This window comes from Caloramator australicus RC3, from assembly GCF_000297115.1.
GTDB classification, from domain to species: domain Bacteria; phylum Bacillota; class Clostridia; order Clostridiales; family Caloramatoraceae; genus Caloramator; species Caloramator australicus.
Window position 1 is genome coordinate 1 of sequence record NZ_CAKP01000082.1, and the last position, 115,343, is coordinate 115,343.

Here is a 115,343-nt window from a genome sequence, read left to right on the forward strand (position 1 = left end):
CAAATTATCTTCTAAAATTATACACGAAAACCAAGTGATAGTTTTAGAAGATTTACAGGTAAAGAATATGCAACAAAATCATAAATTAGCCAAAGCAATAACAGAAGTATCATGGGCAGAATTTAGAAGGATGTTAGAATATAAAGCAAGATGGTATGGCAGAGAAATAATAATAGCACCACAAAATTATGCATCAAGTCAAACATGTAGTGAATGTGGATATAAAAATCCTGATGTAAAGAATTTAGCATTGAGAGAATGGAAATGTCCAAAGTGTGGTGCAGTTCATGATAGAGATATAAATGCAAGCAAGAATTTGCTAAAATTAGCCATGTGATTGGTATATATGGGGAAGGAACATCCCTTTGAGCGTGGGTAATCTGGTAACAGAAGTTACCTTGACCACGAAGCCACCACTTCTATAAGTGGGGGTAGTTCACTTGGAGATAATGCTTTTGGAAAAGAAAATATTTGAATATTAATTTATAAAATGATTAACATAACAGCCCTCAATTGCATATTATAAATCAGAATTCTATTTTTGGGGGATAATATGGTAAAATCAAGACACTATCTTGCAAGTGCAAACACTTCCGCAGGTTTTGTTAATTATTTTGACTATGTTTTAAGGGATGCCCAAAGGGTTTACATTATAAAAGGAGGCCCTGGAACAGGCAAATCAACCTTTATGAGACTTATCGGAGAAGAACTTTTAAAGGAAGGAATGAACGTTGACTTTGTTCACTGCTCAGCTGATAAGGATTCACTTGATGCAATTGTAATTAACGATATCAATGTTGTAATTGTCGATGGAACTGCACCCCATGTTATTGATCCTAAATATCCTGGGGCAGTTGAGAGATTGCTTGATTTTGGCGAGTATTGGGATATCGATTACTTAAGAAGTAGAAGGGATATTATAAAATTTTATATTGATGAGATAGAAAATCAATACAAAGCATTTTTTAAACATCTAAGAGTTGCTAAATCAATTCACGATAAATGGGAAAAGGAATATTTAAAGGGAATGGATTTTAATAAGGCAAATGAAATCACTGATAGGTTAATTGATGAAGTTATTAAAGGTTGCACCCATAAAAAACCTAAAGAATGGCACAGGTTTGCAGGGGCTATGACACCACAAGGACAAGTATGCTATTATGACAATTTAACGCAGGATATTAAAAATAGATATATAGTAAAGGGAAGACCGGGGACAGGAAAATCAACAATGACAAAAAAGATTGCTCAGGCTGCACTTAATAAAGGTTACGATGTTGAATTTTATCATTGCGCCTTTGATCCATCAAGTATTGATATGATAATAATTAGAGAACTAGATTTTGCTCTACTTGATGGAACTGCACCCCATGTTTTTGAACCTGAACTTGATGATAAGGTTGTTGACATGTTTACTTGTATTGATACGAATATCGTCCATGAGAATGAAGACCCAATAAAGGCAATCGAAAGGGAATATGCTGAGGAGATAAATAAAGCTAAAAAGATTTATACTAACATTAAACAGCTCCACGATGAACTAGAAAAATATTATATCAATGCAATGGATTTTAATAACGTTAATGCATTAAGGATAAGAATAACTAAGACATTGATAGAAATGTATAATACAATGAGCTCTAAAGGGGTTTAATCCTTTAGAGCTCATTTTCGTGAACTACCCCCACCTATAGAGGTGGCGGCTTCGTGGTCAATACTCCCATTGGAGTAAGCTATCCCACGCTCAAAGGGCTGTTCCATCCCCAGTTTTACCATTTATATGGCTAATTTTAGTAGCTTGGTTTTCGCTATATAATCATTTTATTCTTTTATATTTTATGTGTCAAGTGGCATTCATCACCCGCTTATAGAAGTGGGTGATGAATGCCGCTAATTAGGTTAAAATCTAGCAGCTTTTTTAATCATTTCTTGATGATCTTTGTCTACTGCACCATCCTTATGTCTTCTACTATTTAAAAAGTGTATATCAATGTGGCCGTCCATTCCGTTTCCTTTTATTTTATCTAAATTCATTCCACGGCCGTAACCACCTGAACGACCATTTACTATTTTTCCTTCTGGTGCTGAGTCAACGCCTGCATGGGGCATAGATGTCATAGATGCTGCAATTCTTCTTCCATTAACTTCAACGATAACAGGGCGCCTTTCCCAAGAAAATCCATTCCATATGTCCTTTATTATTTCGGTATCTTCCTTTGAAGCTGCCTCAACGTCCGCATGTAAATGTCCATATGTTCTTATAACATAAAAGGATTTTCCTGTTAAAAGGTCTATAACCCTGGCTTTAGAACCTATAGAAAATACTTCCTTTGCTACTGACCAATCTAAAAGTTCACCGTATCCAGCTGCACTTCTTGAAGCTACGATTCTTCTGGTTGTCGACTTAGTTGATAATCTTTTTTTAGCAGTGGACTTAGTTGTAACTTTTTTTGGAGCCTTCTTTTTATTAGAAGTGGCTATTTTTGTTTTGCTAGTTTTTGATGTTTTACTTCTTATAGTAGTATTCTTTTTCTTTGAAGCTGTTTTTGAAGAAGATTTATTAACTTTTTTCGTTGTTGTGTCTGCTGAAGATTTCTTTACGGCCCTTGAAGTCTTTTTAGAAGGTGCAGCCTGGACGCTTGTCCATGTCTCTCCGTTAAAAATTAGCAAAATAATTAGTAAGATTGATATGAGCTTTTTCATTTGTATCACCTCTCTATGCCTACGAGGTTAGTTGACGGGTTCGGGAAGAGAGTGTCCCTACCAAATAATTGGATTCACCCCAAAGGATAATCCCCCGTTGTCCAAAAGGACATTCGGCAAAATTTCTCTTATATTATCCCTTATTTATAGAGGCTTGTCAATAGAAATTAATGGAACATATTTACATTATTTTCTTCAAGTGGAACTTTAACTTAAAGTGAATATGTTAAAGTAAAAAATTGTACAAAAACTTACATTTGTAAATTTTTGTATAAAAATGATGGCTTGATCGACAAGAAATTATTGTTACTTGCTAATAATTATATTTAGTGTAAAATTATATTTGACTATAAAAAGATAAAGGAATATAATCAAATTGCGAACATTTGTTCTTGAGGTGAAAATATGGGTGAATTTAAAATAGTTTCAAAATTTAAACCAACAGGCGACCAGCCTGAGGCTATAGAAAAGCTGGTTGATGGAATATTAAGGGGAGATAGATGTCAGACTCTTTTAGGGGTAACAGGTTCTGGTAAGACTTTTACTATGGCAAATATAATAGAAAGGGTTCAAAAGCCTACTTTAGTTATTGCCCATAATAAAACCCTTGCTGCACAGCTTTGTAACGAGTTTAGAGAGTTTTTCCCTAATAATGCTGTTGAATATTTTGTTAGTTACTACGATTATTATCAACCTGAAGCTTATGTTCCCCAAAGCGATACCTACATTGAAAAGGATGCATCTATTAACGATGAGATAGATAAATTAAGACACTCGGCAACATCGGCTTTGTTTGAAAGGCGGGATGTCATTATAGTTGCATCAGTTTCATGTATTTATGGCCTTGGAGATCCCTTTGAGTATAAAAACTTAGTTTTATCATTAAGGGTTGGAATGGAAAAGGATAGGGACGATGTTCTTAGAAAACTTATAGATATTCAATATCAAAGAAATGATATAGATTTTCATAGAGGAACCTTTAGAGTTAGGGGAGATGTTGTTGAGATTTTTCCAGCATCCTCCAATGAGAAGGCAATAAGGGTTGAGTTTTTTGGAGATGAGATAGATAGAATTTGTGAGATAGATTTCTTAACTGGAGAAATATTAGCAGAGAGAAATCACGTTTCCATCTATCCGGCATCCCACTATGCCACATCAAAGGAAAAAATTGAAAGGGCAATTGAATCGATAGAAAGGGAGCTTGAGGAAAGATATAAAGAACTTATGGACAATGGGAAACTTCTTGAAGCCCAAAGATTAATGCAAAGGACAAAATATGATATTGAGATGCTAAGGGAAGTTGGATACTGCACAGGCATAGAAAATTATTCAAGGCACTTTGATGGAAGACAACCTGGACAGCCGCCATATACTCTATTAGACTATTTTCCAGATGATTATCTTTTGTTTATAGATGAAAGCCATGTTACTATCCCACAGCTTAGAGCAATGTATGGTGGAGACAAATCAAGAAAAGATAACCTTGTTGAATATGGTTTTAGACTTCCTTCTGCCTATGATAACAGGCCTTTAAAGTTTAACGAATTTGAGAGAAAGATAAATCAAGTAATCTTTGTAAGTGCAACACCGGCTGAATATGAAATAAAAAATTCAACTCAAGTTGTAGAACAAATAATAAGGCCAACAGGTCTTGTGGATCCTGAAATAATAGTAAGACCAGTAAAAGGGCAAATAGATGACCTTATTGGTGAGATATCTAAAACTATTGAAAGAGGATTTAGAGTCCTTGTTACTACTCTTACTAAAAGAATGGCGGAGGATTTAACTTCTTATCTTAAAGAGGCAGGAATTAAGGTTAAATATTTGCATTCTGATATAGATACTATTGAAAGGATGAAAATAATTAGGGATTTAAGGCTTGGAGAATTTGATGTATTAGTTGGGATAAATCTTTTGAGGGAAGGATTAGATATTCCTGAGGTTGCCCTTGTTGCAATTTTAGATGCTGATAAGGAGGGCTTTTTAAGGTCACAAACGTCGCTAATACAGACAATTGGAAGAGCTGCAAGAAATGCTGAAAGCAAAGTTATCATGTATGCAGATACTATTACTGATTCAATGAAACGGGCAATAGATGAAACAAATAGAAGGCGCAAAATACAGATGGAATATAACAAAAAACATGGTATAACTCCAAAAACTATAATAAAGCCTGTATTTGAAGTTATTGAGGCGACAAAGCCGGTTGAAATTAAGGATATAGATTTAAATGAGGAAAACAAGGAACTTCTTATAAAAAATATCGAAGAACAAATGCACAAGGCAGCAAAAGAACTTGACTTTGAAAGGGCTGCTAAGTTAAGAGACCTTTTATTCAAGCTTAAAAAGGAAAAGGAGAGATAGGATGTCTCAAGATAATATAATAATTAAAGGTGCAAGAGAACATAACTTAAAGAATATAGATGTAGAAATTCCAAGAAATAAATTAGTTGTATTAACAGGACTTTCGGGGTCAGGAAAATCTTCCCTTGCCTTTGATACTATCTATGCAGAAGGTCAAAGAAGATATGTAGAATCCCTTTCGGCCTATGCAAGACAGTTTTTAGGTCAGATGGATAAACCGGATGTTGATTATATAGAAGGTTTATCTCCTGCAATTTCAATCGACCAAAAAACCACCAGCAGAAATCCAAGATCAACTGTTGGAACGGTTACAGAAATATACGATTACCTTAGATTATTATATGCAAGAATTGGTGTTCCCCATTGTCCTAATTGCGGTAAAGAAATTAAACAGCAGACTGTTGACCAAATGGTGGATAAAATATTAGAATTCCCTGAAAGAACAAAGCTTCAAATTTTAGCACCTATAGTTAGAGGAAGAAAGGGAGAACATGTTAAGGTATTGGAGAATATAAAAAAGAATGGTTTTGTCAGAGTAAGGATAGACGGTGAAACCTATGAACTTAACGAAGATATTAAATTAGAAAAAAACATAAAGCACAATATAGAAGTTGTTGTAGATAGAATAGTAATAAAAGAAGGAATAAGGTCAAGGCTTACCGACTCAATTGAAACTGCCCTAAAACTTGCTGAGGGTTTAGTTATAGTGCAAATAATAGACGGCGAAGAATTTTTGTTCAGTGAAAAATTTGCCTGCCCAGACTGTGGCATAAGTATTGGGGATCTTGAGCCCAGGATGTTTTCCTTTAACAGCCCCTTTGGTAAGTGCCCTGAGTGTGATGGATTAGGCATCATGATGGAAATTTCCCCTGAGCTCGTAATGGACAGAAGCTTATCGATAAAGGAAGGGGCCATCAAACCCTGGGGGACATTAGATGAATCAGGATGGACCTATGCAGTTGTTAGGGGATTATCGAAACATTATGGGTTTAGCTTAAATGAGCCTCTTGAAAACATAGATGAAAGGGCAGTAGATGTGCTTTTATACGGCAGCGATGGAGAAAAGTTTAAAGTAGAATTTACAAGGGATAATGCGAAGGGAGAAATGCTTTATTCCTTTGAAGGTATTATTCCTAATCTTCAAAGAAGGTATAGGGAAACAAATTCTCAGTATATTAGAGAAGAAATTGAAGGATATATGTCGGTTAAAAAATGTCCACTTTGTAAAGGCGCAAGGCTTAAAAAGGAAAGTCTTGCCGTAACCGTTGGCGGGCTTTCCATAGCCCAGTTAAGTGACCTTACTATCAGGGAGCATCTTGAATTTCTTGAGAAATTGAACTTAACGGAAAAGGAAACAATGATAGCAAATCAAATACTAAAGGAGATAAAAGCAAGGCTTAAATTTTTAGTGGATGTAGGGCTAGATTATTTAACTTTATCAAGGGCAGCATCTACATTGTCAGGTGGTGAATCCCAAAGAATAAGGCTTGCTACCCAGATAGGCTCTGGACTTGTTGGAGTTTTATATATACTTGATGAACCAAGTATAGGGCTTCATCAAAGGGACAACGATAAACTTCTTGCAACTTTAAAGCACTTAAGAGACTTAGGGAACACATTGATAGTCGTTGAACACGATGAGGATACTATAAGGGCCGCAGATTATGTTATAGATATAGGACCTGGTGCAGGGCAGCATGGAGGATATGTTGTGGCAGCAGGAACTCCTGATGAGATTGCCCAATGTGAAAACTCAATAACAGGTCAATATTTAAGCGGAAAAAGGAAAATTGAAGTTCCAAAGGAAAGAAAAAAGCCAAACGGAAAATGGATTGAAGTTAAAGGTGCAAGGGAAAACAATTTAAAGAATATAAATGTAAAATTTCCCCTTGGAGTCTTTACATGTGTTACAGGTGTTTCAGGATCCGGTAAAAGCACCCTTGTAAATGAAATACTTTTCAAGGGTATTGCAAAAAAACTTTATGGTTCAAAATATGAAGTTGGCGCCCATAACGATATACTTGGAATAGAATACATCGACAAAGTTATAGATATAGACCAATCGCCCATAGGAAGAACTCCAAGGTCAAATCCTGCGACATACACAGGAGTGTTTGATCTTATAAGGGAAGTATTTGCTCAAACACCGGAGGCAAAAATGAGGGGATATAGGCCTGGACGGTTCAGCTTTAATGTAAAGGGCGGAAGGTGTGAAGCCTGTGGTGGAGATGGAATAATTAAAATAGAAATGCAGTTTTTATCGGATGTTTATGTCCCATGTGAAGTATGTAAGGGTAAGAGATATAACAGAGAAACGTTGGAGGTGAAATATAAGGGCAAGAATATTGCTGATGTATTGGATATGACAGTAGAAGAAGCCCTTGAATTTTTCGAAAACATTCCAAGGATTAAATCAAAGCTTCAAACCCTTTATGATGTAGGTTTATCCTATATTAAACTTGGCCAACCTTCTACCCAATTATCCGGAGGAGAGGCTCAAAGGATAAAGCTTGCCTATGAGCTTTCAAAAAGAAGCACAGGAAAAACCCTTTATATTTTGGATGAGCCTACAACAGGACTTCATATGGAGGATGTTAGAAAGTTGATTGAGATTATTTATAGATTAGTAGAAACAGGCAACACAGTAGTTGTTATTGAGCATAACCTTGATGTAATAAAGTGTGCTGATTATATTATAGACTTAGGTCCTGAAGGTGGCGACAGAGGTGGACAGGTTATTGCAGAAGGAACTCCAGAAGATATAATAAAAAATGAAAAGTCTTATACAGGGCAGTATTTAAGAAAATATTTGGGATAAAGAGCAGCTGAGGCTGCTCTTTATTTTTTAGAAAGATATGGTAAAATATATATAGGAGTTTAGTTTTGGAGGTATTGCAGTGAAAACTTTATTAAAAATTATATTGATTCCAATATTTCTTATTTTATTTTTTTATGCCCTTACTTTAACCTATTATAAAATAAATCCACCAATAAAACTTACGGATAGGGGGTGGCTGGACAAAAGCGTCCTTCTTGAAAATCCTAATAATGACTGGTATTTTTACTATGGAATATACAATCCAAGTATGTTTGATTTAAAGATAATGGATATGAAAGTTAATTCGAAAAATGTTAAAATTGAAAAATTGGGTCTTCGAGATGTAACCAATAACCCAGAAGAAACATTTAAGGAAATAGATGAAACAAAACCTTTTATTTTAAAAAGGAAGTCCAGAGCACAGATATTATTGGTATTTAGAATATATGGATTAAACTCAGAACTTGAAAATATTGTATTTGATTATACCTTATTAGGTATTCCTTTTAGACAGAGGATAAAAATTGAATTGTTTAATAGTGAAATGCAGAACACTAATGGCAATTTTCAGCCTGTTATCGATGAAATTAAGAAAAATGAAGAAGTTACTTTGATTGCTAAAGACGTTTCAGAGGAAAAGCTGTTGAGTCAAAATGATAGGAAAAGACTTATAGAAGCTTTAGAAAAATCTAATATAATAAATGACGATGACTTTTTTACAGGTCAAGCCATATCACCTGCATTTCCACTTTATATGCTTAGATTTGGAAATAAAGAAATTTTGTTTATAGATAAAACAAAAATTTTAGTTAGGGATCCGAAGTATTTTAGTTTTTATCTTGTTCCAAAGGATATCTGGAATGAGATGGAAAGAATACTTCCTGTAAATAAGCTTAATGATGTTAATGATTTAGTATTTTTATTTAAAGCTGAAAAATTAAAGATAGAGGATATTGAGAATGAAGTTATCAATGGAGATTACACATATATAAAAGAAAAGATAATAAGAACCTTAAGAACTGCAGAGGCGGTTGGTGAATTACAGAACAAAGAAGGTGAAAAATTGATTTTAAAATTCCAAATAAATGGTAAGGAATATGCTATTTACGTCTATAATGATGGTTTTATATATAACAATAATTTTTATGAGAAGAAGGGAATTAAAGAGGATATAGAACTTGCATTACAAGCAGTATAATATCTTATTACAAGACTTGCACTTGCAGGTCTTGTTTTTTTGTGGATATAATATACTTAAATAATCAGGGGGGATTAATTTGAAAAAATTTTTATTTTATGGTTTTATGCCATTTGTTTTGCTGATTTTTTTCTTGGCAGGACAAATTATTTACTTTGGCTATAACAGTAAACCCAAAAAGGCAGATTGCATTATAGTTTTAGGGTGTAAAGTTCGGGGAAATGAACCTAGCCACTTTTTAAAGGCGAGGTTAAATTTAGCCATAGAATTATTTGAAAATGGATATGCAAAATATATAATAGTTTCTGGAGGTCAAGGTAAGAACGAAAATATTTCTGAAGCCGAAGCTATGCAAATATATCTTAAAAGGAAGGGTGTAAAAGAAAAATATATAATAAAAGAGGATAAATCATATTCGACCTATGAAAATTTACTTAATTCAATGGAAATAATGAAATATATGGCTTTTAAAGATGCAATAATAGTATCCAATAAATATCATTTAAAAAGGGCATCTTTAATAGCAAACAAACTTGGAATTAGGGCAAGCTATGCAGGATGCTTTGTTACAGACTGGCTCTACTTTGAAATAACTGGATTTATTAGGGAGATACTTGCTCTTTTAAAGTTTTATATTTTTAACATGTAGGTGATTTTATGAAGGAAATTGCTATGATTTTAAAATTTATTGTTATCGGACTTATATATTTAGTTATTTTTAGAATTATTAAGATAATGTATTTGGATTTAAAGGGTATAAACAGGATAAAAGCTCATAAAAAAGAATTTGCATTGGAAATTAATGATGCTCCTGAGGATATTGGTATAACTAAAGGCTCACTATATATTATTCATAAAGTTATGAGCATAGGAAGAAACTTTGATAACGATTTAGTTATTAAGGATCCATATGTTTCAGGTAACCATGCAAAGATATTCGTAAAAGATGATAGACTATTTATTGAAGATTTAGGCAGCACTAATGGAACATATGTAAATGGGAGGAGAATAGATAAGATTGAAGAGATCGAAGAAGGCGATATAATCGATATAGGAAGGATATCCTTAAAAGTTCTTGAATAGGAGATGGCTCTATGGTTAATTTAGAAAAGTCCATACTAAAAAATATATATTTAATTATAATTTTATTATTTCTTATCCTTTCTCTACATCGAGGAACTTTTGAAATAGCTCCATTCATTTATGGTGCTTTTTCTATTATTTTAATTTTCTATGGCCATTTTATAATCAAAAGATTTTATCCCAATGTCGATAAATATCTTTTTATAATTTCGGCTTTTATTGTTCAGTTTGGACTTGTTATGCTTTATAGGTTGGATCTTCAAAGAGCGGTAAGGCAAATGGCTTGGTTTGCAGTTGGTGTTACAGTATTTATATTTGTTCTTTTATTGTTTCCCAACATCAAACGATTAGAAAAATATTCCTTGACATTTGCCCTTTTAACTATAATTATACTAACTTTACCATTATTTTTGGGAAGGGAAATTAAAGGTTCTAAAAACTGGATTCAGATTGGTTCTTTTAGCTTTCAGCCGTCGGAACTTGGGAAATTGTTTATAATATTTTATTTATCCGGCGTAATCAAAAAAATAAACGACTATAAAGATGTTTTGAGATACTCTATTCCAGTAGTTTTATCTATAATCATTTTTGTCCTTGAAAAGGATTTAGGATCAGCCCTTATGTTTTTTGGTATTTTCATGACTATGCTTTATATTGGCACATCAAGAATTAGCTATATATTATCCGGTTTAGGATTGTTCGGCATTGGTGGATTTTTAAGCTATTTTATGTTTGATCATGTTAAAAGAAGGGTAAATATATGGCTAGATCCATGGAAGGATAAATATGGTGCAGGGTATCAGATATGCCAGTCTTTAATTGCAATTGCAAGCGGTGGTTTGTTTGGAACGGGACTTGCAGGAGGACATCCAGAGGTAATTCCTGAAGTTCATACGGATTTTATTTTCTCTGCCATATCAGAGGAGTTTGGACTTTTAGGGGCTATTGCCTTACTTATATTATATCTTCTTTTAATTTATAGGATGTTAAGGACGGCACTTTATGCTAAAGATGATTTTTCAAGACTTGTTGCTGTTGGTATAGCAAGCATGTTTGCGTTTCAGGTATTTGTTATAGTTGGCGGAGTTACTAAAATGATTCCTCTTACAGGTATTACTTTGCCATTTGTTAGTTATGGAGGAAGTTCTATGACTATTAGTTTTCTTTCTATAGGGATACTTCAAAAGATTTCAGAAGTGGGGAATAGCGATGAATGAAGAAAAACTTCTTAGAAATATAAAGGCTCTTATAGTATTTTTTTCTTTAATTTTTTTGGTTATAATAGGTTATTTAACTTATTTTAATCTATATTTATCAGAAAATATTGTTAGGGACAGTTCAAATCCAAGGATAAAATTATCCGAAGAGGACGTTTTGAGGGGAGCGATATTTGACAGGAATGGGAAGCAGATAGTATATAGTAAGAGAACCAGAGATGGCCAAAAAAGATACTACAAAGATGGCGAAATATTTGCTCACGTTGTAGGTTATAATAGCTATATTTATGGCAAAACAGGAATAGAGCTTTTATATAATGATGCTCTTTCAGGCAAAACATTTTATTACGATTTATTAGGGAGCATTTTTAGAAAGTTTGCCCAAACATTTGAAGGTGAAAAGCGGGGAAGCAACGTTGCACTGACGATAGACTATGCTCTTCAATATAGGGCCTATAAATTGCTCGGTAGTGATAAAGGGGCAATTGTTGTATTAAATCCAAAGACGGGTGAGATTTTAACTTTAGTATCTAAGCCATCCTTTGACCCTGAAAGTATAGATAAAAATTTTAAAAAATATAAAAACGATGTTGAGGGGAATCCATTTTTAAATAGAGCAACTCAAGGGTTTTATCCACCAGGCTCAACCTATAAAATAATTACAGCAGCTGCCGCGCTGGAGAATATCGAAAACATAGGAAATGAAAAATGGCTATGCACCGGGAAGTTAAAAATAGGGGACTATGTTCTAAAGGATTTTAACTCAGAAGCCCATGGAAAAATAGATTTGAAGAAAGCCTTTACTAAGTCATGCAATTTTACCTTTGGAAGTTTAGGAATGGAGCTGGGATTTAATAATCTTAATCGTGAAGCTGAAAAATTTTTATTTAATAAGGATATAGTCCTTGAGGATTTAGTTATAAGAAAGTCTACATATAATTTAGAAGATAAAAACAGTAGAGCACTTTTAGCCCAATCTGCAATAGGACAGCATGGAGTTGCAACAAATCCACTGCAAATGGCACTTGTTGCAGCAACAATTGCTAATGAAGGAATAATGATGAAACCATATTTAGTAAAAGAAATTAAAGATGAGTATGGTGTAGTATTAGAAAGAAAGAAACCTCAAGTCTTAACAAGGGCCATCGAAAAGGAAACAGCTGAGAAGATAAAGGAATATATGATTGATGTAGTTAACAAAGGAACTGGCGTTAGAGCAAAATTGTCTAATATAGTTATAGCAGGTAAAACTGGAACGGCAGAGATTCCAAATAGCAGCGAAACTCATTCATGGTTTGTTGGATTTGCACCGGCTAATAATCCACAGATTGCCTTTGCAATAATCGTTGAAAAAGGAGGAACAGGCGGTAAAAGAGCGGCTGAAATAGCAAGGGAGCTTGTAAGTGAATATTTTAAATAAGGGGGAGAGGTTGTCTCTTCCCTTTTTCTTTTGATAAGACAATTTAGCTACAAACACTTGTTCGATAGATAGTTTTGGTATATACTATAGGTAAAGTTTACATAAAGGGGAGTTAACATGACGGGAAAAACCCATGTTGGGATTGGAGTAATATCTGCAGTAGCATTATCGCAGTATAAGATGGTAGAATTATCATTAGGAGGACTTTTAGTTTGTGCTATAGCCTCCCTTTTGCCTGATATAGATCATCCTAAAGCTCTCTTGAATAAATATATACTTCCTATTAAAAATAAAGCAGTAAAGACGACGATATATTTTACATTAGGGGTATTTTTCTTGCTTTTAAACTTTTTTTATTTAAACTTAAAATACGTAGAAACTATAGGGATATTTTTTGTTTTAACAGGTTTTTCTTCCCATAGAAATGGAATAACCCATAGTTTAACCGGTCTTTTATGTTTTGGTGGCACCTTTGGTTATGCTGCAAGGATATATGGTTTTAAGGAATATATAGTGCCTTTTTTTATAGGATATGGGCTACATTTAATAGCTGATATGTTTACTAATAGAGGTGTTTCTCTTTTTTATCCCTTTAAAAAGAAAAATTACAAAATGCCAATAACCTTTGCAGTAGGGTCCTTTTGGGGAAATCTATTTGAAGGCCTTATAATCTCCATTGGCCTTATTTATCTTACCTTTAAACTTCCTGAAATATTATTAAAATAAATAATTTTAGGAGAGTGGAAGTATGTTTGATATAAATGAGGCGCTAAAAAATCTTCCGGATAGCCCAGGAGTTTATGTAATGAAGGATGAAAATGGAGAAATAATTTATATAGGAAAGGCTGTATCTTTAAAGAATAGGGTAAGACAGTATTTCCAAAACTCTAAAAACCAACATCCTAAAGTTAGGGCTATGGTAAGCCAAATCAAGGAATTCGAATATATATTAACAGATAATGAACTTGAAGCATTAATTCTCGAATGCAACCTTATAAAAAAACATAAACCCAAGTATAATATTTTGCTTAAGGATGATAAGCACTATCCATATATAAAAGTGACACTAAATGAAGAATATCCAAGGGTATTGATGGTAAGAAAGCTTGAAAAGGATGGGGCAAAGTATTTTGGTCCCTTTACCGATGTTTCTGCTGTAAAGGAAACATTGATGTTAATAAAAAAACTATTTAAGATTAGGACATGTAATAGAAATGTTAGTTTTGGGATTGAGGTTGGGCGCCCCTGTTTAAATTATCATATTGGGCTTTGCCTTGCACCTTGTAAAGGCGATGTTAAAAGGGAAACTTACATGCAGATGATAGAAGGTATAATTAAGCTATTAAATGGAAAACATGAAGAAATAATTAAGGAATTGGAAGATAAAATGTTAAAGGCATCAGAGAACCTAGAATTTGAAAGGGCAGCAGAGTATAGAGATCAAATAAATGCCATAAGGAAAATTCAGCAAAAACAAAAGATTATATCATCGGTCCTTGAAGATGAGGATGTTATAGCTCTTGCAAGAGATGAAAATGGTGCCTGCCTTCAGATGTTCTATATAAGGGGTGGAAAGCTTTTAGGTAGTAAAAACTTTTACTTTAAAGATGCTGATGATATAGATGAGCTCTTATCACAATTTATAGTTCAATATTATACAAGTGAAGAATACATTCCAAGGGATATTGTTCTGCAGAGGGATATTCCAGAAATAAGTATAATAGAGTCTTATTTATCAAGGCAAAGAGGAAGTAAAGTAAAGATAAGGGTTCCTAAAAAGGGGGATAAATTAGACCTTGTTGAAATGGCTAAAAAAAATGCAGAGGCAGCCCTTAATCAGGTTAAGGCAAAAATAATAAAAGAAAGGCAAAAAACCTTTGGTGCTCTTGAGGAGCTTAAAGCAATCCTTGGATTGGAAAAGTTGCCAATTAGGATAGAGGCCTATGATATTTCAAATATTAGTGGCGTAGATATGGTAGGTTCTATGGTTGTATTTGAAAACGGAAGGGAAGCTAAAAAAGAGTATAGAAGATTTAAAATAAAAAACGTCAAAGGGCAAAATGACTATGATGCCCTAGAGGAGGTTCTAAGAAGAAGGTTTAATAGGTATTTTGAAGAAATAAAAAATAAGGATAACCCTAAAAATAAGTTTAATAAACTTCCTGATCTTATCCTAATGGATGGAGGGATAGGTCAAGTTAATGTGGCGTTGAAGGTTTTAGAAGAATTCGGACTTAACATAGAAGTTGCAGGGATGGTTAAGGATGAAAAACATAAGACAAGGGCATTAGTTTTTAATGGTGATGAAATTTCTATTTTAAAGGATTCCAATTCCTTCAAACTTATATATAAAATCCAAGAGGAAGTTCATAGGTTTGCTATTGAATATCATAGAAGCTTAAGAACAAAAAGTGTTATTAAGTCTGAACTCGATGAAATTCAAGGAATTGGACCGAAAAGAAAAATGGAACTTATTAAACATTTCAAAAGCATAGAAAACATAAAAAATGCCACAATTGAAGAGCTAATGATGGTAAAGGGTATGAATAAAAATATAGCACAAAAGGTTTATGAATATTTTCACAGTTAATTTATTAACGTTGAAGATAGCTCTTTTAGATGTTAAAATATAAAAGGTTTATTTTTGATTATAATGGGGTGATTGAATTGATTAAACCTTTAATAGATACACATACTCATACAATAGCGAGTGGCCATGCCTACAGCACTTTGATTGAAAATTGTTTGGAGGCAAGTAAAAAGGGAATTAAATTAATTGCTATGACAGATCACGGCCCCGCCATGCCAGGAGGACCTCATAAATTTCATTTTGGCAATTTGAAGGTTATACCTCAATTTATCCATGGGGTTGAAGTTTTAAAGGGTGTTGAGCTAAATATAATAGATTATGAAGGAAATATAGATCTTGATGCAGGACGATTAAGCAAATTAGATTTTGTAATAGCAAGTTTGCATGATGTATGCATAATGCCAGGAAGTGTAAAGGATAATACAAGAGCATTAATTGGTGCAATTAAAAATAAATATGTTCATGCGATAGCCCATCCTGGAAACCCAATTTTTGAAATTGATATAGATGAGGTTCTAAAGGCTGCAAAGGAATATAATGTTCTAATTGAGATTAATAACAGTTCCTTTACAACATCAAGACCGGGAAGTTATGAAAACTGCAAAAGAATAGCATATAAGGCCCTTGAAAATGGCAACCTTTTAACGACAGGAAGCGATGCTCATATCTGCTATGAAGTAGGATTGCTTGATAAGTCGGTTTCTTTATTGGAGGAACTTGGGGCAGATGAAAAATATGTAATTACTACTGATGTAGAAAGATTTAAAAAATTTTTGGAAGAAAAAAGAGCTTTTTAACGTTGGAGGAGAATTGGATGAAACTGCCAGACAGGTTTTTAGATAGGATGAAATTTCTTTTGAAGGATGAATTTGAAGCTTTTTTAGGGAGCTACAAAGAAGATAGATACCAAGGGATTAGAGTAAATACTTTAAAGATAGACTATGAAGAATTTTTTAAGATATGTCCCTTTGAGATAAAGGGAGAAGTTCCATGGGCAAAAAATGGACTTTATATAAGTGAAGAAAAACCAGGAAGGCATCCATATCATGCTGCAGGACTTTACTATATTCAAGAGCCCAGCGCAATGTCTGTAACACCTCAGCTTAACATTAAGCCTGGAGAAAGGGTTTTAGACCTTTGTGCATCGCCTGGGGGAAAATCCACTCAGGCTGCCTGTTACTTAAATGGAGAGGGTCTCTTGGTTTCAAACGAAATAAAGCTTAAAAGGGCCCAGATACTTGTTCAAAATATAGAAAGAATGGGCATAAAAAATGCAATAGTTACAAATAATTCACCAGAAGAGCTAGAAAAGGTATTTGTAGGGTATTTCGATAAGGTAATAGTTGATGCACCTTGTTCAGGAGAAGGTATGTTTAAAAAGGACAAAGATGCTCTGAACCAATGGAGTGAGGAAAATGTTTTAGGATATCAATCAATGCAAAGGGAAATATTAAAAAGTGCAGCAAAAATGGTAAAGCCTGGTGGATTAATAATATACTCAACATGCACCTTTTCTGTTGAGGAGAATGAATTCATAGTAGATGAATTTTTAAAGAAACATGAGGAATTTGAACTTATTAACATAGAAAAAAACTATGGTTTTAGAGAAGGGTTTTTTGAAATTTTAGACAACGAAGAACTTAAAAAGACAGCAAGGCTCTTTCCACACAGACTAAAGGGTGAAGGACACTTCTTGGCATTATTTTATAAAAAAGATGGGGAGGTAAAATCTCCTCAAAGGATAAAAATCCAATATAAAAAAGCAGAATATATCGGACTTTAAGGAATTTGAAAAGAATTATCTTAACAAAAAATTTGATGATGATAGATTTTTTTTGAGGGGAGACAGACTATATTATCTTCCGGAAAATTCCTTTGATTTTACACCCCTTAATGTGTTAAGGCCAGGGATTTTGCTTGGTGAATTTAAAAAGAATAGGTTTGAGCCGGACTATTCCTTAGCAGCATCTTTAAAGCCGCATGAAGCTAAATTAAATATTAGTTTATCCAGTAAAACAAATGAAGCGGATAAATATATCGAAGGTTATACCTTGAATTTTGATTTAGAGGATGGCTGGTATCTTGTTGATGTTGATGGGTATTCTTTATCCTGGGGGAAGATGTCAAAGGGTATTTTAAAAAATTATTTTCCAAAGGCTCTGCGTTGGTAATTACATTAAATTTGTTTAAATATATTATATAGTAAAGGACTAAAGGAGTTGAGAAAAAAAGATGGATATAAAAAACGAACTTGAAAGGATATTAGGTTCTGGACAAGTTTTAATAGATGAGCCGATGAAAAATCATACATCCTTTAAAATTGGAGGTCCTGCTGATTTTTTAGTTATTCCAAATAGCAAAGAAGAACTTGTAGATTTAATAAAATTTTTAAGGAAGAAAAATATAAAATATTATTTAATAGGCAACGGATCTAATCTTTTGGTTTCCGACAAGGGAATAAGAGGGGTTGTAATAAAAACAACAAGTTTAAATAAAGTTGAGGTAATCGGTGAAAGGGTAATCTCAGAAGCAGGAGCATCCCTTGCAAAGGTTTCAGCAGAGGCATTAAGAAACTCTCTAAAGGGGATGGAATTTGCATCCGGAATACCCGGGAGCATAGGTGGAGCTGTTTTTATGAATGCTGGTGCCTACTGCGGTGAAATGAAGGATATAGTAGAAAGAGTAATGGTTTTAGATAGGGAAGGGAATGTTAGAAATTTAAAAAATGAAGAGTTGGAATTTGCATATAGGTTTAGCAATGTTCAAAAAAATGAATATATAGTTTTAGAAGTAGAATTAAAATTAGAAAAAGGGAATTTTGATGAAATAAAGGCACTTATGGAGGACTTAAATAGGAAAAGAGCAGAAAAACAGCCTTTAAATTATCCAAGTGCAGGAAGTGTATTTAAAAGGCCAGAAGGATATTATGCTGGAAAACTTATAGAAGATGCAGGATTAAAGGGAGCTAAAGTTGGCGGTGCGATGGTTTCAGAAAAGCATGCAGGATTTATAATAAACTTTGACAATGCTACATGTGAAGATGTTCTAAACCTTATTAAACTAATCCAAACAAAGGTATATGAAAAGTTTGGTGTCATGCTTGAAACAGAAGTAAAATATCTAGGTGAATAGGAGCATAGCTCCTATTTTTTTGTTTGCAAAATATTAAGAAAAATGAGATAATTAAAATTGTCAAGAAAATTTAAAAAATAGGGGGATGGCGATGAAACTAAGAGAATCTGTTTTAAGGCTAAAACCTTATACGGCAGGTAAACCAATTAATGAAGTAAAAAGAGAATTGGGGCTTAATGATATTATTAAATTGGCATCAAATGAAAATCCTTTAGGTTGTTCACCTATGGTTACGAAGGTAATAAATGAATTAGCATACCAAGTTAATTTATATCCTGATGCTGCAAATTTTGATTTAAAAAGGGAATTAGCTGAAGAATTAGGAGTAAAACCTGATAATATATTTTTAGGAACAGGTTCTGATTCGATTATAAGGGCGATATGCTCTATTTTTATCGATCCGGGCGATGAAAGCATAATGGGTGAAGTTTCCTTCCAAAGATATGAGGATAATACAAAGATAATGGGTGGGAATGTTGTAAAAATTCCTATGAAAAATCATAAACTTGATGTAGAAAAAATGGTAGATGCTATTACAGAAAGAACTAAAATATTGTGGTTTTGCACACCAAATAATCCCACCGGACCAATTATAAAAAAGGATGAACTTTTTAGCATAATAGATAAAATTCCAAAGGATGTTATTTTTGTAATGGATGAGGCGTATTATGAATATGTGGATGACCCAGATTATCCTCAAACCATTCCTTTGCTTGGAAAATATCCCAATATGATTATTTTAAGAACCTTTTCAAAGGCCTATGGACTTGCAGGATTAAGGGTTGGCTATGGAATTGCAAATGAAAGTATAGCAAAATACATTAATGCAGTTGTAGGTCCCTTTGATGTTAACTTAATTGCCCAAAATGCAGCACTTGCAGCATTAAAAGATAAAGAATTTTTAAGGAAGGTCGTGGAACTTAATAAAAAATCAAGGGAGTATTTTTATGAAGAATTTAAAAATATAGGACTTGAATATATAGAAAGTCAAGCAAACTTTGTAATGGTCGATTTAAAGGCTGACGACAAGGTGGTATTTAATGAACTTTTAAAAAGAGGTGTTATAGTAAGGCCAGGACATTTATTCGAGATGCCAGGGTGGATAAGAGTTTCAACTGGAAGGATGGAGCAAAATGAAAGATTTATATCAGCATTAAAAGAAGTTTTAAAAGGGATGCACTAAGCATCCTTTTTTCATGGTTTTGACATATATTGCTATGTTATGTATAATTAGCATATGATGTGAACTACCCCCACTTATAGAAGTGGTGGCTTCGTGGTCAATACTCCCAGCGGAGCAAGTTATCCCACGCTCAAAGGGCTGTTCCTTCCCCAGATATACCAATTACATGGTTTATTTTAGCTTGGTTTTCGCTATAATAATTGTAGCATTTTTTATATATTTTTGCAACATTCATCACCCACTTACAGAAGTGTGCGACTTCTGTTGCTGTTTATGTTAAAATAAAAGAAGGAGTGATTGTATGAAGAGGTTATTTACAATCATTATTTTATCATTGATGATTTTATTTTCTGCTTGTTCAAAGATTACTAAGCAAAATAACAAAATATACACAACTATTTATCCTGTATACTCAATAACGAAATTTATTGCAGGAGACAAATTCGAAGTTGAAAGAATAGTTAAAGGAACTGCAGAACCTCATTCTTTTGAACCACAAACTCAGGATATTGCTGAAATGATGGAATCAAGAGCAGTGTTTTATATAGGGCATATCGATGAATGGGCAAAAAAGGCTTCGGAGGGCAGCAATGTTAAAGTTGTTGAGGTATCCGAAGGTATAAATAAAATAGAAGAGGATCCTCATGTATGGACGTCACCTAAAAATGCAATAATTATAGCTGAAAACATAAAAAATACATTGATAGAGATAGATTCTGTTAACAAAGATTATTATGAAGAAAACTTTTATAAGTTAAAACTTGAAATGGAAAGAATCAATGAAAAGTTTGAAAAGGAAAAGGCAAATTTTAAAAGGGACGTTTTTGTTATTGCTCATCCTGCATTTGGCTATTTAGCGAGGGATTTTGGATTAACTCAGGTAGCTTTAACAGGACAGGAGGAGGTTGAGGAGCCTTCACCAAAGGAGGTTGCAAAGGTTATTGATTTTATTAAAGAAAAGAATATAAAATATATATTAGTCGATAGGACAGAAAATGAAAACATAATAAGACCGGTTGTTGAAGCGACTGGGGTAGAAAAACTTGAAATATTTGGCATGGGTGCTGTCCCTCAGGATGTTGAAAAAAAGGAAAATTATGTTACACTTATGGAAAAGAATATAGATAATATTATAAAAGCATTAAAGGAATGAAGGTGTCGTATATGATTGAGCTTATAGATGTTTCTTTTGGCTTTGAGGAAAAAATTGTTCTTAAGGATATAAACTTGAAAATAGAAAAGGGAGAACTTTGCACTATAGTAGGTCCAAATGGTTCAGGAAAGAGCACATTGGTTCATGTTATTACAGGTATATATAAACCTTATAAAGGAATAGTAAAATTGTTTGGAAGGGAAGATTATAGGGAACAAAGGAGAAAAATCTCCTTTGTTCCTCAAAAGGTTTCAAGCTTTAATCAGCTTTTTCCTATCAGTGTTAAGGAAACTGTCCTTTTAGGATTAGTCCCTCAAAAGGGATTTTTTAAGAGGTTTAACAAAGAGGACTTTAAAAAGGCAGATGATATTTTAAAAAAATTAGATTTATATGAAACGAAGGATAAACAACTTGGTAAACTTTCCGGTGGACAGCAGCAAAGAGTTTTTATAGCAAGGGCTCTTATATCAGAGCCAGAAATACTGATATTGGATGAGCCTACTGTGGGAATAGATTCAAAATCAGAGGAAATCCTATATAATCTTTTACTTGAACAAAAGAACAATAATACAACGATAGTTATGGTTACCCATGATATTTTTGCAATAAAGGATTATGCCGATAAGGTTGTTTGCATGAAAGATGGGGAGATTTTAACTATATTTGGTGCAAAGGAATTTTCAGCAAAAAAATACAAACAAATATATCTTACGGATTAAAGGAAGTGTTGGCATGTTAAGATATGCTTTTATGCAAAGGGCTTTTATAGCTGGAATTATAATTTCCATTATAGCGCCACTTATTGGAAATTATATTATGTTAAAACGCTTTTCACAAATTGGTGATACATTATCCCATAGTGCCATTTTAGGGGTTGCTTTAGGATTATTAATCGGTATAAACCCACTTATTGGAGCTCTTGTGATAACAATATTTTTTGCGATAGCACTAGAAAGATTAAGAAAAGAATTTAAGGGATTTGCAGAAATTTCATTATCAATGATTACAATGGCCTCTTTAGGCTTTTCAGCCATTATATTTAGTAGGATAAAAAGCTCCGCAAATGTAATGAATTATTTGTTTGGCAGTATTGTTGCTATATCACTGGCTGATTTGATTTTGATTTTATTAATTGCAATTCCTTCCGTGTTGTTAATCCTGATTTTTCAGAAGGAGCTTTTATATATTTGCTTTGATGAGGATGGAGCTTATGTTTCTGGAATTAATGTAAAGCTTTTAAATCTTGTTTTAAATATTTTAGTTGCTCTTGTTATTGGGATTTCATTAAGAATCGTAGGAGGATTTTTAATTTCAGCCCTATTAGTTATTCCTGGCGCAATATCCATGAAACTTGTATCAAACTTTAGAAAACTTCAACTATATTCAGTGCTGATTTCACTATTTTCTGTTGTCTTTGGAATTATTTTATCTTTTTACCTAAATATATCTCCTGGTGGAAGTATTGTGGTTATTTTCACATGTTTATATGCAATAACAGAGTTTAAAAAAGGCATGTAAGTCTTAACCTTACATGCCTTAATTTATATAATTTTTGTAATAAAAATGTGATATAATAATTAATGTAATTTGCTTATACGGAGGATGAATATGAGGGTTATAGCGGATTATCATACTCATACGAAATATAGTCATGGAAAAGGTAGTATTAGGGATAATATTGTTGAGGCAATAAATAAGGGATTAAAAAAGATAGTTATAGCCGATCATGGACCTGGACATTGGCTTTATGGGGTTAACAAAAAGGATTTGTATAAAATGAGGGATGAAATTGAGAGGCTAAAAACAGAATTTAAAGAAATTGAAATACTTCTTGGAATTGAGGCTAATATAATTAGTGTCGATGGAGAGCTGGATGTTGATGATGAGGTCATATCGCTTTTAGATGTTCTTCTTGTAGGTTTTCATAATGGAGCCTTTTTTAAAGGAGTAAGGGATTGGAGGGAGCTTTATTTTAAAAATAAGCTGTCTAGGATAGTTCCCATTCTTCAAAGAGATGCTAGAATAACCAATACAATTGCTATGGTAAAGGCCATAAAAAATTATAATATTGATATAATCACACATCCAGGTGCTAAGGTTGATATAGATACTCGTGAGATTGCAAAGGCTGCTGCAGAAAGGGGAACGCTTTTAGAAATTAATAGCAGCCATGGATTTTTAAATGTTGATTATGTTAAAATAGCTATGAAGGAAAACGTTAATTTTGTTATCAACAGTGATGCCCATAAACCTAAGGATGTTGGCAAAGTCGATGATGGGATAGCAATAGCATTAAGAGCCGGCTTGCCATTTGATAGAATAATAAATATTGAATCTTGAGGGGGATTTTAAATGAATTTTGTTATAGTAACAGGTCTATCAGGTGCTGGAAAATCTCAGACTATAAGATTTTTAGAGGATTTTGGATTTTTCTGCATAGATAATCTTCCGCCTGCCCTTATACCCAAATTTGCTGAAATATGTTATCAAACAGGTGGCAAGATTGAAAAAATAGCAATAGTTGTTGATATTAGAGGAAGAGAATTCTTTAATGATCTTTTCATGGCGTTAAAGTCGTTGCAAAGTATGGGTTATAATTATGAAATATTATTCCTAGAGGCAAAGGATGAGATACTGGTAAAGAGATATAAAGAAACAAGAAGAAATCATCCTTTAGCTTATGACGGAAACATATTTGAAGCCATAAGAAAAGAAAGGTTAAAGCTCAATGAGGTGAAAAAACAAGCAAAGCATATTATAGACACATCGGATCTTTTGCCAAGACAGCTAAGGGAAGAACTTGAAAGGATCTTTGTAAGTGGAGAAAACTTTGAAAGTCTTGTGATTTCTGTTCAATCCTTTGGATTTAAATATGGTATACCTATTGATGCAGATATAGTATTTGATGTTAGATTTTTGCCAAATCCATATTATATAGAAGAATTAAAAAGATTTTCAGGATTAGAAGAAAATATAAGGGAATATGTCTTAAGTAGCGCCGAAGCAAAAGAATTTTTAGAAAAAGTAACTGATTTATTTGAGTTTTTAATACCTAACTATATAAAAGAAGGAAAGTCAAGGTTAGTCATAGCAATCGGATGCACAGGGGGAAGGCATAGATCTGTAGTTCTTGCAAGTGAAGTTTATAAAAGACTCAAGGACAATGGGCATACTGTTTTAATAAATCATAGAGATATTTCTAAGGATGTATCAGGAGAGGTAGGAAAATGAGTTTTTGGGATTGGTTTAGACCTGGACTTAAATTAAAAAGATGGGTATTTCTTGGGGGACTTGGGTTATTTATTTTAGCTTATGGACTTTCAAATATTTTAATTATGAGAAATAATTTTAATATATATTTGTTTTATAACGTTTTAATAATTATTCTTGGGATTATCTTACTTTATGTTTCGTTAAAATTACTAATTAAAAATATGCTTATTTTGGTTGGATGTAATACATCAAATGGCCTAAAGAAAAACTTTCAGGAAAAGCTCTATGAACAAAGACTTCTTATAAGAGGGCCAAGGATAGTGGCGATTGGTGGGGGAACAGGACTATCTACTATGCTAAGGGGACTTAAGGAATATACATCAAATATAACGGCAATTGTTACTGTAGCTGATGATGGTGGAGGAAGCGGAATTTTAAGGGAGTCTTTAGGAATGCTACCGCCAGGGGATATTAGAAATTGTCTTGTTGCATTAGCAAATACTGAGCCTCTTATGGAGGAGCTAATGCAGTATAGGTTTAAGGATGGAGATTTAAAGGGTCAAAGTTTTGGAAATTTATTTATAGCTGCTATGAATGGTATTTCAAGTAACTTCCTTGAAGCAATTAAAAAGATGAGCGATGTCCTTGCTGTTCAAGGAAAGGTTTATCCTGTTACTTTGGAGAATGTTACTCTGTGTGCTAAGCTTGATGACGGAACTATAATAAAGGGAGAATCTAAAATCCCTTATGAGGTTTTAGAAAGAAGTTCAAAAATCGATAAGGTTTTTCTAGAGCCAATTAATCCCAAGCCCCTTGAAGAGGCGCTAGTTGCTATTGAAAATGCTGATTGTATTGTAATTGGGCCTGGAAGTCTTTATACAAGCGTTTTGCCTAATTTAGTTATAAAAGAAATAGCGGAAAGGATAAAAAAGTCAAAGGCTATAAAAATATATGTATCTAATATTATGACCCAACCTGGTGAAACGGATGATTATACTCTATCTGAGCATGTTAAAGCCATTGAAAAACATTGTGGTAAAGGCCTTGTAGAATTTGTTATTGCAAATAACGGTAAAGTCCCGGAATTTTATTATGAAAAGTATAAAAAAGATGGACAATATATGGTGGTTAATGATATTAAAAACTTACCGGAAAATATTAAGGTTATCGAAGAGGATCTTGTTGATATTAACAAATATGGGTATTTAAGACATAACACAAAAAAGCTTGCAGAAACAATAATGAAAATTATCTTAAAGCAGGTTTTCCCAAAGGATAAAAAGAGAATAGTAGATTATTTTTATTTATCAGAAAGAATAAGGATGAGAAAGCAGGAGGTGTAACGGTGTCTTTTTCTGCCGAAGTAAAAAATGAACTGAGTAGAATTATTGATGAAAAGAAGTGCTGCCAAATGGCTGAGCTTGCAGCAATTATTAAATTAAGCGGCAGTATTAATATAAATGCAAAACAGGGGCTAAGCTTTAAGGTTACAACTGAAAACCCTGCTATTGCAAGAAGGATTTTTTCTCTATTAAAATCTCTTTTTGATGTCCATGCAGATGTAATGGTAAAGAAAAATAATATATTAAAGAAAAATAATATTTACTATGTGGTTGTTTCTGCAGATATGAATTCCAATGAGATCTTAAAAAGTTTAGGTGTTTTAAAGGAATATCATGATGGTACCATAGGGTTTAATAATAAAATTAACGTGGATTTAATTAAAAAAAGCTGCTGCAAGAAGGCATTTTTGCGAGGTGCATTTTTGGCATCAGGTTCAATAAGTAACCCTGAAAAAACTTACCATTTAGAATTTGTATCAAACAATCAAGAGCTAGCTGAAGATGTAATGAAGCTTCTAAACTCCTTTGATTTAGGTGCAAAAATAATTTTAAGAAAAAACAGCTATGTGGTTTATATCAAAGAAGGGGATAAAATAATAGATCTTTTAAATATCATTGGAGCTCATAATGCTCTGTTAGAACTTGAAAATGTAAGAATATATAAAGAGATGAGAAATAATGTTAATAGACTAGTTAACTGTGAAACTGCTAATCTAAATAAAACTGTCGATGCTGCTGTAAGGCAAATAGAATCCATAAAACTAATACAGGAAAAGATAGGACTTAAAAAGCTTCCACCAAATTTAAGGGAGGTTGCAGAACTTAGATTAAATTATCCAGATATATCATTAAAGGAATTAGGGCAAATGTTAAATCCACCAATAGGAAAATCGGGAATCAACCATAGATTGAGAAAAATAGAAAAGATAGCAGAGGAGTTAAGGGATGAATAGGAGTTGATGGCATGACAAAACATGAAGAGATTATTAAGTATATTACAAATTTAAAGATTGGGACAAAGATTTCAGTAAGAACCATAGCAAATGAACTTAATGTTAGCGAAGGGACAGCCTACAGGGCAATAAAAGATGCAGAAAATATGGGGCTTGTTAGTGCTGTACCAAGAATTGGAACAGTTAGAATAGAAAAAATGACTAAAAGAAATATAGAGAAACTAACCTATGCTGAAGTTGTGAACATCGTCGATGGACAGGTATTAGGTGGAAGAGAGGGACTCCATAAAACATTAAACAAATTTATGATTGGTGCTATGACTATTGATGCTATGGAAAAATATATGTCCCCGGGTAATTTGTTAATAGTAGGTAATAGAGAAGAAGCTCAGAAATTAGCTCTTGACAAAGAATGCGCTGTCCTTATAACAGGAGGCTTTGGATGTAGCGATGAGATAAAGCAATACGCCAATCAAAAGCAGCTGCCTATAATATCATGTTCCTACGATACCTTTACAACGGCTGCCCTTATAAATAAGGCATTAGCGGAAAATCTAATCAAAAAGGATATCATCCTTGTTGAAGACATAATGAAAACAGATGTTGCATTTGTTACAACACAAGATGATGTAGGAAAAACTAGAAGAATTATAAAGGAAGCTAATTATGACTTACTTCCTGTTGTTGATGAACACCAAAAATTAGTTGGGGTTATTTCAGTAAACGATTTACCTCATGATGGTTTTGACTATGAAAAGGTTTATAAATTTATGAATAAAAATGTAATATTTGTAACCAACAAGACATCAGTAGCATATGCTGCTCATCTTACCATTTGGGATGGGGTAAAGTATTTGCCGGTTGTCGAAGGAAAGCGCCTTGTAGGTATGGTCAGTAGACAAGATATAGTTGCAGCGCTGCAGCAAATTAGCGGACAACCACAGATAGGGGAAACTATTGATGACATGATTTTAAAAAATTTCAATTTTGAAGAAATAGATAATGGTTTTAAATATGTTGGTAAAATATTGCCTGAAATGTTAAGCCCACTTGGAACAGCAAGCTGGAATACATTGTCATTAATTATGTCAACATTAGGTTTAATGGCTCTTAAATGCAATAATAATATTAATATCTCGGTAGATTCATTTACTGTTTATTATATGAAACCAGTTCAACTGGATACTAATATAGCTGTTTATGCACGTTGCATCGATAGTAGCAAAAACTATTCTAAGGTTGAAGTTGAAATGATTTCAGAGGATGATAAAGAGATAATTGGCAAGGCTCTTTTGAGCACAAGAATTTTTAGAAAGTAGGTGAATGAAGATGAGTTTTGTTCATCTTCATGTTCATACAGAATATAGTTTGTTGGATGGCTCATCGAGGATAAAGGATATAGTAAAAAAGGCAAAGGAATATGGAATGCCATCACTTGCCATCACAGACCACGGAGCAATGTTCGGTGTTATTGATTTTTATAAGGCCTGCAGAGAAGTTGGAATTAAGCCTATATTAGGATGCGAAGTTTATGTTGCTCCAAGGAAAATGACGGATAAAGTGGCAGGCATAGATAATGAATATTATCATTTGGTTTTAATAGCTGAGAATAATGAAGGCTATAAAAATTTAATGAAGATAGTTTCAAAGGCTGCCCTAGAAGGATTTTACTATAAACCAAGGGTTGATAAAGAGCTTCTTAAAAAATATTCAAAGGGCATTATAGCCTTATCGGCTTGCCTTGCTGGTGAAGTTCAGGATTTACTATTAAAAGGACGCTATGAAGACGCAAAGAGAATAGCTCTAGAGCTTGAAGATATTTTTGGAAGGGGCAACTTTTATTTAGAACTTCAAGATCATGGTATAGAGGAGCAAAGGACTGTAAATGAAAAATTAATTGATCTTTCAAAAGAAACAGGAATTCCACTTGTAGCAACTAACGACGTTCATTATGTCAATAAAGAGGATGCAGTTGCCCATGAAATCCTTTTATGTATTCAAACGGGGAAGACAATTGATGATGAGGATAGAATGAAATTTCCAACAGATGAATTTTACTTAAAATCTCCTGAGGAGATGAAAAGGCTTTTTGACTTTGTCCCTGAAGCTATAGAAAATACTATAAAAATTTCAGAAAGGTGCAATGTTGAACTTGAATTTAACAAGCCAAAGCTTCCTAAATTTGATGTTCCTGATGGAAAGGAAGCAAATGTGTATTTACGAGAATTATGCTTTAATGGCCTTTATGAAAGATATAAAGAACCGTCAAAGGAAGTTATCAACAGATTAAATTATGAGCTTGAAGTAATTGAAAAAATGGGATATGTGGATTACTTTTTGATAGTTTGGGACTTTATAAGATTTGCAAGGGAAAACAATATAATGGTGGGACCGGGTAGAGGTTCTGCAGCAGGTTCTATTGTTGCATACACATTAGGTATTACAAAGATTGACCCAATTAAATATAATCTTCTTTTTGAAAGATTTTTGAATCCCGAAAGGATTAGCATGCCGGATATAGATTCTGACTTTTGCTACGAAAGAAGACAGGAAGTTATAGATTATGTTTTTAAAAAGTATGGAGAGGATAGGGTTTCACAAATTATTACCTTTGGAACCATGGCTGCAAGGGCTGTAATTAGAGATGTAGGACGAGCTCTTAACTATTCTTATGCTGAAGTAGATACTATAGCTAAAATGATTCCTATGGAGCTTGGAATGACCATAGATAGGGCTTTGGAATTAAATCCCGAGCTAAAGGGAGAATATGAAAACAACGAAAGAATAAGGCATCTTATTGACATTGCCCGCTCTTTAGAAGGACTACCAAGGCATTCCTCAACCCATGCTGCAGGCGTTGTAATATCCTCTGCGCCATTAGTAGAATATGTTCCACTTACGAAAAATGAAGATACGATAACAACACAGTTTCCAATGACTATTTTAGAGGAACTTGGACTTTTAAAGATGGACTTTTTGGGTCTTAGAACCTTAACTGTATTAAGGGATGCTGTAGACTTGGTTTATAAAAATAAAGGAATAAAGGTAGACCTTGACAGTATCGATTTTGAAGACCAAAGCGTTTATGAAATGATATCACAAGGAAAGACAGAAGGAGTATTCCAGCTTGAATCTTCAGGAATGACAAATTTTATGAAGGAATTAAAACCATCAAGCCTTGAGGATATTATTGCCGGGATTTCCCTATATAGACCAGGACCTATGGATCAAATTCCTGAGTATATAAAAAATAAAAACAATCCTGAAGACATTAAATATATTGATGAAAAATTAAGACCTATTCTTGATGTTACCTATGGATGTATAGTATATCAAGAGCAGGTTATGCAAATAGTAAGGGATATAGCAGGATACTCACTAGGACGATCGGACCTTGTAAGAAGGGCTATGGCAAAGAAAAAGCATGACGTTATGGAGAAGGAAAGGGAAAATTTTATTTATGGTTTAAAAGATGATAAAGGAAATATTATCGTCCCTGGGGCCTTAAGGAATGGGGTAAGCCTTGAGGTTGCCAATAAGATATTTGATATTATGATGGATTTTGCAAGTTACGCCTTTAACAAGTCCCATGCAGCAGCCTATGCAGTTGTTGCATATCAGACTGCCTTTATGAAAAGATACTATCCTGTTGAGTTTATGACGGCCCTTTTAACAAGCGTAATGGGAAATTCAGATAAAATAGCCTTTTATATAAATGCATGCAGGAGGATGAATATAACTGTTCTGCCACCGGATATAAACAAAAGCTTTGAGAATTTTTCGGTAGAAGGAGATAAGATAAGATTTGGATTGGTTGCGATTAAAAACGTAGGTGAAGGAGCAATAAAATCAATTATTGAAGCCAGGGAAAGGGATGGAGATTTTAAAAGCTTTAGAGATTTTTGCGAAAGGGTTAATTTATCTGAAGTTAATAAAAAAACTATAGAAAGTTTGATAAAGGCAGGAGCCTTTGACAGCCTAGGACTAAAACGTTCAGTCTTAATGAATAATTATGAAAAGGTTATTGATTCAATATTAAGTGAAAAAAAGCAAGTTATAGATGGGCAAATTGGTTTTTTCCAAAAGGAACTTGTAAACCTTAAAAAGGATGATTTTGAGGATATCAAAGAATTTGATAAAAAATATCTTCTTGCGATGGAAAAGGAAATGCTTGGCCTTTATATAAGTGGGCATCCGCTTCAAGACTTAGAAAAACAATTAGAGCTTTTAACTAACACTAAAATTTCTGAAATATATTCAATCAGTGCGGAGGATCATGACCATATAGATGTTAAGGTTGAAGATGGTCAGAGGGTTGTCATAGGTGGAATAATAACAAATATAAGCATTAAATCTACAAGAAACAATGAAATAATGGCATTTATAAAAATTGAGGATATGAATGGAACTATCGAAGTATTGGTTTTCCCAAAGACGTATCAAAAATGTAGCAAGATTATCATGGAGGACAATATAGTTATAGTTAAAGGACGAGTATCGATAAAGGAAGAGGAACAGCCTAAGATAATTGCAGAGGAGATAGAACAGTTAAGGGGATATGAAAAGACGATCAATAAATTATATATTAGACTTGATGATAAGGAATGGAAAAAACAAATAGAAAGAATAAAGCCTGAGATAATTAAATTTAAAGGCCTTACACCAATCTATATAGTTTTAAAGGATTCAAAGAAGATCCTAATGGCTTCGAGGGAACTTTGGGTAGAGGTCAATGATGAGCTTATAGGGATTTTAAAAAGTGAATTTGGAGAAGATAATATTAAAGTAGTATAACTGCCTTTAGGCAGTTATACAGATTGTAGACAAACTCTCATTGGTGTTTAGACTTTGCAAGAGCCCCGTGAATGGATTTCAAAAAGGCATCTTTCATGAGCTCTAGCAATTCTTGCTTTTCGACTTTTCAAAAGTCCGTAATTCTGCACACGGACGTGCAGAGCCGAGTGGCCGACACGGATGTCGGCTCACGAGGGTAGGACTTTTGAAAACAAAGAAAAGCTTAGAATTGCTTAGCGAAATGAGCGAATGCCAGGGAAATCCTTCACGGGGCTTATCAAAAAATAACTTTTTCAACAGTCTGATACCAAAATTATTGTTGTTATATAACAAAAAGAGTGTTAAAATTATTTAAAAGTATTGATTTTAAATTTAAAGTAAAATAAAATACTTTTTGTCTAAAGAAGGAACATGTAATATACAGCTAGATTATTCAAAAAGTGGGACAATGCTTGTCCCGTATGGACAAAGGAGGTTAAATATATGAAAACCATCGGAGTATTGACAAGCGGTGGAGATGCACCAGGAATGAACGCAGCTATAAGGGCAGTTGTAAGAACAGGACTTGCTAATGGTTTAAGAGTAATGGGAATACAAAGAGGTTATAATGGAATAATAAATGGTGAAATATTTGAAATGACATCCTCAAGTGTTTCTGACATAATTCAAAGAGGAGGAACTATATTAAGAACTGCAAGAAGCGAAGAGTTTAGAACAGAAGAAGGAAGAAAAAAGGCTTACAACGTATTAAAGGTTTTTGGAATAGAAGGACTAGTTGTAATTGGTGGGGATGGTTCCTTTACAGGAGCTATGAAACTATCAAACGAGCATGGCGTTAAAGTTGTTGGCATTCCTGGAACTATAGATAATGACCTTGCCTATACTGATTATACAATCGGATTTGATACAGCAGTTAACACAGTTTTGGATGCTATAAATAAACTAAGGGATACATCAACTTCCCATGAAAGGGTCTCAATTGTTGAAGTTATGGGAAGACGCTGTGGTGATATTGCTCTTTATGCTGGGCTTGCCGGTGGAGCTGAAAGTATAATCATACCTGAACAGCCATATGATTTTAATGAGTTATGTAGAACTATTATTGAAAGTAAGGCAAAAGGTAAGATGCACAGCTTAATACTTTTAGCAGAAGGTGTTGGAGGAGCAGAGGATTTGGCAAAGAAAATTGAAGAGATTACAGGAATAGAAACAAGGGCTACTAAATTAGGACATATTCAAAGGGGTGGAAGTCCAACTGCCTTTGATAGAATACTTGCATCAAAGATGGGTGCAAGGGCTGTTGAACTTTTAATGGAAGGAAAGAGCCAGAGAGTTATTGGAATAAGGGACGGCAAGATTATAGACATGGATATCGTAGAGGCGCTTTCAATGAAAAAGAAAAGCGATGATTATATGTATGAACTTGCAAAAATATTATCTTTTTAAGGGGTTGAAGGTATGAGAAAAACAAAGATTGTGTGCACGATAGGTCCTGCAAGTGAAAGTGAAGAAATGCTAAGAAAACTTATAGACGCAGGAATGAATGCTGCAAGACTTAACTTTTCCCATGGGGACCATGAAGAACATGGGAGAAGAATTGTGCTTATTAAAAAACTAAGAGAAGAGCTTGGAAAACCCATAGCGATAATATTGGATACAAAGGGGCCTGAGATTAGAACAGGCAATTTCAAAGGCGGAAAGGTTGAGCTTGTTGAAGGCCAGGAATTTATAGTTACTACAAGACAGATTGAGGGAGACAATACTATATGTTCTGTAACCTATGAAAAATTGCATGAAGATGTTAAGCCAGGAGATACCATCCTTATAGATGATGGACTTATAGGACTTTTAGTGGAAAGAATTGAGGGACAAGATATTCACTGCAGAGTTTTAAACAGCGGTCCTGTTGGAAATCACAAGGGAGTTAATCTACCCAATGTTAAGATTAACCTTCCAGCTTTAACTGAAAAAGATATTGCTGATATTAAGTTTGGTATTGAAATGGGAATAGACTATATTGCTGCATCCTTTGTAAGAAAACCCTCAGATGTGCTTGAAATAAGAAAGGTTCTAGAAAAATTCGGCGGACAAAATATACAAATCATAGCCAAAATTGAAAATCAAGAGGGACTTGATAATATTGATGACATATTAAAGCTTGCAGATGGAATAATGGTTGCCCGTGGTGATTTAGGAGTAGAAATTCCTGCGGAAGATGTTCCTTTAGTGCAAAAGATGTTAATTGAAAAGGCAAATAAAGCAGGAAAACCTGTTATAACAGCAACCCAGATGCTAGATTCTATGATTAGAAATCCAAGACCAACAAGGGCAGAAGTTACTGACGTTGCAAATGCAATATTTGATGGAACAGACGCTATAATGCTAAGCGGTGAAACTGCAAATGGTAAATACCCATTAGAGGCTGTAAAGACGATGGCAAGAATTGCAGAAAAGGCTGAAACTGCTTTAAACTTTGATATGCTTCTTGAAAAGAAGGCAAAACAAAGGTTAAACACAGTCCCAGATGCTATAAGCCTTGCAACAGTAACTGCAGCAGCAGAACTTAATGCCTCCGCTATAATCACAGCAACTCAATCCGGCCACACTGCAAGAATGGTTTCAAAATATAGACCAAAATGCCAAATAATTGCTGCAACTCCTTATGACGATGTTGCAAGAAAGTTATCTATAGTGTGGGGAGTATATCCGATAATTGCATCAAAAATGGAATCAGCCGATGCAGTTATAGATTTATCAGTTAAGGAAGCTCTAAACAAAGGACTTGTTTCAAAGGGGGACCTTGTTGTTATTGCAGCTGGTGTTCCGGTAGGATTTACTGGAACTACAAATATGATGAAGGTTTCAATTGTTGGGGATACCCTAGTTCAGGGTAAGGGTGTAGGCAATCCGGTATATGGAACAGCATGCGTAGTTATGTATAACAAAGATATTGATGATATGCTTGAAACAGGAAACATACTAGTTACAAAGGAATTACAAAAGGAATACATTCAGCCGGTTCTTGAAAGGGCAGCGGGAGTTATTATAGAAGAAGGAAGTTTGACTACAGATGCTGCAGTAGAATGTATAAACAATGGTATACCAATCATTGTTGCAGCAGAAGGTGCAACTAAGATAATAAAACACGGAACGCTCATTACTATGCTTCCAAGAAACGGAATGGTGTTTAGCGGAAAGGCTAATATTACGGCATAGTTGAATAAAACTTTTTAAACTTGGCAATAATTAAAAATGAATTAGTGGCAACTGATTCTATCTTTGCACACCTTAAGGTGTGCTATTTTTTTGTTAAATGAAAAATTTATCTTTTGTGTTTTATCTTGCTTTACAGCATATTATTGTTTATTTTATATTTCTATTCTGATAAAATATTAAAGATAAAAATATTAAAAAGGGTGATGAAGTTGGCTAAATATATCCCAGTTGAAGAAGGAAAGATTTATGAACTTGATATAACAGGTATGGGTTTTCAAGGCGAAGGAGTTGGAAGGATTGAAAACTTTGCAATCTTTGTTAAGGGTGCATTAAAGGGAGAAAAGGTTAAAGTTGAAATCCAAAAAGTTCAAAAAAACTTTGCCTTTGGTAAGTTAATAGAGATAGTAAAATCATCACAATATAGGACAAATCCCATATGTCCAATTTATGAATCATGTGGTGGGTGTCAAATTCAGCACATGACCTATGAAGGCCAATTAGAGTTTAAAAGGGAAAGAGTAGAAGACGTTATAAACAGAATAGGTAAAATAACTAATGTTAAAATACATAACACTATAGGAATGGAAAAACCTCTAAGATACAGAAACAAGGTGCAGCTTCCTGTAAGAAGAGAAAATGGAGAAGTAAAAATAGGATTCTTTAAGCAGGGGACGCATGATGTAATAGATGTAAGAGAGTGTTTTATACAAGATGAAATTGCTGATAAAGTTGTGAATTTGACAAGAGAGTGGATTAATAAATATAACATCGAGCCCTATGATGAAACAAATGGAAGTGGAATAGTAAGGCACATAATGATAAGAAAGGCTTTTGCAACTGGAGAGGTTATGGTTGTAATAGTAACAAACGGAGAAAAGCTGCCCTTTAAAGAAGAATTTATTGATTTAATGGTCAAAAACATTGATGGGCTAAAAAGTATAGTCCAAAATATTAACAGCAAAATCACGAATGTAATTTTAGGTGAGAAAAACATTTTGCTCTGGGGGCAGGATTATATAACTGATTACATAGGAAAGTTTAAATTTAGAATTTCCCAATTGTCATTTTTTCAAGTAAATCCTGTTCAAACAAATGTTTTATACAATAAAGCCCTTGAATATGCAAATCTTTCTGGAGATGAAATAGTTTTTGATGCCTATTGCGGAACTGGAACCATATCGTTATTTTTAGCTCAAAGAGCTAAAAAGGTTTATGGTGTTGAAATTGTAGAAGAAGCAATAAAAAATGCAAGGGAAAATGCAAGGGAAAATGATATGCAAAACGTTGAATTTATTGTTGGTAAGAGCGAAGAGGTGATTCCGAAATTAATTGAAAAAGGAATTATTCCAGATGTAGTAGTCGTTGACCCACCGAGAAAAGGCTGCGATGAAAGGCTTCTTCATTCAATTGCAAAGGCCAATCCCAAAAGAATAGTTTACGTTTCCTGTGATCCGTCAACATTGGCAAGGGATTTAAATTTGCTAGAGAAATTGGGGTATAAAACAATTGAAGTTCAGCCTGTTGATATGTTCCCTCAAACGGCCCACGTTGAGTGTGTAGTATTGATGCAAAATGTAACAAACAAATAAACGCCTAAAAAACGGCTTAAATACAGGGTTTTCCGGTAATTTGCCATCTGCCGAAAATGTGTTTTTTGGCGGCGGAGATGCCGGGAAGCCTTGTTTTTTTGTCTGTGCAACTGTTCGTGGAAACACATCTACAGCTTCTTGGGGCGTCTTTTGGCGGGCGGGGTTGTGTAGACGGAAAAGACGGGGGTTGATTGTTCGAGGGAACATGTCAAAAATTTTAATGGTTTGAAAAGAGAAAAAATGTAAACCAATTTATCCGTTTTGGCTTGATATTATTCGTTTAGACGTATATAATATGAATTGCTAATAATTGTATGTTTGGGTGAATGTATGTTAACTGATTACATGTCTGTAAATGAAGCTTCAAAAAAGTGGGGCATTTCCGTCAGGCGCATACAAAAGCTGTGTGCGGAAAACAGAATAGACGGCGCTGTGCGTTTCAGCCGTGTATGGGCAATACCGAGAAACGCCCAAAAACCAATTGATGGCAGACTTAAGTCACAAAGGGAGAGGAAACAAAACAGAGCATGAAAATGCGGGAGGTGACAAAATGCTTCCAATATATCTGGCGATGCTTGACGGCGAAGAGGATAAAAATAAATTTGAATTGCTTTATGTTACATACAGGAAGCTTATGTTCTATGTCGCCAACCGCATCCTAAATGATGAACGGTTTGCCGAGGACGCTGTACATCAGACGTTTTTGAAAATTCTTGAGAATTTCGATAAAGTGGGGGAAATTTCCTGTCACAAAACTAAGAGCTACATTGTTACTATGGTTAGAAACACCGCCATCAATTTATATAACCAAAGAAAAAGGCGCACAACAATTCCCCTTGAGGATGTGGAATACTGTATAACGACCGAAACAATAAGCGTTACGGAGGATTTGGATCATCTTGCAAGGGCGGTATTGAAGTTGCCTGTTATATATAAAGATGTGCTGACACTGAAATATGTTCAAGAGTTCTCTAATAAAGAAATAGCAAAGATGTTGGATATATCTGAGGCGGCGGTCAGGAAGCGGCTTGAGCGTGCAAAACGCAGGCTTGAGGAAATACTAAAAAGAGAGGAGAGCGCCGATGTCAATTAGTTTTACGGACGACATGCTTAAAGAAGCCGTTATTAAAGCGGGCATATATGAGATAGAAGCCCTGCCTACAGACGATGAAATAGAGCATGAGTTCTCAAATGATTTTGAACGAAAGATGGAAAGGCTTATACGCCGAAGCAAAACAAGAAACCTGATTGGAGGAATGGCATTTTTGCGCAGGCGTGTGGTTGCTTTGATTGCAGCAATAATTATCCTGTTTGCGTCCGCAATGAGCGTATCGGCTGTGCGTGCCGCGGTATTTGAATTCATAACCGAGGTGTACGAAAAATTCACTCATATATTCTTTAATGAAAGCCGGTCATCTCAGGATGCGGCAGATGGATTTGCCATATATGAACCAGCCTATATACCGGAAGGCTTTAAACTGGTCAATAAAAACACCGACGGCCTTGTTCTGCTGGAATATGAAAAGGAAAATGATTTTATATCCTACAGCCAACAGTGCCTTGAAAACGTCTCAATCAGCATAAATACAGAAGGTGTAAAACTGGAAGAACTTGAGTTCAAAGGTTTACCGGCCAAGTATTATTCCAATCAGGGCGTTCAAAACCTGCTCTGGTACGATGAAAAGTATATGTATATGGTGTCATCAACACTGGATAGAGACATCGTGTTTAAGATTGCGGAAAGCGTTGAAATTACAGGCACAGACTTGAGTCCATAAAATTTAGAAAAATTTTCTAAAAAATTTTTTTATTTCCTGTCACAAAAGCCTCTTTTAATTTGTTTTATTTAATGAGAACAAAAATCAAAGGAGGCTTTACTATGCTTAAGAAAAAACTTTTATCTGCTGCATTGACTGCATTGCTTGTTATTTCAGCATTAACGCCGACAGTGTTGGCCGCAGGAGATACAAACGCAGCGCCGGAGTCAGTGGTGTCCATTCAGTATGTTTACATCAACCAGGCAAGCACCTCGCTCACTATTTCATCAAGCGGAACGGCCACTGTGTATGGGTATGTGCAAAAAACACCGGCCGGAAAAAACATTTATCTCACATCTACTTTGCAGCGTTATTCTAACGGATCATGGTCAAACGTGAAAAGCTGGTCTAAATCATCAACATCTTCGTCGGCATCCATACTGGAAACATATCAAGTAAGCAGTGGGACTTACAGGGTTGAGACATATTACTATGTATCCGGCGACGGCGGATACGAGTCGGGCACGATTTACAGCAAGACTGTAACCTATTAAAGCTATCGTTTATTAAGCTAAAAATTAAAACTTTGTATGTTGAAAGATGAGGTGATTAAATATAATATGTAAAAAACAGGGTATCAATTAAATTTATTTATCCCTTATCCCTTTAAAATATTATTATAATCGAAAGGAATGAATAATTTATGGAAAAAAACTATAGGTCAATAATAGCAATCATAATAAGCGTTTTTTTACTTATAAATATAATGAACATTAATATTGTATCTGCTGCGGGAGAAACAACTCTTCCAAGCGGCTCAACCCTTACTGGGACGATTTCAACAGCAGGGACTGAAAACTGGTATGTTATAAATGTGACGTCTGCCGGGAATTATACAATCGAAACATGACAAAGCGGTACTCTTGAAGACACCGTTATGTACCTATATGACCACACTAAAGCAACTGAAATAGGGTATAACGACGATATTAGTTATCCAAGCAATCCTTATTCGCGAATTAGCATTGACCTATCAAAAAATATTAACTACTTTGTTAAGGTAAAATTTTGGTCATCAAGTGAAACTGGCTCGTATAAAATATCTTTAACTAAGAATAGCACACCTTCGTATACAACCGAAACAGTTTCAAAAAAATTCTCAGCACTACATGCTGCAAAAGATACCGATCCTTTTGATGCAAAAGCATTTGCTCAGGCTATGATAAATAATAGCTGGACAGCAACTGTTACTTCTGATAACAGTATGTGGTCAGATACTGGAACGCTTACAAATATGAAGAGTTCTGCTCCCAATATAATGTATTGGTCAGGTCATGGGCTATCCAGTGGAAGAATGAGCTATTTTACATCTGGGTATAGCGGAACGGTTCTTACGGGTTCCCAAAGAGTAGCTGCTTTGCAAAATCCAAATCATTCATGGACAATACACTGCAATAATTATTATGTGGATTATAGTTCAGCATCTCCAATGCATGGGCTTGTTGGAACAAGTTGGAATGGCAGCTTGGATTGGGTTGTACTAGCAGTATGTAATCAGCTAACAACCCCTGAAAATAGACAAGCATGGTCAGAGACTATGAAAGGCAGTTCGCGAAAAGTCAAAGGAATTATGGGGTACTCTTCAACTGCGCCTGTTAGTGGTGATGACACAATTGCATCTTCATTTGTAGATCTTTGCTTTAATTCTACATATAAAAGGGTTTTATTTGCTTGGCTGCAAGCTAATGGAATATCAAGCTCGTATACTGCTAGTGCATTATATCATTCAATAAATGAGGGTGACACATTGACTAGTGTAACAAAACACAATTCAAGTACAGGAAATAATTTCAAATACATGTATATGATAAATACCTCAACATATGAAACAGATATAACTCCATTTAGCAGCCTAAATACCTTTAGGAATATATATGAATTTGCTCCAAATATTAATAACTTAGTTGCGGCAAATCTAACGATGGTCAATATTTATGAATCAAGTTCAAACAAATTATACGAAGAGATAATAATTGAAGAGCCTCAATATGAAAGCACTGAACTTGAAAATGAGAGGGTCGATTTTGAGCTTGATAATTTATATGAAACCAAAAACGAAACAGAAAAGAAACTTAAGTCGAAAAATGTTTTACCGAGTGATGCAGTGCTGAGAAATATAGTAACTTTTATCAGTGAAGACATTAGTGGTGAAAATGCTGAAGTACTGGGATACATGTTCAATTATGGACACTCCCTTGATGGCATTGATATAACATCAGATTTAAATGGAGATTATCTAAAAGTATTTGTTAACAAAAAGGGTATAGAATATGTGAAAAAACGTTGGACAAATATTGAAACAATAAAGTCCAAAAAGCAACTTGGTGATAAGAAAGTGATAAATGTACTTATAGGAAAAGAAAAAGTAAAAGAGTTAGTTAATAAATCCAAAAATAGGGAAATAGCAAACCAGATTAAAATAAGTTCAGGAAAGATAGTTTATGTAAGAAATGCTAAAAATCCAAATAAATATATACCAGCATGGGAATATGAACTTGACAGCGGTGAATTAATTCACGTTGATTGTATTAGTGGCGACATAGTTGAAGAGTAATAAGAACTATGGGCGGTTAGGTATTCAAAAATGCATAAAGGGTTATTTAACAAATAACCCTTTATGCATTGCTAAAGAAAGGAGTAAATAAAAAGTGAATTACCGGATAAACAAGATAAGAAATATAACGTTTATTTTACTTATAGTATTTGCTCTTTCTAATATGACTGCATGTCAAAAGGCAAATAACAAAGTGCCTGACACTGTCGTGAGCAAGCCTTCAACAACAAGGGATGCATTTCATGAAAAAACGCAATCTGAAAATTACTTTGACTGGAAGAATGGTGTTAAAACAAAAGATATACTAGATTATTTAAATGTACCAATCGAGGAAAGAAAAAAAGAGATAGAATCCATATCTTCCGTTTTTGACAAAGGCAATACAATATATCTTAAAACAAAAAGTGGAAATCATAAAGCGTCAATAAGCGATAAACGAGTCGAAACCGTTAATCACTATGGGAGAGCCTTGGATAGAAGATATACATATATTCACGGCTTTTTGTTTTATGATACTATTGAAAACAGAGAAATTAATGTAACAAATATAGTTGATTTAAAAGACTATGAAACCGATCATGTTAATGGTCTTGAAGTTGATTACTGTCAAAATAAAGTATTAATTTCTTGCCACAGTAAAAATGTAAATAAAGATATGACAACCTGGGGTACATACTTGGAGACTGCTTTCCCAACATATCTGCTTTTTGATTTACAGGATTATTCATATGAGTTTATAAAGCTTTCAAAAATTGTTTACGATAAAAACAATGCTGATACTAGTGCAGATGCAATATTAATTGACAGTAACAAGATTCTCATATCATATAAAGACCGGAAAGTTTCAAAATGCAAGGCAATAATTTATGATTTAAGTATAAAAAAAGTTATTGAAGAATACGATTTAGATTGGAATTTTAAAATAGCTCACAGGATTGCAGATTGTGTTGTGTCGCCTGATGGGAAGTATCTTCTATATCACGAGTCGGGGCAAACACCAGTTGAATTGTTTTTGTATGATATTGAAAAACGCAAAGAATATAATGTGGTTGACCATGAAACTGAAAGAGAAGAAATTTATACTTTCTATAATTGGGACAGTGAAAATATTTTCTTTTATGGAGTATATAGCATTCCTATGGCTGAATGTATGGTCTATATGAGAAAATTAGATGAAGTTCGATGAAACCATGCTTTAAAACCATATTTGCGAATGAGGAAGGAGAATAAAAATTGTTCTATATCAAACAAATGTCCCATATTATTACAATATTCATAATAATGTTTATAATGCTGCCAATGGTCGGTTGCAGCACCAGTGAAATCCCAGAAACTACGATTGACAACACTGCTTTGTTTTCCACGCCGTCTCCGACACAAAGCGGCAAAACTGAGACTTTCAGTTACGGCGGACTCAAGCTCGAAGTAACAAATGTACGTGAAATTAAGGCCGAGAGCAAAACTGATGACATGGGCAAGTCTTGGGAATATAAGGTGTTTGTTTGCTATCCAGGCGCAAGAGCAACTATTCTTGACGCCGATATGAGCGATCCAGGTTTAAATGCAGATGGCAAGACTCATGCGAAATGGGCCATTCTGTCGGCTTCGGGCGAAAGGACGGACATTGTTGACGGCATGCAGCCATTTGACGTTTCAAGCAACGTGGTTTATATATATGACCCTGAATCGAGCTTGGCTGTGTTAAAGTTTGAGATGTGCGAAAATGACAAATAGAGTGAAAAATGTGTTTTGCTTTAAGAAACCGGCGTTTTGGATAGTATGCGCGGCGGTGGTTGTCGCGGCCGTCGGGGCCGTATTGCTGATGGCGAATCCGGCCCAGACCCTTGAGCTTCCGGACACGGCGTTGGTTTTTAAGGTAGGGCATTGGAAATAAGACCCATGTTCTATTTCCAACCCCCTTTATTTTAAATAATACTATTAATGTGATTTTATATAATTAAAATTGTTTTGATTGGAGAACCCAAATGAAAAAATATCTTTTTTTCTGTTAATAATAGTATTTTTAAGTACTTCAGCTTGTAGCACTATAAGTGAAAATGATTCTAAAAAACATTCATCACTAAATAGCAAACCTATACAGGTGAATGATAGTGAAAATGAAACAATTGAAGATGCCTTTAAAAAAGCAATAATTGATACATACAGCATAATTAAGGGAAATACTGAGATTTTAAAAATAAAAAAATATGCGCAAGGTTACCTGGTTTTAGTGCTACGTCAAGGTGAAAGTGGGGGTATTGCAATTTATTACGTTGAAGAAAAGGAAGGCAGAAATTTCATTGCAAACGGCGTAGCAGGAGGCGATGCAGCAATGAGCATGGGATTTGGAGTAAACAGGCTTGTTCTTGGAAATGACACAATTTTCTTTTGTAATCTTAACGACTCAACTTGGATACCTGAAAACGATACAAGGAAAGAAACGAATTATGCCAGGATAGTTTTTGATTTTGATGATGGCAATACAATAGAAGAAAAGGTAGAAAACGATAAGGGGTATATATTAATTTATAATGGCGTTGTGAATGTTAAAGACATGAAACTGTACAATGCCGATAATGAACTTGTGAATGTTTATAAAGATGTCGGCGCTACTAAAGAGGTAGACTACCGTCTTTTAAATAGCCAATAAATCTGAAAGATTGAATGGCTTCTTCGAGTTTCCATAAATTACATCGTAACGATTAAGTGATGATAATTGTCACAAAAACCTCCCTTGTTTTGTCTTAATTGATAGAGACACACAGGCGGAGGGTTTTATTTTGAGAAAAATGTACAGTTAATAGTACTTTTAATTTTATTCAAATCGCCTTGGATCAACAAAAGCCGGTTCAAGGCTTCTACAATAGATAGTTCTATAATATGCAACATCACCGGGCAAATAGAAGGGCGATAATAACATTGCACTGCATATCCCAAAGAGAAAAAATTGAAGCATTCTTTATGAACAACGAAAAGAAAAATTCGGCATGACAACACCTGCCGAACTTAAATAGAGGCTGAGCGTATGACGGGTGCTGCCGTGTAGGTTGGAGCTGACGAGGTTGATATTGTATGGTCTGGACTGTTATTGTCAATCAAAATTCCCCACTTTCGGGAAGATTTTTTCCCCACCTGAAAATGTAAAAAAAATAAAAGCACATACTTTTTATTTTTCTTTAGGCAAGGATTCCTCAGCCATTGCTTTAATAACTCCTTCTCTTTGCTTCATTCTATAGCTCTCACCTTTGATAACTACAAAATGGCAATGATGAACAAACCTATCTAAAATAGCGGTAGCTAAGACAGGGTCATAAAAGATTCTTGCCCATTCCTCAAACACTTTATTCGAGGTTATAATTATAGAGACATTCTCATATCTTCTTGAAATTATTTCATAAAAATCATCGACGCTATTTTGATTTAGCTTTTTAAGGCCTAATTCATCTAATATAAGCAAATCAGGAGCTATATAATATCTAAGCTTTTGATGAAATGAGTTATCTGCCCTTGATATGTAAAGCTTTAAAGCATTTCATTTACGGTAGTAAAAAGTACTTTATATCCTTGGGCAACTGCCTTTAATCCTATGGAAATAGCTAAATGTGTTTTACCTGTTCCTATCGGACCTATAAAGGCCACATTTTCCTTTTTGTGGACAAATTCACAGGTCGCCAGATTATAAATAAATCTCTTATTAATATTAGGCTGATAATTAAAATTATATTCTTCAAGAGTTTTATGCTGCGGGAATTTTGCTTTACTTGTTCTTTTTATATTGCTGTTGTTTTGTCTATTTAGAACTTCATCATTTATTAATAATTCAAAGAATTCCATATAGGATAAGTTATTTTTCAATGCTTCCTCATTTCTAACATCAAGGGTTTTTATTATTCCTGAAAGTTTTAAATCCCTAAGACGGGATACTAATGAATCATTCATTTCATTAACTCTCCTAAAAATCTTCTCCATAGTTAATCAAATCTACCTCAAACATATATTGAACTTTCATTGTATTTGCTTCAGTCTTCTCAACAGGCTGTGCAAGCTTGGTATGTGCTCCAATAGGTCTGCTTGTTAAAAGAGCTTGAATACATAATTGAACATAGTTGTTATAAGCATAAGTGTATCTGCTTATCCATCTATCAGTACCAAGGATATTATGATAATAATAATTACCATAACCATTTGGAAAACTGAAATACATTTTATAGGCTTCAAGTAAATTCCCTTGAGGAGTTATAACTTGATAAAAGCTTGTACCGCCTTGAGTGCTTGTATAATAAAGATATATTCTATTTGCACTTCTATAAAAATTATAAATATAACATCTTCTTTCAATATTCCCGCTATTTCCAAACCAAGTGCTATTACCAATCTTAGGTTTAATATTCATATCCTGAACCTTATTGCCTGCAGCATCTACTCTAATCCATCTGTTTGTATAAACAGTTTCATTAAATTGGCTGTCTGTTCTTGAGGTGTATCCAATAATATCAATGCAACCATCAAGATAAATTCCATCACTAGAAACTGTTCTATATGTGAAAGGTACGTTATACGCTGTATCCTTAAAACTTTGGCTCATATTTATATCAACGTAGCTTAACTGCACTCCAACCTTTGTCCATTTATATATCCTTATATAGCTTTCACTATTTATGCTGTAAAGGTAATACCCAATAAAAACAAGCTCTCCATCTGGCTGAATATACGGGCAGACATGGCTAAGTCCATCGTATTTTCTTACTGCATTATTGCTATCTATAGTTAATGCATTTCCTTCTGAATTTAAAAGTTTAACAACCTTATCCCAAAACACAACATCATTTGTATTTATATCAAATGGAATCATAAGCCAGTGTCCTTTTAAGTTGTCTGGAAATTGAATATAGCTTGACTGTGTTAAGCTTGTATCCCTTGAATCTGCTAATATCCATCCCTTTGTTGGACTTGTAAATTTTATAGTTCTTGCATAAGAAAATAAAGTATACACCGCCCAGTATCTCTTAGGGTTTGTAGTATTATATACAGCATAATCTGAATCAGCTGTTTCCCTTCCATAGATTGCAGTTCCCAAATAAAAATAATCTTTATTGTCTGGGTCACCTTCGGCCCAGTAGATGCTCTCAATTTTCCCATTTGCCGCATGGGTTGGAAAGTCAAATACAAAATTCATCTTTATTTTAGAATCTGTAACTTCAAATTTTGATTCTGCTCTATTTATAGTTCCTCGCCTTGTATCATTTCCAGAGTAAGTAGTATTTCTATGAGCAAAGCCTATAATATTTCCCATAATTCTTTGCTCATTAGCATTTTCTGGTTTATCGTTGTCGGTAAGATAAAGATACTCAAACCAGCTATAATTATCACACCTTCTGTTACTGCCAGAACCCATTATTCCCTGAACAAAATGTCCTAAAAATGTATCTTTAAAATATAAATCTGGTATTAAGTTTTCTGTGTATGCCTCTTTTATTTTCTCCTTAGTTTCTGCATTAAAAAGTTCTAATAAGACCTTTCCTTTAATGCCTCTCTGCCTTTTACTCTTTTTACTTTCAGAAATCTCACCTGAAAGCAAATCTTTATTGTAAGCAACACTTTCATAAGATTGTCCTTCAATAAACATATCATCACCCCTCAGTTGTAAAGAATTTTTATCTTCCTTAATTTACACACATCATTTAAGGTTGGTTTATCTAAAATATAGGCAAACCTCAGTTTCCTGTTTTGAGCAATCATTGCGTTTAAAGCCGTATAATCTATACTTGTTAATATTGAAGGATTTATCCCGTTTGCAAGAAATGCAGCAGAATCTGTAATATCAATACTTTCAAAACTTGAAGTATTAATATTATAGGTAAGCCAGCTTAATCCCGAATCAACACTTAAGGCTATTCTTATCTTTCCATTGGTTGTAACGTCATTTAGATTTGAATCTTTCTTTGTGTATTGAACGACAGCTTCAAGTTTATTTATGGTTTTTCCATCATGTATATTAAAATCATAGTTTTGAATAATTACCTTCGGCTTACTTGATACTGTCTTTTCAATAAAGAATCTATTGCTATTTTTATTTGCCTTAACATCTGGATTATCAGTATAGATATAAAGAGCAGGCGAAGTCCCTGAAAGCCCTGCCATGGATGCAGGCAGAGTATCAACGCCGTAGGTTTTAAACATTTCTTCTGTAAGAGGTAAATCTCCAATTTTAGTCCAAGTGCTGCCTTGATAATTTTTAACTCCCTCACTATCCACCATAAGAAATTTCGTTATGCATGGAATATATGAACCTTCCTGCACTATGTAATTTTTACCCAGTGGGTCTGATGGAGTGAAAATATATGATTTTCCCGCTGTTAATGCCAATGATTGAGTGCCTACATTTGGATTTACAAAACTATTTGTGCCGTTATTAGGTATCTTCTCAACAACAAGCCTTATTACTCCAGTTTCAAAAATAGAAAGTTCCCAAATAAGGTCATTGCTGCCCCAGTTGCTATAGGAACTGTTTCCTTCAAACCTTATCCTAAAAAGCTTTGTGCTGTATTCTACTTCACTGGCATAATAAAGATTATTATAGCTGGCATCTCTTCTGTTAATACAAAGATGTTCTGATGCTCCCCCAAAGCCTACCCAGGTATTACCGCTTGTATACAGCTGTCTTACGGCTGAACCATTGTAATTAAAGTTAAAGCCTATATCAGGAAGAGTTACTGTACTATCATCATTTCTTGTACCATAAAGTGTCATTCCTGCATTTCCTTTTGGAAGGGATATTTGATTTATAACTGGCATTCTCATCTCCTCCTAACCTTGCTTAAGATATGCATTTATTGCAATTAAATCCTTATAAAGTGTAGTATCCGGCACATTTGCAGCATAAATTACGCCATTTCCTAAGTCCTCAATATATCCGCCTTCTCTTTTTAAAACAGGTTCTTTTATAGTAGCTCTATTGTAAAAGTCATAGGTTCCATCTTTGTTTTTATCGTAATCAGAACTAAACTCAACCCAGTCGGCATCAAAAGCATAGCTGCTTGATTTACTGTTATTAAACTCTTCTATAATTCCCATTACATTTAAGGTTAACTTTGGGTTTCCATGAGATATAGCAGCAATATTAAATCTTGTATTGAAATTCTCAAGACTATAGCTATCTACTCCATTCATGTGGAGTGCTGTGTGTTGATAGAAAGAGCTGAAAAATAAACAGATGCCCCCGAAAATCTATAAAAGATTTTTGGGGTGCCATCTGCTTTTATTTCTATTCTTTCTATGAATCTATTCAATATATCAGGTGTTAGTTCTTTTATATTTATTATCATATTTTTTAAGTTATCTAAGTCTTTGAGTGAAAAGTTTTTAGAAATATCATTTATTATTGTTTGATTTTTTTCTAAAACTGTAGTTAAATTATTAATTTTTTTGTTTGTTTCAGATATAAACATATCATAGTCTTCTTTATTTATTTCTTCGTTTATAAATTTATTAAGTGCTTTTCTCTTTTGTGCTTTTAAGTTTTCTATTTCTTTTTTATAATTCTTAATTTGTTTTTCTAATTTATCTATATTAGTTTTAACTTTTGCTTCAATTGTTTTAATAAATTTTTCATTATCCAACTTTGATATTAAATTTTTAATATCATTAAGTATAATAGTTTTTAATTCATCCTCTTTTATAAGATGTTCATTACATGCTTTACTGCCATGTTTATTATATGAACCACATATATAACCTTTTCGATTCTTTTTATAGTGCATTCCGTGTCCACAATCAGCACAAAAAAGTATATTTGTGAATAAATGAGTTTGCTGTTGAGGACGAATTCGTCTCCTTGATTTTATTAGTTGTTGTACTGCTAAAAATTCTTCACGTGATATGATAGGTTCATGAGTATTTTTTAAAATAATGAATTCGTTTTCGGATTTATATTTTCTTTTTTTAGAAGTTACACTAACTGTTTCACTTCTTCCTTGAACAAGATCACCTACATAGTGAGGATTTTCTAAAATAGCCCTGACAGTCGAACCATGCCATTTATCACTTGCATTAGCTTTCCCTGCAATTTGTGATGGAGTAGGAATTCCCTCCTCATATAATTTTTTTGCAATTGCGTCAAATCCTTTCCCACTAAGGTACTCTTTAAATATTCTTTGAACAATTTCAGGTGTATTATCATTACGTTTATACAATTTACCTTTTTCTAAGTAATAGCCATAAGGAGGTATTGAACTTGTAAAATATCCTTTTGAAGATTTAATTTTAATTGCACTTTTAATTCTTCTACTGGTATTTTGGGATTCTGTTTCGTATAACCATGCGTATATACCGAACATATTTGAATTTGAATCTACAGTATTTATTGCACCGTCAAGAGTTATAATATGAATGTTATTAGCTTGTGCTATATTTTTAATTTGATAGGATAATTCACCATTTCTTGCAAGTCTTGATAGCTCTTTAGCCATAATAACATCAAATTTTTTATTTTTAGCATCATTTATCAGTCGTTGTAAACTTGGACGTTTTGATGTTGTCCCTGATTCAATATCTACATAGAAATCATATATATCCCATCCTTTTTTAGAGATATAATCGATGAATAAATCTTTTTGATTTTGTAGAGATGTTTTTTGTTCTTCATGTTCAGTTGAAACTTATTTCTATTTACATCTATATAAATGGAAAAATAGCAACTATAGTTTTAGATTATAATTTAGCCTTAAGTTAACACGATTAATTTATAAGTAAAGACAGACAAGTGCAAATTTAAAGTAGAACTCATGATTCTATATGATTTACAAAACAAATATGATAAAATTATTATTAAGAGCAATATATATGAAAGTGTATTAAAATTTTATAATTATACAATAAATTAGGTGTTAATTATTTGATTTTTAATATAAATTTTTTATTAAACTTACAATATTAAAATACATAGCAAAATGGAGGTTCAAATATATGAAAATTGATTTTTCGTCATTGAATAGTATCAAAGAAATTTTTTTAAATTTAGGCTACCAAGATAACTCTATTTATAATTTTGATCCCAGTTTGAATGATTTAAACTTTGAAGAAATAAAAAACATGCACTTAATTAGCAATACTTATGACTTTAAAATTTGGGCTATTGAATTAGAAGAACTTCGAACTGATATAATGAATAAAATTGCTTTTAAATTTTACAAGACAAATCCTTTTGAATACAACTTGTTGATTTTTTACAATTCATCATTTAATACAATAACATTATTACATTATCACAGAGAAAAGAAAGGTAAGCTTAAAATAAGAAGGCTGAATATAGAAGATAACAGAGTTACTGCAACCGATAAAGAAATTATAGAAGAATTATCCATAAAAAATAGAGAAATAATAGATAGTTGGGATATATATGAAATACATAAAAGGGCATTTGACATAGAAAAGGTTACAAAATCGTTTTTTGACGAATTTAGAAAACAAGTCGAATTTTTATCAAATAACATAAAAGGTATTAATAATAATGAAAACAAAAAAAATTATGCAGTATTAATAATAAGTAGAATGATTTTTCTTTATTTTATACAAAAAAAAGGTTGGCTAAATGGGAAAAAAGATTATCTTTATGATAGATTTGTGTATTGTGAAGAAAACAAGTTAAATTATTATAAAGATATATTAGAACCATTGTTTTTTGAATGTTTAAACACTCCCCTTGACGTTGGTATGATCAAAAATAGATCTGAAAGAGCAAGAAAACTTTATGAAAATTTTAAAAGCGTAACAGATATTGAATGTAATTCGAAGTTTAGAGGTATTCCATATTTAAATGGTGGATTATTTGAGCGAAATCCTAAGTATGAAGTAGGCAATGATATTTCCATAAGTAATGAAGTTTTTAAAGAGTTATTTGAGAATCTATTAAATAAATATAATTTTACTGTAAGAGAAGATTTAGGATATGATACAGACATAGCAGTTGATCCAGAATTATTAGGTAGAATATTTGAAAACATGATAAATGTACAAGAACGAAAAAAGACGGGTAGTTTTTATACCCCAAGACCAATTATTAGCTTTATGTGTAAACAATCATTGAAGGAGTATTTATTTAATAAGGTTAAAGTAACTGATAAAGAAAAAATTGAACATCTAATCAATTTCCTTGAAGATGAAAATTTATATGGAAAAATTAAAGTTGTAATAGATGAACAAAAAAAGATTAGTGAAGAAATAAATGGTGAGAAATTTAAACTAACGATGGAAGAAGCATATGAATTATTAGGATTATTAAATAAAGTAAAGATTTGTGATCCAGCGGTTGGTTCAGGTGCTTTTATTTTGGGGATGCTACAGCTTTTAGTTTTAATAAAGTATAAAATAAATTTATACGTTTTTAATAAGCATATTGACTTTTATGAGACCAAAAAAGAAATAATAAAAAATAATTTGTTTGGAGTAGATATCCAAGAAGGCGCTATAGATATTGCAAGATTGAGACTTTGGCTTTCACTTGCTGTAGAATATGAAGCTAAATCGATAGAAGATGTGAAGCCATTGCCTAATTTAGCATATAAAATTGTTCAGGGAAATAGTTTGATTTCTAAATTTGAAGACGTAGATTTTGACGAGAAAATATTAAATAGTGAAAACATAGATCAAGTTAGTATGTTTCCTGACTTTTATGATGATATTTTTAGTAATTTAAAACAGTTAATTGCTAAATATTTTGATGCCACAACAGATAAGAAAAAATTGGAAGAAAGAATATATAATCTTGAATTTGAATTAATTAAGAAGATTTTAAAGGATAATAATAAATATAACTCAGAAGAAGATGTAATAAAAGTTCTTGAAAAAAATAAAGAAATGTATTTTTCATGGTGCTTAAATTTTCCTGATGTTTTTATTAACAATGATGAGAGAGGATTCGATATTGTAATAGGAAATCCACCTTATGTTAACACAAAGGATGTTAATAAACTTGAGTATAAAGATAGTTTACAAAAAGTATATGGTTTTAGAGATGACTTGTATAACCATTTTACTTATAGAGCCTTTCAGTTATTAAAGAAGAATGGGATATTAGCTTTTATAACTTCTAATACATTTTTTACTATACAAACGAAACAGAATATGAGGCAATTACTTCAAGAAAAACATATGATATATTTAATTGATACTCCTAAAGCATTTGAAGCATTAGTAGATACAGCTATTTTTATTGTTAGAAATGCTATTAAAAAATCAGATTATAAGATGACGTTTATAGATGCAAGGAAGGCAGACATAAATGCATTTTTAAACTTAAAAAATGCACAAGGTGTAAATATATATGATGTGAACATAAAAATTTATAGAGATAATCTTATGAATGTATTTTTTAGACCAGATGGATTAAATATGCAGATATATAAAAAATATATTCCAGTTATGAAAGAACTTTATACAAAATGGTGGGATAAAATTTCAACAAGTAAAGATATAGTAAAAAATCATAGTGCCATAGATGAATATAGAAAAAAATTAAAGCCAGGAGATATTACACTGCTTGGTCTTATTACAGAGGGAGGACAAGGACTTGCAACAGGTAATAATGGCAGGTTTGTCGGTGTATTAGAAGGGACAAAATACGCAGAAAAAGTTAAAGAATCACGAATTGAAAAATTTTATGATTGCATTATAACTGATGAAAAGATAAAAAAGAAAATAATAAAGTATTTTCCTGAGATCAAAAATATCAATAGTAAGTTAGAAGTTAAAGATTATTTAAATTCATTAGGAGAAAAAGATATTAGGAATTTGTTTGATAAAATTAAGGATGTAACTGATAGAGACATATTTGGGCAGGGATATATTTATAGAATAGTATCAAAAGATGAAATTGCAGATGTAGAAAAGATCACGGATGAAGAAAAGTTAAATGGAATTGAAGGTGAAAAAACTTTTGTTCCATATGATAAGGGAGACAAAGAAGGAAACAGATGGTATTTAGAAACTCCGTATTATATCGATTGGAGCAGAATTAATGTTAAAATGCTACAGTCATCAGATAAAGCAAGATGGCAGGGTTATCAGTATTATTTTAGAGAAGGATTTTGTTGGATAAATGTTCTTAATCCTAATAGTGAATATATAAAAACAAGATTAAAAAAAGCCGGTGTATATGATGTTGCGAGTATGAGTTTATTCAGTATTTTTGAAAATACCGACGATAAATATTTAGTATTACTGATAAATTCTTATTTGTTGTTTTTAATAAAACATGATTTTATAAATAATACTGTTAATGTTCAAATAAACGATATAAGAAAGCTTCCAGTAATAATTCCTAATAAGGAACAATTAAATTATGTAGATAATATTGTAGATAGAGCAATTGAAATTAAGAAAAAACAATTTAATGGTGAAATACCACAAGTTGAAGCAGAAAAGATGTTAAATGAAATTCAAGAAGAAGTAGATTTATTTGTTTATAAGCTTTATGGAATTAATCCAGATTTGAGGTGATGGGATGGGAACAAATATACCAGAAATAATTGATAATAGAGAACATTTTCTTAAAGATACAATCAATAAGCTATTAAAATATGCTACTAATGTAGAAATGGCAACCGGCTATTTCTACATTAGTGGGTTTGATTTAGTAAAAGAAAATATTAATGATAATTGTAAAATCAATGTTGTTATTGGAGATGAAACTGATAGGATAACAGCTGAAGAAATTGCTGAAGGTTATAATTTAAGGAAAAAATACTATATAAAAAATGAAATAGAAAAAGACATAAAATATTTAAATGACGATCAAAAAATAAACGTCTATGAGTTATCAGAATTAATAAAACAAGGGAAAATAGATTTTAAGATATATGTTAAGGATAAATTTCATTCAAAGGCATATATATTTGATGTTTTATATAATGGTGAAATGCAAGAAAGCTATGCAATTGTTGGATCAAGTAATTTTTCAAAAAGGGGATTGGGAGATGGTAATTTAGCAAATACGGAACTCAATGCAGTATTAAGGCAACCATCTCAAGTTGAAAAAGTAAAAGAATGGTTTAAAAGGATATGGAATGAAGCAGAAGATTTTAATGAAGATCTTTTAAGAATTATTGATGAAAATATAACTGTTGAAAAATTAGATTATTCTCCGTTTGATATTTTATTAAAAACATTATATGAATTTTACAAGGATAATAATTTCTTAAATAAAGATATAAAATTTAATTTAGATGATTTAGCTGAATTTCAAAAATTTGCAGTCAAAAGAGCATTACAAATACTTGAAAATTATAATGGAGTAATAATTGCAGATAGTGTGGGACTTGGAAAAACATATATCGCAAAGGGTTTATTAAGATATTTTATTAATAATAGGATGAATGCTTTGATATTTTGTCCTGCATCTTTAAAATCAAATTGGGAAGTTGTAATAGATGAGTTTCAAATACCGATAAAAATAGTTTCTCAAGAAAGTATAGGAAGAGATGGTGTGGAACAAAAAGATTTTGAAAATGTTCAAGTAATTATAATTGATGAAGCACATAATTTTAGAAATGAAACAGCAAATAGGTATAAAGAGTTAATTAAAGTGATTATGGATAAAAAAGTAATTCAACTAACAGCAACACCAATAAATAATTCTATAAAAGACTTATATAATTTGCTTGTATTATTTTTAAAAGATGATGAATTTAAGAATAAATTAGGGATTAAGAGTATTTATGAAGTATTTAGAGATTATGAAGGTAATAAAAATAAAATAATGGACATATTAAATGAAGTAATGATAAGAAGAAGTAGAACTTTTATAAAGAAAAAATATGGAAACAAGTTGAATTATGAAGGAAAAGAATTTAAATTCCCTAAAAGACATTTGTTTAAGATAAACTATAATATTGCTCATGTATATGGATATAATATTTTTGAGGAAATATCCAAAATTTTACAGAATTTAAATTTACCAATTATAACAAGAGAAAAATTAACGGAGAAACAGGAAGCGTTTACAAAAGCATTAATGAAAACAATCTTTTTAAAAAGATTTGAAAGCTCAATAGAAGCATTTAGAATTTCGATAGAAAAACAGAAAAAATATTGCGAGTTGGTATTAAGAGGAATTGAAAAAGGGTATCTGTTGTGTAAGAAAGATATTTTAGCAAATTTAAATTCTGAGGATTTTGACATAGAAGATGAAAATATAAAGATCGATATAAGTCAGTATAATGCTGATATAGATAAATTAAAAGAACTATTTGAAAAAGATTACGAGAGTTTTGATTTTATTTTGCAAAAAATTAGAAATATAGATGCGGATAAAGATATGAAACTACAAACTTTAATAAATTTTATTAATGAAAAATTACGTGGTAAAAAAGTTCTTATTTTCACAGAGTTTAGCGATACAGCAAGGTATTTATATAAAAATTTATTAGATACAGATTTTGGAATTGTTGAAGAGATAGATAGTGAAAATAGCAAAAGTGGAAGAAAAGAAAAAATTATAAGCAGATTTTCACCATCTTTTAATCCAAGGTTAGATAATGATGATAAAGAAATTGATATTTTAATTTCTACTGATGTTCTATCTGAAGGACAAAATTTGCAAGATTGCAATATTATTATAAATTATGATTTAACATGGAATCCTGTAAGAATTATTCAAAGGGAAGGAAGAATTGATAGAATTACAACTAAATTTGATGATATATATATTTATAATTTTATGCCTGATGACAAACTTGATGAAATATTAAACCTTGTTGAACGATTAGAAAAGAAAATTAATTATATAAATGAAACCGTCGGCAATGAAAATAAAATAATTTCAGAAGATAAAAGGATAAATGATTTGACTTTTAATGATAATATAGAAAAATTAAGGGAATTAGCAAAATGTAACGATTCTAATATATTGGATGAATTAGAGGAAGAAAGAGAATCAATAATTCCTTCAGAAGAATATATGCTGGAGGATTATAACGAATTTATTATTCAAAATGATAGTATTAGAAATTATGTTAAAGCTTTAAAAGATGGAATTTTTTCTATTGTTCGAAGTGATAAAAATAAAGGAGTATTTATGTTTTTTAAGGTAGGAAGTGAAAATTATCTATTATTTTATGACATTATTACAAATCAAATTATATCCAATAAATCTTTAGTTTATAGTATTATATCAAATGGTAAAAAAATAAGATGGAAACCATTAAAATTAAATATAAATTGGGATATAGAAGGGATTTTAAAAGAAGGAGAAAAATACGTAGAGAATATTCAGAACAATTTAAGACAAGTAAGGGCATCTATTAAAGAAATTGATCCAATACAAAGAAAAATAATGGAAAGAATCGAAGATATGCTGGGAGATATAAAATTTAGAAGTAGAATAAAACCAGAACAAAGATTAAGAAGAAAAAAGATAATGCAACCCTTACACAAAGGCACGCTTATGAAATTAAAGGAATTAAATATAGATAATCTAACGGATGAGGAATTTTTAGATAAATTAGACGAGATTCTTTCGTATGTAGAAATAGATAAAAATAATGAAGATATTAATAATAAAGAGATAAGACTTATTTGCTATGAGATATTTGTTTAATAGAAATAAGAGGGGTAAGTATTTACTCCCTTTTTGTTTTATAGGATTTTTAATAATAATTATTTTAAGAAAAAGGATTGAAAAATAAGCAATGTTATTTAATCCATTGCATATTTTTTATATACTATAAAATACAAAATATTACAAAAAAGGAATATATTTGACATATAAGTGATTATTTATTATAATTTTTATTAAAGTAAAGGTCTCATAATAATATGGAAGGGGATAAAGATATGTATACAGTGCTTTCAATATTTGATGATAAAAGTGTAGATGCGTATGTTTTACCTAAATATGATGTTGAAATAATAAGATTTATTGAAGAAGCTAACAAGCATTGTAATGGTATTGGAATTATTGTGGTTGAAGGGGAATATGCTTCAACTAATATGAGAATATCAGAATTTAGAAATGTGTCAGATATAATTGATATTTATTCTTTTTTAGAACATCAAGATGATGATACTTCTTTTGTTTTATTCTACAAGGAAATTTGTAACTATATAAATGAAATTTATAAAAAGTAAATATTATTTGATAAAAAAATTTTACTTTTTAAAATAAAATTTTGATAAAAAAATATAATATAAAACAAAGTTAATAGTTCCAAAATTTAAAAAGGAGGTGGTACTGTTGTATTGTATAAAGTATCCAGGGGATTTAGATAAAGACGGATATCCGGTTATTGGGAATAAAAGGGTAATAGGGTCTATAGTGACTAAAAATATTGGGAGACAAATTCAAGATGATGAATGTATATATCGTATTTGCAATAGAAAAGATTGCATGAATCCTAATCATTTGAAGGTAGTAAACAAGAAAGAAAGTAAAAGAAATCTTCCTTTGAAGCAACAATATACTACATTAGAATTAACGAAAGAAAATATATATTTAGTTAAGTATCTAAATGCTAAGGGAGAACGAAAAGAAGATATTTGTAATTTTATAAAGGTTAAATTTGAAGGAAGCAATCATGAAATAGCATTACCTGATGAGATATTTAATTTGATTATTAAATGCAAAATGTGGGAAGACATTGATATGGAAAATAAAGAAAAAGTTGAAGCGTTAATTAAATTAGATAAATATTTTGATGATGAGAATAAATGTATAGAAGTAGATTTTCAAGATGGTTATGCATATCCATATGTTTATGATAAAAATAAAAAAGTATTTGCTCATAGATATGTATTTACAACAGACAACGATGAAAAAATGCTTGAGGGAAAAGTTATTATGCATAAATGTGATAACCCAAGATGTGTAAGACCTTCTCATTTAGAGTTGGGAACACAAAAAGATAATATTGAAGATAAAGTTAAGAAAAATAGGCAATATAGGTATTGGGATTTAGATAAATATATTGATAAGATAATTTATTTAAAAGATATCGAAGGAAAAAGTTTTGAAAATATATCAAAAGAAATTTCAAGTATTATAGGAAAAAAAGTAGATAAGAAAACCATAATGAATAGATACTATAAGAATAAAAAATTTCACTTTAAAAAAATAACGCAAAAAGAGATTGTATTAGATAACATAGATAAAATTTTGATATATAGAAATGATTATGGTTATTCTTATAGAAAAATTGGTATTTTATTATCAAAAGAAAAGGGTATTAGTAAGGCTATACCAGGTCAATTAATAAAAGAGGTATATATTAAAGAAATGGGAAAAAGAGGACTTAAAATACCTGAGACACAAACTAAAATGGACTTGATAATAAAAAATAAATCTGAAGTTCAAAATTTAATACAAGATGGAATCAGCTTAAGAGAAATAGCAAGACGTTTAAGTGAAAAACTTAAGTTTAAAGTTAATCATACACAAATTAAAAGAGTATTAATGCAAGACTATAGTTAAAAAATATAGGATCAAAATGCTAATAGTAGCAAATTGCTCCTGTATTTTTGTGTCAAATATAATAACTTATGTAAAATTGTATGAAAAGATTTTGTTAAGAAATATAAATTAAACAGACCTTGCTACATCAAACAATATTTTTTAAAAAGATATCTATCGTCAGCAATTCTCACATGTGGAGTGTGTGGTGTTGATGTCAAGGTTGTAAGCCTTTATTTTACTAGGTTTCCGGAAGTACATCCAAGTTGTCTACTCAACCTAAAGGTTCAAAATACGTACATGGGAACATATCGACGATTATTTTTGAGGTAAAATTTGAACTCCAAAATTAGCAGGGTTGAGTTGACAGATTAGATAACGGCCTTTTTTCATAGGGGTTGAGGAGACAAGATGGATGTACATTTAATGCAGGTATACTCATTTTCTGAAAATACATTATTTATTATGTATAAAGTTGCATAGTGTAAAATTATTGTAGGACGAAAAAAGACAAAAATTTAAAAGAGACAACCCCTGTGATAAAATAAAAGTGAAAAAAACACACAAACCAATAAGGGGGTGTCTCTTTTGAATAATATTATACAACAACATTTAATAAATTTCACTACTAAATTAATAAAAAATGTTGAGGAAACTATATCATGTTACGGAGCAAATTATTTCATCTCAAAAAAGTCAAATTAATTTAACCTAAAAAACATTTAAAAATTGCTAAAAATCCAATGATGAAATAATTTGCACCACAAAAAAACAACAAAAAAGTCAAATTATTTAGTCTTAAACAAACATGAAAAAGTGAGGGATAACCCCTCAAGATTAAGCCGAAATATTAACCTCAGACTGAGCTTCGTAAATAACTTCACTATCAATGACCCTTGTGTTTTTGTTAGCTCCAGCAATCAAACTCATTCTTGCAATTGCATTTAATGGTCTTAAAAGGCCATTAGAGCTTGAATATAAAAGTTCAAGTGCATCTTCGGTAAATATAGGCTCACTGCAGCCAGCAATTTTAAGCATATAAGGAATATAGAGCTTAACTTCATCCAATGTTAATCTCTTTAGAGAATAATTTACAACAATTCTTTGCCTTAATGCTTCATGGGGTTGCCTTTGAATTTGAGATATAAATTGGGTTTGACCAGAAAGAATAAGAACAGCACAATCTTTAGAATCCATCTGAAAATTAAAAATTATCCTTAAATCATCAAGTATTGAATTTTTAAGGAATTGAGCTTCATCCAATATAATGACAGGGGTTATGTTTTTGCTGTGGTAGTATGTGTATATCGATTCTTGTATCTGCTTAAACATAGAAACCTTTTTAAATGATGGAATAATACCAAGGCCATCACAAAGGGCCCTGTAAAAATCCATAACAGTTAGAGTAGATAGAGGAATATATACACATTTAAAAAGATTAGGATTTAGAGAATTAACAAAATATCTTAAAAGAGAAGACTTTCCAGAGCCAGGCTCTCCAGTTAAAAGCCCAAAACCCTTAACATTTTTTAAAAAATCAAGTCTTGAAAGGGCTTGATTAAAGTCATTTGATTTAAAGAAAAATTTATTATCAATATCCTTTTGAAAAGGGTCGAAGGAAAGGCCATAAAAAGCAGTAAACATAATTAAACCTCCTTTGGATTTGTAGAAAAACTTGAAAAATCAATAGGTTTAATGTTTTTTTGCCTTTTAACTTTAGAATTGTCGATTTTGTTAACTGGGTAAATAGTATCCAAAATACGATTGTCATCAGAAAAAATATAGGCTTTATCTAAAGATGAAGGGTCATAACGAACATTAATTCTTTCACCAACATACTTAAAAGGAACCTCAAAGGATAAGTTGAGTATTTGGATGGTGCAGTCATTTCTAACCTTGCGAGTAACGCGATAAAGAAACATATAGTCAATCTCCTGTTTTGAAGGGATAAATTTTATCTTTTCAATATGCTTCATATATTTTTCAATAGGCTTTTGCTTTATTGATGAATGATAACTGACATTGTAGACACCTTCAACATATTCTTGCAAGGACACATTTAATTCCTCAAGGGAAGAAAATTTAGAATAATCAATACTACTAAGCCACTGTTCCTGCAGAGTTTTAAACCACCTTTCAATCTTGCCTTTTGATTGAGGAGAATATGGTCTTGCAAAACAAAGGATAGTTCCTAAAGAAGCACAGATAAACTCCATTTGTTCAGACTTGTAAACCTTACCGTTATCAACGAATATTTTCTTAGGGATGCCTCTTTTAGAAACAGCGTCTTTAAAAACTGATAAAAGAGAGACGAAATTATCCTCAAAGAAGGCTCTACAGCTAACGACTAATCTTGAAGCATCATCTAAGAAAGCAATAATATATGTTTTATGTTTTTTACCGTCGATAGTTAAGTATGGACCAGAGGAAATATCAGACTGCCAGCAGTCGTTAGGATATTCAAATTCAAAAGCCCTTCTTTCAGCTGATTTGTTTTCTAAAGGAAGGGAACTTTTGCTTAAAAACCTTTGAACAGTTGAAAGAGAAATTTCGCCTAAAGAAAAATATCCACGGGCAATTAATTCAAAATAAATGGACTTAGCAGAGCGAGAAGGAAATTCAGCCTTACAGGATAAGATAAATTCTTTAGCTTCATCGGATAATTTTCTGAAATTACCCTTATCCTTTCTAAACTTAGGATAAAGACCATTAATACCATACTTTCTATACAAGCGAAGCCAATCCTTAACAGTAGAAGGAGCAAATTCTTTTTTACCAGCAGGAGTATCATACTGTTTAGCACAAATTTCTTGAAAATATTCTTTTACTGAAGATTGAGTATATGTATTGGTGATGACTGGTGCAATGAGAGAATAACGAAAAAGAGCAATCTTTTGCCTTAAATCTTCATCCATAACAAAACCTCCTTTTTAATTTATACTAAAATTATGGACAAATTCTAAGGAACATATCCTTATCAAATTATGTGGGATGAATTGGATGAGAGTAAAATGGAAATACATGGGCAAAATGGAAATGAAACAATATGAAGCGGGACATAAAAGGAACAAAAAATGCTTAAATAAATTGCAAAAGGAATCAAAAAAAGCAAAAAAGGGATACTCTCCTTAATAGTATTACTCCTAACTAAGAAGAAAAGAAATATGAAGGCATTGAATCAAAGTATGAAGTATTGAAAGATATATTTTTTCTTTCATAAGAAAGGATGTATTTAATCAAAATGCCTAAATTATTTAAATCAACCTCAGGATAAATGTCAGTAAAATTAGCAAAGAACGATTTGATTTCATTAAATTTAGAGATAAATCTTGAGTGAAATCTACTTAAAGAAGAATGATTAAGAGCACAGAGAGATTTATATTTCTTAACATGAGAAATAATTTCACTATATGAAAAATCCATGACAAAATTAAGGAATAGAAGAAAAAGAATAGTATAAAAAGAGTATTGAAAATATGGGACAAGAAAGTGAGGTAAAAGGGCATGAGTTTTTTTACAAGATGGGCATTTAACACGTAGAACTTTGATTTTGTAAGTTCCAAAGACGGTAATGACGTTGCGATAATAGTATCCATGCCTATGGAGCTTACCCAAATAGCCACAATTTTTACAGCCATATTGAGTTGGATAAAAAGAAGCTTCCCCTAAAGACAAATATGGATGAATAAAGTTAGAAAATTTGGATATAATCATAATTAAAGAACAACAAAATTTCAGATTTAGGGGAAAAGCGTTGATTTAAAAGAGTGGGCTTTTCCCCTATTCTTTTGTTGTTCGGTTTAATATGATTATTTGTAAAAAAATAAAAAATTATGCATCGACAAAGACGGAGAAATTTGACTTAAAAGAATGCAAGTTATTTCATCCCATAGAAATATACGAGGTTAAAATAATTTGAATTTTTGACCTGATTTTTGGATGGAATAATATGCTGTTTAACAATGTACGAGGAAGAAATACTGAAGATCTATAAAGATAGTAAAGGTCGTTATGGTGCTCCCAAAATACATAAAGTGCTTCGTGAAGAAAGAGGACATGCCATAAGCCTTAAGAGAGTCCAAAGGATTATGAAAAAACTAAATATAAAATCCATAATTATCAAAAAATTCAGACCTCACTCTTCCAAAAGCAAAATAGAGGCTAAAGAAAACGTTTTGAAAAGAGATTTTTCAACAACTACAATAAATGAAAAATGGGTTACTGATATAACTTATATTTATACACTTAAAGACGGATGGTGCTATCTTGCTTCAGTTTTGGATTTTCATACAAAGAAAATTATTGGCTATGCTTTTTCAAAGACTATGGATACAGAACTAGCTATAAAGGCTGTAGAAAATGCCTACATAACTCAAAAACCAAAGAATACTGTTATACTCCACAGTGATTTGGGCTCCCAATATACAAGCTCTAAATTTGATGATTATCTTAATGAACATAATATAGTTCATTCCTTTAGCGGCAAGGGATGTCCCTATGACAATGCTTGTATAGAATCCTTTCATGCTACACTAAAAAAGGAAGAAGTAAACTTAGCTACATACTATGACTTTGATGCTGCAAGGCTAGCTATATTTGAATATATAGAATCCTGGTACAACAGAAAAAGGCCTCATAGCAGTATCGGTTATATGACTCCTCAACAGCTTGAAGATGCTTTAAGAAAAACTGCATAAAAATTTGAGCTTTTGTGTCTACTATATTGACATAAATCCAAACTATTGGTAGTGTAGTCTTAGGTATTATTTTATTTAAAGAACCGATTAATTTGATGCGTCTGATTTGTATTGTATTTATAGTTGTTGGAATCGTTGGTCTAAAAATAATATCGTTAGACTAATAATCTCATATAGTTTAGAAAGAATAAAAAATAAGTATTACTTTACCGAAAATAAGTGTTAAGCGTAAAATATGTAGCTATCTTATTTTAATATGAGGAGGAATTAAAATGAAAAAGTTCGTTATTGAAGATGATTTTTGGAGTTTATTTCCTTATGCAAAGATAGGAATCATTATCTGCAATGGTATAGATAACTCCATAAAGAATGAAGAGAAATACAAAGAAATGCTTTTAGAGGCAGAAAAGGAAGCCTTAAAATATCTACAGAATGAAGAATTTAGCAGTAACGAAGTAATAAAAGTTTGGAGAGAGGCATTTCAAAAGTTTAAAACAAAAAAGGGTGCAAGGTCATCTATTGAGGCGTTATTAAAGAGAGTGCATAACGGGAACCATTTAAGGACTATTAATCCGCTAGTTGACATTTATAACTGTATATCATTAAGATATGCATTACCATGTGGTGGTGAGGATATTGATACATTTGTTGGTGATATTAGATTGACTAAGGCTGTTGGTAATGAAAATTTTATTACATTAGGAACGGATAAAAGTGAACCTCCATATGAAGGTGAGATAGTATATAAAGATGATGTAGGAGCAATTTGCAGGTGTTGGAATTGGCGGGAATCAGTAAGAACAATGATCACTGAAAATACAAAGAATGCTTTTTTGTGCATCGAATTAATTGATGAAAAAAGAACAGAAGCGTTTGAGAATGCTTTGAAAGATTTGGCAAAAACAGTACAGGATAATCTAGGCGGAACATGTAAGATTTCAATTCTTGATATTAACAATAAAGAAATATTAATAAAGTAATTTAAGGAGGATAAGGTGATGGGGGTTTTCAGTTATAAAGATATTTATATTGAAGATAGAAGGAGGGTACTGGAGGTAAATATACTTCCTGAAAAGTATTGTAACTTTGACTGTATATTTTGTCCTATAGGAAGGTCGCAAAATAAGGTGGATACCCAAAAGTCATTTGATGAAATGGAAAATTCATTAAAAGAACTGGAAATCATTATTGAAAATACAAAAGCAGAATTAGTCTTTATTAACTCAAAAGGAGAAGCCTTAATCAATGATAAAATTGGCGATATTATTGATCTAATTAAAGATAAAGGTTTACCTGTAAGACTGCTTTCTAATGGATATTTACTGGGTAGAGATGAATATATGAAAATTGCTGATAAATGTGATGAGGTTATTGGAGAGATAAAAGTAATAAAAGAAGAGGATTTTCAAAAAATCCAAAGACCGATTGAAGGGTATACGTTAGAAGAATATATTTCAAACATGGTTTCCTTTAATAAACAATACAATGGTAAATTTATATTAGAAATAACTATAATTAAAGGTTATAACGATGATGAAGAATCAATTCAGATGATAAAAAATACTATTAAAAAAATATCTCCTGACAAGATAATTGTCACAAGAATAGAAGATGAAAAATTTAAGAAAAAACTTGGTATAGCTGATGAAAGATTTAAAGAAATTTCAAATACATTGCTAAATAATTGGTAATGCCAATAATAATCTTATATTGATAACTTAACAGGGAATTTTGGACCCTGTTTTTTTCTTGCTTAAAAATAAGGTTCTATGTCAATAGTTGGGGTGGGCAAATTATTCAGATGCCCGCCCTTGTAAATTTCCAAGGAGTTTTTATGTAATTGAGATTAAGTTAAGCAAAAGCTTTAAAAATGGGCATGACAAAAAGGCCAATCAAAATATTTTGTGGGTTAATTATATTTTAGCAAAGCTGGCATCTGAATAAAGTGCTTTTTTGTATTTAAAGAAAAAATGTTGAGGTTTATTTACCACCCCAACATTTATTATAGAACCATTTTTATAAAAGAATTTATCACAATTTACTGCAAGAAGACTCCCACCTCTTTAGGTGGGAGATGAATTGTATATACTAACTTGGAAAATTGAAAATATAGTATATAATAAGAAGTATATACTAAACGAAAGGGGGTGCAATGATGGAAGTAACAAGAGTAATAGTAATCCAGCTTAAACCTACAAAGGAACAAAAAATAATATTAAGGCATCTAACATATTCTGCCTCTAAACTTTGGAATGTAGCAAACTACAATATAAAGCAGGGGAACATAAAACCTAAGGAATTAAAACCTACCCTCAAGGAAAACTTTTGGTATAAAAATTTACATTCACAATATTATTACACAAAAATTGCTGACTTAAAGGTGGATATGTTAGGGCTTGCAACCAAGGATGCAATGCAAAGAGCAGAACAAATTGCCAAAAATACAGGGATTAAAATAGGCAAGTTAAAATCAGCGAAAATGGGTGTTTTTCAAATTACAGCACCTTATTCTACGGAAGTATCGGATTATGGAATATTCGATACTATGTCAATAAATAAAGAGATAACAGCCGTAGTAAATTGTGAATTTGAGATAAAGGATTAAAAAAGTAGGCACTTTGTTTAAAGTATAGTGCCTACTTTAATTCGGTTAATGGTTTAAACTCATATCCTAATTCGTGAAGTTTATCTATTATGGTTTCCAAAGCCTCGGTATTGCTTTTAGATACAGCATGAAGGAGCATTATTTCTCCATTGTGATATCTATTCATGACCCTTTCAATTGTTACTTCTACAGGCGGCTGCTCATTAACAAGCCAATCTTTGTGGGCAAAGCTCCAAAATACAGTTTTATATCCTAATTTTTGAGTATAATAGAGGGATCTTTCGCTAAATTTACCCATAGGTGGCCTGAAGAATTTTGGCATTTCTTGCCCAGTAACCTCTTTAAAGGCTAATTCAGTATCTTCAAATTCCTTTTTAAATTTATTAAAATCTGTAGCCTTAGAAGGCATAGATGGGTGGGTAGAACTATGGTTACCGACAATGTGACCTTCTTCAACCATTCGTTTAATAAGTTCTTTGTTTTGGTTAATATACGGTCTTGTTACAAAAAATGCAGCCTTTACGTTTTTCTTTTTTAGGATTTCTAAAATTTGAGATGTATAGCCATTTTCATAACCTTCATCAAAGGTAAGGTAAATTTCTTTTTTGGTTGTATCTCCTAGATAATAGGCATCATATTTTTTAAACATTTCTTGCATTGCCTTTGGAATTTCAGGGGGCATATGGTTTCTGCTGGGTGAAAGTCCAAAATCGTATTCTTTATTGTCGATCATCTCATTATCAGTTTTCTTTACTGTTTCTAAATCTTTTACGTCTTCAGGTGAGATCTCATTGATAACTTTATTTGTTTCATTTTCTGTTATGTGTTTTGTTCCCCCTTTAATATCTTTATTTTGCTCATTTAAACTTGGGGGTTTTGGTGAATCTTTTGCCATATCTAAAGGTTTACTTTTACAAGATGTTAACATAAATAATGCAATTATAAGTGAAAGAAATCTTTTCATCGGTCTTCTCCTTTCTTTTGTCTTTAAACTTATTTTGCATCAAAAGGCATATAATTATCAACAGGATAAAAATAGAAATTTTATTGATTTAATAAAAAACTCCACCATTTGCCTGGTGGAGTTTTTTTATCTTGCACCTGTTCTTTCTCTATTTCTAAATAAAGTTCCAATGTAAATTGTCAAAGGAATAGCTATAACATGGAGTATAATCCAATAAGTCCATCCCATCCTTGGTGTATACATATTTATACCTCCTTATTTCTTTCTCTTCTTATCATTGAACTTCCTATATAAAGGAGTAGAGGAATAGCGATAATATGAATTAAAAGCCACCAACCCCAACCAATTGTTGGTGTAATGTTTGTCATATTTACACCTCCAAATATTATATTTCTCTTACTTATTTTTAACTAATTTTATAATAATATTCGTTGTTAAATAAACTTTCTTAAAATTAGCTGCTTTTTAAAATTATTTTTATAAAATAGGGAAAAATATACTTGTAAACTACAAACAAAAGATGTATAATATTAATAGATAATAATTATTAATTAATATAAATTTTAAGGAGGTAACACTATGGAAAGACTAGTTGGTAAAAAAGCACCAATTTTTGAAATGAAGGCGGTTAGTGGCGACGGACAGGAATTTATAAAGGTTAAACTTGATGACTATAAAGGAAAGTGGCTTGTTATGTTCTTCTATCCACTTGATTTTACATTTGTTTGTCCAACAGAAATTACAGGTTACAGCAAGAGGGTAGATGAATTTAAAAAATTAAATGCAGAGCTTCTTGCAGTAAGCACTGACAGTGAATATTCACATCAAGCTTGGATTAAGGGTAACCTTGGAAAGATCAATTTCCCACTTGCTTCTGACTTTACAAAGACAGTTTCAAGAGACTTTGGTGTGCTTGTAGAAGAAGATGGGGTTGCTTTAAGAGGATTGTTTATAATAGATCCCGAAGGAAATGTTAGATATTCTGTTATCCATGATTTAAACATTGGTAGAAGCGTTGATGAAACATTGAGAGTTCTTGCTGCCCTTCAAACTGGAGGACTTTGTCCAATAGATTGGCATCCAGGTGAAGAAACTCTATAAAAGTATTGACTTTAAGTTTATGGTGTGATAAATTAAATTTAGAAAAGCCCACGAAGGGTTTAACCTTCGTGGGTTTATTGTTTTAAGGAGGGGTTTTTATGCACATGTCAGATGCTTTAATTTCACCATTGGTTGGAGGTAGTATGATAATTTTAACATCAGCCGCAACTAACTATTCAATAAATAAAATAAAATATGAATATGATGATAAAAAGATCCCTCTTATGGGAGTTATGGGTGCCTTTGTATTTGCTGCGCAGATGATTAATTTTACAATTCCAGGGACAGGCTCCTCTGGACATTTAGGTGGAGGACTGCTATTATCAATATTCTTAGGTCCCTATGCAGGATTTATAACTATGGCAACAATACTTTTAATTCAAGCACTATTGTTTGCTGATGGGGGCCTTTTAGCATACGGTTGCAATGTATTAAATTTAGGATTTTATTCAGCATTTATAGCTTATCCTTTTATTTATAAAAAGATAATTTCAAAGGGATATTCCAAAAAGAACATATTTACAGCATCAATACTATCTGCTATTGTAAGTTTACAGCTTGGAGCCTTTAGTGTAGTTCTTCAAACGGTGTTGTCAGGAAAAACAGAACTTCCATTTACAACTTTCCTCTTGCTTATGCAGCCTATACATCTTGCGATTGGAATAGTAGAAGGAATAATAACAGCCTTTGTTGTAAGCTATGTTTATAAAGTTCAACCTGAAATTCTAGAGGATAAGGAAAAAGAACATAATGAAAAGTTAAATTATAAAAAGATTTTAGTTTCCTTTATTTTAATAACTGCTTTAACAGGTGGAATTTTATCCTGGTATGCATCTAGTTATCCAGATGGTTTAGAATGGTCTATATTAAAAACAACAGGCAGTGAAGAACTAGAAGCAAAAGGGGCTTTTCATCAGTATTTTGGAAAACTTCAAGAAAAAGTTTCAATAATGCCAGATTATAATTTTAAAAATGCTAAAGAAAATTCCGATGGGAAAATTGGAACAAGCACATCGGGAATTTTAGGAAGCTCAGCAACATTAGGAGTAATTTTATTAATAGGTTACGCAATAAAGCGTTTTAAAAAGACTAATAATGTATAATCGGTGATAGTATGTCTAAATTAAATTATTCATTAAGACAAATTAGATTTTTAGATGAATGTTCAGAGGGGAAAAGCTTAATCCACAGGATAAACCCTATAGTAAAGATTTTGGTAACTTTAATATATATAATATGCGTTGTGTCTTTAGAAGGCTATGAAGTTAATAGGCTAATTCCCTTCTTTTTATATCCTGTTATTATTATTTCTCTATCTGACATCCCTATTGCACCTTTATTGAAAAGAACAGTGATATCATTACCTTTTATATTAGGGATAGGCTTTTTAAATCTTTTAATAGAAAGGAATTTACACGGATTATTAATTTTTTTAAGTTTATTGATAAAATCCATTTTAACAGTTTTATCTTCCCTTCTTTTGATTGCAACGACTGGAATGGACAACATAGCAAAGGGGCTTTTAGCTTTAAAAGTTCCTAAAATATTTGTTTTACAGCTTATGATGACATATAAATATATTTTGATTTTTACGGAGGAATTAATTACATCAGTTAATGCCTATGAGCTAAGGTCAAGTGAAGGGGGCATATCTTTAAAGTTTGCAGGAAATATATTAGGAAGATTTTTTCTAAGGGTTTACGATAGAGCAAAGAATATTTATAATTCAATGATCCTAAGGGGATTCAACGGAGAGTTTAATATAGGTAAAAAAATAAGCTTTGCTAATAAGGATATTATATTTTTAATACTTTGGATTATTTATTTTGTTCTTATAATGTTTTTTGATGTTGTTAAATTCTTTGAGCTAATTTTAGGAGTGGTAACATGAGTCACCATATGATTGAACTTAAAAATGTAAGTTTTAAATATCCTCAAGGAAATGAAGTAATAAAAGATATAAGCTTTAGAATAACCCATGGCGAGTCAGTGGGACTTATAGGAGCCAATGGTGCAGGTAAATCCACCCTTTTAATGCTTTTATCGGGCCTATTAATCCCTACCAATGGCGATATAATAATTGGAGAGACAAAGCTGACTAAAAAGACTTTAAAATATATAAGACAAAGAATAGGATATTGTTTTCAAAATCCAGATGATCAGCTCTTTATGAATACAGTTTACGATGATGTAGCCTTTGGCCCTAGAAATTATGGAATAGATGAAATTGAAATTGAAAAAAGAGTAGATAAAGCCTTAGAAAGGGTAGGTGCCCTACATCTTAAGAATAAGTTTAGCTACAAGTTATCCGGAGGAGAAAAAAGGATGGTTTCAATAGCAACGGTTCTTTCTATGGAACCGGATATTTTACTTATGGATGAGCCATCATCCTTTTTAGATCCAGGGGCAAGAAGAAGATTAATAAATATTTTAAATTCATTTGAACATACAAAAATAATAGCAACCCATGACTTAGACTTAGTATTAGAAACCTGTAAAAGAACAATACTTTTAAAGAATGGGAAAATAGTTTTTGATGGTAATACAAAGGATATTCTGACAGATAAAAAACTTCTTGAAGAATGCGGTCTTGAACTTCCTTTTTGCCTTCAGACTATTGACAAACCCTCATTGATGTTTAGTCTATGCAAGAGCCCCGTGAATGGATTTCAAAAAGGCATCTCTCATAAGCTTTAGCAATTCTTGCTTTTCGACTTTTCAAAAGTCCGTAATTCTGCACACGGACGTGCAGAGCCGAGTGGCCGACACGGATGTCGGCTCACGAGGGTAGGACTTTTGAAAACAAAGAAAAGCTTAGAATTGCTTAGCGAAATGAGCGAATGCCAGGGAAATCCTTCACGGGGCTTACAAAAAAACAACTTTTTCAACAGTCTGAAGGCACTCGATTAGAGTGCCTTAATTATATCTACTGATACATTTTTAAACCCTTCTATAACCATATCAGCATCTTTTAAAATTTCCTTTGAACCTACTCCAACAACCTTCATGTTAGCTCTTCTTGCAGCTTCAATTCCTGCTATTGCATCCTCAAAAACAATACATTCTTCGGGTTTTAAATTGAGCTCTTCTGCTCCCTTTAAAAATACTTCAGGGTCAGGTTTTGCCTTTGTTACTTTATTTCCATCGATTATAGCATCAAAGTATTGTTTTAAATTAGTATTTTCAAGTATTATCATTGCGTTTTTACTTACAGAACCTAATGCAATTTTATATCCATTCTCCTTAAGTTGAGATAAAAACTCCTTAACTCCTGGAAGAATTTCAGATTCATCCATTTTCGATATGTATTGCACATACCAATTATTTTTCTTTTCGGCAAGCTTTAGTTTAGTTTCTTCATCAAAGGATAAATTTCCTATTTCAAGAAGAATCTCAAGGGATTTCATTCTGCTAACTCCCTTAAGCCTTTCATTGTCCTTTTCAGTAAATTCAAAGCCTAATTCATTAGCAAGCCTTTTCCAAGCAAGATAGTGGTATTTAGCAGTATCAACTACAACACCATCCAAATCAAATATGCATCCTTTAATCATTTTTGTCCTCCTTCCTGAAAATCATGTTTAAATTATACCAAAAACGATTTTGGTAATAAATAAAAAAATGAACGAAATAAATAAAAAAATTGTATAAAAATCTAATATTTTATGATATAAAAAAGAAAATTAAGTATTGAATTTAATTTCTGACTATTTTATAATAAAATTAACAAAAACGTTTACGGAAATTTTAGGAGGTAAAGGGATGCAGTCACTTTGGGAGATTAAGTTAGAAAAATACGATAATAGCCAAAACAGAAAATATGAAACAATTTATACTCTGGCAAATGGCTATAGGGGATTTAGAGGAGTTCAGGACTTTTCTAAAAAAGGAGAATGCGGAAACTTTATTGCTGGAGTTTTTGATAAGAACGATGCACAGGTTACTGAGATTGTTAACTGTCAAAACCCATTGGTATTAAATATATACTTTGATAATGAGCAGTTAGATATAGATAACAGCGAGGTTTTAGAGTTTGAAAGAAATCTTAACATGAAGGAAGGAATTTTATATTCTAAATATCTTTTAAAGCTTCAAAGTAGACGAATTGTAAAAGTCGAAGTTGAAAAATTCGTCAGCCGAAACAATGTCCACAGATGGGCAGCAAAGTATAAAATAACGCCTGTTAATTTTTCATCTAAAATGTTTATCGAAAACATAATAGATGGGACAGTTACAAATAGTTCTTTAGATCCTTTTCTAAAGACAAAACATTTTGATGTAGAGGATGTATTAGATTTAAAACCAGGAATAGCATTAAAGAGTATTACAATTGATAAAAAAATACGAGTTATAGAAGCAACTACTTTATTTTCAGAAAATCCATCAGGAAATATATTTATAAGAAGAAAGTTTGGAAGATTTGGAGAAGTTGCAAGGGAAGTTTATGAATCCTTTGTAAAGGAAGGAAAAGAATACATAGTAGTTAAATACGGTGTAACTTATACATCAAGGGATACAAAGGAAAGTATAATAAGCAAAGCAAAGGATGAACTTTTTAATTTTATAAGGGAAGGCTACGAATCTGAAAAGGACAAGCATATAGAATATTGGAATAACCTTTGGGACAAAATCGATATAGAAATAAAGGGAGATGATGCAGCTCAAAGAGGATTAAGGTTCAATCTTTTCCAATTATCCTCTTCAGCCTACGATGGTGATGATAAAGTTAGCATCGCTGCAAAGGCCCTTCATGGTGAAGGGTATAAAGGACATGTATTTTGGGATACTGAAATATTTATGCTGCCTTTCTTCATATACACTAATCCTAAGGTTGCAAGGGCGCTACTTATGTATAGATATAATACTTTGGATGGTGCAAGAAAAAATGCTGAATTAAATGGTTACAAAGGAGCTCAATTTCCGTGGGAATCTGCCGATGATGGAATTGAGGTTACGCCAAAGTGGGGATTTGACTATGACGGAAATCCTGTAAGAATATGGACAGGAGATGAAGAGTTTCATATAAACGCTGATATTGCATTTGCTATTTGGGAATATTATAGAGCAACAATGGACAAAGATTTTCTTGATAATTATGGTATAGAAATAATTTTAGATACGGCTAAATTTTGGAACAGTAGACTTGAATATAACAAAGAAAAAAATAGATATGAAATAAACAAAGTTATAGGACCTGATGAATTCCACGAGCATGTTAATAACAATGTTTATACAAACTATCTTGCAAGATGGAATATGATAAAAGCGCTTCAGCTTGTTGAAATGTTAAAGATAGAAAATCCAGTTTTACTCAACAAACTATGTAATAAATTGGGATTATCAAATGCTGATTTTGAAGAATGGGAAAAGAAGATAGAGCTTATATACATCCCGATGGCGAAGGATGGAAAGCTTATTGAGCAGTTTGAAGGCTATTTTAACCTTTTGGATATTCCAATTACAGAATATGACGAAAATGGAATGCCAAAGTGGCCAGACCTTAAGGGGTATAAACTTCACGATACACAACTTATAAAACAACCCGATGTTGTTATGCTTATGCTTCTTCTTGGTGATGAGTTTGACTTGGAAAGCAAGAAGATAAACTATGAATACTACGAAAAAAGAACAATGCATAAATCCTCATTAAGTCCATCTATGTATTCGATAATGGGGCTTGTTGTTGGTGATACCCACAATTCATATAAATACTTTATGAAAACAATATATACTGACCTTGAAGATAATCAAGGAAATGCAGCATTAGGGCTTCATGCTGCATCAACAGGAGGCTCATGGCAGAGCGCTGTATTTGGGTTTGGTGGATTGAGCATAGACCATGATGAAATACCAAACATCAATCCATGGACACCAGAAAATTGGGAAGAATTATCGTATAAGATAAATTGGAGAGGATCTATTATCAAAGTCACCGTTAAACAAGATAAAGTAGAGATATTCTCAGATATGGATAATGAAGTAAAGGTTTATGGAAATAAGTATAGCATAAAACAAAATCAATTACTTGAAGTTTCAAGAATCTAAACCTAAATGGTGCTTGCAGAAGGAGGGATATTAATGGAAAAAAATGTAACAATTAAAGATGTTGCTAAAAAAGCCGGTGTTTCTGTAAGCACCGTTTCAAGGGCTTTTAACAATTATAGCGATATTAACCCGGAAACCAGAGAATATATTTTAAAAGTTGCAGAAGAATTAGGGTATAGACCAAATCTTATTGCTAAAAGTTTAAGTTCAAATAAGAACTTTAGAATTGGGATGCTTGTTGAGGATTATGACCAAACTGGTATGCTAAATCCACTTGTATTTCAAATGCTCATGTCCTTTAAAAATGCTGCAGATAGGCAGGGCTTTGAAACAGTCCTTTTATCAACAAGCAGCGATATGCAAAAATCTCAAACATTATCTAAATTATATCAAGAGAAACAAATAGATGGTGCATTTATTATGGGGCTAAAGCTTACCGATGAGTATTATAAGGAATTAAATGAATTTCAGTATCCTTGCGTCCTCTATGATATATATATAAATAATCCAAATGTTGGATGTATAGGAGTAGACAACGTAAAAGGTGCCTTTATGGCAGTTGAGCATCTAATTAAATTAGGTCATAAAAGGATTGCGATGATAAATGGACATAAGGATGCCTTTGTAAGTTTTGAAAGGCTTGATGGTTACTTTTTAGCATTGAATAGATATAATATTCCGATTGATAAAGAACTTATAGTTTACGCAGACTTTTCAGATAGAGGAGGAGAAAGGGCAGCCGAAGAGCTAATTAAAACTCATAAGGACATAACAGCAATTTTTTGCGCAAGTGACCTTATGGCAATAGGGGCAATGAACGCACTTAACAATTTAGGATATTCTGTTCCGGATGATATTTCTATTGTTGGATTTGATGATTTATATCTTGCACAGCTTACCAATCCAAAGCTAACAACAATTAGACAAGACACAGCTATAATAGGAGAATCGGCAGCAAATGTCCTAATTAATATGATATCAGGTCAAAGGATTGGAAGAGTAATAATTCAACCAGAATTAATAATTAGGGAGTCTACAAAGAATATTTAAGTTTACTACCCTTAATGGGTAAAAATAAATAAAAATGTAAAGGGGGATCCACATGAAAAAGTTAATCGCTCTTTTTACAGCTGCTGTAATGGCGGTTGGACTTTTTGCAGGAAGCACATTTAAACCTGCAAAGGTTAATGCTGCAACAAAAAAGGTTATCAGGTTAGGAGTATGGGCCTCATCTCCTGCAGAATCTGAGCTTCTCGACAACCAAATAAAAGAATTTGAAAGACTTTATCCAAACATTAAAATTCAAAAATTAGTTATAACAGGGGATTATAACCAAGTGATGCAAGTAAAAATTGCATCAAGAACAGAACCAGATGTATTCTATCTTGATGTTTATCAAGCACCTGCATACATAGCAAAGAAGGTAATAGCCCCACTTGATAGTTATCTTGACAAGAACGACGTAAAGGATTTTGAACCGTCGCTATTAAAGGGTTTTACAAGTGGTGGAAAGATTTATGGTCTACCAAAGGATTACAATACATTAGTATTGTTCTACAATAAGGATATGTTTAAAGAAGCAGGGATTACAAAGGCTCCAACAACTTGGAAGGAACTTGAAGAAGCTGCAAAGAAGCTTACAAAGAATGGTGTAAAGGGGTTATCATTATCAATAGATGCTGCAAGATTTATTCCATTTATGTTCCAATCAGGTGCTAAGATAAATGATGGAGACAAGCCAGTATTTAATACACCACAAGCTGCCAAGGGATTAGATTTCTATGTTTCATTGTTAAAGAAGGGCTATGCAGCAACTCCAAAGGAACTTGGTGTTGGCTGGAATGGAGATGCCCTTGCACAAAAGAAGGTAGCAATGGTTATAGAAGGTGGATGGATGATTCCATTCATGAAGGATGCAGCACCAAATGTTAACTATGGAATTGCAAGATTACCAAAGGGAGATAAGGAAGGAGATTTGGTATTTACAGTTGCTTATGCGATGAGCGCAAGAACAAAGAATAAGGTAGAAGCTGCTGAAGTTATTAAGTTCTTAACAGGAAGACAGGCACTCTCAATGACTGCTGAAAGCGGTCTTGCTATTCCGTCAAGAATTTCAATGGGTGGTGTTTATACTGCTAAATACCCAGAAAGAAAGCCACTTGTTGACATGGTAAAATACTCACAAGTATATCAATTTGGTATAAAGAGCTCAAAGATTCTTGATGCTCTAAATAAGGCTTGTGAAAAGTTATACTATAAGAAGGTTAAGGATGCAAAGACTGCATTAGATCAGGCTATTAAGGAAGTAAAATAATACAGGGAAGCGGTTTTCCGCTTCCCATTTTTAAAGGAGGTCTTTAAATGAGCCTAGAGGTTAAAACAAATGTAGCACCTTCTAAAACAAAAGTTATGACAATGAAAAGATTAAAAAGAAGGGAAAAAATAGAAGGATGGCTGTTTGTATTGCCATTCGTCATATCGGCGGCTGTGTTTTTTATTGGACCGCTTTTAGTTGCTTTTATGCTCAGCTTTAAAGAGTATTCTTATCTTGATATGGTCAGCATGTTTGAGGCGCCATGGGTGGGTTTATCGAATTATATAAATGCATTTCAAGATTCAACCTTTCTAAGGGCCCTTTTAAACACTAGTTTGTATTCGTTAGGTGTTGTTCCAATACAGCTTTTTATTGCCCTTGTTTTAGCACTCATAGTGGATTTAAACATAAAGGGTAAAACTTTTTTTAGAGTAGCCTATTATATTCCAACTGTTACCTCTACCGTTGCGGTTTCGGTTATGTTCTTATTCATATTTAAAACAGACGGAATATTGAATAAAATTTTGAGTTTTTTCAATTTGCCACCATATAATTGGTTTGGTGACACAAGGCTTGCACTTCCAACTATTATGATGATGGCAATTTGGTCTTCAGTTGGTCTTTATATGGTTATCTTCCTTGCAGGCCTTCAGGATATTCCTATGTCTTTATATGAAGCGGCAAGGATAGATGGTGCAAGTAAAATACAAGAAGTTTTATATATTACAGTTCCTCTTTTAAAGCCTACTATATTTTTTAATTTAGTCGTATCCCTTATAGGAACGTTCCAGGTATTTGATCAAGCTTTTGTTGTATCCAATGGAACAGGAGGACCTCTTGATTCAACTATGACGGTAGTGCTTTATTTATACAAAACGGGTTTTAGAGATTTTCAGATGGGATATGCAAGTGCAATAGCATTTATATTATTTGCAATAATTTTTATTTTAACTCTTATACAAAGAAAGTTCTTCGGCGAGGAAACTGAGTTTTAGGGGTGATTTGATGCAAAAGGGTTTTAAATTGTCCAAGGTATTGTTCTACTTAATTCTTGTAGGGTATGCAGTGATCTGTCTTGGCCCATTTTTATGGAGTTTTATAACCTCCTTTAAACCTACCAGCGAAATCAATAATTTTAACATAGATTTCAAAACGCTTTCAGCGAAAAATTATATTTTTTTATGGAAGGAATTTCCCTTTGCAAGATGGGTATTTAATAGTATATACGTTGCTCTTTTAGTTACTCTTGGGAATATACTATTTAACTCAATGGCGGGTTATGCCCTTGCAAGAATCAATTTCCCGGGAAAGAAGGCTTTGTTTTTAGCAATCCTTGGTATGATGATGGTTCCAGGGCAGGTTGTTATGGTTCCAACATTTATCCTTTTATCCAAACTTGGGTGGGTTAATACTTATAAAGGGCTTACAATACCCTTTTTAACAAGCTTATTTGGAATATTTTTAATGAGGCAGTTTTTTACAACAATACCTAAAGCCATCGAGGAATCTGCTATGATAGATGGACTTAGTCGATTTGGAATATTCTTTAGAATAGTTTTACCTCTTGCAAGACCAGCACTTTCTACACAATTTATTTTAATGTTTACAGGGAATTGGAATAGCTTTCTTTGGCCAAGCCTTTTGGCTCAATCTGAAGAAATGTATACACTCCCAGTTGGGCTTAACTCCTTCTATGGACAATATTATCAATTCTGGGATCAGGTATTAGCAGGTGTTATGATTTTATCAATTCCATCGATATTGATATTCTTAATTTTCCAAAAGAATTTTATAAAGGGTATTGCAACTACAGGATTAAAGGAATGAGGCTGATCGATCAGCCTTTCAGACTGTTGAAAAAGTTGTTTTTTGATAAGCCCCGTGAAGGATTTCCCCGGCATTCGCTCATTTCGCTAAGCAATTCTAAGCTTTTCTTTGTTTTCAAAAGTCCTACCCTCGTGAGCCGACATCCGTGTCGGCCACTCGGCTCTGCACGTCCGTGTGCAGAATTACGGACTTTTGAAAAGTCGAAAAGCAAGAATTGCTAGAGCTCATGAGAGATGCCTTTTTGAAATCCATTCACGGGGCTCTTGCAAAGTCCAAACACCGATGAGAGTTTGTCTACAGTCTGTGAGGCTGATCAATCAGCCTTTTTTATTTTATTTTAATTTAGTATAATATATTGACTTGTGGAATATAATATACTAAAATAAATTTTGAAAATAAAAATATTTGATTATCAAAATAAAGGAGGAAGATAATTTGCCAATTAAAAAAATTACAAAGATTGCTCTGTTTGCATCAATTTTGAGTGTTTTATCCTTTATCTCAATTCCAATAGGAACCGTTCCTATAACCTTACAAACCTTTGGAGTATTTTTAGCAGGTTTATTATTAGGAGCAAAGGAAGGGGCTGTAGCTTGCTTAGTTTACATATTACTTGGTGCTGTAGGACTTCCTGTTTTCGCAGGCGGAAGGGGAGGATTAGAAGTATTAATTGGGCCTACTGGGGGATATTTAATCTCTTTTCCAATAGCGGCCTTTATTTTAGGAAAAGGGGTAAATTTTAAAAACAGGATTTTAGATCTATTAATTGTGATACTTTGCGTATTTTTTATATATGCCATCGGAGTTCCCTATTTAAAGTATGTGACAGGGATGGACTTTGATAAGGCGCTAAAGATAGGGATGATTCCATTTATAATTCCTGATATAATAAAGACAGTAGCAGCATATTTTATATCCGTTGAAGTAAACAAAAGAATAAATATTAGACTTTGAGGTGATTTGATGGATAAGTCCTACAGTGTATTAAATCAACTTCTTGTGGATATTTTTAATGATATCTTGCTGATTGAACAAAACGCCTTAAAAAGCGGTGAGCTTTCAGACCTTTCAATAACTGAAGTTCATGCCATTGAGGCAATAGGGAAAGCTACTGAAAGGACGATGGGGGAGGTTGCACAGGATTTAAAGGTTACAATGGGGACCCTTACAATAATGGTTGATAAATTAGTAAGAAAAGGATACGCAGAAAGGTTTAGATCAGAAGAGGATAGAAGGGTTGTTTTTGTAAGATTAACAAAAAAAGGCGAGCTTGTTTACAAGCTTCATGAAAGGTTCCATCATGAGATGATAAGAAGTATTATCGATGGACTATCGGAAGAGGAAGAAAAGATTCTCATTAGTTCTCTTGAGAAACTCAAGGAGTTTTTTAGAAAAAAATATGACCTAATTTTAAGAAAAGAGTGATGAGATGTGAGAAATGTAAAATTATTATCAACCGGAAGTTATGTTCCTGAAAGCATCTTTGATAATTCATTTTTAAGCTCAATAGTTGAAACTGATGACGAATGGATTACAACAAGAACTGGAATTAAAACAAGGCATATATCAAAGGGTGAGGATACATCGGATTTAGCATATAAAGCAGCAATAGAGGCGATAAAAGGTGCAAAGATAAATCCTGAGGAGATAGAGCTTATAATCGCAGCGACGGTAACGCCAGATAATTTTACGCCTTCGGTATCTTGCATGCTACAGGAAAAGCTAAAAGCCTTACGGGCTGCCTGCTTTGATATAAACGCAGCCTGCAGTGGGTTTTTGTATGCCTTGTCGATTGCAACATCCATGATAAAGGGTGGCAGCGTTAAAAATGCCCTTATAGTTGGGGCAGAGGTTTTATCAAAGGTTGTGGATTGGAAGGATAGAAATACCTGCGTTTTGTTTGGCGATGGTGCAGGAGCAGCATTTTTAGGGCTAAGCCAAGAAAAAGGAATAATCAATCACTTTATTGCCTCTGATGGTTCAAAGGGAAAACTTTTAAAAATACCTGCAATTTCAGTAAATAATCCAATAGTTTCTAAGGAACAACCAAAATCACATATATTTATGGATGGAAGGGAAGTTTTTAAGTTTGCAACTGAGGTTATAGTCGACAGCATAGAAAGGGTGTTAAAGGACAGCAATTTAAGTTTAGATGACATAAAATTAATTATCCCACATCAAGCTAATATAAGGATAATAGAATTTGCAGCAAAGAAATTTAAAGTAAGCTTTGAAAAATTTTATATAAACATACAGCATTATGGCAACACTTCTGCAGCCAGCATTCCAATAGCCCTAGATGAAGTATATAAAAAAGGTCTAGTTCAAAAGGGTGATAAAATAATCCTTGTAGGCTTTGGCGGAGGATTAACTTGGGGTGCGGCCCTTTTAGAAGTTTAATTTAATACCATATATTTTGAAAATAAAAATATTTGAAAATCAAATGAAAGGAGAAGTAATTATGGTATTTGAAAGATTAAGGGAAATAATTTCAGAAAACATGGGAATGGAAAAGGAAGAAATCAGTTTAGAAACAAGCTTTGAGGACTTAGGACTTGATTCATTGGACCTTGTTGAACTTGTTATGAATGTTGAAGATGCATTTGGAATTGAAATTGAAGAAGGACAAAACTTTAATACTGTTAAGGATGTTGTTGACTACATACAAGAAAGAATTTAATTGGGGGAATTGAAATGTTTGAAACAAGAATAACAAAGATGATAGGGACAAAATACCCTATTTTTCAGGGTGGAATGGCTTGGATTGCTGATGCTACCTTAGCATCAGCAGTTTCCAATGCAGGAGGCCTTGGAATAATTGCTGCAGGGAATGCCCCAGCAGAATGGGTTAGGGAGGAAATAAGAAGGGCAAAGGAACTTACAGATAAGCCCTTTGGAGTAAATATAATGCTTTTAAGTCCATATGCTGATGAGGTTGCCAAGATTGTTGCGGAAGAAAAGGTTAAGGTGGTAACAACAGGGGCAGGAAATCCGTCAAAATACATAGAGCTTTGGAAAAAGAATGGGACTATTGTCATTCCCGTTGTTCCTTCAGTTGCCCTTGCAAGAAGGGTTGAAAAATATGGTGCTGATGCTATTATCGCAGAAGGAGGAGAATCTGGAGGACATGTTGGCGAGCTTACAACGATGGCCTTAGTTCCTCAAGTGGTTGATGCAGTCAATATTCCAGTTATAGCAGCAGGAGGAATTGGAGATGGAAGAGGTTTTGCAGCAGCCCTAATGCTTGGTGCTGAAGGTGTTCAGCTAGGAACAAGGTTTTTAGTGGCAAAGGAATGCACTGTCCATGAAAACTATAAAAAGATGGTTTTAAAGGCAAAGGATATCGATACTGTTGTAACCGGAAGATTTACAGGGCATCCTGTAAGGATACTTTTTAATAAACTTGCGAGGGTTATGCTTCAGATGGAAAAGGAAGGCGTTGATATTGAAAAATTTGAGGAAATAGGAAAAGGAAGTCTAAAGCGAGCGGTTAAGGAAGGAGATATTGAAAATGGCTCAGTGATGGCAGGACAGATTGCAGGACTTGTCAAGAAGGAAGAAACATGTAGTGAAATAATAGAGGATTTGGTAAAGGGTGCAGAGGATACTATAAAAAATATGGTTAAAAATTATATCAAGGAGGATTAGTGTGGGTAAGATCGCGTTTGTATTTTCAGGACAGGGTTCCCAATGCGTAGGCATGGGAAGGGAGCTTCATGAAAAGTTCGACGATGTTAAGGAAATTTTTAATTCAGCTAATCTTCATTCAAAAAAAGACATAATAAATCTTTGTTTTAATGGACCTTCTGAGGAGCTTGATAAAACTGAAAATGCTCAGGTATGTATTTTAACGGTAAGCATAGCTTCCCTATTAGCATTAAAAAAGTATGGCATAAAAGCTGATTATGTTGCAGGTTTTAGCCTTGGAGAATATTCAGCCCTTGTTGCTGCAGATGTTTTAAGCTTTGAGGATGCTGTAAAAATAGTTGCGTTAAGAGGTAGCCTCATGCAAAATTCCTTTAAAGAAGGAAATCATGGAATGGCTGCAGTTATAGGACTTGATTTAGATGAAGTAAAGGAAATAGTAGAAAGAGCACAACAGGAAGAATTTTTAAGCATAGCAAATCTAAATTGTCCAAAGCAGACGGTAATTGCAGGGCACATAAGGACACTGGAAGTTGCAAAGGAGCTTGTAGAAAACAAAAAAGGAAAATTTGTAAGGCTTTCGGTAAGTGGAGCTTTTCATACAAAACTTTTGACGGAAGCGTCAAACATTTTTTATGAGAATATTAAAGGGTTTGAGTTTAAAAATCCTTCAATTCCTATAATTGCTAATGAAACTGCAAAGCCCCTCGATGGAAATATAAGAGAATCCTTGAAACTTCAGATGATAAGTCCTGTCCTTTGGGAGGATAGCATAAGATATTTAATAGACCTTGGTGTCGATACATTTATAGAGTTAGGACCTGGAAAGGTTTTAACAGGATTCATCAAAAAGATTGATAGAAAGGTAAAAACTTTAAACGTTGAGGATATAGAATCCCTTGAAAAAACTTTAAAGGAATTGGGAGTGGTTGAATGTTAAAGGGAAAGGTTGCATTAATTACAGGAGCTGCAAAGGGGATAGGAAGGGCAATTGCAGAAAAGTTTGCAAAAGAAGGTGCAAATTTGGTTATAAATTATAGGACTTCTCAAGATAATTTAAAGGAACTTGAGGAAAAGCTAATGGGCTATGGTTCAGAGGTTTTATTAGTCCAAGGCGATGTTAAAAACTATGGTGATGCAGAAAATATAGTAAAGGCTGCTATTGAAAAATTCGGAAAGATAGACATTTTAGTTAACAATGCAGGAATTACAAGGGATAACCTTCTAATGCGCATGAGCCTTGAGGATTTTGATGAGGTTTTAGATGTTAATCTTAAGGGTGCCTTTAATGTTATAAAGGCAGGATTGCCTTTTTTAATAAAGCAAAAAAGCGGAAGAATAATAAACATATCATCGGTAATAGGCATTATAGGGAATGCAGGACAGGCAAACTATGCTGCATCAAAGGCAGGCCTTATAGGTCTTACAAAGTCTGTTGCAAAGGAAATAGCATCAAGGAATATAACTGTTAATGCAATTGCACCTGGGTATATAGTTACCGATATGACTGGAAAGCTTCCAGAAAAGATAAAGGAAAAGATGATGGAATTAATTCCTTTAAAAAGACTTGGAAATCCCGAGGATGTTGCGAATCTTGCAGCATTCTTAGCCTCAGATATGGCTTCATATATAACAGGTCAGGTCATAAACGTTGATGGTGGCATGGTAATGTAAGGAGTGAGTGAGATGAAAAGAAGAGTTGTTGTTACAGGACTTGGAGCGATAACGCCTATAGGGAAGGATGCTAAGTCCTTCTTTAAAGGAGTTAGGGAAGGAAGGCTTGGAATTGACTATATAAGAAGCTTTGATACAGAGAATTTTAAAGTGAAGGTTGCAGCAGAGGTTAAGGATTTTGATCCTAACAATTATATGGATAAAAAAGAAGCAAAGAGGATGGATAGATTCTGTCAATTTGCAGTAGCATCATCCATCGAAGCTGTTAAGGACTCAGGACTTGATGTAGAAGAAATAGATAAAAATAAATTTGGAGTTGTGATAGGATCTGGAATTGGTGGACTTTTAACCATCGAAAAGGAGCATAGGAATCTTTTGGAGAAGGGACCTAACAAGGTAGGACCGCTATTTATTCCTATGGCAATAGTAAATCTTGCAGCGGGAAACGTTGCTATTAAATTTGGTGCAAAGGGAATTTGTTCATCGGTTGTTACTGCCTGTGCCTCTGGAACTAATGCAATAGGTGAAGCCTTTAGATATATTCAGATGGGCTATCTAGATGTTGCAATAGCAGGAGGTGCTGAGGCACCTATAACTCCCCTTGCCCTTGCGGGATTTACAAACCTTACAGCCCTTACTAATTCAAACGACCCTAAAAGGGCAAGTATCCCCTTTGACCTTGAAAGAAGTGGATTTGTTATGGGGGAAGGGGCAGGGATTTTAATTTTAGAAGAATATGGGCATGCTATAAAAAGAGGAGCAAAGATATACGCCGAAGTTGTAGGATATGGATTTACCTGCGATGCATATCACATGACGGCACCGGATGAGGAAGCAGAAGGAGCCTCAAGGGCGATGGAGATGGCCCTTTTAGATGCCAATATAGAAAAAGAAAAAATATCATATATAAATGCCCATGGAACAAGCACACCTTTAAACGACAAACTTGAAACCCTTGCTATAAAGAAGGTCTTTGGTGATTATGCAAAGAATATCCCAATAAGCTCAACAAAATCCATGACGGGACATCTTTTAGGTGCTGCAGGGTCTATCGAGGCAATCGTTTGTGTTAAGGCTATAGAGGAGGGCTTTATTCCTCCAACTATTGGATATGAAAAGAGGGATCCAGAGTGCGACCTTGATTATGTTCCAAATGAAGGAAGAAGGGGAGAGGTAAACTATGCCCTTTCAAATAGCTTTGGATTTGGAGGTCATAATGCCTGCCTTATATTCAAAAAGATATAGTTTGGGGTGATTTAATTGGACATTAAGGCTATTCAGGAAATAATAAAGGCAATGGATAATTCAAGTCTTACTTTTATTGAGATAATAAGCAATGATATTACTATCAGAATGAAAAAGGAAGGCTATGAAGTCAAAGAGGTTGTAAAGGAAGTTAAAAAAGAAATGACACCTCAAGAGGAAAAACTTGAGGATAAAGAAGCGAAAGTAAAGGAAGAAAACCTACATGTCATAAAAGCCCCATTAGTAGGAACCTTCTACAGATCCCCAGGTCCTAATTTAAAGCCCTTTGTTGAAGTGGGAACAAAGGTAAAAAAGGGAGATACCTTATGCATAATTGAGGCTATGAAGATAATGAATGAAATCCAAAGCGATGTGGATGGCGAAATCGTAGAGATACTAATAGAGAATGAAACGATGGTGGAATACGGACAAGAACTATTTAAAATCAGGGTGTAGGTGATGATTATGCATATAGAAGATATTATGAATATTATCCCCCATAGATATCCTTTTTTGCTTATAGATAGGATAGAGGAAGTTACTCCTGGTGAAAGGGCTGTGGGGACAAAATGTGTTAGCATTAATGAGCCATTTTTTCAAGGTCATTTCCCAGGAAAACCGGTTATGCCTGGAGTTTTAATAATTGAAGCTCTGGCACAGGTTGGTGCAGTTGCAATCCTTTCTTTAGATGAATTTAAAGGTAAGGTTGCCTACTTTGCCGGTATAGATAAAGCAAAATTTAGAAGAAAGGTTATTCCCGGCGATGTGTTAAGGCTTGAGGTTGAGATAATAAAAAGAAGGGGACCTATGGGAATTGGAAAGGCGATAGCTTATGTTGGCGATAAAAAGGCCTGTGAAGCGGAGCTTTCCTTTGTAATTGGGCTTGAGGAGTGATGCTATGTTTAAAAAGATTTTAATAGCAAACAGAGGAGAAATAGCTGTTCGAATAATAAGAGCCTGCAGGGAAATGGGAATTAAGACTGTTGCTGTTTATTCAGAGATAGATAAGGATGCTCTGCATGTTCAAATGGCGGATGAGGCTGTTTGTATAGGACCTGCAAGGGCAAAGGATAGTTATTTAAACATGGAAAATATAATAAGTGCAACAGTCCTTACAAAGGCTGAAGCCATCCATCCTGGATTTGGCTTTTTATCTGAAAATAGCAAGTTTGCAAAGCTTTGTGAGGACTGCAATATAACCTTTATAGGTCCTTCCCCTGAATCAATTGACATGATGGGGGATAAGGCAAAGGCAAGGGAGATAATGATAAAGGCTAATGTTCCTGTAGTCCCCGGTTCTGAAGGTAAAATTAAAAATTTAGAAGAGGCAATTGAAATTGCAAGGAAAATTGGCTTTCCTGTTATGGTTAAAGCTGCTGCAGGCGGCGGTGGAAGAGGCATTAGAATTGTAAGGGATGAAGAAGAGCTTAAAAAGGCATTTGATATGGCAAAGAATGAGGCAAAAAATGCCTTTGGTGATGATTCTATGTATATTGAAAAATTCATCGAAAATCCTAAACACATAGAATTTCAAATACTTGCCGACTCTTATGGGAATATAGTTCATCTCGGTGAAAGGGACTGTTCAATGCAAAGAAGAAACCAAAAGATTATAGAAGAAGCTCCATCGGTTGTGTTAGATGAAAAATTAAGAAGAAGGATGGGGGAGGTTGCAGTAAAGGCTGCAAAGGCGGTTAACTACAAAAACGCAGGAACGATTGAGTTTTTATTAGATAGACATGGTAATTTTTATTTTATAGAAATGAATGCAAGAATTCAGGTAGAACATCCAATAACCGAGATGATAACCGGTATAGACCTTATAAAGGAACAGATTAAAATTGCAGCTGGAGAAAAGTTAAATATAAAACAGGATGATGTTATGCTAAAGGGACATGCAATTGAATGCAGAATAAATGCTGAGGACGTTCAAAATGGCTTTAGACCTTCCCCAGGAAGGATAGACTTTTTGCATTTCCCGGGAGGACTTGGAATAAGGATAGATAGCGCAATTTATCAAGGCTATAGCATTCCACCAACCTATGATTCCATGATTGCTAAACTAATAGCCCATGGAAGGGATAGAAACGAGGCTATAGAGAGGATGAAAAGGGCCCTTGAGGAATTTGTTATAGAAGGGATTAAAACTAATATTGACCTTCATTATGAACTTCTAAATCAAAGGGAATTCATAGAAGGAATTTATGATACAGGATATTTAGCAAGATTTTTACACCTAAAATAGGGTGGTGATTAGATGATAAATCTTTTTAAAAAAAGACAATATGTAACGGTTCCTCAAAAAGTGGATAAAAAAGAGGAAAGGGAAGAAAAAGAGGTTAAGGTAAATATTCCCGACGGCCTTTTTACAAAATGCGATGACTGTGGAAAGATAGTTTTAAAGGAAGATATAGAAAAAAATCTTATGAAATGCCCCAACTGCAATAAATATTTTAGAATGACGGCATGGCAGAGGATAAAGTTGATTATAGATGAAGGAACATTTTTGGAATATGATAAGGATCTTTCAACTCTAAATCCCCTTTCTTATCCGGATTACGAAGGAAAAATAAAAAAATTAATAGATGAAACAGGACTTAAAGAAGCAGTTGTAACAGGAGAAGGAAAAATTAAAGGAACTGATTGTGTAATTGCAGTAATGGACAGCCGTTTTTTAATGGGCAGTATGGGCTCGGTTGTAGGTGAAAAAATAACAAGGGCAGTTGAAAGGGCAACGGAAAAAAGGCTGCCTGTTATAATATTTACAGCATCAGGAGGAGCCAGGATGCAGGAGGGTATATTTTCCCTTATGCAAATGGCAAAGACAAGTGCAGCATTAAAAAGGCATTCTGATTTAGGCTTTTTATATGTTTCCGTTTTAACTGACCCAACTACAGGAGGAGTTACCGCAAGCTTTGCAATGCTTGGGGATATCATAATATCTGAACCAAATGCATTAATCGGCTTTGCAGGACCAAGGGTTATAGAGCAGACAATAAAACAAAAGCTTCCGGAAGGCTTTCAAAGGGCAGAGTTCTTGTTAGAGCACGGATTTGTAGATCTAATAGTTGAAAGGGAAAATCTTAAAGAAACCCTCTACCAAATCCTTTTAATCCATAGGGGGTGATAGTTTGAATATTTTTGAAATCGAAAAGGCTTCTGAGGAGCTTAAGAAAAAGATAAAGGAATTAAAGGAGTTTTCTAAACTTCAAAATATAGATTTAAGCAGCGAAATTGAAATTTTAGAGAACAAATTAAAGGAACTTCAAAGGGATTCTTTTAAGAATATAACCCCTTGGGATAAGGTTTTACTTGCAAGGAAGATAGAAAGGCCAACTTCATTAGACCTTATCAAAAGGATATTTGATAATTTTATAGAGCTTCATGGTGATAGGTTATATAAAGACGATGCTGCAATCTTAGGAGGTATTGCCCTTTTAGAAGGAAAACCTGTTACGGTAATTGGACAGCAGAAGGGCAAAAATACTGAGGAAAATATAAAAAGGAATTTTGGTATGCCCCATCCTGAAGGTTATAGAAAGGCTCTAAGGCTTATGAAGCAGGCGGAAAAGTTTAAAAGACCAGTTATTTGTTTTATTGATACACCTGGTGCCTTTTGTGGAATCGGATCAGAGGAGCGCGGTCAAGGAGAGGCAATAGCAAGGAATTTATTTGAAATGTCTAATTTGAAAACACCGATAATTTCTATTGTAATAGGTGAAGGAGGGAGTGGTGGCGCCCTTGCCCTTGCAGTAGGAGATAGGGTTTGGATGTTGGAGCATGCTATTTATTCCATTTTATCTCCCGAGGGTTTTGCAAGTATTCTATGGAAGGACGCTTCAAAGGCCAAAGAGGCAGCTTCTTTGATGAAATTGACGGCACAGGACCTTTTAGATTTTGGAATAATAGATAGGATAATTAAAGAGCCTATAGGTGGTGCCCATAGGGATGTTGATGAAACTGCAAAATCAATAAAACAAAGCCTTGTAGATGAATTAGAATTATTAAGGAATCTAGATATAGAAACTTTGCTCAATAGTAGATACGAAAAATTTAGAAGAATGGGCAAATTTCTAGAGTGATGGTGAAGTTCTGATGATTAAAAATGAGTATAAAGTCTTTGGAAGGGTTGATTTTGACTTTGAAAAGTTTTTTTCGAATTTAAACACAGATGTTTTAGGAAGAAAAATACTTTTTTTTGAATCTGTTACCTCAACAAATGATATTGCAAGGGAATATGCCGAAAATGGAGAATGGGGACTTTGTATATTAGCTGAAGAACAAACAAAGGGCAGAGGAACTCATGGAAGAAGCTGGTTTACCTATAAGGGGAAATCTATAGCCCTATCGATACTTCTCCATCCCGATTGGATAAAGGATACGTCTTTATTAAGCATTGCTGCAGCAAAAGCTGTGATTAGAACAATAGAAAAATATAACCTTAATGCCACTTTAAAATTCCCAAATGATGTTTACTTAAATGAGAAAAAGGTATGCGGAATATTAACGGAAATATTTTATTCCTCAGAAAAAGTTAAATATGCCATATTAGGCATAGGAATAAACATAAATCAAGAGGAATTTGAAGATGAACTAAAAGATATTGCAATATCCATAAAACAGGTCTTAGGATATGAAATATCCAGAGAGGAATTTCTAGCGATATTATTAGAGTGCCTGCCACTTGACATTTTGACTTTTTGACATTTCTAAAATATGGATTTATTTATATAGGCTTAAGTTTAGTAAGGGGTGGTGTTAATATTAGATGCCATCCCTTACTAATTCTTATGATATTTTAATAAATGATAAAAGATAAATTAGCTGTTTTATATCCATTATGTTTTACACCTAGAAAATATGTTAATATATTAATAGGAAAAATTTACAAAGGATAGGGGGAAAGGTATGGGGAAAACTTTGTATATCAATGGGGTTATAAGGACGATGGATGATAAAAACAGTGTGTATGATTCGATGTTTGTAAGGGATGGCAGGATTGAGGATTTGGGGGATTATGATAGTTTAAAAGAAAAATATTATGACGCTGAAATTGTCGATCTTCAGGGAAGGCTTGTTTTACCTGGATTTACAGAAAGCCATATTCATGTGATAGAAGCTGCAAGGAGTATAGTTGACTTAAATTTAAAGGGAATAGAAACCTTTGAAGAGTTTAAAAATGTATTAATAAGCTTTAGCAAATCAAAGGACACTGAATGGGTAATAGGTTCTGGATGGGATGAGGGAATATTTGGAGGTAGAATGCCTAACAGATACGATATAGATAGAGTTATAAATGATAAGCCTGTTTGCCTTGTAAGGCAGGACGGACATTCTATGGTTTTAAACTCTAAAGCTTTAAAATTATTAGGATTAAATGAGGACGAAAATATTAGAATTTCTAAAAATGCTATAAAGGATGATGAGGGATTAACGGGGCTTTTTTATGAAGAATGGGTTTTTGAAATATTAGGGCTTGTTATGGAAAGGATAGATGAGAGCTACTTTGAAAATGCACTAATGGTGCTTCAAAGGGAGCTTTTAAAAAGTGGAATTACAATGGTTAACGATATTATGACGCAATATCCAAGGATTTTTAAAATTTACAAAAGGCTTCAAGAGGAAGGAAAATTAAAAATTAGGATGGCCTGTGGAGGCTTAGGCAAAAGCAAAGAACTTGAAAAGTTTTTAGAACTTGAAGATGGGATGAAAATAAAAAAGGCCCCTGTAAATATTTTTTAGATGGAAGTTTTGGCTCTAAAACAGCTTTACTAATAGAAGGCTATGAAGATGAACCAGATAATAAAGGAGTTCAGACGCTAAGGGATGATGAGCTTGAAGATATTATTGAATTCTCATTAAAAAACACTTTTCCTATAGCTCTTCATGCAATCGGAGATCTTGCAATTAAAAAGTTTTTGGATATATATGAAAGGCTTTATAAGATATATCCAAATAAAAATGTAAGAAATAGGGTTGAACATATTCAAATAATAAGGGATGAAGATATTGAAAGATTTAAAAATTTAAACCTCATAGCTTCATTCCAGCCTATTTTTACTTTAGAAAAGGAATTAACTTTAAAGAGGGTAGGAGAGAGAAGAATAAAGGATACATATAGGTTTAGAACATTTTTGGAAAAGGGAATCAAGGTAATATTCAATAGCGATACGCCCTTTGGAGCAGCAACATTGAAAAATAAAGAAGGGAAAGATTTTAATGGATTCGAACCGCTTCTTGGAATACATTGTGCTGTAAATGATATTAACTTAAACAAAGGGGAAAATGTAACAGTAAAACAAGCTGTAGAATGTTACACTAAAAATGCAGCATATGCAAATTATATGGAAAATATTTATGGAACCTTGGAAAGGGGCAAATATGCGGATTTTGTTGTTCTAGAGGAGGACATTTTCAATATAAATACTGAACAAATTAAGGATGTGGAAATATTTATGACGGTTATCGACGGTGAAGTGGGTTATATAAAGTAATAGGGGGGATTACATGATAGATTCTTTTTATTTTTTATGGACATATCTTAAAAGGATTAAAATTTATGCATTTACATATTTTTTCCTCTCGGTATTACATAAAATTACTATAATTTTTATTCCTATGATTACAAAAAACTTAATAGATGAAGCTGTAAAAGGGAATAATTTAGAACAACTTATGAATAACGCTCTTTATTTTTTGGTAGCTACACTTTTATTTATTTTATTTTTAAGTTTAAAATACTATTTTCAAAATTTTATTGAAATTAATGTTATTAACAGTTTAAAACAGGATATGATAAAGAAGATTAATAACATAGAATATGGAGAATTATTAAAAAAGGACTTAGGTTATTTTACACAAAGAATCAATAAAGATATTGATAAAATAAAAAATTTAATTATTTCAGATTACTCAACTTTTATTATTAACTTATTCTATGTTTCAACAGTTATATTAATCATGATTAAGTTGAATATATTTCTTACATTGGTTTTACTTTTATTAATACCTATTTTTATATTATTTACAAAGATTTTTATTCCAAAATTAAATGAGCTTAATAGCGAAATTATGAAAAAGAATGAAGAGATAGATAGTATAGTAGAAGAAGCTTATAATGGAATTTTAACATTAAGAGCACATAATTCAATATTTTATATTGAAAAAAAGATAAAAAAAGTAATAGAGAATATTTTTGGATTATATAATAAAGAGATTAAGCTTAATATTATTTATGAATTTGTGATAGTAACAGGAACCATGAATTTAGCTTCACTTTTAATTTACTGCATTGGAGGTTATTTGGTTTATAGAAGGGTAATAACAGCAGGAACTTTAGTGGCATTTTCCTTATATTTTTCACGTTTATGGGACCTCATTGAATTTTTTATGGAATTTCCTAAAAAATTAAGATTATCATTACTTTCATTAGAAAGAATTAAGAGTTTATTTGATATTGATGAAGAAAATAAGGGATCAATTTTTAAACTTGATGACTTTAAATCTCTAAAATTAAAAGATGTAGATTTTTATTATGATGATAAACAAATAATCAAAGGCTTAAACTTTATTATAAATAAGGGAGATAAAATTGGTATAAAGGGAAGAAATGGAATAGGAAAATCGACTTTGAGTTATTTGATTATTAAATTAATTAATCCTATATCTGGCACTATTTATTATAATGATATAAACTATCAGTTAATTGATCCATCTGGCTTAAGAGAAAAAATTATTCTAATTCCTTCTGAAGCCTACATCTTTAATACAACAATAATTGAAAATATTAATTTGAACTCAGAATCAGATATTAAAAAAGAGATTAAAGAAGATTTGTTGGCATTAATCAATAACAATAATGTTATTTTAGAAGAAGGGGTTAGTAATAAAGGACAAAGTTTATCTGGTGGCGAGAAGAAAATAGTTCAGCTTGCAAGGGGATTATCTAAAAATGCTGATATTTACATTTTAGATGAACCTTTAAATTTTATTGATATAAAGTATAAGAAAAAGGTTATAAACTTTTTAGACTCATATCTTAAGGACAAGACCTTTATAATTATATCTCATGATGAAGATATTTTTGAAATTTGTGATAAGGTTTATAGACTAGAAGACGGGGTTTTACTATTAGAGAATATGTAAAAAGAAAAGTAATAATTACCTTCCTTTAGGGAAAATTAAATATAGAAAAATTATGAAGGAAGGTGTTTGGATGAAAAGAATTATTGCAATTTTTTTAATCGCAATAAACGTAATGTTTTTTAATGCAGCAAATGTTTTTGCAGAACCTAATCAATCTAAAGCAACCCAAGAGTGCAATGTTAACGTTAGAACCTTCCATTATGAAAAAATTACGGATCTTATTAAGTCTAACTTGGATGTTCCAAATTTAACGGGGCTAAAGAATTTGCGCATTCAGTCGAGAATAAACAAAATGTTTGTTAAAGACATATTTGCCTTTAGCAGGAGAATAGAAAAGCTTGCAATGCAAGCTAAAAAGGACGGAGTTTTAAGAAATCCTTATGAAGCATATACAAGGTTTAAGGTCGCTTATAACTGCAACTGCATATTAAGCATTCCTGTTACATTCTACGAATATACAGGTGGAGCCCATGGAAATACTACATTAAAACCATATAACATAAACCTAAAAACAGGGAAAATCATTGGATACAAAGATATATTTAAAAAAGGCTTTGATTATAAGACTATTATAATAAATGAAATCCAAAGGCAGATAAAGGAGAACAAAAACGATATTCCTTACTTTGATGATGCTCTTGAAACTGTTTCACAGTTTACTGATAAACAGTCCTTTTATATCACAAAGGATGGAATAGTAGTAATTTATGGCCTCTATGAGCTTGCACCATATGTTTCTGGAATACAAGAGTTTAAGATTCCTTTTACCTTGTTTGGTGATGGAATAAATACTGAGATAATTAAAGAATGTAAATAAAAACAAGACGGCTTTTCAAGACTTATGTTGGGCTATGTAGCCCAACATTCAGATTAAAAACAAACCTTCTTTGATGTTTATACATTGCAAGAGTCCCGTGATAGGATTTCAAAAAGGCATCTCTCATAAGCTTTAGCAATTCTTGCTTTTTGACTTTTAAAAAGTCCGTAATTCTGCACACGGACGTGCAGAGCCGAGTGGCCGACACGGATATCGTCTCACGAGGGTAGGACTTTTGAAAACAAAGAAAAGCTTAGAATTGCTTAGCGAAATGAGCGAATGCCAGGGAAATCCTTCACGGGGCTTATAAAAAAATAACCATTTCAACAGTCTGTGTTGGGCTATATAGCCCAACATTTTTTATATTCTAAATAAATTTTTTTATAACTCCACAGGCGATTCTTTTACCTGAATTTCCAGCAGGCTGACTTCTATAATCATCAGGATTTTCGTGTATTATTACTGATTTTCCAATTATGTCTCTTACTTTAAACTTATTTGTGTAGAAAACCATAAAGGCTTTACCATCGTTGGAAAAAAGAACTGGAAAGTCTCCGGCATGATTTCCATGGGGCTGATTAGTAGGATTATAATGCCCACCGGCTGTCATAAAGGAGTCTGCATCTTCAGAACAATTCCCAAATTCGTGGATATGAAAACCATGGGGCCCTATAGGACTTACATTGTTTGGGTCACTTTTATAATTTGGTAGCCCTTCTACATTAACATATACTAAAACTCCATCGTCTGTTTGATAGAAAATCACTAAGCCTTTTATACTTGGATAAATCCGGCTTCCTTTTATTTTTGCATAGGCAACATCATAAATCATTGAAGAGAAAAAGTTTAAATAGTTCATCATATCTTTCACCATTAAAAATTCATCAATTTTAATATATGCAATTAAGACTAAAGCGTGAGTGTAAATTTTAAAGAATTCTTTACAAATTTTTCCTTGGTGTTATAATTTAACTTAGATATTGCAAAAGGTGGGGTGAGGGCGTGATAAAAAACATCGTTTTTGATCTTGGAAATGTCTTGATTAGATTTGAACCAAAAAAGTATTTATTAAACTTTTGCGAAGGGGATGTTTTAGAAAGGGTTTACAAAGTTATTTTTGAAAGTCAAGAATGGAGGATGCTGGATAGAGGCACAATTACAGAGGAAGAAGCCATTGAAAGGTTTTGTAGGGTTTCAGATGAGGATTCACATATAATAAAAAAGGCAATGGCAAATTGGCATGATATTTTAGTCCCAATCGATGAGACGGTTAAAATACTAAAAAAATTAAAGGAAAAAGGATTCAAACTTTTCGTCCTCTCTAACTATCACAAAAAGGCCTTTGAATGGACAATAAAGAAAAATGATTTTTTTAGGTTATTTGATGGGATGGTTATATCCTGTGATATTAACTTTGTAAAACCCGAAAGGCAGATTTACGAACATCTATTAAATAAGTTTAATCTAAATCCAAGGGAAACCTTATTTATAGATGATCTTGATGAGAATTTAGAAGGGGCTAAAATACTTGGAATTAACACAATAAAATTTAAGGATGCCAATCGGCTTCTTGAGGAGCTTAATAATTTCAATATAAATTTAGATTAAAGTAAAGGATTTAGGAGGATTATATGCTCAAAAGGTTTGCAAAATATTATAAGCCTCATTTGGCCTTGTTTATTTTTGATATTTCCTGCGCGTTATTTGTTACTATAACAGATTTAATATATCCTCTTTTGACGAGAAGGCTTATTAACATAATTATTCCAACTAAAAACATGATTATGATTTTAAAATTTAGCCTACTGCTTTTCTTAATTTACTCCTTTAAAATGCTAATGGAATACTTCGTAGGATATTACGGCCATGTTCTTGGGGTTAGAATAGAATACGACATGAGAAAGGAAATATTTTCGCATATTCAGAAATTATCCTTTAGCTACTTTGATAACACAAAAACAGGGCAAATAATGTCAAGGATTGTTAACGATTTAAGGGAGATTTCAGAGCTTGCACATCATGGCCCGGAGGATATTTTCCTCTCTGTCATTCTATTAATTGGAACGTTTTTTGTCCTTCTAAATATCAATGTTAAGTTAACATTGGTATCCTTCACGATTATTCCATTTATGATCTACTTTATGATAAAGTTTAATAACAAATTCGAGAGCGTTTTTATGGAACAAAGAAGAATTATTGCGGATATAAACAGCAGAATAGAGGACAGCATCTCTGGAATTAGGGTGGTTAAATCCTTTACAAACGAGGAATATGAAATTAAAAAGTTTGATGAGGGTAATTTAAGGTTTAAAAATCAGAGGACTAAAGCAGTAAGATATATAGGCATATTTGATTCAGTTAACAACTATTTTGCAAATATTGCCGTCCTAATAACTTTGACCTTTGGAGGGCTTATGGTTTCTAAAGGTGAAATAAACGTAGGTGATTTAGTGGCGTTTATGCTCTATATTGGCCAGTTTTTAAGACCTCTTACAATAATACTAAGATTTACTGAAGATTTTCAAAATGGGATGTCAGGCTTTAAAAGGTTTATTGAAATAATAGATATGAAACCTGATATTGAGGACAAAGAGGGTGCAATTGAATTAGAAAAGGTAAAAGGGGATATTGAATTTATAGATGTTAAGTTTAGCTACGATGATAAAAGGACAGTTTTATCAAATATAAATTTTAAAATCAAAAGCGGTGAAACCGTTGCAATCGTAGGACCTTCAGGTTCAGGTAAAACTACTCTTTGTAATTTAATTCCAAGATTTTATGAAATCGATGAAGGAAGGATAACTATAGATGGAATAGATATAAAGTATATAGCATTAAAATCTTTAAGGAGAAATATTGGAATTGTTCAGCAGGATGTTTTCTTATTTGCAGGAACTATAAGGGAAAATATAGCCTATGGAAAACTCGATGCAACCTTTGAGGAAATTGTTGAAGCTGCAAAGGCTGCCAATGCCCACGATTTTATAATGCAGCTTCCAAATGGTTATGATACATATATTGGAGAAAGGGGAGTTAAACTTTCTGGTGGGCAAAAACAGAGAATTTCAATAGCAAGGATGTTCCTTAAAAATCCACCAATTCTAATCTTAGATGAGGCAACTTCTTCCCTTGATAATGAAAGCGAGGCTATCATTCAAAAGTCCATAGAGGATCTTGCTAAAAATAGGACAACATTAATTATAGCCCATAGATTAGCTACAGTTAAAAATGCAGATAGAATAATAGTCCTAACCGAGAATGGTATAGAAGAGGAAGGAAGCCATCATGAACTTTTAAGAAAAAAAGGAAAATATTATAGTCTTTATGTAAATCAGTTTGATATTGCATAAAATTTTTAAAATCCCCTGTTTTTATAGGGGATTTTGTTGTATAATAATTATGTGTTCAAACGATTGCATAAAGCTATTTATTAATTATTAAGTAATTTTTAAGGAGGCAATTTATGGGGTTAGATAGTGCTTTAATAAAAGTTTTACATGAGCTGAAACTTAAAATAAAACATGGGGAAGGGATGGATTATAGAATACCAGCCCTTTGGGATACATTTTCATATTCCGGAGAAGAAAAAAAGCAAAATGAAGACGGAACAATAACAGTAAACCCATATAGATTCTTTGCAGAATGTATTGAAAAGAATTTTCTGCCTTTAATGAAGGATAACAATAATTACAGTTTGCCTTTGTCAAAAATAAAAAAGGAAGGACATGAAAAGGGATACATAGGAGGAGATTGGATTAAAAAAAGCAATGTATATGGCATGCAGATAAGAACGTCTTCGGCTTGGGACCATGATGGTGATAGAAGTCTTGAGGTTAAAAACAAATTTGGGCTTAACGATACAGGAACATTTATAAAAACAATAGCTTTATTACCCCTAATAAAGAGAATGGGATTTAAGGCAATATATATGCTTCCTATTACAAAAAACAGCACAAAATATGCTAAGGGTGAAATGGGGTCCCCCTATGCTATAAAAAACTTTTTTGAAATAGATCCTGTTCTTAAGGATAATATGTTAAACACAACAACTGTTGATGATGAATTTAAGGCCTTTGTTGAAGCATGCCATATATTTGGAATTAGAACTATGATAGATATTATTCCAAGAACTTCGGCGAGGGATTCAGATCTTATATTAGAACATCCAGATTGGTTTTATTGGATAAGAAAAAAAGATTTAGATAAGTATCATCCACCTAAAATAGAAGGCTTTGAACCTTTTACAAAGGCTGAAAAGGATAATATTGAAAAAATTTATGCTGCCAAGGAGGTTAAGGAGCACCTTAAATTATTTGTTCCGTCGCCAGATAAATTAGATCCTGCAAAATGGGAAAGCATAAAGGAAAGATGTAAAGAAAATAAAAATATCGACTTTTTCCAATTAATTGAAGAGGAATTTGGAATAACGACAGCACCTGCCTTTTCAGATTGTATTAATGACCCGCAGCCTCCCTGGAGCGATGTTACTTACTTAAGGCTTTATCTTGATAACCCAATAAAATCGGCAAAATTTGTTGGAAAAGATCAGCCGCCATATATTTTGTTTGATATCATAAGGGGAAATGTGTTTAAGGGGAAAATTAAGAATATTGAGCTTTGGGAAAAAATTTCTGACATTATTCCCCACTACCAAAGAAATTTTGGCATCGATGGTGCAAGAATAGATATGGGTCATGCCCTTCCATCGGAACTTGAGAAGATGATCATAGAAAAACCAAGGCAATTTGATAAGGATTTTTGCTTTATTGCTGAAGAATTAAATAATAAAGCTGACAAAAAGGCTAAAAAAGCCGGATATAATATGGTTATAGGAGAATACTGGTGGACTGAACCTAGAATAGAGGAAGGCCATTTTAAGAGGATGATTTATGATGTTGCAAAGCTTAAAGTTCCTGTTTTTGCTGCATCAGAAATGCCAGACACTCCAAGGGCAGCATCGAGAAAAGGCGGAAGGGATTTTTCAAAGCTATCAGTTGTTTTAAATAACTTCTTACCAAATGCTGTTCCTTTTGTTACATCAGGTATGGAAATATTTGAAGTTCAGCCAATGAACTTAGGATTAGATCCTCAGCCTGATGGGAGATATGTGCTGCCTAAGGAGGATCCTTTCTATGGCAAGCTAGCCTTTTTCGATAAATATGCCCTTCACTGGACAAACGAAGGTAAGGAAGAAATGATAGATTTAATTGAAGGGGTAAATAAAATAAGGGAAAAATATTTAAAATATTTAAAGGTAGAAAACTTTATAAAGATAAATTCTGGAGATGATTCTACAATAGTTTTAGCATATAAATTAGATGGTAAAAATGAAAAACTCTTATTAATAGCTGCAAATGGGGATTTTGATAGGGATGTTAATCTAAAGGTAAGGTTGTCCAATATTGAGAAAAAAATTGGAGAAAAATTTAAAGATGCAAAATTGATATTATCGATAAAAGATGATGATAATGCCTATATTAAAAATAACAATTTAGAAATTTCCCTTCCAAAGGGTGATGTAAAGGTAATAATTATAAGATAGACTATAAAATATGCTCCCCTAATGGGGAGCATACAGACTGTTGAAAAAGTTATATTTTGATAAGCCCCGTGAAGGATTTCCCTGGCATTCGCTCATTTCGCTAAGCAATTCTAAGCTTTTCTTTGTTTTCAAAAGTCTTACCCTCGTGAGCCGACATCCGTGTCGGCCACTCGGCTCTGCACGTCCGTGTGCAGAATTACGGACTTTTGAAAAGTCGAAAAGCAAGAATTGCTAGAGCTCATGAGAGATGCCTTTTTGAAATCCATTCACGGGGCTCTTGCAAAGTCTAAACACAAATGAGAGTTTGTCTACAATCTGTATGCTCCCCTAATGGGGAGCATAAAATTTTGAGGAAAACACAATTTCACATTATAATTTCAACATAATGTTCAATTCCGTCATCTACAAGAGGGACTTCTTTATAATCAAGGGCATTTCCATCTAATGTAACTGTAGTAATCCCCTTGCTTTTCCCATCGGGATTCTTAACTGTGATATTGTAGATGGTATTGATAAATTTATATCTTATTTTGTATTCCTTCCATGATTTTGGGATGCATGGATCGATTATAAGCTTATTCCCTATCTTTTTAAAACCTAAAATTTCCTCAAGGCCTACTTTATACATCCAGCTGGAGGATCCGGTATACCACGTCCAGCCGCCACGACCAACATGGGGCTCGACAGCATATACATCTGCAGCCATTACGTATGGTTCAACCTTATACTTCGACACTTCATACATAGTTCTTGTATGATTTATTGGGTTTATCATGTTGAAAAGCTCAACTGCCTTATCGCCTTCACCAAGCAGGGCATAGGCATATATTACCCAGGTAGCTGCATGGGTGTATTGTCCTCCATTTTCTCTAACACCAGGAACATATCCCTTTATATATCCTGGGTTCAATTCGCTCTTATCAAAGGGTGGAGTAAAGAGCATTATTATCCCCGCTTCTCTGTTAATCAAATAGTTTTCCACGGATTTCATGGCAATCAAAGCTCTATTAAAATCTGCACCTTTGCTTATTAAGCCCCAGGTTTGTGCAAGTGAGTCTATCTTGCACTCTGAGTTTTGAGAAGATCCAAGGGGTGTTCCGTCGTCGAAGTAGGCCCTTCTATACCATTCTCCATCCCATGCATTTTCTTCTATAGATTTTACAATTTCTTCTGCAACTTTTTGATACCTTGCAGCTCTATGGTAGTCATATTTAGTTTTGCAAATGGGGATGAATTTTTGCAGGATGCTATATAAAAACCAACCAAGCCAAACGCTCTCGCCTTTACCTTTATTTCCGACTGTATTCATTCCATCGTTCCAGTCGCCGGAGCCCATGAGGGGGATACCGTGTTCTCCAAATTTTAACGAGCGTTCTATAGCTCTTATGCAATGTTCATAAATCGATGCTTTTTCTTCAGACTTTGAAGGAAGGAAATACTTTTCATCCTCATGTTCTGCCAAAGTTTCGCCTTCAACAAAGCGGGCCTTAATGTCAAGGATTGAATAATCTCCTGTCTTTGTGATATATTCTGCAACTACAAAGGGAAGCCATAAAAGGTCGTCGGAGAATTTTGTTCTTATTCCTTTTATATCTTTACACATATGCCACCAGTGCAAAACATCTCCTTCAACAAACTGATGCTTTGCATGGAGGATTATTTGTTCCTTTGTAATTTCTGGAGCTATGTTTAACAAGGATAATACATCCTGTAATTGATCTCTAAATCCAAAGGCTCCACCACTTTGATAAAAGGCGCTCCTTGCATATATTCTGCAGCAAAGTGTTTGATAAATTAGCCAGCTATTTAGCATTATATTCATAGACTTTTCGGGTGTATCAACCTGGACTATTTCAAGCAAAGATGACCAGGACTGTTTTACATTTTCAAATTCAGTTTTACAAGTATTAATTTCTTTATATTTTTTTATTAGTTTTTCAATTTCATCCTTACTATTGGCAGCTCCTAATAAAAGGGCTATTTCTTTTTCTTCCTTTGGATTTAGTGTTATTGAAATTTTAATTGCTACACATGGATCAAGACCCGCTCCAAATGTATTTGAAAGTTCATCTTTAAAAAGGCCATAGGGAGTTTTTAAATTCTTATAGGGTCCTATAAATTCCATCCTGTCACAAGTAAAGGAATCCTTTATCTCTGAACAATCAACAAAGCCAATAGAGTCTGGGAAATCGGAGTTATAGTTATTTTTGAATATTATAGTTCCTGTATTCGACAGAATATCTGTTACTATAAACTGTTGAGTGCTATGTTCACTGACTCCAAGCATTGGCCTTATATAGTAGAATAGGGCTATTTTTCTTTCGATATTGGAATTATTGCAGAGTTTAATAAGATTTATCTTGACGCTATCGTCTTTTGGAACAAAACACAATAATTCTTGATATATATTGTGGCTAAACTGTTTGAAAATTGTATAACCAATTCCATGATGAATGAAGTAATTGATGTTTTGTCTTATAGGATTTGGAGTGAGGCTCCAAAATTCCCTTGTATGTTCATCTCTTAAATATATTATTTCGGAAGGCGGGTCTGAAACGGGGTCGTTACTCCACGGAGTTATTTTGTTTTCACGGCTGTTTTCAAACCAGGTATATCCTCCGCCACCTTCTGTAATTAAAAATCCGAATTTTTTGTTTGCGATAACGTTAGACCATGGCAGAGGAGTGTAATTGTTCTCTTTTAGCTTTATGATATATTCTTTATTCTTTAGATCGAAGCCACCATATTCATTGAAGAATTCTAATTGCGGCTTTTCTATTTCACTGGACACTTCATTTCCGTTAGGAATTTCAATTTCTAATTTTTGACTTTCTAAGGATGTAGGTAATAATTTTATTTGTTTTGAAATAGAACCCTTCTGAGCATGGATTATCAGTTTTGCCACAGTAAATAGTAAAGTTACGTCTTTCATTTCAATTTCATTAGCATTTAGAACGTATATTCCACCGGACCTGTTTAATAGGTCTCTTGTTACACTTCGCATAACGGTATCTTGAATTAAATCCCTCAAAGGTTGCAGATATGAACTTTCATCCTGATTAAGGATTACAAGATCTAATTTTAAACCTTTGTTTCTCCAATATTCATGGGCCTTTAACATTGTCTTTACTATATCTATGTCTTCAATCTTATCTATAGTTACTAAAACGATTGGAATATCACCGGATATACCGAATTTCCAAAGTGCCTTTTGACCATTAGTATTTTCTTTAATTATATCGTTATATTTTTTCTTTAATGGACTTAGGTATAAAATATGCGACAGCATGTTATCAAAGTCTATTACCTCTTCATATTTTAAATTTAGGTATCTTAATTCCATCTTGCTTCTTATATTTGCAAGTTCAAAGGCTCTTTGAATATTAGTAAAATCGTTATATTTTTTGCTAAGCTCTAAAACTTCATCTTTACTTTTACCATATCCTAAACAGTATATTATTGTTGCTGATTCTCCTGATTTTATTCTAATTCTACCTCTTAGGCTGAATATAGGGTCCAAAACTGCTCCTGTAGATTTTGAAAGTGGTTGGAAGAGGGCTTGAGGTTCTGAAATAGTTTTGCCTCTTCCTAAAAATTTTAGTCTATCGGTTTCATATTCTATCGAACCTATCAGATTGCCAAGTATTAAGATTGAATGGAATGCAAAGTGAGGTTCACGACCTTCTTCCCTTGGCCTCCTGGAGGCAAAGATTGTGCTATATTTTTCTTCAAACTCAGTTCTGACGAATAAATTACTAAATGTAGTATGGGCAATGTCGGCGTTTAAATTATTCAATACTATTTCGGAATAGCTTGTTGCTTCTAATACAATATCGTCTGAGTTAAAGTTTGTTATAGTAATTTTTCTTATTTCACAATTATCCTCAGGTGAAACACAAATTTCTGTATGAACTTCTAAGTTGTCCTCCTTAAGCAAATATTCTGCTTTATCAGGTGAAAACTTGGATTTATAGAATTTTGCCTTTTTACATATGGGTTCAAATGTTGTTGATAAAATTTTATTGGTATTTAAACTTCTAATAAATATAAAGGTTCCGTATCTTCTTATTGTAGTATCATCTCTCCATCTGTTTATATAAATATCATTATATTTGCTAAAATTAGAGCCTCCGTTGGTTAACATAAGTGAATAGTTTCCATTCGATAATATATGGCAAACAGGCAAATCGGATTCGAAGGCACCAACCTCCCTAGTAATAACTTGCTCTTTATATTCTTCACGTTTAAATGGTTTTACAATTTCTTTATGTTCTTTAGTTATTATAACTCTTAATGGAACCTTTTCTTGAAGCAAAAATTCACCACATTTAATAACGGGATCGCTATGGAAATATTTAACTAGTATGTTTTTGTTGATAAAATTGTTGATTGAAGCTAATATCATTCCCTGATGATGGGCCATAAAGCTCTCGACTATTGCAGCATTTTTATTCCTGGGAAGCCTTTCAGGAGTATAGTCAATTGCTTCATAAAGCCCATAAATTCCTTCACCTATATCGTTAATAATCTTTTTTAAATTTTCAATTGCATCATAGGGGCTGAAGGGAAGAGCTAAAACGGTTGAATAGGGTGAAATAACCATGTCGTTTATTAAACCCCTCTTTAAACCTAAGTCAGGAACACCAAAGGCTTTATATTGGTAATTTAAAAGTAAGTCAAAGGTATAAAATCCGGACTCCGATGTTCCCCATGGAACTTTTCTACTAAGACCATATTTTATTTGAGCTTTTATGGCCGTATAATATGTTTCACTCAATAAAGTATTGTCAAAGGTTTTCATTATAATAGGTGGCATGAAATACTCAAACATTGTTCCTGTCCATGAAACTAAACTTCTGTAGCCATTTATTTTTACAAGGTTTCTTCCTAGTCTAAACCAGTGGGTGACAGGAACTTCACGCTTTGCTACTGCTATATAGCTTGCAAGTCTGCTTTCAGATGCTAAAAGATCATAGTATGAATTAGTAAGTTTGTTTTCTTCCACATTAAATCCTATAGAGAAAAGATCCCTTTTTTCATCGTATAACAGTGAAAAATTGGTATTTTCAATAATAGTTTCGATTCTTGATATAATATTTTTTGCAAAATTTATCAATTCATTAATATTATAGAGACATTTTTCCACTTCAAATTTATATGATGCTTCTATTTCATTTTGCAATAATTCTTCATACAATTGTTTTAATCGGTTAATCGAAGGAGATTTTAAAACTTCATTTTTTATATTCTGCAATAAATTGCCGTCGTTTAAAATAAAGGATGGGATATATTTCTCTACCTCCTCTTTAAAATCCTTTGCAGTTTCTATAACCTTTGAAGTCCAAATTGAATTTGGAGAAGGAATTCTAGAAAGTTCAATAAAAATATTTAATAATTCTTTGTAATCCATTTTATCAGCATATAACATATCTTGTAGTCTTAGAATATATTCATTTTGTGAAGGAATTTCTGATGATAGTTCTAAAGTATCAATTAAACCTTGAATTTCAGCTTTTGAAATTATGGATTCATCCAGCAAAGATTTTATAGCTTCTTTTAAAGTAATTAAATATCCTATAAAGTTTCCGTTATCAACAGTTGAAATATAATAAGGATGCAGAACCTCTAATGTCTTTGTATCATACCAGTTAAAAAGGTGCCCATTCCACTTTTTTAATTTTTCTACTGTTGTTAGGGTAAGATTGATTTTTTCTAACATTTTACTAAAGCTTAAATAGCCTAAATTTCTTGCTGATAAGCAGCTAAGCAAATAAAATCCTATGTTTGTTGGAGAAGTCCTGTGGGCTAATTTTTTTACAGGACTTTGCTGATAGTTATCGATAGGAAGATAGTTGTTATCTTTATCGGTAAACTCCTCATAAAATAACCATGTTTTTCTTGCAATGCGTCTTATCATTTCTAAATCTTCAATGCTAAATTTATCTTCAGCTATATTTTGCTGGCTTATATAATAAGCAATATATGGAGATATTAGCCAAAGTAGTGTAAATAATGAAGATAAATATGCATTACCGGTTAAAAAGGATAAAGCAAGATAACCTAATGAAATTAAAAGGCCTGGATACATTCTGATAAAAAAGCTCTTTAGGTCATTGCTTAATGAACTTTCAACATCGGCAGCTGTTACCCATTCTAAAGTATTTTTTCTTGAAATCCATATTCTGTATAGGGTCTTTAAAATAGCATGCCCCATCATATAAACGTGATAAGGTAAAAATATAAAATTTAATATTGTTTGATAAAATGTCGCCTTAAGTCCATATATTAAATTACCATTTAATTTTTCGCGCGGTGCAATAAACCACTTTATGTTTATATAATCAAATAGGCTTAGTATAATTGGAAAGAATATAATAATTAAAGATGAAATAATAAAGTATATGTCTTTGAAATAAAGGGTTGAAAGAGAAAGCAGGACAAAATATGCTATAGGAACTAAACTGCGCCTTAAATTATCTATTATCTTCCACTTAGATACAAAATTTAATGGATTTTTTATTTTTCTACCATCAGAAGTTTTAATTTGAGATTTAAGCCAAGGAATTGTTTGCCAATCTCCTCTAGTCCATCTATGCTGTCGTAATATATATGAGCTATACTTTTCTGGGTAATTGTCTATAAGCTCAATATCAGTAGCAAGCCCTACCCTTAAATAGCTGCCTTCGATTAAATCATGGCTTAAAAGGGTATTTTCAGGAATATTTTTTAGACTTTCTTTAAATATGTCAATATCAAAAATCCCTTTGCCGGTAAAGATGGCTTCTTTAAATATATCTTGATAGATATCTGATATTGCCTTTGAATATGGATCTATTCCTCCATTTCCAGCAAAGATCCTTGAAAACATGGTTTTGTTTGCGCTTTCGATGTTTATACCAATCCTCGGCTGAATAAGACCGTATCCTTTAGTTACAACTCCTTTTTGAGGATTATATTCAGCCTTATTTAAAGGATGAGCTATAGTTCCTATCAATTTTTCTGCAGTTCCTATTGGCATTATTGTATCTGCATCTATAGTTATGATATATTTTGCATCTTTGATTGGATTTATATCGGAGGATATTGTTATAAAAGTTGAATCGGTTTTACCTCTTAAAACTTCAACAAATTCAAAAATTGCCCCTCTTTTTCTTTCCCAGCCCATCCATTTACCTTGGGTAGAGTTAAATATTCTCCTTCTATGTAGGTAATAAAATATATCTTCGTCCTTTGAATATTTTTTATTTAAATTCCTAACAAGTTCCAGACCGGTTTCTAAAATTTCTTCTTCATTACCTAAAAATTCCTCTTTAGAATCTACAAAATCTCCAATAACTGCAAAATATATATTTTGGTTTTTATTTGCATTATAATTTACTTCAAGTTGATTGAATATTGATTTTACCCTATTTGTATTTGGCAATACAGTTGGAATGATTACTATTGTTTTATATTCTTTTGGAATACCATTTTTAAACTCAAGCTTTGGCAGAAAAGTTGCATCTAAAAAATGAGTAAACAGCCAGTTAACAAGGTTTATTACTATTTCACTTAATGGGATCAAAAATATTATAAAGGCTAATATAGTTCTTGCTAAATTTAAAGTATTTAAGTAGTAATAATATGAAAGTGCGAAATCAAGTAAAATTATTGGGATAAAAATACTCATAAAATAAAACCAAGGAAGTAATTTTTTGTTCTTATAACGAGCTTTTCCTGTAAGTTTTTCGATTAAAAGACTTTCCCCATTACCAAGCAAGTAATATCCTACATGCTTGGTTTTATCATCTTTATCAGAGGAGTTTGAAAGGAGAATTAAATGTTTTGCAACTTTGCTTTCAGATACTCCATATTTAGAAGCTAATTTTTTAATCTTATGCCTATAGTAATCCCTTGTTTCTTTGTCTTGAAGTTTAAAAAATTTATCCTTTTCCAATATTTTGTCAACAACACAAATTTCTTCAAATATTTCGTTCCAATCAAGAGCGTTAATTAATCTTAAACTATTAATGCTATTGCCAAAGGAAACTGCAAGCTGGGCTTGTTCTTGATGTTCAATATTGATTAAATTATCGATGCTTATATTTTCATCTGATAATTTAGATTTAACGAAATCTAAAATAGGATCATAATACATGTCCTTATTTTTTAATACTTCCAAAAGATGTTCAATAAAGCTTGAAGTAAATTTTTTATCTTCAAGTTCTTTGGATAGGAATTCAATTATTTTTTCATAGTCATCTAATTCAATTATTTTTTCAGATTTTTCCCATTCAGAATGAACGCTATTAAGTTTTTCACAAAGATTTCTTATTTTTTCCAAAAGAGCAACGGAAAGGGCCAATGGTAGTGACCAAACTTCGCTCATGGAAAGATGATGGACTTTTTGATATGAGTTTAAAAAATCTATCAATATATCCCTGTCAATTCTTCCGTCAGTGTGAGATATAAGTTCAACTGCTAATATAAAAATTCTAGGGAAATCCTTAAAATAGCCCTTATCGATTATTTCGAGCTCTTTATATGTTTTACTTTTTATATTACGAATGACGTTTTTATAGCTATCTTCTATTATGTAAAAATTATCTAAGAGCCAATCACTACCTGAAGGAAGACTTTTTCTTACTTTAGCTGCTTCGTTAATTTTTAAATAGGTATTTGTTATATATTTATAATTATCAATTAAACGGGGTGATAAAATATCAAGCCCCCGCTTAATTTTAGATATTATATGTCCTCTTGCTATATCCTTTGCATGTTGAATCAATTCGTCAGAATTTAAAATAGCATCTTTAGTTTCTATATATTTATTTAACTTAATGTTAGGTCTATTTATTATGATTAAAGATATAAAAAGGGATGCGAAAAATATAGCAACGTAAATCATCGGCTACAACCCCTTTCATCACGAGTTATTTAAAAGTCTCACTACTTTATCGAAAACGTCAGCGCTTATTTCATCGGCAAATTCTTCTGAATATCCTTCGCTATATATGCTGAATATTGGTTTTTCATTGTCAGGAACTATAATTGCCCATCCCTTTTCTGTATTTATTTTTAATCCCTCAAACAGCTCAATATCCTTATCTTTATTTTCCTCTATAAGCTGTCTTATAATTCTTCCTCTTTCAGAAATATCACAGAGTATTTCTCTATATTTTGTATAAAATTTTGGTATCTCATTTACAATCTCATGTGGAGCAACGTCAGAACCTACGATAAAGTCTATAAAAAGTGCTGATGCTGCTATTGCATCGAAGTTTAAGAAATATTGATAGAAGGAATTTTCGTCCTTTAAAATTTCATTTAATAGGCTAGATACGCTGGATTTTGTCCTTATTACATCTATTGAATAGTTCTTTGCAATTTCCTCAACTTGTTTGGTTATGGTATGAGGAACAATAAATTTATTGGATCTTCCGGATTTTGCTATTATAAGCTCTGTAAGGAGTAAATATTTTTCTCTGTCGACTACGCTCCCTTGATCATCGATTATTTTTAAGCTTTCTCCGTTGCCACTTATTATAAAACCCAAGAAATATCCTTCATTAACAACCTTTTTACATAAATTTTCTATTGCCTTATTATCCCAATCCTTATCCTTTAAGCTATAATCGATGTTTATTCGGCAACCTATTTCTGATAAAAGCTTTGATGCAATTGTAATTGTAAGGTCACTCTCAGAGGATATTAGTATCTTAGGATTTTTACTTTTAATCTTTTGAGTATGCTTTAGCATGGAGGAAATTGTATTTATATAAAAGGAGGAATAATTGTAAACCTTAATCACATCTTTAATTGAATCTGGGTTACATCTTTCAAAGTCTTGACGATGATAAAGATGCTCTAATTTTTTTTCTGTTGCCCTATCGATGTTTCCACCCTTTTCGTTGATAAACTCTATGTGGGCTTTACTGCTTAAACTGCTATCCATGTAAACATGGATTCCTCCGGATGCTGAATAGAATTTAACTGCATTTCTTGCTATTGGAAGGGTAATATCTTCAATATCAATTATTCTAACCCCTGAGGATAAAAGGCCAGATAAAATGGAATTTTTTATGGCCTTTGCAGAATTAGTGTTATCACATGACACTATAACGGGTTTATCCTTTTTTACTATGCTTGCATAAGCTGAACCTAGAAGGCTTGAAAATTCAGGAGTTATATCTATATTTATGTCACCTGAAATATCTCTGTTACCAAAGAGGGTTTTACTAACCTTTGTCCCCCAAACGAGATTATTGTTAACGATGGAGGATTCTTTTATTTTCTTAAAGGGCCAAATTTTTACACCTGGTTTTATTGTTGAAAAGGCTTCAACTATGGATTCTGAACCAACAACAGAATCTTCAAATAGATTTACGTTGCTTTTTATTATTACTTTGTTACAGATTATTGAAGACCTAATTTGTGTAGATGTCCCGATGGTTGAGTTATCCCAAATGATTGATTTTTTGATATTTACATTTTCTGAAATATCGCAATTATTTCCGATTATTGTAAAGGGTTCTAAAACAACCTTAGAATCGATAAAGCAATTTTTGCCTATGTATACAGGAGGTTTAATAATGACATCTTCTTTAATTACGCTTCCTTCTCCTACAAATATACCTTCTTTTAGCATTGGATTTTCTAAATCTATATTAACTTTACCGCTTAGAATATCAAAGTGAGTCTGTTTATATGAGTTTATATCTCCTATGTCATTCCAATATTCCTCTGTTATGTAACCAAACATTGGAACATTATCCTTCAAAAGTTTTGGAAAAAGATCTTTGCTGAAGTCAAAAACATCTCCTTTTTTATAATACTTAAAAACATCCCTTTCAAGTATGTATATTCCTGTATTGATAGTATCGCTAAAAACTTCACCCCAACTTGGTTTTTCTAGAAATCTTTGTATTCTGCCATCATTAGAGGTGATAACTATTCCATATTCGAGTGGATTGCTTTCCCGCTTTAATATAAGGGTTGCCATAGAATTTTTACTTTTGTGAAATTCTATTGCCTTTGAAAGGTCTATATCCGTTAATACATCACCGCTAATAATTAATATGGAATCATCTAAAAAGTCTCCTGTGTTAAGAACGCTTCCTCCTGTTCCTAATGGAGTTTCTTCAATAAAATACTCTATTGATACTCCAAACCTACTGCCATCACCTAAATAATCTATTATATGGTTTGATAGATAAAAGGTGGTTATAGCTATTTTATTAAAATTATGTTTTTTTAATAATTTGATTGTATATTCTATAACAGGTTTGTTAAGGACAGGAACCATGGGTTTAGGTATTCCACAGGTTAAAGGTCTTAGTCTGGTTCCTTCGCCACCTGCCATGATAACAGCCTTCATGATAAGCACTCCCTTTTTTAAAATTATGCCTATATAATATTTTTTAATAAAAATAGCATGTTTATACTTTATATGAGTTAAAAATTATGCTTTAATTTATTCAAAATTGTGATAACATTAAATTAAAATAAAAGTAGGGGATGAAGTAATGGAAAATCTTTATAAATCAATCTATCATATTTTCGGTGCGATATATGTTCCAAAGGACCTAAGACATAGTAATGCCCTTGTTCACATAAGCGATACGCCTTCTTTTATATATAAAGCCATAATAAAAATGATAAAAAAAATAAAACCAAGAGTGATAATTCATACTGGTGATATCGTTGATGATATAAAATTGGAAATTAGACCACAATTAATCGAAGTCTATAAAAAGGAGGCAAATAAATTTATTAATGAAATCTCAAAATATGCCGAATTAATTATTTTAGTTCCTGGTAATCACGATGATTTTACTAAACTAAGATTAAAGGACAACGTTAAGATATTAAACGAGGGAGATGTATTTATATTCGATGGAATAAAGCTTGGGCTCTCTCATAAATATGAAAATCTACCTTTAAATTGTGATTTTTATTTATATGGACATGATAAAAATTGTTTAAAGGATTATTATCTAAACGGTATTAAATATATTAATGTTATAAAGGATAAAAAAATATTTAAGTTATGTTATCCAATAGGAACTGATAATTATAGATTAAAAATAAGTAGAATGGGTAAATAGGAGGGGGATAAATTTGTTATCGATTATAAGAAGTGGACCTAAAATGATAGTTTTTGGCAGCAAGGATTATAAAGGGCTTGAAAGTTTTCTTATTACTAATTTGCAAGGGGAAAAGTTAGAATTAGATTCTGCTCTTGAACTTTCTGATGAAAATAGCACAATAGTTTTAATAACGCAACCTTATAAAAATATTGCCCATTACAATGATATTCTTTCAATAGTTTTGTTTGAGATGTCCTTTGATGAGTTTTTTACAAGGATGTTTAACCTTAAGGGATATAAATTTATAGAAGATTGCCACATAGCGCCAGGGATAGTTTTAATGAGAACTATGGGGGATGAGAAAAAAATTATCGAGTCTGTTAAGGATGAATATGGCGGTAAATTACTTCCACTTCATAAAAGCTTAGACGAAGGAACCTATAACGATTCCATAATTTGTTTTACATCTTTGCCACTTGATAAAAAGATTCATCTTTCGGATATAAATGAACAAACATTGCTTGTTAATGTTGATTTTCCAAGGTTAACAAGAAAACTTAGAATTCAGGCCCTTAGATTTTTAAATGAAGGATTAGTAGGGGTGGATTGGAAGGAAATTTATATAAGAATATATGATAGATATAGTGAATACAAATTACATTATGAAAGGTTATCAATAATTTTGGATAACATGGATTTAGGCATTATTTTAGGAGAAACTTGGGCTAAGGATTATCCAAGGTTTATGATGTCCGTTTTAGTTTATCAAATTAGGCTTTTTACTTTAAAAGATCCTAAGGAAATTAAAAAAGTGCTATTAGGTTTAGAATACCTTGAAAATGGAGAAAGAATCGTAGATTTTGATTTAATATATAAAAACAAAAAAATTGATTGGCCGGAGGTTTTAGATAAAGAAAATAGAGGACTAGATAGATGGCAATTAGGGTTAAAATTTAGAGATATGATATTTAAAGATCTGGATGAAGAAATGAAGAGTAGAATATTGAATTGTGAAAAAGAGATTATAAAAAGCAGGACATAAATAATAAAGGAGAGCTAAGCTCTCCTTATTTTCTTATCTTCTGAAGTTGTCTTGTCTTCTTTGTTGCTTCTTTACTTTTCTGCATTCTGGGCATCTTTTTGGTTCGTTTTCAAAGCCTTTTTCTCTGTAGAATGCTTGTTCCCCTTCAGTGAAGATAAATTCCTTTCCACAGTCTTTGCAAACTAGAGTTTTGTCTGACATTTTAACATACCTCCTAAAATTTAAGGGTTTTAGATTTAACATCTAAAGTAACATATCCTCTAAAACCCTAGGGGGTATGTTAACTTTATATGTTAAATCCTTCTTTACTTTAATCATTATAACACTCATTTAATTGCTAATCAATACTAATCTTGTAAAAAGTAAAAAAATAATTGTATAATATTAGATGAAGAAAATAATCATAGTGAGGGATAAGATGGAATTAGAAAAACTTAAAACAAGATTAAATAATATTGGAATCGTAGGGGAGGGCTTAGACCTTAAATCCTTTGCTGTTACTATTCCTTTAGTTGAAGAAAAAGGTCAATGGAAGATTCTTTTTCAAGTAAGGGGTAAAAATTTAAGCCAAGCTGGAGAGGTGTCCCTGCCGGGCGGAAGGATAGAAAAGGGAGAAAAAAGAAAAGATGCTGCTATAAGAGAAACCTGTGAGGAACTCTTAATAGACCCATCAAATATCGAATTGATAGGCCAAAGCGATATATTGGTAACTCAATACGGTAAAATAATATATCCTTTTGTAATAAAAATTCTAGACAAGAATAAGATAGGTTTTTCTAAAGATGAAGTGGAGGAGATATTTTACGTTCCTATTAAATTTTTTATAGAAAACGAACCTAAGGTTATGACTGTTAGAGTCAAGACTGAACCTTTAGAGGATTTCCCTTATAAATTAAATGTTCCTGCAAGTGAATATAATTGGCAGGAGGGAAGATTAAATGTTTATTTTTATAAATATCAAAACTATATTATTTGGGGCCTTACTGCTAAAATAATATATAATTTTATCCAAAAAATAAAAAACTTAGGGAGTGAATTTTAATGCTACTAATTAAAGAATTCGAATTTGATGCTGCCCATAATCTTATTCATTATCATGGCAAATGTGAAAGATTGCATGGCCATACCTATAAGCTTGTCATAAAGCTTGAAGGTGAACCAGATCACGAGGGAATGATATTTGATTTTGTGGAGCTTAAAAGGATTGTTAAGGAAAGAATAATAGATAAGTTTGATCATGCATATTTAAATGATATAATAAGTCAACCAACAGCTGAAAATATTGCAATTTTTGTATATAAAGAATTAAAGGATGTTTTGAAAAGAGATAATTGTAGATTGTATGAAGTTGAAGTTTGGGAGACAAAAACTAGCGGAGTTGCGTATAGGGGGTAAAGTATGAAGGACGTTCAAAGCGAAAAGGATTTTAGAAATGTTCCATTGAAGAAAGTAGGAATAAATAGCTTAAAATGGCCAATAGTAGTTAAAGAAAAGCATGGTGGGGTTCAACATACCATAGCTGATATGTCACTTTCAGTAGATTTGCCTTCTGATGTTCGAGGAACCCACATGAGTAGATTTGTTGAACTTGTCCATGAGCTTCAGGAGATAACACCAAAGGAAATAGAGAGGGCCCTTGACAGACTAAAAGAGAAATTACATGCAAAAACTGCTCATATTAAAATAGACTTTGATTATTTTATTAAAAAATCATCACCGGTATCGGGCATTATTTCCCCCAATGATATAAAATGCTCCTTTGATGCAGAAAAAGGAGAGGATTTTAAATTTATTATGGAGGTTTCGGTGCCGGTTGTTACGTTATGCCCTTGCTCGAAGGAGATAAGCGAATTTGGAGCACATAACCAAAGGGCTACAGTTAATATTAAGATTTATACTAAAAAGCTTATCTGGATTGAAGATTTAGTTGCAATAGCCGAAGAGAGTGCAAGCTGTCCTGTTTTTTCACTTTTAAAGCGTAAAGATGAAAAATACGTAACTGAAAGGGCATATCTAAACCCAAGGTTTGTCGAAGATGTGGTTAGAGAAGTTGCCCTGAGACTTGATGAAAACAAAGATATTCTTTGGTATAGGGTATATGTTGAAAGCATGGAAAGTATACACAATCACAATGCCTTTGCATGCACAGAGAAAGGGGAAATATTATGAATTATATTATCTTAAGGGATGGAAGGAAATTTTTGTTTGATACAACAAAAATAATGGGTATAATTAATGCAACTCCAGATTCCTTTTATTCAGGTTCTAGGGTTAATGATGTTGAGATAGCATTAGAAAAGGCTAAGAGGATGATTGATGAAGGTGCTGATTTATTAGATATTGGAGGAGAGTCAACACGACCAGGGTCTGATCCTGTAACGGAAGAGGAAGAAATAAGCAGAGTAGTTCCAGTTATAGAAGCCATAAGAAAGTATAATAAAGAGATATTGATTTCTGTTGATACATATAGGGCAAGGACAGCAGAATACGCTATAAAAGCTGGTGCTGATATCATAAATGACATAAGTGCAATGATATTTGATAATGACATGGTTAATGTAGTTAAAAAATATAGTGTTCCTGTAATTCTTATGCATATAAAAGGAACTCCTAAAAACATGCAGGATAATCCACATTATGATGATGTTGTAAAGGAAGTTTATGATTTCCTCAAGGAAAGAATTGAGTTTTCCATAGAAAATGGGATTTCAAAGGATAAAATAATCGTTGATCCTGGCATTGGTTTTGGAAAACTTTATGAACATAATATTGAACTTATAAAAAACATCGAAGTTTTTAAGCAATTAGGCTGTCCAGTTTTACTTGCCCATTCAAGAAAATCATCAATTGGGATAGCCTTAGGTAATCTTCCACCTGAAGAAAGGCTTGAAGGAACTATTGCAATATCATGCTATGCTGCACTTAAGGGTGTTGATTTAGTTAGGGTTCATGATGTAAAAGAAAACAAAAGGGCAATTAAGATGATTGAGGTGTTAAAATGAATATAGCATATATAGCCTTTGGGACGAACGTTGGGAATAGAGAAGAAAATATAAATGTAGCTCTTAAAATGATGGAGGATAGAGGGCTTAAAATAATAAAAACTTCTAAAATTTATGTTACTGAGCCCTATGGATATAAGGATCAACCTGAATTTCTAAATGGAGCAGTAGAGGTGGAAACTAATTTAAGTTGTAGAGAGCTTTTAAATGTGCTATTAAATATAGAAAAGGATATGGGGAGAGTTAGACACTTTAAGTGGGGGCCAAGGAATATAGACCTTGATATAATTTTTTATAACGATGAAGTCATTGACGAACCAGATCTTAAGGTCCCTCATCCAGATATGCACAATAGGGATTTTGTGTTAAAACCGCTTTGTGATTTAAACCCTAATTTTGTTCATCCTATTTTAAAAAAAACCGTCAAGACTCTTTTAGATGAACTCAAGGGGTGATAATATGAAAAGTTATAGAAAAGAGCTTTGGTTTGAGTTAAAAACAAGAAGGGGATTTGTAAATATAACACATGAATTAGAAAGGTGCGTAAAAGAAAGTGGGATAAAGGAAGGACTTTTATTGTGCAATGCGATGCACATAACAGCCAGCGTATTTATTAATGACGATGAAGCAGGACTGCACCAAGATTTTGAAAACTGGCTTGAAAAATTAGCCCCAGAAAAGCCCTATAGTCAATACCATCATAATGGTTTTGAGGATAATGCAGATGCCCATCTAAAAAGAACGATTATGGGAAGGGAAGTTGTGGTTGCAATAACAGATGGAAAACTTGACTTAGGCCCATGGGAACAGATATTCTATGGTGAATTTGATGG

97 protein-coding genes, 4 pseudogenes and 1 riboswitch (1 of these 102 running past the window's edge) are annotated in these 115,343 nt (G+C 32.7%); of the genes and pseudogenes, 83 read left to right on the forward strand and 18 right to left on the reverse strand.

What is annotated here, in order from left to right; genetic code table 11:
- Positions 1 to 337: RNA-guided endonuclease TnpB family protein (locus CAAU_RS07390; protein WP_040306234.1), on the forward strand; the 337-nt coding region annotated here is incomplete at its 5' end.
- A gap of 216 nt (positions 338 to 553) precedes the next feature.
- Positions 554 to 1,654 carry a PRK06851 family protein gene (locus CAAU_RS07395; protein WP_008908808.1) on the forward strand — a complete coding sequence of 367 codons (1,101 nt, stop codon included), beginning with the start codon at positions 554 to 556 and terminating at the stop codon, positions 1,652 to 1,654.
- Between the two features lie 245 nt (positions 1,655 to 1,899).
- Here CAAU_RS07395 and CAAU_RS13930 read toward each other — a convergent pair whose 3' ends face one another.
- Positions 1,900 to 2,703 carry a hypothetical protein gene (locus CAAU_RS13930; protein WP_008908809.1) on the reverse strand — a complete coding sequence of 268 codons (804 nt, stop codon included), beginning with the start codon at positions 2,701 to 2,703 and terminating at the stop codon, positions 1,900 to 1,902.
- Between the two features lies 1 nt (position 2,704).
- Positions 2,705 to 2,832, reverse strand: a riboswitch (cyclic di-AMP (ydaO/yuaA leader).
- A gap of 276 nt (positions 2,833 to 3,108) precedes the next feature.
- Between CAAU_RS13930 and uvrB the strand changes: the two genes are divergently transcribed.
- The 34 genes from uvrB to CAAU_RS07570 all read left to right on the forward strand — a co-directional run bounded on the left by uvrB (position 3,109) and on the right by CAAU_RS07570 (position 42,990).
- Positions 3,109 to 5,067 carry an excinuclease ABC subunit UvrB gene (gene uvrB / locus CAAU_RS07405; protein ID WP_008908810.1) on the forward strand — a complete coding sequence of 653 codons (1,959 nt, stop codon included), beginning with the start codon at positions 3,109 to 3,111 and terminating at the stop codon, positions 5,065 to 5,067.
- Between the two features lies 1 nt (position 5,068).
- On the forward strand, positions 5,069 to 7,885 hold the full coding sequence (uvrA, locus tag CAAU_RS07410; protein WP_008908811.1) for an excinuclease ABC subunit UvrA: 2,817 nt from the start codon (positions 5,069 to 5,071) through the stop codon (positions 7,883 to 7,885).
- A 79-nt stretch (positions 7,886 to 7,964) separates the two neighbouring features.
- Positions 7,965 to 9,083, forward strand: coding sequence for a hypothetical protein (locus tag CAAU_RS07415; protein ID WP_008908812.1), 1,119 nt, complete (start codon positions 7,965 to 7,967; stop codon positions 9,081 to 9,083).
- Positions 9,084 to 9,189: 106 nt separating this feature from the next.
- On the forward strand, positions 9,190 to 9,732 hold the full coding sequence (locus CAAU_RS07420; RefSeq protein WP_051004401.1) for a YdcF family protein: 543 nt from the start codon (positions 9,190 to 9,192) through the stop codon (positions 9,730 to 9,732).
- 8 nt (positions 9,733 to 9,740) lie between these two features.
- Entirely contained in the window at positions 9,741 to 10,166 is a 426-nt protein-coding gene (locus tag CAAU_RS07425) for an FHA domain-containing protein (RefSeq protein WP_008908814.1), read from the forward strand.
- Positions 10,167 to 10,177: 11 nt separating this feature from the next.
- Complete coding sequence (locus CAAU_RS07430) at positions 10,178 to 11,383, forward strand: FtsW/RodA/SpoVE family cell cycle protein (protein WP_008908815.1); 1,206 nt, start codon at positions 10,178 to 10,180, stop codon at positions 11,381 to 11,383.
- Positions 11,376 to 12,803, forward strand: a complete 1,428-nt coding sequence (locus CAAU_RS07435) for a peptidoglycan D,D-transpeptidase FtsI family protein (protein WP_008908816.1) — start codon at positions 11,376 to 11,378, stop codon at positions 12,801 to 12,803. Before CAAU_RS07430 ends, CAAU_RS07435 begins: the two co-directional genes overlap by 8 nt.
- 117 nt (positions 12,804 to 12,920) lie before the next feature.
- Positions 12,921 to 13,529: a metal-dependent hydrolase gene (locus CAAU_RS07440; RefSeq protein ID WP_008908817.1), complete on the forward strand. Its 609-nt coding sequence runs from the start codon at positions 12,921 to 12,923 to the stop codon at positions 13,527 to 13,529.
- A 22-nt stretch (positions 13,530 to 13,551) separates the two neighbouring features.
- Positions 13,552 to 15,393 (forward strand): excinuclease ABC subunit UvrC, encoded by a 1,842-nt coding sequence (uvrC, locus tag CAAU_RS07445; protein ID WP_008908818.1) that lies wholly within the window; start codon positions 13,552 to 13,554, stop codon positions 15,391 to 15,393.
- A gap of 68 nt (positions 15,394 to 15,461) precedes the next feature.
- Complete coding sequence (locus CAAU_RS07450; RefSeq protein ID WP_479722820.1) at positions 15,462 to 16,190, forward strand: phosphatase; 729 nt, start codon at positions 15,462 to 15,464, stop codon at positions 16,188 to 16,190.
- Positions 16,191 to 16,207: 17 nt separating this feature from the next.
- Positions 16,208 to 17,176, forward strand: a complete 969-nt coding sequence (locus CAAU_RS07455) for an NOL1/NOP2/sun family putative RNA methylase (RefSeq protein ID WP_008908820.1) — start codon at positions 16,208 to 16,210, stop codon at positions 17,174 to 17,176.
- Positions 17,163 to 17,564 carry an RsmF rRNA methyltransferase first C-terminal domain-containing protein gene (locus CAAU_RS15005; protein ID WP_423219151.1) on the forward strand — a complete coding sequence of 134 codons (402 nt, stop codon included), beginning with the start codon at positions 17,163 to 17,165 and terminating at the stop codon, positions 17,562 to 17,564. The genes CAAU_RS07455 and CAAU_RS15005 overlap by 14 nt, the downstream gene beginning before the upstream one ends.
- Positions 17,565 to 17,625: 61 nt before the next feature.
- Positions 17,626 to 18,525 carry a UDP-N-acetylmuramate dehydrogenase gene (gene murB, locus CAAU_RS07460; RefSeq protein ID WP_008908822.1) on the forward strand — a complete coding sequence of 300 codons (900 nt, stop codon included), beginning with the start codon at positions 17,626 to 17,628 and terminating at the stop codon, positions 18,523 to 18,525.
- Positions 18,526 to 18,616: 91 nt separating this feature from the next.
- Complete coding sequence (gene hisC, locus CAAU_RS07465) at positions 18,617 to 19,708, forward strand: histidinol-phosphate transaminase (protein ID WP_008908823.1); 1,092 nt, start codon at positions 18,617 to 18,619, stop codon at positions 19,706 to 19,708.
- A 301-nt stretch (positions 19,709 to 20,009) separates the two neighbouring features.
- The gene (locus CAAU_RS07470) at positions 20,010 to 20,861 is read left to right on the forward strand and encodes a metal ABC transporter substrate-binding protein (protein ID WP_008908824.1); all 852 of its coding nucleotides are present in this window, start codon (positions 20,010 to 20,012) and stop codon (positions 20,859 to 20,861) included.
- 11 nt (positions 20,862 to 20,872) lie between these two features.
- Complete coding sequence (locus CAAU_RS07475; protein ID WP_008908825.1) at positions 20,873 to 21,580, forward strand: metal ABC transporter ATP-binding protein; 708 nt, start codon at positions 20,873 to 20,875, stop codon at positions 21,578 to 21,580.
- Between the two features lie 13 nt (positions 21,581 to 21,593).
- On the forward strand, positions 21,594 to 22,379 hold the full coding sequence (locus tag CAAU_RS07480; RefSeq protein WP_008908826.1) for a metal ABC transporter permease: 786 nt from the start codon (positions 21,594 to 21,596) through the stop codon (positions 22,377 to 22,379).
- 90 nt (positions 22,380 to 22,469) lie between these two features.
- Positions 22,470 to 23,201: a PHP domain-containing protein gene (locus CAAU_RS07485; RefSeq protein ID WP_008908827.1), complete on the forward strand. Its 732-nt coding sequence runs from the start codon at positions 22,470 to 22,472 to the stop codon at positions 23,199 to 23,201.
- 12 nt (positions 23,202 to 23,213) lie between these two features.
- Positions 23,214 to 24,092, forward strand: a complete 879-nt coding sequence (rapZ, locus tag CAAU_RS07490; protein ID WP_008908828.1) for an RNase adapter RapZ — start codon at positions 23,214 to 23,216, stop codon at positions 24,090 to 24,092.
- A complete protein-coding gene (locus tag CAAU_RS07495; protein ID WP_008908829.1) occupies positions 24,089 to 25,417 on the forward strand; it encodes a gluconeogenesis factor YvcK family protein in 1,329 nt (442 codons plus the stop codon). Before rapZ ends, CAAU_RS07495 begins: the two co-directional genes overlap by 4 nt.
- 2 nt (positions 25,418 to 25,419) lie before the next feature.
- Positions 25,420 to 26,370, forward strand: a complete 951-nt coding sequence (gene whiA / locus CAAU_RS07500; protein ID WP_008908830.1) for a DNA-binding protein WhiA — start codon at positions 25,420 to 25,422, stop codon at positions 26,368 to 26,370.
- Between the two features lie 11 nt (positions 26,371 to 26,381).
- Positions 26,382 to 27,689: a DRTGG domain-containing protein gene (locus CAAU_RS07505; RefSeq protein WP_008908831.1), complete on the forward strand. Its 1,308-nt coding sequence runs from the start codon at positions 26,382 to 26,384 to the stop codon at positions 27,687 to 27,689.
- A gap of 10 nt (positions 27,690 to 27,699) precedes the next feature.
- A complete protein-coding gene (locus CAAU_RS07510; RefSeq protein ID WP_008908832.1) occupies positions 27,700 to 31,164 on the forward strand; it encodes a DNA polymerase III subunit alpha in 3,465 nt (1,154 codons plus the stop codon).
- Between the two features lie 483 nt (positions 31,165 to 31,647).
- Complete coding sequence (gene pfkA / locus CAAU_RS07515; protein WP_008908833.1) at positions 31,648 to 32,610, forward strand: 6-phosphofructokinase; 963 nt, start codon at positions 31,648 to 31,650, stop codon at positions 32,608 to 32,610.
- 12 nt (positions 32,611 to 32,622) lie between these two features.
- Complete coding sequence (pyk, locus tag CAAU_RS07520) at positions 32,623 to 34,380, forward strand: pyruvate kinase (protein WP_008908834.1); 1,758 nt, start codon at positions 32,623 to 32,625, stop codon at positions 34,378 to 34,380.
- Between the two features lie 209 nt (positions 34,381 to 34,589).
- The gene (gene rlmD / locus CAAU_RS07525; RefSeq protein ID WP_040306243.1) at positions 34,590 to 35,969 is read left to right on the forward strand and encodes a 23S rRNA (uracil(1939)-C(5))-methyltransferase RlmD; all 1,380 of its coding nucleotides are present in this window, start codon (positions 34,590 to 34,592) and stop codon (positions 35,967 to 35,969) included.
- A 550-nt stretch (positions 35,970 to 36,519) separates the two neighbouring features.
- Positions 36,520 to 37,062: an RNA polymerase sigma factor gene (locus tag CAAU_RS07535; protein ID WP_008908836.1), complete on the forward strand. Its 543-nt coding sequence runs from the start codon at positions 36,520 to 36,522 to the stop codon at positions 37,060 to 37,062.
- Positions 37,052 to 37,747 (forward strand): DUF4367 domain-containing protein, encoded by a 696-nt coding sequence (locus CAAU_RS07540; RefSeq protein WP_008908837.1) that lies wholly within the window; start codon positions 37,052 to 37,054, stop codon positions 37,745 to 37,747. The genes CAAU_RS07535 and CAAU_RS07540 overlap by 11 nt, the downstream gene beginning before the upstream one ends.
- A 101-nt stretch (positions 37,748 to 37,848) precedes the next feature.
- On the forward strand, positions 37,849 to 38,280 hold the full coding sequence (locus CAAU_RS07545) for a hypothetical protein (RefSeq protein WP_008908838.1): 432 nt from the start codon (positions 37,849 to 37,851) through the stop codon (positions 38,278 to 38,280).
- 149 nt (positions 38,281 to 38,429) lie between these two features.
- On the forward strand, positions 38,430 to 38,636 hold the full coding sequence (locus CAAU_RS07550; protein WP_008908839.1) for a hypothetical protein: 207 nt from the start codon (positions 38,430 to 38,432) through the stop codon (positions 38,634 to 38,636).
- A 27-nt stretch (positions 38,637 to 38,663) separates the two neighbouring features.
- Complete coding sequence (locus CAAU_RS07555) at positions 38,664 to 40,340, forward strand: hypothetical protein (protein ID WP_008908840.1); 1,677 nt, start codon at positions 38,664 to 38,666, stop codon at positions 40,338 to 40,340.
- Positions 40,341 to 40,434: 94 nt separating this feature from the next.
- Positions 40,435 to 41,526: a hypothetical protein gene (locus CAAU_RS07560; protein WP_008908841.1), complete on the forward strand. Its 1,092-nt coding sequence runs from the start codon at positions 40,435 to 40,437 to the stop codon at positions 41,524 to 41,526.
- 47 nt (positions 41,527 to 41,573) lie between these two features.
- Positions 41,574 to 42,074 carry a hypothetical protein gene (locus tag CAAU_RS15075; protein ID WP_008908842.1) on the forward strand — a complete coding sequence of 167 codons (501 nt, stop codon included), beginning with the start codon at positions 41,574 to 41,576 and terminating at the stop codon, positions 42,072 to 42,074.
- Between the two features lie 238 nt (positions 42,075 to 42,312).
- Positions 42,313 to 42,990, forward strand: a complete 678-nt coding sequence (locus tag CAAU_RS07570) for a hypothetical protein (protein WP_083852834.1) — start codon at positions 42,313 to 42,315, stop codon at positions 42,988 to 42,990.
- Positions 42,991 to 43,506: 516 nt separating this feature from the next.
- On the opposite strand, the gene CAAU_RS15400 is transcribed toward CAAU_RS07570, so the two are convergent.
- The 7 genes and pseudogenes from CAAU_RS15400 to CAAU_RS15410 form a co-directional block, all read right to left on the reverse strand.
- Entirely contained in the window at positions 43,507 to 43,854 is a 348-nt protein-coding gene (locus CAAU_RS15400) for an ATP-binding protein (RefSeq protein WP_341350037.1), read from the reverse strand.
- Between the two features lie 8 nt (positions 43,855 to 43,862).
- Positions 43,863 to 44,279, reverse strand: coding sequence for an ATP-binding protein (locus tag CAAU_RS15405; RefSeq protein WP_008908845.1), 417 nt, complete (start codon positions 44,277 to 44,279; stop codon positions 43,863 to 43,865).
- A 13-nt stretch (positions 44,280 to 44,292) separates the two neighbouring features.
- Positions 44,293 to 45,966, reverse strand: coding sequence for a hypothetical protein (locus CAAU_RS07585; protein WP_008908846.1), 1,674 nt, complete (start codon positions 45,964 to 45,966; stop codon positions 44,293 to 44,295).
- Between the two features lie 11 nt (positions 45,967 to 45,977).
- Positions 45,978 to 47,135 (reverse strand): hypothetical protein, encoded by a 1,158-nt coding sequence (locus tag CAAU_RS07590; protein WP_008908847.1) that lies wholly within the window; start codon positions 47,133 to 47,135, stop codon positions 45,978 to 45,980.
- Positions 47,136 to 47,147: 12 nt separating this feature from the next.
- Positions 47,148 to 47,510 carry a hypothetical protein gene (locus CAAU_RS07595; protein ID WP_008908848.1) on the reverse strand — a complete coding sequence of 121 codons (363 nt, stop codon included), beginning with the start codon at positions 47,508 to 47,510 and terminating at the stop codon, positions 47,148 to 47,150.
- Positions 47,507 to 48,532: a recombinase family protein gene (locus CAAU_RS07600; RefSeq protein WP_278244341.1), complete on the reverse strand. Its 1,026-nt coding sequence runs from the start codon at positions 48,530 to 48,532 to the stop codon at positions 47,507 to 47,509. The genes CAAU_RS07595 and CAAU_RS07600 overlap by 4 nt, the downstream gene beginning before the upstream one ends.
- A 63-nt stretch (positions 48,533 to 48,595) precedes the next feature.
- Positions 48,596 to 48,985: pseudogene (locus CAAU_RS15410) on the reverse strand (recombinase family protein); the annotation flags it as partial.
- A gap of 319 nt (positions 48,986 to 49,304) precedes the next feature.
- Between CAAU_RS15410 and CAAU_RS07605 the strand changes: the two are divergent.
- The 4 genes from CAAU_RS07605 (at position 49,305) to CAAU_RS13940 (ending at position 57,801) form a co-directional block, all read left to right on the forward strand.
- Positions 49,305 to 52,835: an Eco57I restriction-modification methylase domain-containing protein gene (locus CAAU_RS07605; RefSeq protein ID WP_008908850.1), complete on the forward strand. Its 3,531-nt coding sequence runs from the start codon at positions 49,305 to 49,307 to the stop codon at positions 52,833 to 52,835.
- A gap of 4 nt (positions 52,836 to 52,839) precedes the next feature.
- A complete protein-coding gene (locus tag CAAU_RS07610) occupies positions 52,840 to 55,932 on the forward strand; it encodes an SNF2-related protein (RefSeq protein WP_008908851.1) in 3,093 nt (1,030 codons plus the stop codon).
- Positions 55,933 to 56,168: 236 nt separating this feature from the next.
- Complete coding sequence (locus CAAU_RS07615) at positions 56,169 to 56,462, forward strand: hypothetical protein (RefSeq protein WP_040306248.1); 294 nt, start codon at positions 56,169 to 56,171, stop codon at positions 56,460 to 56,462.
- Positions 56,463 to 56,568: 106 nt separating this feature from the next.
- A complete protein-coding gene (locus CAAU_RS13940; RefSeq protein ID WP_008908853.1) occupies positions 56,569 to 57,801 on the forward strand; it encodes an HNH endonuclease signature motif containing protein in 1,233 nt (410 codons plus the stop codon).
- A gap of 816 nt (positions 57,802 to 58,617) precedes the next feature.
- On the opposite strand, the gene CAAU_RS07625 is transcribed toward CAAU_RS13940, so the two are convergent.
- From CAAU_RS07625 to CAAU_RS15200, 3 genes are all read right to left on the reverse strand, one after another.
- Positions 58,618 to 59,424, reverse strand: a complete 807-nt coding sequence (locus CAAU_RS07625; RefSeq protein WP_008908854.1) for an ExeA family protein — start codon at positions 59,422 to 59,424, stop codon at positions 58,618 to 58,620.
- A 2-nt stretch (positions 59,425 to 59,426) separates the two neighbouring features.
- Complete coding sequence (locus CAAU_RS07630; protein WP_008908855.1) at positions 59,427 to 60,695, reverse strand: DDE-type integrase/transposase/recombinase; 1,269 nt, start codon at positions 60,693 to 60,695, stop codon at positions 59,427 to 59,429.
- 232 nt (positions 60,696 to 60,927) lie between these two features.
- Entirely contained in the window at positions 60,928 to 61,494 is a 567-nt protein-coding gene (locus CAAU_RS15200) for a DUF6431 domain-containing protein (protein WP_008908857.1), read from the reverse strand.
- A 257-nt stretch (positions 61,495 to 61,751) separates the two neighbouring features.
- Between CAAU_RS15200 and CAAU_RS07635 the strand changes: the two are divergent.
- The 5 genes and pseudogenes from CAAU_RS07635 to CAAU_RS14880 form a co-directional block, all read left to right on the forward strand.
- Positions 61,752 to 62,477 (forward strand): annotated as a pseudogene (locus tag CAAU_RS07635) (IS3 family transposase); the annotation flags it as partial.
- A gap of 35 nt (positions 62,478 to 62,512) precedes the next feature.
- A pseudogene (locus CAAU_RS15675) lies at positions 62,513 to 62,641 on the forward strand (DMT family transporter); the annotation flags it as partial.
- A 108-nt stretch (positions 62,642 to 62,749) separates the two neighbouring features.
- On the forward strand, positions 62,750 to 63,457 hold the full coding sequence (locus tag CAAU_RS07640; protein WP_008908860.1) for a B3/B4 domain-containing protein: 708 nt from the start codon (positions 62,750 to 62,752) through the stop codon (positions 63,455 to 63,457).
- Positions 63,458 to 63,475: 18 nt separating this feature from the next.
- The gene (locus tag CAAU_RS07645) at positions 63,476 to 64,168 is read left to right on the forward strand and encodes a radical SAM protein (protein ID WP_008908861.1); all 693 of its coding nucleotides are present in this window, start codon (positions 63,476 to 63,478) and stop codon (positions 64,166 to 64,168) included.
- Between the two features lie 464 nt (positions 64,169 to 64,632).
- Positions 64,633 to 65,082 (forward strand): SIMPL domain-containing protein, encoded by a 450-nt coding sequence (locus tag CAAU_RS14880; protein WP_008908863.1) that lies wholly within the window; start codon positions 64,633 to 64,635, stop codon positions 65,080 to 65,082.
- A gap of 31 nt (positions 65,083 to 65,113) precedes the next feature.
- On the opposite strand, the gene pdaA is transcribed toward CAAU_RS14880, so the two are convergent.
- Together pdaA and CAAU_RS15415 are read right to left on the reverse strand one after the other, a co-directional pair.
- Complete coding sequence (gene pdaA / locus CAAU_RS07655; RefSeq protein ID WP_008908864.1) at positions 65,114 to 66,046, reverse strand: delta-lactam-biosynthetic de-N-acetylase; 933 nt, start codon at positions 66,044 to 66,046, stop codon at positions 65,114 to 65,116.
- A 245-nt stretch (positions 66,047 to 66,291) separates the two neighbouring features.
- Positions 66,292 to 66,414 carry a hypothetical protein gene (locus tag CAAU_RS15415; protein ID WP_008908866.1) on the reverse strand — a complete coding sequence of 41 codons (123 nt, stop codon included), beginning with the start codon at positions 66,412 to 66,414 and terminating at the stop codon, positions 66,292 to 66,294.
- A gap of 211 nt (positions 66,415 to 66,625) precedes the next feature.
- Between CAAU_RS15415 and CAAU_RS07660 the strand changes: the two genes are divergently transcribed.
- The 4 genes from CAAU_RS07660 (at position 66,626) to CAAU_RS07675 (ending at position 69,844) form a co-directional block, all read left to right on the forward strand.
- Complete coding sequence (locus CAAU_RS07660; protein ID WP_008908867.1) at positions 66,626 to 67,147, forward strand: peroxiredoxin; 522 nt, start codon at positions 66,626 to 66,628, stop codon at positions 67,145 to 67,147.
- Between the two features lie 98 nt (positions 67,148 to 67,245).
- Positions 67,246 to 68,250 (forward strand): energy-coupling factor ABC transporter permease, encoded by a 1,005-nt coding sequence (locus CAAU_RS07665; protein WP_008908868.1) that lies wholly within the window; start codon positions 67,246 to 67,248, stop codon positions 68,248 to 68,250.
- A gap of 11 nt (positions 68,251 to 68,261) precedes the next feature.
- Positions 68,262 to 69,038, forward strand: coding sequence for an energy-coupling factor transporter transmembrane component T family protein (locus CAAU_RS07670; RefSeq protein WP_008908869.1), 777 nt, complete (start codon positions 68,262 to 68,264; stop codon positions 69,036 to 69,038).
- Positions 69,035 to 69,844 (forward strand): energy-coupling factor ABC transporter ATP-binding protein, encoded by an 810-nt coding sequence (locus tag CAAU_RS07675; protein WP_008908870.1) that lies wholly within the window; start codon positions 69,035 to 69,037, stop codon positions 69,842 to 69,844. The genes CAAU_RS07670 and CAAU_RS07675 overlap by 4 nt, the downstream gene beginning before the upstream one ends.
- A 209-nt stretch (positions 69,845 to 70,053) precedes the next feature.
- Here CAAU_RS07675 and pgmB read toward each other — a convergent pair whose 3' ends face one another.
- Positions 70,054 to 70,698, reverse strand: a complete 645-nt coding sequence (gene pgmB / locus CAAU_RS07680) for a beta-phosphoglucomutase (protein WP_008908871.1) — start codon at positions 70,696 to 70,698, stop codon at positions 70,054 to 70,056.
- A gap of 208 nt (positions 70,699 to 70,906) precedes the next feature.
- Between pgmB and CAAU_RS07685 the strand changes: the two genes are divergently transcribed.
- The 23 genes and pseudogenes from CAAU_RS07685 (at position 70,907) to CAAU_RS07795 (ending at position 92,856) form a co-directional block, all read left to right on the forward strand.
- Positions 70,907 to 73,189 carry a glycoside hydrolase family 65 protein gene (locus CAAU_RS07685; RefSeq protein ID WP_008908872.1) on the forward strand — a complete coding sequence of 761 codons (2,283 nt, stop codon included), beginning with the start codon at positions 70,907 to 70,909 and terminating at the stop codon, positions 73,187 to 73,189.
- Between the two features lie 33 nt (positions 73,190 to 73,222).
- The gene (locus CAAU_RS07690; protein WP_008908873.1) at positions 73,223 to 74,239 is read left to right on the forward strand and encodes a LacI family DNA-binding transcriptional regulator; all 1,017 of its coding nucleotides are present in this window, start codon (positions 73,223 to 73,225) and stop codon (positions 74,237 to 74,239) included.
- A gap of 52 nt (positions 74,240 to 74,291) precedes the next feature.
- Positions 74,292 to 75,503 carry an ABC transporter substrate-binding protein gene (locus tag CAAU_RS07695; RefSeq protein ID WP_008908874.1) on the forward strand — a complete coding sequence of 404 codons (1,212 nt, stop codon included), beginning with the start codon at positions 74,292 to 74,294 and terminating at the stop codon, positions 75,501 to 75,503.
- 47 nt (positions 75,504 to 75,550) lie between these two features.
- Complete coding sequence (locus tag CAAU_RS07700; RefSeq protein WP_008908875.1) at positions 75,551 to 76,498, forward strand: carbohydrate ABC transporter permease; 948 nt, start codon at positions 75,551 to 75,553, stop codon at positions 76,496 to 76,498.
- A gap of 10 nt (positions 76,499 to 76,508) precedes the next feature.
- Positions 76,509 to 77,330, forward strand: a complete 822-nt coding sequence (locus CAAU_RS07705; RefSeq protein ID WP_008908876.1) for a carbohydrate ABC transporter permease — start codon at positions 76,509 to 76,511, stop codon at positions 77,328 to 77,330.
- A 435-nt stretch (positions 77,331 to 77,765) separates the two neighbouring features.
- The gene (locus CAAU_RS07710; protein WP_008908877.1) at positions 77,766 to 78,284 is read left to right on the forward strand and encodes a biotin transporter BioY; all 519 of its coding nucleotides are present in this window, start codon (positions 77,766 to 77,768) and stop codon (positions 78,282 to 78,284) included.
- Between the two features lie 9 nt (positions 78,285 to 78,293).
- Positions 78,294 to 78,755 carry a MarR family winged helix-turn-helix transcriptional regulator gene (locus CAAU_RS07715; RefSeq protein WP_008908878.1) on the forward strand — a complete coding sequence of 154 codons (462 nt, stop codon included), beginning with the start codon at positions 78,294 to 78,296 and terminating at the stop codon, positions 78,753 to 78,755.
- 6 nt (positions 78,756 to 78,761) lie between these two features.
- Complete coding sequence (locus tag CAAU_RS07720; protein ID WP_008908879.1) at positions 78,762 to 79,730, forward strand: beta-ketoacyl-ACP synthase III; 969 nt, start codon at positions 78,762 to 78,764, stop codon at positions 79,728 to 79,730.
- Positions 79,731 to 79,791: 61 nt separating this feature from the next.
- Positions 79,792 to 80,010: an acyl carrier protein gene (acpP, locus tag CAAU_RS07725; protein ID WP_008908880.1), complete on the forward strand. Its 219-nt coding sequence runs from the start codon at positions 79,792 to 79,794 to the stop codon at positions 80,008 to 80,010.
- A gap of 14 nt (positions 80,011 to 80,024) precedes the next feature.
- A complete protein-coding gene (gene fabK, locus CAAU_RS07730) occupies positions 80,025 to 80,978 on the forward strand; it encodes an enoyl-[acyl-carrier-protein] reductase FabK (RefSeq protein WP_008908881.1) in 954 nt (317 codons plus the stop codon).
- Between the two features lies 1 nt (position 80,979).
- A complete protein-coding gene (fabD, locus tag CAAU_RS07735) occupies positions 80,980 to 81,915 on the forward strand; it encodes an ACP S-malonyltransferase (protein ID WP_008908882.1) in 936 nt (311 codons plus the stop codon).
- Positions 81,909 to 82,649 (forward strand): 3-oxoacyl-[acyl-carrier-protein] reductase, encoded by a 741-nt coding sequence (fabG, locus tag CAAU_RS07740; protein WP_008908883.1) that lies wholly within the window; start codon positions 81,909 to 81,911, stop codon positions 82,647 to 82,649. Before fabD ends, fabG begins: the two co-directional genes overlap by 7 nt.
- A 12-nt stretch (positions 82,650 to 82,661) precedes the next feature.
- Positions 82,662 to 83,894, forward strand: coding sequence for a beta-ketoacyl-ACP synthase II (gene fabF, locus CAAU_RS07745; protein ID WP_008908884.1), 1,233 nt, complete (start codon positions 82,662 to 82,664; stop codon positions 83,892 to 83,894).
- 15 nt (positions 83,895 to 83,909) lie between these two features.
- Positions 83,910 to 84,350, forward strand: a complete 441-nt coding sequence (gene accB, locus CAAU_RS07750; RefSeq protein WP_008908885.1) for an acetyl-CoA carboxylase biotin carboxyl carrier protein — start codon at positions 83,910 to 83,912, stop codon at positions 84,348 to 84,350.
- Between the two features lie 3 nt (positions 84,351 to 84,353).
- Positions 84,354 to 84,788, forward strand: a complete 435-nt coding sequence (gene fabZ / locus CAAU_RS07755; RefSeq protein WP_008908886.1) for a 3-hydroxyacyl-ACP dehydratase FabZ — start codon at positions 84,354 to 84,356, stop codon at positions 84,786 to 84,788.
- 4 nt (positions 84,789 to 84,792) lie between these two features.
- Positions 84,793 to 86,139, forward strand: a complete 1,347-nt coding sequence (locus CAAU_RS07760) for an acetyl-CoA carboxylase biotin carboxylase subunit (protein ID WP_008908887.1) — start codon at positions 84,793 to 84,795, stop codon at positions 86,137 to 86,139.
- 15 nt (positions 86,140 to 86,154) lie between these two features.
- On the forward strand, positions 86,155 to 87,021 hold the full coding sequence (gene accD, locus CAAU_RS07765) for an acetyl-CoA carboxylase, carboxyltransferase subunit beta (RefSeq protein WP_192811206.1): 867 nt from the start codon (positions 86,155 to 86,157) through the stop codon (positions 87,019 to 87,021).
- A gap of 10 nt (positions 87,022 to 87,031) precedes the next feature.
- Positions 87,032 to 87,976: an acetyl-CoA carboxylase carboxyltransferase subunit alpha gene (locus tag CAAU_RS07770; RefSeq protein ID WP_083852848.1), complete on the forward strand. Its 945-nt coding sequence runs from the start codon at positions 87,032 to 87,034 to the stop codon at positions 87,974 to 87,976.
- Positions 87,977 to 87,989: 13 nt separating this feature from the next.
- Positions 87,990 to 88,598: a biotin--[acetyl-CoA-carboxylase] ligase gene (locus CAAU_RS07775; RefSeq protein ID WP_008908890.1), complete on the forward strand. Its 609-nt coding sequence runs from the start codon at positions 87,990 to 87,992 to the stop codon at positions 88,596 to 88,598.
- Between the two features lie 204 nt (positions 88,599 to 88,802).
- A complete protein-coding gene (locus CAAU_RS15420; RefSeq protein ID WP_008908891.1) occupies positions 88,803 to 89,636 on the forward strand; it encodes an amidohydrolase family protein in 834 nt (277 codons plus the stop codon).
- A 29-nt stretch (positions 89,637 to 89,665) separates the two neighbouring features.
- Positions 89,666 to 90,388: pseudogene (locus CAAU_RS15425) on the forward strand (amidohydrolase); the annotation flags it as partial.
- A 13-nt stretch (positions 90,389 to 90,401) separates the two neighbouring features.
- The gene (locus CAAU_RS07790; RefSeq protein WP_008908893.1) at positions 90,402 to 92,039 is read left to right on the forward strand and encodes an ABC transporter transmembrane domain-containing protein; all 1,638 of its coding nucleotides are present in this window, start codon (positions 90,402 to 90,404) and stop codon (positions 92,037 to 92,039) included.
- Between the two features lie 70 nt (positions 92,040 to 92,109).
- Positions 92,110 to 92,856, forward strand: a complete 747-nt coding sequence (locus tag CAAU_RS07795; protein ID WP_008908894.1) for a DUF3298 and DUF4163 domain-containing protein — start codon at positions 92,110 to 92,112, stop codon at positions 92,854 to 92,856.
- A gap of 367 nt (positions 92,857 to 93,223) precedes the next feature.
- On the opposite strand, the gene CAAU_RS07800 is transcribed toward CAAU_RS07795, so the two are convergent.
- On the reverse strand, positions 93,224 to 93,715 hold the full coding sequence (locus tag CAAU_RS07800) for a superoxide dismutase family protein (protein WP_008908895.1): 492 nt from the start codon (positions 93,713 to 93,715) through the stop codon (positions 93,224 to 93,226).
- Between the two features lie 143 nt (positions 93,716 to 93,858).
- On the opposite strand from CAAU_RS07800, the gene CAAU_RS07805 reads away from it, so the two are divergent.
- From CAAU_RS07805 to CAAU_RS07815, 3 genes are all read left to right on the forward strand, one after another.
- Complete coding sequence (locus tag CAAU_RS07805) at positions 93,859 to 94,464, forward strand: HAD family hydrolase (protein WP_008908896.1); 606 nt, start codon at positions 93,859 to 93,861, stop codon at positions 94,462 to 94,464.
- Between the two features lie 23 nt (positions 94,465 to 94,487).
- Positions 94,488 to 96,206, forward strand: coding sequence for an ABC transporter ATP-binding protein (locus CAAU_RS07810; protein ID WP_008908897.1), 1,719 nt, complete (start codon positions 94,488 to 94,490; stop codon positions 96,204 to 96,206).
- Positions 96,207 to 96,319: 113 nt separating this feature from the next.
- On the forward strand, positions 96,320 to 98,398 hold the full coding sequence (locus CAAU_RS07815; RefSeq protein ID WP_008908898.1) for an alpha-amylase family glycosyl hydrolase: 2,079 nt from the start codon (positions 96,320 to 96,322) through the stop codon (positions 98,396 to 98,398).
- A 364-nt stretch (positions 98,399 to 98,762) separates the two neighbouring features.
- Here the strand turns inward: CAAU_RS07815 and CAAU_RS07820 are convergent, their stop codons facing one another.
- Both CAAU_RS07820 and CAAU_RS07825 read right to left on the reverse strand, forming a co-directional pair.
- Entirely contained in the window at positions 98,763 to 107,285 is an 8,523-nt protein-coding gene (locus tag CAAU_RS07820) for a glycoside hydrolase family 94 protein (RefSeq protein ID WP_008908899.1), read from the reverse strand.
- Positions 107,286 to 107,303: 18 nt separating this feature from the next.
- On the reverse strand, positions 107,304 to 109,754 hold the full coding sequence (locus tag CAAU_RS07825) for a sugar phosphate nucleotidyltransferase (protein WP_008908900.1): 2,451 nt from the start codon (positions 109,752 to 109,754) through the stop codon (positions 107,304 to 107,306).
- Positions 109,755 to 109,902: 148 nt separating this feature from the next.
- Between CAAU_RS07825 and CAAU_RS07830 the strand changes: the two genes are divergently transcribed.
- The gene (locus CAAU_RS07830) at positions 109,903 to 110,484 is read left to right on the forward strand and encodes a metallophosphoesterase (protein WP_008908901.1); all 582 of its coding nucleotides are present in this window, start codon (positions 109,903 to 109,905) and stop codon (positions 110,482 to 110,484) included.
- Positions 110,485 to 110,497: 13 nt separating this feature from the next.
- Positions 110,498 to 111,508 carry a hypothetical protein gene (locus tag CAAU_RS07835; RefSeq protein WP_008908902.1) on the forward strand — a complete coding sequence of 337 codons (1,011 nt, stop codon included), beginning with the start codon at positions 110,498 to 110,500 and terminating at the stop codon, positions 111,506 to 111,508.
- 33 nt (positions 111,509 to 111,541) lie between these two features.
- On the opposite strand, the gene CAAU_RS07840 is transcribed toward CAAU_RS07835, so the two are convergent.
- Entirely contained in the window at positions 111,542 to 111,709 is a 168-nt protein-coding gene (locus CAAU_RS07840; protein WP_008908903.1) for a zinc-ribbon domain-containing protein, read from the reverse strand.
- Between the two features lie 217 nt (positions 111,710 to 111,926).
- On the opposite strand from CAAU_RS07840, the gene CAAU_RS07845 reads away from it, so the two are divergent.
- The 6 genes in view from CAAU_RS07845 to CAAU_RS07870 are tightly spaced (at most 4 nt apart) and all read left to right on the forward strand, a layout consistent with a single transcriptional unit that may run on beyond the window.
- Positions 111,927 to 112,550 (forward strand): NUDIX hydrolase, encoded by a 624-nt coding sequence (locus tag CAAU_RS07845; RefSeq protein WP_008908904.1) that lies wholly within the window; start codon positions 111,927 to 111,929, stop codon positions 112,548 to 112,550.
- The gene (gene queD / locus CAAU_RS07850) at positions 112,550 to 112,903 is read left to right on the forward strand and encodes a 6-carboxytetrahydropterin synthase QueD (RefSeq protein ID WP_008908905.1); all 354 of its coding nucleotides are present in this window, start codon (positions 112,550 to 112,552) and stop codon (positions 112,901 to 112,903) included. Before CAAU_RS07845 ends, queD begins: the two co-directional genes overlap by 1 nt.
- 3 nt (positions 112,904 to 112,906) lie before the next feature.
- Complete coding sequence (gene folE2, locus CAAU_RS07855) at positions 112,907 to 113,677, forward strand: GTP cyclohydrolase FolE2 (RefSeq protein ID WP_008908906.1); 771 nt, start codon at positions 112,907 to 112,909, stop codon at positions 113,675 to 113,677.
- Positions 113,674 to 114,510 (forward strand): dihydropteroate synthase, encoded by an 837-nt coding sequence (gene folP, locus CAAU_RS07860; RefSeq protein ID WP_008908907.1) that lies wholly within the window; start codon positions 113,674 to 113,676, stop codon positions 114,508 to 114,510. Before folE2 ends, folP begins: the two co-directional genes overlap by 4 nt.
- Entirely contained in the window at positions 114,507 to 114,965 is a 459-nt protein-coding gene (folK, locus tag CAAU_RS07865) for a 2-amino-4-hydroxy-6-hydroxymethyldihydropteridine diphosphokinase (protein WP_008908908.1), read from the forward strand. The genes folP and folK overlap by 4 nt, the downstream gene beginning before the upstream one ends.
- A 4-nt stretch (positions 114,966 to 114,969) precedes the next feature.
- Positions 114,970 to 115,343 carry the 5' portion of a secondary thiamine-phosphate synthase enzyme YjbQ gene (locus tag CAAU_RS07870; protein WP_008908909.1) on the forward strand. It continues 43 nt past the right edge of the window, so the window shows 374 of its 417 coding nt (coding positions 1–374); its start codon is at positions 114,970 to 114,972; the stop codon falls past the right edge of the window.

Bases quoted from the DNA above. Each gene is read 5' to 3' on its own strand.
- uvrA (WP_008908811.1), top strand. From the start codon at position 5,069: ATGTCTCAAGATAATATAATAATTAAAGGTGCAAGAGAACATAACTTA.
- CAAU_RS07550 (WP_008908839.1), top strand. From the start codon at position 38,430: ATGGAAAAAAACTATAGGTCAATAATAGCAATCATAATAAGCGTTTTT.
- CAAU_RS15405 (WP_008908845.1), bottom strand. From the start codon at position 44,279: ATGAATGATTCATTAGTATCCCGTCTTAGGGATTTAAAACTTTCAGGA.
- folP (WP_008908907.1), top strand. From the start codon at position 113,674: ATGAATTATATTATCTTAAGGGATGGAAGGAAATTTTTGTTTGATACA.
- CAAU_RS07820 (WP_008908899.1), bottom strand. From the start codon at position 107,285: ATGATTTACGTTGCTATATTTTTCGCATCCCTTTTTATATCTTTAATC.
- CAAU_RS07495 (WP_008908829.1), top strand. From the start codon at position 24,089: ATGAGTTTTTGGGATTGGTTTAGACCTGGACTTAAATTAAAAAGATGG.
- CAAU_RS07440 (WP_008908817.1), top strand. From the start codon at position 12,921: ATGACGGGAAAAACCCATGTTGGGATTGGAGTAATATCTGCAGTAGCA.
- fabG (WP_008908883.1), top strand. From the start codon at position 81,909: ATGTTAAAGGGAAAGGTTGCATTAATTACAGGAGCTGCAAAGGGGATA.
- queD (WP_008908905.1), top strand. From the start codon at position 112,550: ATGCTACTAATTAAAGAATTCGAATTTGATGCTGCCCATAATCTTATT.
- CAAU_RS07665 (WP_008908868.1), top strand. From the start codon at position 67,246: ATGCACATGTCAGATGCTTTAATTTCACCATTGGTTGGAGGTAGTATG.
- CAAU_RS13930 (WP_008908809.1), bottom strand. From the start codon at position 2,703: ATGAAAAAGCTCATATCAATCTTACTAATTATTTTGCTAATTTTTAAC.
- CAAU_RS07795 (WP_008908894.1), top strand. From the start codon at position 92,110: ATGAAAAGAATTATTGCAATTTTTTTAATCGCAATAAACGTAATGTTT.
- CAAU_RS07430 (WP_008908815.1), top strand. From the start codon at position 10,178: ATGGTTAATTTAGAAAAGTCCATACTAAAAAATATATATTTAATTATA.
- CAAU_RS07435 (WP_008908816.1), top strand. From the start codon at position 11,376: ATGAATGAAGAAAAACTTCTTAGAAATATAAAGGCTCTTATAGTATTT.
- CAAU_RS07555 (WP_008908840.1), top strand. From the start codon at position 38,664: ATGTACCTATATGACCACACTAAAGCAACTGAAATAGGGTATAACGAC.
- CAAU_RS07660 (WP_008908867.1), top strand. From the start codon at position 66,626: ATGGAAAGACTAGTTGGTAAAAAAGCACCAATTTTTGAAATGAAGGCG.
- CAAU_RS07455 (WP_008908820.1), top strand. From the start codon at position 16,208: ATGAAACTGCCAGACAGGTTTTTAGATAGGATGAAATTTCTTTTGAAG.
- CAAU_RS07470 (WP_008908824.1), top strand. From the start codon at position 20,010: ATGAAGAGGTTATTTACAATCATTATTTTATCATTGATGATTTTATTT.
- CAAU_RS07695 (WP_008908874.1), top strand. From the start codon at position 74,292: ATGAAAAAGTTAATCGCTCTTTTTACAGCTGCTGTAATGGCGGTTGGA.
- CAAU_RS07615 (WP_040306248.1), top strand. From the start codon at position 56,169: ATGTATACAGTGCTTTCAATATTTGATGATAAAAGTGTAGATGCGTAT.
- CAAU_RS07480 (WP_008908826.1), top strand. From the start codon at position 21,594: ATGTTAAGATATGCTTTTATGCAAAGGGCTTTTATAGCTGGAATTATA.
- CAAU_RS07545 (WP_008908838.1), top strand. From the start codon at position 37,849: ATGCTTAAGAAAAAACTTTTATCTGCTGCATTGACTGCATTGCTTGTT.
- CAAU_RS15415 (WP_008908866.1), bottom strand. From the start codon at position 66,414: ATGACAAACATTACACCAACAATTGGTTGGGGTTGGTGGCTTTTAATT.
- CAAU_RS07845 (WP_008908904.1), top strand. From the start codon at position 111,927: ATGGAATTAGAAAAACTTAAAACAAGATTAAATAATATTGGAATCGTA.
- CAAU_RS07590 (WP_008908847.1), bottom strand. From the start codon at position 47,135: ATGCCAGTTATAAATCAAATATCCCTTCCAAAAGGAAATGCAGGAATG.
- CAAU_RS07825 (WP_008908900.1), bottom strand. From the start codon at position 109,754: ATGAAGGCTGTTATCATGGCAGGTGGCGAAGGAACCAGACTAAGACCT.
- CAAU_RS15200 (WP_008908857.1), bottom strand. From the start codon at position 61,494: ATGATTATATCCAAATTTTCTAACTTTATTCATCCATATTTGTCTTTA.
- CAAU_RS07630 (WP_008908855.1), bottom strand. From the start codon at position 60,695: ATGGATGAAGATTTAAGGCAAAAGATTGCTCTTTTTCGTTATTCTCTC.
- CAAU_RS07485 (WP_008908827.1), top strand. From the start codon at position 22,470: ATGAGGGTTATAGCGGATTATCATACTCATACGAAATATAGTCATGGA.
- murB (WP_008908822.1), top strand. From the start codon at position 17,626: ATGGATATAAAAAACGAACTTGAAAGGATATTAGGTTCTGGACAAGTT.
- CAAU_RS07690 (WP_008908873.1), top strand. From the start codon at position 73,223: ATGGAAAAAAATGTAACAATTAAAGATGTTGCTAAAAAAGCCGGTGTT.
- CAAU_RS07830 (WP_008908901.1), top strand. From the start codon at position 109,903: ATGGAAAATCTTTATAAATCAATCTATCATATTTTCGGTGCGATATAT.
- rapZ (WP_008908828.1), top strand. From the start codon at position 23,214: ATGAATTTTGTTATAGTAACAGGTCTATCAGGTGCTGGAAAATCTCAG.
- CAAU_RS07535 (WP_008908836.1), top strand. From the start codon at position 36,520: ATGCTTCCAATATATCTGGCGATGCTTGACGGCGAAGAGGATAAAAAT.
- CAAU_RS07645 (WP_008908861.1), top strand. From the start codon at position 63,476: ATGGGGGTTTTCAGTTATAAAGATATTTATATTGAAGATAGAAGGAGG.
- CAAU_RS07700 (WP_008908875.1), top strand. From the start codon at position 75,551: ATGAGCCTAGAGGTTAAAACAAATGTAGCACCTTCTAAAACAAAAGTT.
- CAAU_RS07760 (WP_008908887.1), top strand. From the start codon at position 84,793: ATGTTTAAAAAGATTTTAATAGCAAACAGAGGAGAAATAGCTGTTCGA.
- CAAU_RS07670 (WP_008908869.1), top strand. From the start codon at position 68,262: ATGTCTAAATTAAATTATTCATTAAGACAAATTAGATTTTTAGATGAA.
- CAAU_RS07685 (WP_008908872.1), top strand. From the start codon at position 70,907: ATGCAGTCACTTTGGGAGATTAAGTTAGAAAAATACGATAATAGCCAA.
- acpP (WP_008908880.1), top strand. From the start codon at position 79,792: ATGGTATTTGAAAGATTAAGGGAAATAATTTCAGAAAACATGGGAATG.
- CAAU_RS07790 (WP_008908893.1), top strand. From the start codon at position 90,402: ATGATAGATTCTTTTTATTTTTTATGGACATATCTTAAAAGGATTAAA.
- CAAU_RS07815 (WP_008908898.1), top strand. From the start codon at position 96,320: ATGGGGTTAGATAGTGCTTTAATAAAAGTTTTACATGAGCTGAAACTT.
- CAAU_RS07705 (WP_008908876.1), top strand. From the start codon at position 76,509: ATGCAAAAGGGTTTTAAATTGTCCAAGGTATTGTTCTACTTAATTCTT.
- fabF (WP_008908884.1), top strand. From the start codon at position 82,662: ATGAAAAGAAGAGTTGTTGTTACAGGACTTGGAGCGATAACGCCTATA.
- pfkA (WP_008908833.1), top strand. From the start codon at position 31,648: ATGAAAACCATCGGAGTATTGACAAGCGGTGGAGATGCACCAGGAATG.
- CAAU_RS07640 (WP_008908860.1), top strand. From the start codon at position 62,750: ATGAAAAAGTTCGTTATTGAAGATGATTTTTGGAGTTTATTTCCTTAT.
- CAAU_RS07800 (WP_008908895.1), bottom strand. From the start codon at position 93,715: ATGAACTATTTAAACTTTTTCTCTTCAATGATTTATGATGTTGCCTAT.
- folK (WP_008908908.1), top strand. From the start codon at position 114,507: ATGAATATAGCATATATAGCCTTTGGGACGAACGTTGGGAATAGAGAA.
- CAAU_RS07585 (WP_008908846.1), bottom strand. From the start codon at position 45,966: ATGTTTATTGAAGGACAATCTTATGAAAGTGTTGCTTACAATAAAGAT.
- CAAU_RS07510 (WP_008908832.1), top strand. From the start codon at position 27,700: ATGAGTTTTGTTCATCTTCATGTTCATACAGAATATAGTTTGTTGGAT.
- uvrB (WP_008908810.1), top strand. From the start codon at position 3,109: ATGGGTGAATTTAAAATAGTTTCAAAATTTAAACCAACAGGCGACCAG.
- pdaA (WP_008908864.1), bottom strand. From the start codon at position 66,046: ATGAAAAGATTTCTTTCACTTATAATTGCATTATTTATGTTAACATCT.
- CAAU_RS07420 (WP_051004401.1), top strand. From the start codon at position 9,190: ATGCCATTTGTTTTGCTGATTTTTTTCTTGGCAGGACAAATTATTTAC.
- CAAU_RS07625 (WP_008908854.1), bottom strand. From the start codon at position 59,424: ATGTTTACTGCTTTTTATGGCCTTTCCTTCGACCCTTTTCAAAAGGAT.
- CAAU_RS15420 (WP_008908891.1), top strand. From the start codon at position 88,803: ATGGGGAAAACTTTGTATATCAATGGGGTTATAAGGACGATGGATGAT.
- CAAU_RS07610 (WP_008908851.1), top strand. From the start codon at position 52,840: ATGGGAACAAATATACCAGAAATAATTGATAATAGAGAACATTTTCTT.
- CAAU_RS07395 (WP_008908808.1), top strand. From the start codon at position 554: ATGGTAAAATCAAGACACTATCTTGCAAGTGCAAACACTTCCGCAGGT.
- CAAU_RS07595 (WP_008908848.1), bottom strand. From the start codon at position 47,510: ATGAATGGAGTAGATAGCTATAGTCTTGAGAATTTCAATACAAGATTT.
- CAAU_RS07540 (WP_008908837.1), top strand. From the start codon at position 37,052: ATGTCAATTAGTTTTACGGACGACATGCTTAAAGAAGCCGTTATTAAA.
- fabK (WP_008908881.1), top strand. From the start codon at position 80,025: ATGTTTGAAACAAGAATAACAAAGATGATAGGGACAAAATACCCTATT.
- CAAU_RS07605 (WP_008908850.1), top strand. From the start codon at position 49,305: ATGAAAATTGATTTTTCGTCATTGAATAGTATCAAAGAAATTTTTTTA.
- fabZ (WP_008908886.1), top strand. From the start codon at position 84,354: ATGATTATGCATATAGAAGATATTATGAATATTATCCCCCATAGATAT.
- CAAU_RS07775 (WP_008908890.1), top strand. From the start codon at position 87,990: ATGATTAAAAATGAGTATAAAGTCTTTGGAAGGGTTGATTTTGACTTT.
- CAAU_RS07505 (WP_008908831.1), top strand. From the start codon at position 26,382: ATGACAAAACATGAAGAGATTATTAAGTATATTACAAATTTAAAGATT.
- CAAU_RS07675 (WP_008908870.1), top strand. From the start codon at position 69,035: ATGAGTCACCATATGATTGAACTTAAAAATGTAAGTTTTAAATATCCT.
- CAAU_RS07715 (WP_008908878.1), top strand. From the start codon at position 78,294: ATGGATAAGTCCTACAGTGTATTAAATCAACTTCTTGTGGATATTTTT.
- CAAU_RS07840 (WP_008908903.1), bottom strand. From the start codon at position 111,709: ATGTCAGACAAAACTCTAGTTTGCAAAGACTGTGGAAAGGAATTTATC.
- uvrC (WP_008908818.1), top strand. From the start codon at position 13,552: ATGTTTGATATAAATGAGGCGCTAAAAAATCTTCCGGATAGCCCAGGA.
- CAAU_RS07425 (WP_008908814.1), top strand. From the start codon at position 9,741: ATGAAGGAAATTGCTATGATTTTAAAATTTATTGTTATCGGACTTATA.
- CAAU_RS07810 (WP_008908897.1), top strand. From the start codon at position 94,488: ATGCTCAAAAGGTTTGCAAAATATTATAAGCCTCATTTGGCCTTGTTT.
- folE2 (WP_008908906.1), top strand. From the start codon at position 112,907: ATGAAGGACGTTCAAAGCGAAAAGGATTTTAGAAATGTTCCATTGAAG.
- hisC (WP_008908823.1), top strand. From the start codon at position 18,617: ATGAAACTAAGAGAATCTGTTTTAAGGCTAAAACCTTATACGGCAGGT.
- CAAU_RS14880 (WP_008908863.1), top strand. From the start codon at position 64,633: ATGGAAGTAACAAGAGTAATAGTAATCCAGCTTAAACCTACAAAGGAA.
- CAAU_RS07475 (WP_008908825.1), top strand. From the start codon at position 20,873: ATGATTGAGCTTATAGATGTTTCTTTTGGCTTTGAGGAAAAAATTGTT.
- pgmB (WP_008908871.1), bottom strand. From the start codon at position 70,698: ATGATTAAAGGATGCATATTTGATTTGGATGGTGTTGTAGTTGATACT.
- pyk (WP_008908834.1), top strand. From the start codon at position 32,623: ATGAGAAAAACAAAGATTGTGTGCACGATAGGTCCTGCAAGTGAAAGT.